At 46.7% G+C, this 115,343-nt stretch carries 101 protein-coding genes, 1 tRNA gene and 5 pseudogenes (2 of these 107 only partly in view); 61 read left to right on the top strand and 46 right to left on the bottom strand.

The features are described from left to right. The 4 genes from SPB21_RS07050 to SPB21_RS07035 form a co-directional block, all read right to left on the bottom strand. Positions 1-1,231, bottom strand: partial view of a transposase family protein gene (locus SPB21_RS07050; RefSeq protein WP_499866085.1) — the 5' portion only. Its footprint begins 119 nt before the window's first position; 1,231 of the gene's 1,350 nt are visible here — the first part of the coding sequence; it begins with the start codon at positions 1,229-1,231; its stop codon lies off the left edge, out of view. A 25-nt stretch (positions 1,232-1,256) separates the two neighbouring features. Further along, positions 1,257-2,039 (bottom strand): DUF4114 domain-containing protein, encoded by a 783-nt coding sequence (locus tag SPB21_RS07045; RefSeq protein ID WP_499866084.1) that lies wholly within the window; start codon positions 2,037-2,039, stop codon positions 1,257-1,259. An 89-nt stretch (positions 2,040-2,128) separates the two neighbouring features. After that, the gene (locus SPB21_RS07040) at positions 2,129-2,398 is read right to left on the bottom strand and encodes a hypothetical protein (protein WP_499866083.1); all 270 of its coding nucleotides are present in this window, start codon (positions 2,396-2,398) and stop codon (positions 2,129-2,131) included. A gap of 71 nt (positions 2,399-2,469) precedes the next feature. After that, a complete protein-coding gene (locus SPB21_RS07035) occupies positions 2,470-2,916 on the bottom strand; it encodes an FG-GAP-like repeat-containing protein (protein WP_499866082.1) in 447 nt (148 codons plus the stop codon). A 408-nt stretch (positions 2,917-3,324) separates the two neighbouring features. Between SPB21_RS07035 and SPB21_RS07030 the strand changes: the two genes are divergently transcribed. Continuing rightward, positions 3,325-4,089, top strand: a complete 765-nt coding sequence (locus SPB21_RS07030) for a THxN family PEP-CTERM protein (RefSeq protein WP_499866081.1) — start codon at positions 3,325-3,327, stop codon at positions 4,087-4,089. 162 nt (positions 4,090-4,251) lie between these two features. Here SPB21_RS07030 and SPB21_RS07025 read toward each other — a convergent pair whose 3' ends face one another. The 4 genes from SPB21_RS07025 to SPB21_RS07010 all read right to left on the bottom strand — a co-directional run bounded on the left by SPB21_RS07025 (position 4,252) and on the right by SPB21_RS07010 (position 9,927). Further along, positions 4,252-6,348 carry a GumC family protein gene (locus SPB21_RS07025; protein ID WP_499866080.1) on the bottom strand — a complete coding sequence of 699 codons (2,097 nt, stop codon included), beginning with the start codon at positions 6,346-6,348 and terminating at the stop codon, positions 4,252-4,254. Positions 6,349-6,456: 108 nt separating this feature from the next. Then, the gene (locus tag SPB21_RS07020; protein WP_499866079.1) at positions 6,457-7,587 is read right to left on the bottom strand and encodes a glycosyltransferase; all 1,131 of its coding nucleotides are present in this window, start codon (positions 7,585-7,587) and stop codon (positions 6,457-6,459) included. Between the two features lie 92 nt (positions 7,588-7,679). Continuing rightward, a complete protein-coding gene (locus tag SPB21_RS07015; RefSeq protein ID WP_499866078.1) occupies positions 7,680-8,828 on the bottom strand; it encodes a glycosyltransferase family 4 protein in 1,149 nt (382 codons plus the stop codon). A 142-nt stretch (positions 8,829-8,970) separates the two neighbouring features. Continuing rightward, entirely contained in the window at positions 8,971-9,927 is a 957-nt protein-coding gene (locus SPB21_RS07010) for a response regulator (RefSeq protein ID WP_499866077.1), read from the bottom strand. Between the two features lie 433 nt (positions 9,928-10,360). Between SPB21_RS07010 and SPB21_RS07005 the strand changes: the two genes are divergently transcribed. The 3 genes from SPB21_RS07005 to SPB21_RS06995 all read left to right on the top strand — a co-directional run bounded on the left by SPB21_RS07005 (position 10,361) and on the right by SPB21_RS06995 (position 13,244). Then, entirely contained in the window at positions 10,361-11,494 is a 1,134-nt protein-coding gene (locus SPB21_RS07005; protein WP_499866076.1) for a glycosyltransferase family 4 protein, read from the top strand. Positions 11,495-11,640: 146 nt separating this feature from the next. Continuing rightward, entirely contained in the window at positions 11,641-11,961 is a 321-nt protein-coding gene (locus tag SPB21_RS07000; protein ID WP_499866075.1) for an STAS domain-containing protein, read from the top strand. A 140-nt stretch (positions 11,962-12,101) separates the two neighbouring features. Then, on the top strand, positions 12,102-13,244 hold the full coding sequence (locus tag SPB21_RS06995) for a glycosyltransferase family 4 protein (RefSeq protein ID WP_499866074.1): 1,143 nt from the start codon (positions 12,102-12,104) through the stop codon (positions 13,242-13,244). A 488-nt stretch (positions 13,245-13,732) separates the two neighbouring features. Here the strand turns inward: SPB21_RS06995 and SPB21_RS06990 are convergent, their stop codons facing one another. The 4 genes from SPB21_RS06990 to SPB21_RS06975 all read right to left on the bottom strand — a co-directional run bounded on the left by SPB21_RS06990 (position 13,733) and on the right by SPB21_RS06975 (position 16,766). After that, positions 13,733-14,461 (bottom strand): hypothetical protein, encoded by a 729-nt coding sequence (locus SPB21_RS06990; protein ID WP_499866073.1) that lies wholly within the window; start codon positions 14,459-14,461, stop codon positions 13,733-13,735. A 9-nt stretch (positions 14,462-14,470) separates the two neighbouring features. Beyond that, entirely contained in the window at positions 14,471-14,884 is a 414-nt protein-coding gene (locus SPB21_RS06985) for a hypothetical protein (protein ID WP_499866072.1), read from the bottom strand. Positions 14,885-15,378: 494 nt separating this feature from the next. Continuing rightward, positions 15,379-16,530, bottom strand: coding sequence for a tyrosine-type recombinase/integrase (locus tag SPB21_RS06980; RefSeq protein ID WP_499866071.1), 1,152 nt, complete (start codon positions 16,528-16,530; stop codon positions 15,379-15,381). A gap of 164 nt (positions 16,531-16,694) precedes the next feature. Next, positions 16,695-16,766: transfer RNA gene (locus SPB21_RS06975), tRNA-Thr, on the bottom strand. 209 nt (positions 16,767-16,975) lie between these two features. Between SPB21_RS06975 and SPB21_RS06970 the strand changes: the two genes are divergently transcribed. After that, complete coding sequence (locus SPB21_RS06970) at positions 16,976-17,269, top strand: DUF3493 domain-containing protein (protein WP_163671131.1); 294 nt, start codon at positions 16,976-16,978, stop codon at positions 17,267-17,269. Continuing rightward, positions 17,259-17,855 carry an alpha/beta fold hydrolase gene (locus SPB21_RS06965; RefSeq protein WP_163700621.1) on the top strand — a complete coding sequence of 199 codons (597 nt, stop codon included), beginning with the start codon at positions 17,259-17,261 and terminating at the stop codon, positions 17,853-17,855. Before SPB21_RS06970 ends, SPB21_RS06965 begins: the two co-directional genes overlap by 11 nt. On the opposite strand, the gene SPB21_RS06960 is transcribed toward SPB21_RS06965, so the two are convergent. From SPB21_RS06960 to SPB21_RS06950, 3 genes are all read right to left on the bottom strand, one after another. Further along, positions 17,845-18,279 carry a VOC family protein gene (locus SPB21_RS06960; RefSeq protein ID WP_163671129.1) on the bottom strand — a complete coding sequence of 145 codons (435 nt, stop codon included), beginning with the start codon at positions 18,277-18,279 and terminating at the stop codon, positions 17,845-17,847. The genes SPB21_RS06965 and SPB21_RS06960 overlap by 11 nt on opposite strands. A gap of 218 nt (positions 18,280-18,497) precedes the next feature. Beyond that, complete coding sequence (gene pyk / locus SPB21_RS06955) at positions 18,498-19,925, bottom strand: pyruvate kinase (RefSeq protein ID WP_163671128.1); 1,428 nt, start codon at positions 19,923-19,925, stop codon at positions 18,498-18,500. A gap of 171 nt (positions 19,926-20,096) precedes the next feature. Then, positions 20,097-21,092, bottom strand: coding sequence for a 2-hydroxyacid dehydrogenase (locus tag SPB21_RS06950; protein ID WP_499866070.1), 996 nt, complete (start codon positions 21,090-21,092; stop codon positions 20,097-20,099). A gap of 698 nt (positions 21,093-21,790) precedes the next feature. Between SPB21_RS06950 and SPB21_RS06945 the strand changes: the two genes are divergently transcribed. The 4 genes from SPB21_RS06945 to SPB21_RS06930 all read left to right on the top strand — a co-directional run bounded on the left by SPB21_RS06945 (position 21,791) and on the right by SPB21_RS06930 (position 28,971). Then, entirely contained in the window at positions 21,791-24,208 is a 2,418-nt protein-coding gene (locus SPB21_RS06945) for a phosphoketolase family protein (RefSeq protein ID WP_499866069.1), read from the top strand. Further along, positions 24,205-25,410 (top strand): acetate/propionate family kinase, encoded by a 1,206-nt coding sequence (locus tag SPB21_RS06940; RefSeq protein ID WP_499059052.1) that lies wholly within the window; start codon positions 24,205-24,207, stop codon positions 25,408-25,410. The genes SPB21_RS06945 and SPB21_RS06940 overlap by 4 nt, the downstream gene beginning before the upstream one ends. A 184-nt stretch (positions 25,411-25,594) precedes the next feature. Then, on the top strand, positions 25,595-27,424 hold the full coding sequence (locus tag SPB21_RS06935; RefSeq protein ID WP_499866068.1) for a cyclic nucleotide-binding domain-containing protein: 1,830 nt from the start codon (positions 25,595-25,597) through the stop codon (positions 27,422-27,424). A 368-nt stretch (positions 27,425-27,792) separates the two neighbouring features. Further along, the gene (locus tag SPB21_RS06930) at positions 27,793-28,971 is read left to right on the top strand and encodes a transaldolase (RefSeq protein WP_499866067.1); all 1,179 of its coding nucleotides are present in this window, start codon (positions 27,793-27,795) and stop codon (positions 28,969-28,971) included. Between the two features lie 46 nt (positions 28,972-29,017). Here the strand turns inward: SPB21_RS06930 and SPB21_RS06925 are convergent, their stop codons facing one another. Then, positions 29,018-30,511 (bottom strand): hypothetical protein, encoded by a 1,494-nt coding sequence (locus tag SPB21_RS06925; RefSeq protein WP_499866066.1) that lies wholly within the window; start codon positions 30,509-30,511, stop codon positions 29,018-29,020. Positions 30,512-30,604: 93 nt separating this feature from the next. Beyond that, complete coding sequence (glgX, locus tag SPB21_RS06920; protein ID WP_499059062.1) at positions 30,605-32,695, bottom strand: glycogen debranching protein GlgX; 2,091 nt, start codon at positions 32,693-32,695, stop codon at positions 30,605-30,607. A 70-nt stretch (positions 32,696-32,765) separates the two neighbouring features. Here glgX and SPB21_RS06915 point away from each other — a divergent pair, with 70 nt between their 5' ends. The 15 genes from SPB21_RS06915 (at position 32,766) to SPB21_RS06845 (ending at position 52,792) form a co-directional block, all read left to right on the top strand. Then, positions 32,766-33,110: a DUF1622 domain-containing protein gene (locus SPB21_RS06915; protein ID WP_163701389.1), complete on the top strand. Its 345-nt coding sequence runs from the start codon at positions 32,766-32,768 to the stop codon at positions 33,108-33,110. Positions 33,111-34,251: 1,141 nt separating this feature from the next. Next, positions 34,252-34,608, top strand: a complete 357-nt coding sequence (locus SPB21_RS06910; protein ID WP_499866065.1) for a response regulator transcription factor — start codon at positions 34,252-34,254, stop codon at positions 34,606-34,608. A 303-nt stretch (positions 34,609-34,911) separates the two neighbouring features. Next, on the top strand, positions 34,912-35,568 hold the full coding sequence (locus SPB21_RS06905) for a sigma-70 RNA polymerase sigma factor region 4 domain-containing protein (RefSeq protein WP_163666613.1): 657 nt from the start codon (positions 34,912-34,914) through the stop codon (positions 35,566-35,568). A 73-nt stretch (positions 35,569-35,641) separates the two neighbouring features. Further along, positions 35,642-36,601, top strand: a complete 960-nt coding sequence (locus SPB21_RS06900) for a DUF1822 family protein (RefSeq protein WP_499059065.1) — start codon at positions 35,642-35,644, stop codon at positions 36,599-36,601. A 179-nt stretch (positions 36,602-36,780) separates the two neighbouring features. Next, positions 36,781-39,201 carry a CHASE2 domain-containing protein gene (locus SPB21_RS06895; protein WP_499866064.1) on the top strand — a complete coding sequence of 807 codons (2,421 nt, stop codon included), beginning with the start codon at positions 36,781-36,783 and terminating at the stop codon, positions 39,199-39,201. Between the two features lie 80 nt (positions 39,202-39,281). Beyond that, positions 39,282-40,019 carry a DUF928 domain-containing protein gene (locus SPB21_RS06890; protein ID WP_499866063.1) on the top strand — a complete coding sequence of 246 codons (738 nt, stop codon included), beginning with the start codon at positions 39,282-39,284 and terminating at the stop codon, positions 40,017-40,019. 438 nt (positions 40,020-40,457) lie between these two features. Next, entirely contained in the window at positions 40,458-40,805 is a 348-nt protein-coding gene (locus tag SPB21_RS06885) for a peptidoglycan-binding domain-containing protein (RefSeq protein ID WP_499866062.1), read from the top strand. Positions 40,806-41,124: 319 nt separating this feature from the next. Further along, positions 41,125-42,303, top strand: coding sequence for an acyl-CoA dehydrogenase family protein (locus SPB21_RS06880; protein ID WP_499866061.1), 1,179 nt, complete (start codon positions 41,125-41,127; stop codon positions 42,301-42,303). A gap of 327 nt (positions 42,304-42,630) precedes the next feature. Beyond that, a complete protein-coding gene (locus tag SPB21_RS06875; RefSeq protein WP_163666625.1) occupies positions 42,631-43,266 on the top strand; it encodes a peroxiredoxin in 636 nt (211 codons plus the stop codon). 87 nt (positions 43,267-43,353) lie between these two features. Continuing rightward, positions 43,354-45,057: an HAL/PAL/TAL family ammonia-lyase gene (locus SPB21_RS06870; RefSeq protein ID WP_499866060.1), complete on the top strand. Its 1,704-nt coding sequence runs from the start codon at positions 43,354-43,356 to the stop codon at positions 45,055-45,057. A gap of 39 nt (positions 45,058-45,096) precedes the next feature. Further along, positions 45,097-45,612: a phenolic acid decarboxylase gene (locus SPB21_RS06865; RefSeq protein WP_499059077.1), complete on the top strand. Its 516-nt coding sequence runs from the start codon at positions 45,097-45,099 to the stop codon at positions 45,610-45,612. A gap of 58 nt (positions 45,613-45,670) precedes the next feature. Further along, on the top strand, positions 45,671-46,669 hold the full coding sequence (gene cysK, locus SPB21_RS06860) for a cysteine synthase A (RefSeq protein ID WP_499059078.1): 999 nt from the start codon (positions 45,671-45,673) through the stop codon (positions 46,667-46,669). Positions 46,670-46,817: 148 nt separating this feature from the next. Beyond that, positions 46,818-49,439, top strand: coding sequence for a two-partner secretion domain-containing protein (locus SPB21_RS06855; RefSeq protein WP_499059079.1), 2,622 nt, complete (start codon positions 46,818-46,820; stop codon positions 49,437-49,439). Between the two features lie 25 nt (positions 49,440-49,464). Then, the gene (locus SPB21_RS06850) at positions 49,465-52,071 is read left to right on the top strand and encodes a CHAT domain-containing protein (RefSeq protein ID WP_499059081.1); all 2,607 of its coding nucleotides are present in this window, start codon (positions 49,465-49,467) and stop codon (positions 52,069-52,071) included. A gap of 97 nt (positions 52,072-52,168) precedes the next feature. Further along, a complete protein-coding gene (locus SPB21_RS06845) occupies positions 52,169-52,792 on the top strand; it encodes an RraA family protein (RefSeq protein ID WP_499059083.1) in 624 nt (207 codons plus the stop codon). A gap of 50 nt (positions 52,793-52,842) precedes the next feature. Here SPB21_RS06845 and SPB21_RS06840 read toward each other — a convergent pair whose 3' ends face one another. The 4 genes from SPB21_RS06840 to SPB21_RS06825 are packed head-to-tail and all read right to left on the bottom strand — an operon-like array spanning position 52,843 to position 56,789. Next, the gene (locus tag SPB21_RS06840; protein ID WP_499059085.1) at positions 52,843-54,078 is read right to left on the bottom strand and encodes a threonine ammonia-lyase; all 1,236 of its coding nucleotides are present in this window, start codon (positions 54,076-54,078) and stop codon (positions 52,843-52,845) included. Between the two features lie 29 nt (positions 54,079-54,107). Next, positions 54,108-55,391, bottom strand: coding sequence for a cysteine desulfurase-like protein (locus tag SPB21_RS06835; protein WP_499059087.1), 1,284 nt, complete (start codon positions 55,389-55,391; stop codon positions 54,108-54,110). Between the two features lie 13 nt (positions 55,392-55,404). Further along, positions 55,405-56,088: a 2OG-Fe dioxygenase family protein gene (locus tag SPB21_RS06830; RefSeq protein ID WP_499059090.1), complete on the bottom strand. Its 684-nt coding sequence runs from the start codon at positions 56,086-56,088 to the stop codon at positions 55,405-55,407. Positions 56,089-56,129: 41 nt separating this feature from the next. Next, positions 56,130-56,789 carry a thiamine pyrophosphate-binding protein gene (locus SPB21_RS06825; protein ID WP_499059093.1) on the bottom strand — a complete coding sequence of 220 codons (660 nt, stop codon included), beginning with the start codon at positions 56,787-56,789 and terminating at the stop codon, positions 56,130-56,132. Between the two features lie 317 nt (positions 56,790-57,106). Here SPB21_RS06825 and SPB21_RS06820 point away from each other — a divergent pair. Further along, a pseudogene (locus SPB21_RS06820) lies at positions 57,107-57,895 on the top strand (aminotransferase class I/II-fold pyridoxal phosphate-dependent enzyme); the annotation flags it as partial. 113 nt (positions 57,896-58,008) lie between these two features. Here SPB21_RS06820 and SPB21_RS06815 read toward each other — a convergent pair. The 5 genes and pseudogenes from SPB21_RS06815 to SPB21_RS06795 form a co-directional block, all read right to left on the bottom strand. Then, on the bottom strand, positions 58,009-59,142 hold the full coding sequence (locus SPB21_RS06815) for a Glu/Leu/Phe/Val family dehydrogenase (protein ID WP_499059095.1): 1,134 nt from the start codon (positions 59,140-59,142) through the stop codon (positions 58,009-58,011). 132 nt (positions 59,143-59,274) lie between these two features. Beyond that, entirely contained in the window at positions 59,275-59,418 is a 144-nt protein-coding gene (locus tag SPB21_RS06810) for a hypothetical protein (RefSeq protein ID WP_250565499.1), read from the bottom strand. Between the two features lie 66 nt (positions 59,419-59,484). Continuing rightward, positions 59,485-59,685 (bottom strand): annotated as a pseudogene (locus tag SPB21_RS06805) (fumarylacetoacetase); the annotation flags it as partial. Between the two features lie 12 nt (positions 59,686-59,697). After that, positions 59,698-60,054, bottom strand: coding sequence for a hypothetical protein (locus SPB21_RS06800; RefSeq protein ID WP_499866059.1), 357 nt, complete (start codon positions 60,052-60,054; stop codon positions 59,698-59,700). A gap of 43 nt (positions 60,055-60,097) precedes the next feature. After that, the gene (locus tag SPB21_RS06795; protein WP_499059271.1) at positions 60,098-60,295 is read right to left on the bottom strand and encodes a hypothetical protein; all 198 of its coding nucleotides are present in this window, start codon (positions 60,293-60,295) and stop codon (positions 60,098-60,100) included. On the opposite strand from SPB21_RS06795, the pseudogene SPB21_RS06790 reads away from it, so the two are divergent. From SPB21_RS06790 to SPB21_RS06740, 11 genes and pseudogenes are all read left to right on the top strand, one after another. Then, positions 60,243-60,818, top strand: a pseudogene (locus SPB21_RS06790) (homogentisate 1,2-dioxygenase); the annotation flags it as partial. The gene SPB21_RS06795 and the pseudogene SPB21_RS06790 overlap by 53 nt on opposite strands. Before the next feature lie 725 nt (positions 60,819-61,543). After that, entirely contained in the window at positions 61,544-61,723 is a 180-nt protein-coding gene (locus SPB21_RS06785) for an NblA/ycf18 family protein (protein WP_163666644.1), read from the top strand. Between the two features lie 70 nt (positions 61,724-61,793). Next, on the top strand, positions 61,794-62,039 hold the full coding sequence (locus tag SPB21_RS06780; RefSeq protein ID WP_499866058.1) for a hypothetical protein: 246 nt from the start codon (positions 61,794-61,796) through the stop codon (positions 62,037-62,039). A 185-nt stretch (positions 62,040-62,224) separates the two neighbouring features. Further along, on the top strand, positions 62,225-62,806 hold the full coding sequence (locus tag SPB21_RS06775; RefSeq protein ID WP_499866057.1) for a TetR/AcrR family transcriptional regulator: 582 nt from the start codon (positions 62,225-62,227) through the stop codon (positions 62,804-62,806). A gap of 102 nt (positions 62,807-62,908) precedes the next feature. Continuing rightward, positions 62,909-63,769 (top strand): sterol desaturase family protein, encoded by an 861-nt coding sequence (locus SPB21_RS06770; protein ID WP_499866056.1) that lies wholly within the window; start codon positions 62,909-62,911, stop codon positions 63,767-63,769. 597 nt (positions 63,770-64,366) lie between these two features. After that, entirely contained in the window at positions 64,367-66,550 is a 2,184-nt protein-coding gene (locus SPB21_RS06765) for a glycoside hydrolase family 9 protein (RefSeq protein WP_499866055.1), read from the top strand. A gap of 186 nt (positions 66,551-66,736) precedes the next feature. Continuing rightward, a complete protein-coding gene (locus tag SPB21_RS06760) occupies positions 66,737-66,955 on the top strand; it encodes a DUF4089 domain-containing protein (RefSeq protein ID WP_499866054.1) in 219 nt (72 codons plus the stop codon). Further along, entirely contained in the window at positions 66,952-68,355 is a 1,404-nt protein-coding gene (locus SPB21_RS06755; RefSeq protein ID WP_499866053.1) for an AtzE family amidohydrolase, read from the top strand. The genes SPB21_RS06760 and SPB21_RS06755 overlap by 4 nt, the downstream gene beginning before the upstream one ends. Positions 68,356-68,385: 30 nt before the next feature. After that, on the top strand, positions 68,386-68,991 hold the full coding sequence (locus SPB21_RS06750; RefSeq protein ID WP_163666657.1) for a heme-binding protein: 606 nt from the start codon (positions 68,386-68,388) through the stop codon (positions 68,989-68,991). Positions 68,992-69,157: 166 nt separating this feature from the next. Continuing rightward, positions 69,158-70,423, top strand: a complete 1,266-nt coding sequence (locus tag SPB21_RS06745; RefSeq protein ID WP_163666659.1) for a M20 family metallo-hydrolase — start codon at positions 69,158-69,160, stop codon at positions 70,421-70,423. A 28-nt stretch (positions 70,424-70,451) separates the two neighbouring features. Then, a complete protein-coding gene (locus SPB21_RS06740) occupies positions 70,452-71,309 on the top strand; it encodes a sugar phosphate isomerase/epimerase family protein (protein WP_499866052.1) in 858 nt (285 codons plus the stop codon). A 10-nt stretch (positions 71,310-71,319) separates the two neighbouring features. Here SPB21_RS06740 and SPB21_RS06735 read toward each other — a convergent pair whose 3' ends face one another. Continuing rightward, on the bottom strand, positions 71,320-71,511 hold the full coding sequence (locus SPB21_RS06735) for a hypothetical protein (RefSeq protein ID WP_499866051.1): 192 nt from the start codon (positions 71,509-71,511) through the stop codon (positions 71,320-71,322). A 39-nt stretch (positions 71,512-71,550) separates the two neighbouring features. Continuing rightward, positions 71,551-72,015 (bottom strand): DEP domain-containing protein, encoded by a 465-nt coding sequence (locus SPB21_RS06730; protein ID WP_499866050.1) that lies wholly within the window; start codon positions 72,013-72,015, stop codon positions 71,551-71,553. Between the two features lie 422 nt (positions 72,016-72,437). Here SPB21_RS06730 and SPB21_RS06725 point away from each other — a divergent pair. After that, a pseudogene (locus SPB21_RS06725) lies at positions 72,438-72,692 on the top strand (glutamine synthetase); the annotation flags it as partial. Between the two features lie 251 nt (positions 72,693-72,943). Continuing rightward, a complete protein-coding gene (locus SPB21_RS06720) occupies positions 72,944-73,447 on the top strand; it encodes an anthrone oxygenase family protein (RefSeq protein WP_163666666.1) in 504 nt (167 codons plus the stop codon). A gap of 5 nt (positions 73,448-73,452) precedes the next feature. Here the strand turns inward: SPB21_RS06720 and SPB21_RS06715 are convergent, their stop codons facing one another. Beyond that, positions 73,453-74,166 (bottom strand): type 1 glutamine amidotransferase, encoded by a 714-nt coding sequence (locus SPB21_RS06715; RefSeq protein ID WP_499866049.1) that lies wholly within the window; start codon positions 74,164-74,166, stop codon positions 73,453-73,455. Positions 74,167-74,462: 296 nt separating this feature from the next. Here SPB21_RS06715 and SPB21_RS06710 point away from each other — a divergent pair. Further along, positions 74,463-74,730: pseudogene (locus tag SPB21_RS06710) on the top strand (type III glutamate--ammonia ligase); the annotation flags it as partial. 26 nt (positions 74,731-74,756) lie between these two features. Beyond that, positions 74,757-74,834 carry a hypothetical protein gene (locus tag SPB21_RS06705; protein ID WP_348918292.1) on the top strand — a complete coding sequence of 26 codons (78 nt, stop codon included), beginning with the start codon at positions 74,757-74,759 and terminating at the stop codon, positions 74,832-74,834. Between the two features lie 117 nt (positions 74,835-74,951). Here the strand turns inward: SPB21_RS06705 and SPB21_RS06700 are convergent, their stop codons facing one another. Continuing rightward, the gene (locus SPB21_RS06700; protein ID WP_499866048.1) at positions 74,952-75,971 is read right to left on the bottom strand and encodes a glycosyltransferase; all 1,020 of its coding nucleotides are present in this window, start codon (positions 75,969-75,971) and stop codon (positions 74,952-74,954) included. A gap of 362 nt (positions 75,972-76,333) precedes the next feature. Here SPB21_RS06700 and SPB21_RS06695 point away from each other — a divergent pair, with 362 nt between their 5' ends. Then, positions 76,334-76,711: a hypothetical protein gene (locus SPB21_RS06695; protein WP_163701328.1), complete on the top strand. Its 378-nt coding sequence runs from the start codon at positions 76,334-76,336 to the stop codon at positions 76,709-76,711. An 853-nt stretch (positions 76,712-77,564) separates the two neighbouring features. On the opposite strand, the gene SPB21_RS06690 is transcribed toward SPB21_RS06695, so the two are convergent. The 5 genes from SPB21_RS06690 to SPB21_RS06670 all read right to left on the bottom strand — a co-directional run bounded on the left by SPB21_RS06690 (position 77,565) and on the right by SPB21_RS06670 (position 84,368). Beyond that, positions 77,565-77,978 (bottom strand): response regulator, encoded by a 414-nt coding sequence (locus SPB21_RS06690; RefSeq protein WP_163659268.1) that lies wholly within the window; start codon positions 77,976-77,978, stop codon positions 77,565-77,567. Between the two features lie 2 nt (positions 77,979-77,980). Further along, positions 77,981-80,500: a hybrid sensor histidine kinase/response regulator gene (locus SPB21_RS06685; RefSeq protein WP_499866047.1), complete on the bottom strand. Its 2,520-nt coding sequence runs from the start codon at positions 80,498-80,500 to the stop codon at positions 77,981-77,983. Positions 80,501-80,565: 65 nt separating this feature from the next. Continuing rightward, positions 80,566-81,924, bottom strand: a complete 1,359-nt coding sequence (locus SPB21_RS06680) for a methyl-accepting chemotaxis protein (RefSeq protein WP_499866046.1) — start codon at positions 81,922-81,924, stop codon at positions 80,566-80,568. A 74-nt stretch (positions 81,925-81,998) separates the two neighbouring features. Next, positions 81,999-83,099 carry a chemotaxis protein CheW gene (locus SPB21_RS06675; RefSeq protein WP_499866045.1) on the bottom strand — a complete coding sequence of 367 codons (1,101 nt, stop codon included), beginning with the start codon at positions 83,097-83,099 and terminating at the stop codon, positions 81,999-82,001. 21 nt (positions 83,100-83,120) lie between these two features. Then, positions 83,121-84,368, bottom strand: a complete 1,248-nt coding sequence (locus tag SPB21_RS06670) for a response regulator (protein ID WP_499866044.1) — start codon at positions 84,366-84,368, stop codon at positions 83,121-83,123. A 676-nt stretch (positions 84,369-85,044) separates the two neighbouring features. On the opposite strand from SPB21_RS06670, the gene SPB21_RS06665 reads away from it, so the two are divergent. The 10 genes from SPB21_RS06665 (at position 85,045) to feoB (ending at position 96,260) form a co-directional block, all read left to right on the top strand. Further along, positions 85,045-85,956, top strand: a complete 912-nt coding sequence (locus tag SPB21_RS06665; RefSeq protein WP_163659271.1) for a polysaccharide pyruvyl transferase family protein — start codon at positions 85,045-85,047, stop codon at positions 85,954-85,956. A gap of 112 nt (positions 85,957-86,068) precedes the next feature. Next, entirely contained in the window at positions 86,069-86,950 is an 882-nt protein-coding gene (locus SPB21_RS06660; RefSeq protein WP_499059135.1) for a hypothetical protein, read from the top strand. 125 nt (positions 86,951-87,075) lie between these two features. After that, positions 87,076-87,255, top strand: a complete 180-nt coding sequence (locus tag SPB21_RS06655) for a hypothetical protein (RefSeq protein ID WP_499866043.1) — start codon at positions 87,076-87,078, stop codon at positions 87,253-87,255. 305 nt (positions 87,256-87,560) lie between these two features. Beyond that, on the top strand, positions 87,561-88,319 hold the full coding sequence (locus tag SPB21_RS06650) for a biliverdin-producing heme oxygenase (protein ID WP_163659274.1): 759 nt from the start codon (positions 87,561-87,563) through the stop codon (positions 88,317-88,319). A gap of 222 nt (positions 88,320-88,541) precedes the next feature. After that, complete coding sequence (gene bchE / locus SPB21_RS06645) at positions 88,542-90,572, top strand: magnesium-protoporphyrin IX monomethyl ester anaerobic oxidative cyclase (protein WP_499866042.1); 2,031 nt, start codon at positions 88,542-88,544, stop codon at positions 90,570-90,572. Positions 90,573-90,756: 184 nt separating this feature from the next. Next, entirely contained in the window at positions 90,757-91,872 is a 1,116-nt protein-coding gene (locus SPB21_RS06640; protein WP_163659276.1) for an NAD(P)H-dependent flavin oxidoreductase, read from the top strand. Positions 91,873-92,160: 288 nt separating this feature from the next. Next, complete coding sequence (locus tag SPB21_RS06635; RefSeq protein ID WP_163659277.1) at positions 92,161-92,859, top strand: MBL fold metallo-hydrolase; 699 nt, start codon at positions 92,161-92,163, stop codon at positions 92,857-92,859. Positions 92,860-92,892: 33 nt separating this feature from the next. Beyond that, positions 92,893-93,675, top strand: coding sequence for a sulfite exporter TauE/SafE family protein (locus SPB21_RS06630; protein ID WP_499866041.1), 783 nt, complete (start codon positions 92,893-92,895; stop codon positions 93,673-93,675). 389 nt (positions 93,676-94,064) lie between these two features. Beyond that, positions 94,065-94,349 carry a FeoA family protein gene (locus SPB21_RS06625; RefSeq protein ID WP_250564639.1) on the top strand — a complete coding sequence of 95 codons (285 nt, stop codon included), beginning with the start codon at positions 94,065-94,067 and terminating at the stop codon, positions 94,347-94,349. 75 nt (positions 94,350-94,424) lie between these two features. Further along, positions 94,425-96,260, top strand: a complete 1,836-nt coding sequence (feoB, locus tag SPB21_RS06620) for a ferrous iron transport protein B (RefSeq protein ID WP_499866040.1) — start codon at positions 94,425-94,427, stop codon at positions 96,258-96,260. Positions 96,261-96,338: 78 nt separating this feature from the next. On the opposite strand, the gene SPB21_RS06615 is transcribed toward feoB, so the two are convergent. The 4 genes from SPB21_RS06615 to psbA (SPB21_RS06600) all read right to left on the bottom strand — a co-directional run bounded on the left by SPB21_RS06615 (position 96,339) and on the right by psbA (SPB21_RS06600) (position 99,705). Then, positions 96,339-97,049 carry a class I SAM-dependent methyltransferase gene (locus SPB21_RS06615; RefSeq protein WP_163659279.1) on the bottom strand — a complete coding sequence of 237 codons (711 nt, stop codon included), beginning with the start codon at positions 97,047-97,049 and terminating at the stop codon, positions 96,339-96,341. A 16-nt stretch (positions 97,050-97,065) separates the two neighbouring features. Further along, entirely contained in the window at positions 97,066-98,064 is a 999-nt protein-coding gene (locus SPB21_RS06610) for a bile acid:sodium symporter (protein WP_163659280.1), read from the bottom strand. 48 nt (positions 98,065-98,112) lie between these two features. Then, entirely contained in the window at positions 98,113-98,499 is a 387-nt protein-coding gene (locus tag SPB21_RS06605; protein WP_499866039.1) for a rhodanese-like domain-containing protein, read from the bottom strand. A gap of 87 nt (positions 98,500-98,586) precedes the next feature. Then, on the bottom strand, positions 98,587-99,705 hold the full coding sequence (gene psbA, locus SPB21_RS06600; RefSeq protein ID WP_163659282.1) for a photosystem II q(b) protein: 1,119 nt from the start codon (positions 99,703-99,705) through the stop codon (positions 98,587-98,589). A 538-nt stretch (positions 99,706-100,243) separates the two neighbouring features. Between psbA (SPB21_RS06600) and SPB21_RS06595 the strand changes: the two genes are divergently transcribed. Beyond that, positions 100,244-100,948, top strand: coding sequence for an aldehyde oxygenase (deformylating) (locus SPB21_RS06595; RefSeq protein ID WP_499866038.1), 705 nt, complete (start codon positions 100,244-100,246; stop codon positions 100,946-100,948). A gap of 135 nt (positions 100,949-101,083) precedes the next feature. On the opposite strand, the gene SPB21_RS06590 is transcribed toward SPB21_RS06595, so the two are convergent. From SPB21_RS06590 to petC, 5 genes are all read right to left on the bottom strand, one after another. Then, on the bottom strand, positions 101,084-101,470 hold the full coding sequence (locus tag SPB21_RS06590; protein WP_163659284.1) for a rhodanese-like domain-containing protein: 387 nt from the start codon (positions 101,468-101,470) through the stop codon (positions 101,084-101,086). Between the two features lie 91 nt (positions 101,471-101,561). After that, complete coding sequence (locus tag SPB21_RS06585) at positions 101,562-102,017, bottom strand: DUF2214 family protein (RefSeq protein ID WP_163661605.1); 456 nt, start codon at positions 102,015-102,017, stop codon at positions 101,562-101,564. A gap of 195 nt (positions 102,018-102,212) precedes the next feature. Further along, positions 102,213-103,130 carry an ion channel gene (locus tag SPB21_RS06580; RefSeq protein ID WP_431731999.1) on the bottom strand — a complete coding sequence of 306 codons (918 nt, stop codon included), beginning with the start codon at positions 103,128-103,130 and terminating at the stop codon, positions 102,213-102,215. A gap of 14 nt (positions 103,131-103,144) precedes the next feature. Then, the gene (locus SPB21_RS06575) at positions 103,145-104,344 is read right to left on the bottom strand and encodes a TRC40/GET3/ArsA family transport-energizing ATPase (protein WP_163659286.1); all 1,200 of its coding nucleotides are present in this window, start codon (positions 104,342-104,344) and stop codon (positions 103,145-103,147) included. 21 nt (positions 104,345-104,365) lie between these two features. Beyond that, positions 104,366-104,899 (bottom strand): cytochrome b6-f complex iron-sulfur subunit, encoded by a 534-nt coding sequence (gene petC / locus SPB21_RS06570; RefSeq protein ID WP_163659287.1) that lies wholly within the window; start codon positions 104,897-104,899, stop codon positions 104,366-104,368. A 433-nt stretch (positions 104,900-105,332) separates the two neighbouring features. Here petC and SPB21_RS06565 point away from each other — a divergent pair, with 433 nt between their 5' ends. From SPB21_RS06565 to SPB21_RS06530, 8 genes are all read left to right on the top strand, one after another. Next, positions 105,333-106,637 carry an NAD(P)/FAD-dependent oxidoreductase gene (locus tag SPB21_RS06565; RefSeq protein ID WP_499866037.1) on the top strand — a complete coding sequence of 435 codons (1,305 nt, stop codon included), beginning with the start codon at positions 105,333-105,335 and terminating at the stop codon, positions 106,635-106,637. 49 nt (positions 106,638-106,686) lie between these two features. Further along, positions 106,687-107,166, top strand: a complete 480-nt coding sequence (locus SPB21_RS06560; protein WP_499059148.1) for an ArsR/SmtB family transcription factor — start codon at positions 106,687-106,689, stop codon at positions 107,164-107,166. Then, positions 107,048-107,647, top strand: a complete 600-nt coding sequence (locus SPB21_RS06555; protein WP_348918778.1) for a Tll0287-like domain-containing protein — start codon at positions 107,048-107,050, stop codon at positions 107,645-107,647. The genes SPB21_RS06560 and SPB21_RS06555 overlap by 119 nt, the downstream gene beginning before the upstream one ends. 39 nt (positions 107,648-107,686) lie before the next feature. Further along, complete coding sequence (locus tag SPB21_RS06550) at positions 107,687-108,226, top strand: DUF3122 domain-containing protein (RefSeq protein WP_163659290.1); 540 nt, start codon at positions 107,687-107,689, stop codon at positions 108,224-108,226. 57 nt (positions 108,227-108,283) lie between these two features. Next, positions 108,284-108,868, top strand: coding sequence for a ferritin-like domain-containing protein (locus tag SPB21_RS06545; RefSeq protein WP_499866036.1), 585 nt, complete (start codon positions 108,284-108,286; stop codon positions 108,866-108,868). A 358-nt stretch (positions 108,869-109,226) separates the two neighbouring features. Beyond that, positions 109,227-110,309: a photosystem II q(b) protein gene (psbA, locus tag SPB21_RS06540; protein ID WP_499059152.1), complete on the top strand. Its 1,083-nt coding sequence runs from the start codon at positions 109,227-109,229 to the stop codon at positions 110,307-110,309. Between the two features lie 95 nt (positions 110,310-110,404). Continuing rightward, positions 110,405-111,268 carry an acyl-CoA desaturase gene (locus SPB21_RS06535; protein ID WP_499866035.1) on the top strand — a complete coding sequence of 288 codons (864 nt, stop codon included), beginning with the start codon at positions 110,405-110,407 and terminating at the stop codon, positions 111,266-111,268. Between the two features lie 277 nt (positions 111,269-111,545). Next, on the top strand, positions 111,546-113,531 hold the full coding sequence (locus SPB21_RS06530) for an amylo-alpha-1,6-glucosidase (RefSeq protein ID WP_499866034.1): 1,986 nt from the start codon (positions 111,546-111,548) through the stop codon (positions 113,529-113,531). Here SPB21_RS06530 and SPB21_RS06525 read toward each other — a convergent pair. Together SPB21_RS06525 and SPB21_RS06520 are read right to left on the bottom strand one after the other, a co-directional pair. Beyond that, on the bottom strand, positions 113,528-114,640 hold the full coding sequence (locus SPB21_RS06525) for an iron chelate uptake ABC transporter family permease subunit (RefSeq protein WP_499866033.1): 1,113 nt from the start codon (positions 114,638-114,640) through the stop codon (positions 113,528-113,530). The genes SPB21_RS06530 and SPB21_RS06525 overlap by 4 nt on opposite strands. A 191-nt stretch (positions 114,641-114,831) precedes the next feature. Next, a protein-coding gene (locus tag SPB21_RS06520; RefSeq protein ID WP_490794211.1) for a phosphodiesterase crosses the window boundary here: on the bottom strand, positions 114,832-115,343 show its 3' portion. It continues 262 nt past the right edge of the window; 512 of the gene's 774 nt are visible here — the last part of the coding sequence; its start codon lies beyond the right edge, outside the window; the stop codon is at positions 114,832-114,834.

The raw sequence follows: 115,343 nt of genomic DNA, 5'->3' as shown, positions 1-115,343 counted from the left end.
CGATGGGTTGCTCATGGTCATCAGCAAAGTCAAACCGCTCCGATTTTTGACCACAACAGCTGGCTTGCTGAAGGGCAGACTGCGCGACGCAACTTAAGCAGAAGTGGCGTTTGACCGCTTCCTCGTTGCGCAGCTGAGCGTCTTCAAAGCCCGTCAACTGTTTGGCAAACTCATGAAAGGTTTCTATCGGCCATCGAAAGGTCCACGTGGAAAACGTCCGGTTGGCATCCCAATGGAGGGCATCGGTTAAGAGAAAACGGGGGGGATCACTGAGGTCTTCAGTTTCATGAACGATAACGAGACGTTTACGACCATATTTCTTGAGACGAACAACTTTGGTAAACGCCCAAATCTCCCGATAATCTCCATTTCGACACCGAACCTTCTTATATCGAAAACTCTCGGGATGAGTCTCTTTAAGTTGTTGTTCTACGTATTGGACTGGTTGCCAGGTGTGGTCCCACATAATCAGTCGAGTCCGTTCAATCTCACTCACCCAATGTTTGCCCTTGGATTCAATCAGTTCGGTTAACGGACGCGTCAAAACTCCCTGGTCAAAGGCATAATCCGCTTGGGGATACTGGCCTTCGGCTTCAATGGTGCGGACAATCTCAACCACCATCTCTGTTCGTTTTTGATAGCGTTGTTGGTGCAGGTGGTAATGGAGTAATTCCAGCAACCGTTCACGCGCCTGTTCGAGGTGTTCATAGGTCTCACGGTGGGTCATCTCTAGATACGCTAACTCTTCTTTTTGATAATTCGGCTGTTGAACCTCAACGGCTAAGCCATCCACCCGATGGGGATTGGCAATAGCAGCCGTAACCACGGTTTGATAGCGACTCCAGCCACTATGTACATGATCATAGGCGGCTTTGGTTCCGTAGATCTTGCGACTGTACGGATGATACGAATAGGTCCAGTCCAGACTAATCACCGCTCGTCCACGACCTCGATAGCGGGGTGCCATCAGGTCCCGATGTCGACACATCAGCGCGTCTCGATACCAGGGCGATTCGAACACCGCTTCATGCATCGCTCGACGGCTCACTTGGCTCCCCTCTGGCCAGACGATTTGAGCGTATATCCCTTGGAGTGTCTTATTCGGGCTTAACAATAGACCATTGATATAACGGCTGACATGCTCAAATCCGGCTTTCCGGCAAAACACCTCGCGATAGTCCTGTAGAAAGCCCTTTAAGGTAGCCCCAATCCCAACCAACGGACAATGCATCGATACGTTTCCAACCACGGTCCAACTATTGTCCTAGATAGTCGAACGACCTAACCTTCCAAGTCGTGTCAGTCCCACTATTAGCACTTAGGACAAAGGTATCTTTACCATTACCGCCTGTAAGGACGTCATTGCCCAAACCACCCACCAAACCATCGCGCCATTTAAATCCTTCGATCAGATCATCGCCAACGCTACCCGTAAGGATGTCTTTATCATTTGAGCGTTGTACATTGGTATCGAAGACACCTGTGGCATAATCCAAAAGACTCTGACCAAGGGAGCCAGTAAACCAATTCCGTTTACGATGAATCTCACTTTCAGCAGAAATAATCGTACCAGTAGCTCCCTTAATTTGGAAAACCATATCATTATAATCTCGATCCGTTCCTCCTTTATTAAGGTGAATATCTTCCATGCCATAGACACCCTGGCCAGTGGTGGCTAAACCATTAAGATCCACAATTTGTCGAGGCACTCGCTTACCATCCTCAGGCTGATTGGCTTCAGGAATAGAGAAGATGACTTGCTTGCCAAACTTTGATACTAGCTCAGAGTTCTTTTCTAATTGTTTAAGGCTAATATTTTGGCTCAAAATTAAGGCAAAACGATCCCCTGCATTCATTGCAAAGGATTGTTTGCCAACATATGCGCCATGGTTAAAGTCCTCTTCCCAATCAAAACTTCCCTGGAAACGAGCTGCATGTTTTTGATCCATAATCACCACATGACCCAGTTCAGAGCCACTGTTAGCACGGCGAATCGCTTCTAGCAAAAACTCCTCAGAATGGGGGGCAGTGTTTTCCATGCCACTGAGATTGAACAAACCAAGCTCACCTTTACTAAATCCACCTCCATCAAAAAGGTATTCAACGGTAATCTCCGAAGAGTCCTCTACTACAAAGATGCCTTCCTTGTACACATACTCTTTTTTTCTTCTTCTAAAGTGCTGTTTCCAGAGGAAAGTGTTAAGGCGAGAAGGTCTCCATAACCGATGGGTGCAAAAGTATTCCCAAAGGGTGAGATAAATTCATGATTCACGGACTCCGTCAACTCGCCACTTCCATCGTTGAACGTCATCATCAATTGGAACTGGCCAGTATTTAAACTATAGGCATGAGCCAACAAATCCAGGTCGCCATCGCCATCGATATCCTCTAAAGACATGGAATAGGCATTGGCACTGTTATCTAAGGTGGGATGTATGGAGGCTTCCTCAAAGGTTCCTGTGCCGTCATTCAGCAGTAGTTGAAGCTTTGCTGATACCCATGATTTTGCAGAATGACAGCATCCAGGTCACCATCCCCATCCATGTCGCCTAGCTCTCCATCCAGGGCATTGCTTAGCCCACCTGCAGGTTGGGTTGGAGCAGCAACAAACGTTCCATCACCATTGTTCAAAAACACTTGGTTAAGTTGATCAGAATCCTTAACCATGAAGATATCGAGGTCAGTATCGCTATCTAAATACCCTAAGAGATGATCAACAACATTATTGGCAGGCAGAACAGAGGCTGGAGTGAGTCCGCCTATGCCATTATTTATGAGAACATAACTAGAACCCATAAAGGACTGAGTGTAAGGGTTCCAAAATTTATTGGTTGTCAAAGCATCCTGGTCACCATCGTTATCCAGATCTGCAAATTGCATTTGGCCGAAAGAGTTGCTAAAAGGTGATATTGACATGATGAAAATCCTAGGTTTTGGTAGTATTCATTACATGAAAAACGGTAGAACTATTGTGGAAAGTCCATCTGTGAAGAGATTTAGAATCGGTTGATGTCAAAACTTTCTGAATGCACCTATGACATCCGCTCAGTGTATTAAGGAAGTGTTTTTGTTAATGTATAAGTAATTAAATCTCACGTATAACTTTTGTCTTTGCTATCGGAATTCGCTAACAAGCCATCTCATTTTTATAAATTTGATTCAACAGAGAAAGTTCAAAAAGTTTGGAGATTTTCTGTGAGTTTACTAAACCTATTAATAGAGAAACTAGGAAGGGTTGCTGAAGGCTGCACATGATGGTCAGCATATGTCTTTTTTCCTAGGCATCCTGAAAACGGACATTAAGTTAAACAGCCGCGTCCCAGAATGAATATTGGCTGTTCAAGAGGGATGCGTAAGATGTTCAACGTTAGGAAAAGAAATGCAGTAGTTGTAGCTGGCGCTGTAGTTTTGGGGTTGGGAGTTGTCGGCTCTGCACAAGCCATTGCTGTAAGTTTGCAGACGTCTGGAACGTTTGAAGATACTGTTGACGTTGATGGAAATGCAGTAGCTGGTGAAGGTACAAATGAAATTACGTGGGGGATACCGCTAGATCAGCAAGTATCGGGGTACAAATTTGAAGGAATCAACTTAAATGAACAAGATATAACAGAAAGCTTTCTATTGGGTAACTTCACTCACTATAACTATCCTATTTTTCCTCCCAGTTTAGAGAAAACTGATCTAAATCTCGCACTCCAAATAGGTGTCGAAACGTTTAAATCCATTTTTGAAATCGATCATTTTGAAACGCCAAACTCTGCAACTTCATGTACAGCAGGAGGTGTGGCACTATGCCCTGATCTGGTGACGTTTACATCATTGTTAAATACTGAGTCTTCATTTCAGCTTGATGAGAAAACATATAACTTACAAATCTTAGGTTTCTCTACGGATGGTGGAAACACAATAACAGAGACATTTTTAACCTTGGAAAACCAAACTAATACGGCTTCACTGTATGGTCAATTTCAGGTAGTAGAGCCTGTAGAGGTAAGCGAACCACGATCAATGCTTGGCATCTTAGCATTTGGAGCGATTGCATATGGTGCTACTTTAAGACGCAGACCGTCAAGCTCCACTAAGACTTAAGTGCCGTTTTGGAGACATCTTTTTTTTGTAGAAACTTGGAAATATTCCCTTTCTGCAGTTTTTCAATCATTTACACAGTGTATACATGCTTTAGCCATCATTAGATCCTTTGCCATTGAGAAAAGCATTAGGACTAACCACAAGCCGACAGATGGTAAGATGCTACATCTGATTTAAATTGGCAATGATTCCCATTGGCTTAATCAACTGTGTAATAGGCTGGAGCTCATCAATTGTTGCTTCAGTCATCTGATTAAGCTGACTAACCAAACAAACAGTATCGCAGAGAGATGCCAGTTGCAAGGCATCCACCTTATCTAGCAAAGGCATAGTATCGATAATAACGCGATCATAAACAGTGCCCAAATATTCAAGCAGTTGACCAAAGGTCGTTGAACTCAGGAGTATTAAGGCGTCTTCTAAACTAGGTCCTGCCGTAAGAACATCAATGTTAAACTCAGCGGTGAGAATAGGCAGAAAATCTAACATATTTACGATTGACTGCTTATCCACTAGTAGAGTGCTTAGTCCCTTCTCATTAGGAAGTCTTAAATATTTATGTAGCTGTGGATTACGAATATTAGCGTCCAACAGTAAAACTTTTTCCCCTAGACGCGATGCACTAAATGCTAAATAGAGTGCCAGGATCGATTTTCCTTCCTTCTCTAAAGCCGATGTTATCAGGAGTGAAGACCAGGATTTATCATTAGTAAGTAACTGAATCTTTTTATAAATTAAATCTGTTTCATTTAGAAATTCTGTTTTCTCTAACAAGGAAAGCGCACTTTTTTGCTTAGCCTCTGCAGGTAGGACTCCAAGTAAAGGTAGCTGCAGTTGAGTGGAGACTTCATCGGGGGTATGGAGTGTCTTATCAACTAAATTGCGAATAAAAGCTGCTGCCCCTGCTAGGAATAGACCACCAATAATATTTAGTAAAATACTACGTTTTATATTTGGCCCAGTTTGCCGACCTAATTGAGGTTCTTCTACGACTTGCCAATTAAATCCTCCTTGGGCTAAGGCTACGGCAAGCTCCTGACGGGCAGCTAAAAGCTGTTCAATGGTTGCTCGAGTTGTTTCAACTTCAGGTTTTAGATATTCATACTCATTAATCAGTGTTGGTAGATAGTCTAATCTTTGACGCAGAGAATCCTCAGTAAATGCCAGACTGGCTTCACGAGCTTTTAAGTCAAATAATTTCGTTTGGAGCCTCAACCACTCTTTTGTTAGACCTATGTTGATATCACCATACTGACCGGCAAGTAAATAATCATCAGTTAGTTGGGAGTTAGAGATAAAATCTCCCAGAATCTGTTCTATTTGAACTCTTAGTAATTTTAAGAGCTGTTGTTTTTTACCTTGCAGATCAACAATAGGTGGAGCAGAATCTGTATATATGACACTTTGAAGAGCTAGTTCTTTTTCAGCTTCTTTGAACTCCTTGAGCAGAGACTGATAATGGGTGGACTCACTTAAACGAGCCGAAGCCAGAGAAACATCTAAGCTTACACCAAGTTCTGTCTGTACAGATATAATTTGGCTTTGGGTAGCATCTAATTCTTCTTGTAATTCTTGTCGATGCTGCTGTAATTGGTTTAGATTTTTTGAAATTGCCCCAGCCTGCTGATTAGGGTCAATTAAATTGTGGGTTTGACGAAATCTTTCCAAAGCCTGTTGGGCTTTGCCCAACTCTTGTCGTGCGATCGGTAGCTGTGCGTCGATAAAGTTTAGGCCACGGGCTAGCCGCGCCTGTTGCTGCTCTAGGTTATAACTAAGATAAACGGTCTTAACAGCTTCTAAGACCTGTTGAGCTTTATCTGGATCATCCCCAATAAAAACGATTTGAAAGATCTTCGTTTTAATTTCATCCTCTTCAACTTGGCTTAAACTCAATGCCCGTCGCAAATCCTTAATGGTCAGATTTGGATAAACTGACTTGAGTTGATTAATGGCTTGTTGTAATAGCTCCGAGCTACGCATCAGACTAAGCTGAGTTGCATAATCAATCTCAACTGACGAGTCGGCAAACTCACTAGTTAAATCAGGAACGCGGTTTTTAGGGGCCTGATAGTTCGCATCAACCAACAGTTGCATTGAACTTTCATAGGTTGCCTTTTGATTGAGAGTGAAAGGAGTTGTCAGAGCAACAAACCCTGTAAATACACCCAGCACCCAGAAGCGCTGCTGCCACAAAATATTGAAGAGCTTTCCATAACCCAGATCAGTATTTTCTTCTGAGTTTCTAGAATTCTCTGACATAACTGTTCATGATAAAGGGCTAGCTCATGGGAGACCGGATCTGTTTTGTAAATAGATCTTATTGGATTTCATTTTCGAATATGCCCATTTAGTTTCTACCCCTAAACACTACGCAGTAGCAATGGCTGCCTGTGTTGACGGAAATTGCAAAACGTCATTAAATCCTTGTGACTCTAAAATAGTCTGGATTTTTCTAAAAAACACGGGCTCAGTAAAATTATTGAGAGCGTGCTCACGGATAGCTTTATAGTCCCAATCTGTCCTTCCTGCTTCTAACAGTGCCTCATAGACCGACTCTGGAGTTTGGCGTTTGAACAGAACCCCGGTATGGCCAGGAACTTGAGTATCCAGAACGCCACCAGCGCCATAGGCTATCACGGGGGTACCACTAAAATTAGCCTCAATAGGGGTGAGGCCATAATCTTCAAGAGCTGCAATGATTACACCTTGGGCGCTTGACATCAAATCACGGCGCTTAGCATCACTAACATGACCTAAAAATTGAACATTATCTAAGGCCATGGCTTCTAATCGCTCACGTTCTGGCCCTTCACCAGTGATTACAACAGGCCATCCTAACCAGTTAAATGCTTCAACAATAATATCAATGCGCTTGTAGCTAATTAGTCGCGAGGCAACAAGAAAGAAATCCGATTTTTTATCATTAAACTGAAATTGCCGACTATCAATGGGGTAATTAACCATCATAGCCGGTTGATTGTAAGTATCTTGAATACGCTTGGCAACAATACTGGAATTCGCAATATATAGATCTGGTTCCTTCGCGTAGCGTAGGTCTGCTGCCCTGAGATAGTCAAAAACTGGATTGATTAACGCTTCAAATGGGCGAAAAGCAGTATTTTGGTTTAAATAGGTTTTTGTATTCCACAAAAACCGGGTTATATTATGGCAAAAACAGATATGGGTTGCCTGAGGATTCTTTCGTACCCCTTTAGCAAAAGAGGCAGAACTACTTAAGATCAAATCATAGTCTTGCAAATTTAAACTTCGAAAGGCTGGATAGTAGAACGGAGCAAACATTCGAAATTTTTTAGAGGCTGCAGGAATCTTCTGTAGGAATGTTGTGTTTACAGGACGCCCCTCTAGTGAAATTGTATTATCAGGGTCATAAACTGACGTAAAGATATCTCCCTGGGGAACATATTGACATAGGAGTTCAAAGACTCTTTCAGCACCTCCTAACTGAGTCAAATAGTCATGAACTAATGCGATTCTCATAATAATAATTTCTCGTACTGAAATGACTGGGAGTATTAGTCAATGATTCCAAAAGTCAGTTTCTTAGTAATTGATGCTGACAAAAATCTATATCACATGGCTGATTCTAAAGAATCACTCAAAGGCTTAGATATTTTTTTGGTTATTATTTCTTCATATGTTGCAATTGTTTCTTTTGCAACTCTTTCAACCGTAAATCTTTCTAAATTAGTCTGTGCATGTTGTCGATAATTATGGATCTTTTCTGGATTACTCAGCAATTCACTTAAGGCTACTCCTAGAGCTTGAGGATCTTTGGGTGGAACTAATATTCCTGCTTGGCCATGATCTATTGCCTCAGGGATACCATCTACTTGGCTTGCAATAATTGCGCATCCAACTTCTCGAGCTTCAGTGAGAACTAAGCCAAACGGTTCACGATGAGAAGCCAACACAAAAACTTCAGCCTGACGCATATAGGACTGAGGATTCTGCTGGAATCCTTCAAAATGGATGCGATCGCTAACGTTAGTCTTAAGAGCTTGTTGCTCAAAGGCCTCCCGGTCAGGGCCATCCCCAACGATGTAAAGGTGAGCATTTACAAATATATCGGCAACTATTGTAAACGCATCGATTAATTCGACAATACCTTTACGGCGATACATGCCCGCCACCGTCACAATTGCAGGTTTACAAAGTGAAGACGATTGCTCTGCAGTTGATATTAGCTGTCGTGGGCTACCTAGGGAACCATTGAGAACCAACTGAAGCTTAGCTTTTGGAATTCCCCGCTGCTGCATAGCAGTCACAACTGCTTGGCTAATACCGATTACTTTGTCAGCTAACCCCATTAAGATAGCATTTCGTTGAAATTCATTATGGACAGTGGTGACAAGGAGATATGGGTTCACTGTCATCCAGTTACGATATTTATAATACTGTCGGTAAACCCAAGCTATTAAGACTCCAGTCATCATATGGGCATGGACAATATCTGGTTTGAACATCTCCACAAGTTCACTGTAGCGACCTAGCATTGTAGGAATATTCTTCAAAGTGCGCTGCTGCTCAAACTTGAAGTGTTGCACATTTTCTTGCCGCAGCAGAGCTTCATAGTCGCCCCCGGCTGAAGCAATTGCTACACGGTGACCTAATCTAGCTTGAGTGCAGGCTATATCAACTGTCAGGTTAACAATACCATTACCAGTTACACGCACATGATTAAGCACATGCAGAATGCGATGTTGAGAATCTGAAGACATACTAATGAAACCTTTTATCGAAACATATCCAGACTTTTTCTAAAAATAGAATTATTGAATTCTAAAAATATTGGTCCTTATTTATTGACCTTGGTTCTAATATTTTCAAGATATATGTTGTTTTAGAGCTATAACAGTTTTTCTAAGATGTACTCATAAGAGACCTATGCAATCGAAATGAAATTGTTATAAACTCAGCAATACTTTGAATACTTCTTTGTTCAAAATCGAGCCATTTATGGCTGGCCTGATGATAGCCAACAAACAATATTGCTTGAAGAATATCATCCAATACAATTGGATATAGGCATAACGACTGGAACTGAAGTTTTTTACAGATATCTTGATGTAGTGGTTGAAACGATTCACCTGAGGTACCACTCATCCAGCTAGGATATAGTAGATTTTCCTTAGTCAAGGCTGCCCAGAAGCTTTTTGAATCAATCAATTGGAGGTCAGGCAGCTCTTGGGTGTGATCTGTTACTTGTAGCCAAGACTGGGTGGAAATTTGATAGAGCAAAGTGCGATCGCAATCCAAAAAATCACATATTTTTTTCAAACTAAATTCTAGGAACTCGTTCAGTTTTTTAACCTGAAGACTTTTCAAAAACTGGCTTTGCATCTGTTCCCAAATTTGATGGCGCTTTAATACTTGCAGAGACAATTCAGCTTGTTGAGCATTCTGATAGGCATCTAACAAACGATGTACACGATGGCTCAGCACAGGCCATTGAATCGGTTTAGTAATATAATCAGTGGCCCCCGCTTGGAACGCCTTATCTACGTATTCTGGATTATCTAAAACCGTAATCATTAAAATTGGAATCTGGCCTGCATGGGGTAGTTGACGCAACTTATGACAACACTCAAACCCATCCATACCAGGCATGACGGCATCTAATAAAACCATATCAGGCTGTAAGCGGTGATAATCATTCAGACATTGCTCACCACTATTTGCCTGAACAGCTTTAAACCCCTCCTGTTCCATAGCAACTGTCAATAACATTTGCAATGAGCGATCGTCATCAACAATCAAAATTAATGGGTTAGAGCGATTCGGTGAATTTACAGAAGACAATCGAGAAACATGATCCATTTTTGTTCGGCCTATACAGGCTGAATAGTAGGGTTATCTCATTTTTAGGTAGTCCTATTAAGTGCAGGACAGAGAAAAATAGCATTACCCATCATCCTTGGAAAATAAGGGTTTGAAGTAAGGGTGATTATTCTCTAGCCTTCCTGAAATAGGACTGCCCATTTTTATATATCCCAGTTAACTAATAACAATTTCAATTCATCACTTTAAAGTTTCATCTATCCAAAATAGGTAACTTTTCTATTTCAACTGTAGTAGTAGTTGTTTTTGTTGTGTGAATACTCTATTAAAAGCAGCTATATCAGTTGGCTATCAGCATGATGCAATGAGGAGAATGTATAACTTTTTTTTGACCAGAACTTATACGTGATTTCATACCTTGCCTTGCCAAGATAGTGAATAAGCAATTACTGGAGACCGAAGGGGGTAAATAATGATGAACGTCCTACAAATTGGTAAGGGATGGTTCCCAGAAGAATCAGGAGGATTAAATCGCTATTTCTATGATTGTGTGCAGTATCTTCCAAATTTGAATCTAAATCTTCAAAGTCTAGTGGCAGGTTCAGGGCAAACGTCACAAAAATCAGATCAACAAGTTTATTTTTTCAGTCCGTCTAAGCCTTCTCTTTTGCATAGATGGTGGATGCTACGTAATTCATTTAAACAATTGCATCAATTGAATGATTACAATCTAGTTAGTACACATTTTGCACTATATACCTTCCCTATTCTGAATCTATTAAAGCAACCGTTAGTCGTTCATTTCCATGGCCCTTGGGCAACTGAAGGACAAGCGGAAGGCAATAATAAAATAGCTGTCTACTTTAAGAGATATATTGAAACAACAGTCTACAAACAAGCTAAACACTTCATCGTCCTATCGAAAGCTTTCAAGCAGGTTTTAGAATCTTCTTACGGAATTTCTGGGGATAAAATCTCAGTTGTGCCTGGAGGTGTTGACCTGCAGCACTTTAACTGTTTAGTTCCTCAGGAAAATGCTCGTCAAAAATTGAACTTGCCATGTGATCGACCTATTATTTTCACTGTTCGACGCTTAGCAAAACGTATGGGCTTAGAACAGTTAGTTAAGGCAATCTCGATTGTTCGAAGCAAGCATCCTGAAGTTTTATTGCTTATTGCAGGTAAAGGAATACAGGCTAAGCAACTACAAACTCAAATTGATGAATTAGGACTTAATCAGCATATTAAGTTGTTAGGTTATGTTGGGGATGCAGAACTGCCGCTTTACTATCAAGCTGCCGAATTTTCAATTATCCCTTCCCAGTGCTTAGAGGGGTTTGGACTGACTTTACTGGAATCTTTGGCTAGTGGAACACCTGCATTAGGTACACCAGTAGGGGGTATTCCTGAGGTTTTAAGGCCGTTAAGCTCAGACTTAGTTTTAAGTGGCAATCAAGTTTCAGATTTAGCTCAAGGAATCAAGGAAGTTTTGCAGGGCACAAGAAAACTTCCCAATACCATTGAATGCCGTCAATATGTTGAGCAAAATCATAGTTGGCCAGTTATTGCCCAACAACTAAAAACTATCTATCAGTCTGTTAAATGACTTACTTTTTTGTTTTTTGTGAGATAGAAGCATTTGTACAACAGATACGTTGATATTTGCGTTGTGAATATGAACAGCCTGACTCAGTTCACTTAATCACCCAGATAATCCACTATACGAGTACACAATTTTTGGAGCACGGAACCATGCAAAACACGCAACCAGACATCAAGGTCATTCAACCTAACGATATTCTGGATGCATCGAATGCCGATGCACTTTGGAATATCCTGTCCAAAGAAATTTCTTCACACAAATCAACAGATTTGATGATAGATATGAGTAATGTCAAGTCTCTTGACAGTATAGGACTTATTCCTTTCGTTTCCGCAGTTTATGCTGCCAGAGGTTTTAGCAAAAATCTCTATCTATATTCTGTTTCACCTAAAGTTCGAATGATTTTTGAACTTACTCAGCTAGACAGACTATTTAAGTTTGTTGAAAAGGAGCCAGTTCTATTAATGTAACTCTTCTCTTAATAAACTACTTAATTAGCCTTTCTATATCGAGATATTGAGAAAGGCTAATTAAGTCTCAAACAAGATTTCATTATCTGTTTTATTTTATTTAGAATCCCTCAAAAAACATGCAACACCGAATTCTTTTTGTGAGTCATACAGCTGCCTTAGGAGGAGCGGAATTAAGTTTAATTGATCTCATAGTGCCTTATCGTGAGACCAGCGAGGTTTTAATTCTTGACTATGGACCATTGGAAGAGAAACTAAAAGAAAAGGAAGTTTCAGTTGCTGTAATACCTTCTAAACACCTAGTCAGCATTAAAACGAGCAGTCAGTTAGCAGCTCTTCGCTCAATTCCTGAGTTATTCAGACTTGCGCGTCAGGTAGCTAACAAGAGTAGGCAAGGATTTGATTTTATTCATGTCAATACTCAAAAATCTTTAGTTATTACAGCATTGGCCTCACTAATGGGAGGAACTCCTCCTATAATTTGGCATTTAAGAGATATCCTAACGGCCAAGCACTTTAGCGCCTTAAATCGACAAATTGCTGTTATGTTAGCCAATAGATGCATCACTAGGGTAATTGCAAACTCGCAGGCAACAGCATCTGCTTTTATTAAGGCTGGAGGAAAGCCATCCCTTGTTGAAGTTGTTTATAATGGAATTGCTTCTGAACCTTTTGATCTGTTGCCAATAGATCAAAGTGAGCAAGTTCGTAAAGCACTTGGTATTGAAGAAGTTCCTGTAATCGGAGTCTTTAGTCGCCTTTCTTTTTGGAAAGGGCAACACATTGTTTTACATGCTCTTAAAGAGCTTCCAGAGTTTCATGTCTTGCTCGTAGGGGATGCTTTATTTGGAGAAACGGAATATGTTGAGTACCTGCACTCTCTAATTCAAGATTTAGGCTTAGAAGAGCATGTACATTGGCTCGGGTTTCGACAGGATATTCCAGCTTTAATGCAAGCCTGCGATTACATTGTGCATCCTTCAACAGAGCCGGAACCATTTGGTCGTGTTTTAGTCGAAGGCTTACTGGCACAAAAACCTGTGATTGCAGCAGCAGCAGGCGGTGCATTGGAAATCATTCAAGATGGTATCACAGGAAAATTGTTTCCACCTGGTGATGCGAAAGCACTGGCCGAGACAATTAAAACATTAAATTCTAATCCTGAACAAATTAAATATTTTAGACAACAAGGCTATGCTCAAGCACGAAAGAAGTTCTCATTGGCAGAATCGTTAAAAACTTTTGCATTTCATTTGGAGAAATTATCAGAGGTTAATTTATAAAATTGCCCAGAGTGGTAGGTGATTTCCATGACACCCTCAATCTCATCCTGGTTTCATTTTTGTGCGATGACATAGCAGCGAGTCTCCGATGAATTACCTCAAGTACTTACTTTTTAGGTAATTATAATCAGCGTTTAGAAAAGCATGTTTATACATTGAGTATATTACTCACGGCATGCAAAGATGCGCAGCAAATCATCATGGAGATCGCGCATATATCCATGCTTACAGCAGCTGAGATCGTAACCCAATCGTCGCATTAAAAAAATATCCGTATATCAGAATTTTCGGCTCTACACTCCTAGATATGAACTAGATTTTATATCTAGTTCATATCTAGCTTACGCCTTTTGACAATTTCTGGAACGTATGGACGGTGATGGGATCGAACCAGTGACATCCTGCTTGCAAGTCTGGCCTGTTGAAATAGGGTAAGTTTTGTGCCAAGCGAGTAATCAACCTACCGAAGCGACCTCATTTAGCTTTTATTATCCATCCAGGGTTTGCGATCGCTTACGCCTTCCACCACTATCCCCAGATATCTGCAACGACTGAATCGACTGCACCTGAGCAACAGTGCCCTTAGCATACTGGTCCAACGACCCAGCATCCATTCCCTTCACCCCCTGCTGAAACTGAGCATACGGCCCTTGATACAACAAATGAGTCACCGCCTCGGCCGACTCCCCAGCCCTCAAAGCGGCAGCTATAACCTGTTGGTCCAGCTGAATCGCGGCCAGGTCACTACTCACATGCTTTCGATACAAATCAGCGTAGCTCTGAATTTTTCCAGTCACCGCATTTGCATATTCTGTGTACCGCTGCTTCTGAGCCGTATCCACCTGCGTCTTAGCATAGTGCAGTAGCTTGGGCAGAGCCGCTTTCTTCTCATCTGGCAATTGCACCCTCGTCTCACACTGCACATAGGGTCCCTGAGCAACAAACTGAATTACCTGCCGAGGAGAATGCCCCGCTTGCAATGCCACCTGAGCAACCGTGCGGTCCAACTGTTGAGCAGTTTGTTGATCCTCAGGATCCTCACTCGCGTAAGCCTGAAATAAGGTTTGATAATCCTCAAAATTTATTCTTAGAGCAGCCTTTGCCAGCACTAAATACTGTTCTCGTGCTTGCTGTCCCTTTTCTGTATCCGGCTTCCGAGGCAGTAATGGAGCCTCTTCTGAAGTCGTTTCTTTGTCAGCGTTAGGAGACTTTGCCATGAGCACTCCTTACAACACATCTGAAAAGTCGTTGAGTAGATCATCTTGAGCCAACAGAGAAATCTCTCCTGCTGGTACTGCCATCGGGCTAATTGCTGGAAAGTCAGGCTGGTCAGATTCGTTCGATGGGGGCTCAATTCCAAACGTTTCCCGCAAGTGCTGAATTTGCTCTTCCATGCGAATAATGGACTGACGGGCCAAGTCCTTTAGCTCTGCCTCCGAATGCTTACCAGTATCTTTATAAGCAAAGGGTAACCAGAAAGCCCGAGCCGCAGTAGCCGCCTTTTCTTTGCCCTTGTAGTTACGATGAATCAGCCAGCTATAGGTGACACCGTTAGGGGAACTACGGTCTGGCTCAAAAATAAAGCGTACCCGTGATTTAGCGGGCTTATCTGGATCATCATTGCTGGGCTTGCGAGGCATGAATCAACATGTTCAGGAAACTATTTGACCAAAGCCTAGCGCTTGCGTCTATAAATGCTGATATATTGCGAAATAATTTAACATTCAGACACTTTCTATATGTCTGTTGCGGATAAGATGCTGAATTCAAATCCATATTTAGAGCACTATATCGTGCGCCTCTACCTGCCGTAGGAACCAAGACTTTACCCTACCAATAGACCCAGAAGCTTAACGTTCGGGTAAACAGCAAATTATCTATCCTTCAAGTCAAAGTTCCAGACCGAAGTAACTTCTATATGGTTGTCTGGTTCGGTCGCTGCGTCCTTATCCAAATATGTCTAAAAAAGTCTAAAAACACCCAACCAGCTAAGCTAAAGGTCAATTATTGAGATAAAGATTGAGATAAAAAATTGAGATAGAAATTTTTGACACTCGAAACCTTTCCATAACAAGAGCTTAAATTTTGCGAGCACTCGATTCGTAAATAGGTAGTGCACCTGCCGGGGCTGGGACTAAATTTCAGGCACCTGGAGCTGCTCCAGGATACCAGCGTAGTGCTTCATGATGATCTCAGGTGAGTTGCCTACCCATTTAGCCACCTGTTGTACGCTAATGCCTTCTTTCAAACAATGGGTAATAAAAGTATGCCGGGCCTGATAAGGCTTTCGATATCGGATCCCTAATTGTTCCAAAATGGCTGTCCACCCCCGACTGCGAAAATTCTGACAGTTCAGATAGTTTCCATTTGGACTGGGAAAAACAAAATCGTCTGCCTTGACCTTTGGGGTCCGGAGTTCCGATAACAATTTCTGAAGTTGTCGATTAATTGGAAACTTTCGTTTTGACTGGGTTTTCAAGCCCTCTTTCAAGACTCTTCCATAGACAGAATCGACCACTGCCTGGTCAAAAACAATTTCCTCTGGCGAAATATGCTTCCACTGAAGGCCAGCCGCTTCGGATGGACGACAGCCAGTGCAGAACAGAAATTTTACCAGTGGTGCATAGTGGGCATAATATTTACTTTGGGTAAACGCCTCAATAATTACTTGCCGTTCTGCTTGTGTGAAGGGATCAATATCGTTGTTTTCAGCAGACTTTTTGGGGATTTTGATTTCTGCAGATAACCCCTCAAAGGGATTAGTCTCAATCAAATTGGCCCGCTTTGCCCATTTACAACAGGAAGATAAAGCCTGAATAAGCCGTCTGGCTGGATCTGGGTTTAAGCTTGTAACTGCCCAGTCATAGATTTTTTGTGCGTCCTCCAATTTGTTGTAGGGACACCGGGTTAAATGGCGAGTGTTCACACAATATCCATTACGCCACGTACCCGGCGCAACAGTTTGGCGTTTAATTTCACAAAAACTGTCCCATAGCTCAGGTACTGAGGGAATTCTTACTGGAACTTCTTGAGGTTGGCTGGATACAGGCTTGTATTTTGCTAGCGTGTCATCAAAGTTTCCAGAGATAATATCGAGTTGAATCTGACCGGCAGTTTGTTGAGCCACAATGCGATTCGTAGGAGAGTCGGGAAGACCAATGGAGAGATATCGACGTTTGCCCTGACAACGAAATCGAAGCTGCAGACGACCATGGGATGCAACTACCTGAACGGTCCCCTTAGGTGCCTTGCCTGACGGCGTTTTCGGTGCTTTTGGTGGGGGCATAGTAATACATTGGTTCTTACTAGAATTTACACCCAATTTACACCCAAACTAGTCTAAAAATGTCCAACGTCAGAGAATTTTTACACCCAAATGATGTCCGTTTAGACGGATTTTAGTCTTACCTAAACCGCTGCAGTCATTGATTTGCAATGCTTTTGAGCTAAAGCCAACGACGAGATTTGAACTCGTGACCGCTCGATTACGAATCGAGTGCTCTACCACTGAGCCACGTTGGCATGTTGAATGCTAAGTCTAGCTAGTAGATCATGGTACTGCATCCAGGGTGCATCAGAAATTCAGAAATTCATCAATGGGGAATGATAGAGCCTGAGAGGCAATTGCTATGGGGATCATCGTAGTCCATCTTCCAAAAATCCAGGCCCCCCTGTGCTAGATGGGACATAGTTTGAAAAAATGGTACTTATCCCCTCTAAATAAAGGCTCCATGGCAAAAAAGTCTGGCTCTAGCGATCGCACCCCCACCAAACCACCAGGCATGAGCCAGGAACGGTTTGAGCGCCTGGTTCAGGAGACGCAGTCACCTTTCAAAGGAATGCGTAAGGTTATCTATGGTGCTGTGGGGGCGTCCGGGCTGTTGGGGGCATTTGTATTTTTGACTCAGCTGATGGCCGGTAAGGATGTAGAGACGGCCTTGCCTAATCTAGCTGTACAGATGGGCGTCATCGGCATCGTTGTGTTTTTGTTTTGGCTAGAGGGTCGGGGCAAGCGTGACGCATAATCACAAACCAGCGGTTGTGCTGGTCCATGGTCTCTGGAATACCGTTAATATTTTTGGACGGTTGCGTCCATATTTAGAAAATCAAGGTTGGCATGTCTATGCCATTAGCATAAAACCCAATAACGGTGATATCGGTATAGAGCAACAAGCGAAGCAGCTCGATGATTTTATCAGGGCATCCCTGGGAGAGCGGCAACCATTTTCCCTGGTGGGGTTTAGCATGGGTGGCTTGGCTAGCCGTTACTACCTACAGCGTTTGGGTGGTTTGCAGCGAGTGCAGCGATTTGTTGGTGTGGCAGTGCCTCACTATGGTTCAGCCCTTGCCTGGTTTCGGTGGAATATAGGATGTGTACAAATGCGTCCAGGCAGTGCCTTTCTAACGGAGCTAAATCAAGATATGGAACAGCTAGTCACCTGTCGACCGCTGTGGCTATGGACAGCCTATGATCTGTTGGTTCTGCCTGCACACCACTGTTGTTTGCCGATTGGTGAAAGCCAACGACTACCCGTACTGACCCACGATGGCATGGTGTGGGACGAACGGGGTTTAGCGGCCATTGCCCAAGGGCTAAAGATTAAGCCATAGCAACTTCGCCTACTTGAGCATGATGACTCTCACCAAAGATGGCACTTGGATGACAATAGTATTTAAATTCTAACAGATTATGAAATGGATCTTCGAGGAAGAATGTGCGGTGCTCTAAAGGAGTCCCCCTAAAGCGACACTTTGGCTGTTGGTAAAAGGAGAGGTTTTGGACTTTAGCCCGTTCTGCTAAAGCTTCCCAGTCAGCCTCAGTATCGAAAACTAGGCCAAAGTGCCGGGGATAGATACTTCCTTGGTCAGATAGCTGATCTCGGGTAACGTGGGCCACTAGCTGATGGCCCTGAAAGTTCATAATTAACGCACTGGGAGATTCACGACCCGGCTGACAGCCAAGACCGTCCACATAAAATCGCTTGGTGTCGAGAATGTTGCTAACAGGGAATGCTAGGTGGAAAAGATTTGCCATAGCTACATAAGTGAAACACGTTTCTATTATAGAAACATGGGCTGATAACGGGTTCAGAACTCGAAATCTAGACCTGAGCTAAGGGTAGTCTGGCATGAGCTCAGGTCTATCTGGGCACAACTTCTTCAGCGCAAGCGCTTAAATAATCACCCCATTATCCCATCACTCATCCACCCATCGACAGCCCCAACCTGGGTCTTTATTTTTGTGCCGTCCCCTTAATCACCCGACCCAATAGTATGAATTTTGAGAAAGTTAGTGGAGCCAGAAACCTTAATCGGTAGACCCCCTAGAAGCAAAATGCGATCTCCAGGGGCTGCAAAGTGTTTCTCTAACAAACAGGTTTCAACTTGTTCAAACAGTGTTTCAAGAGAACCGTCTAACTGTTCTAACAAAACAGGACGGACTCCCCATACAAGGTTTAGCTGTCGATAAACCTTAGGATTCGCGGTTAAAGCCACGACGGTAGCTTTGGGACGTTCCGCAGCTGCTAAGCGAGCGGTATATCCCGTCTCTGTAAAACCAACAATACACTGGAGATCTAAAACATGATCAATGGCATTAAGAGCTTCACTAATGGCTGCAGGAGCATCAATCTTTTGGGGTGGAAAGTTAGGATAATCGATCTCAGGTTCCACATCAGTGGCAATCCGCGCCAGCATTTTCACAGCTTCCACGGGATAATTACCAACAGCAGACTCTCCTGATAACATCACTGCATCGGTGCCATCCATGATCGCGTTAGCAACATCGCTAGCTTCGGCACGGGTTGGCCGAGGGCTATGGGTCATGCTATCCAACATCTGGGTCGCTGTAATGACGGGAATGCCTCTGCGATTACATAGACGAATAATTCGCTTTTGGATAAGGGGAACTTTCTCCGGTCTCATTTCTACACCGAGATCTCCCCGTGCCACCATGATGGCGTCACATTCATCGATAATTGCTTCCAGGTTTTGAATGGCCTGAGGTTTTTCTAATTTAGCTAATACTGGAATATTAACCGCTTTGGCTGCCAAAAAAGCTTTGAGGTTTTTGATATCCTCTGGGCTCCGCACAAAACTTAGGGAAACAATATCCACCTCTTGTTCTATGCCAAAGGCTAAATCTTCCTTATCTTTTTCAGTTAAGGAGGGTAGCCGCAGATTAAGGCTAGGGAGATTTACACCTTTACGGCTTTTAAGGATGCCACCGGTAATGACACTGCACTGTACTACATTCCCTTGAACCGTTTCTACCCGTACTTCCAACAACCCGTCATCTAACAAAATTTGAGTCCCTGGAGTAGCCTCTTCGGCTAGATGTGGATAGTCAATGGCGATCGCATCTGTCTGGGGGGATTCCTCAGATACGGGCACAAAGGTAATTTTCTTTCCTGGCTGGAGTTCTAGCTCGCCGTTGGGCAACTGGCCCACTCGAATTTTAGGACCTTGTAAATCTTGTAAAAGCGTCAGGGGCATTTCTAACTCATCGGAAACCGCCCGCAGTTGACGAATCTGCTCAGCATGATCTTCATAGGTGCCGTGGGAAAAATTTAACCGGGCTACATTCATGCCGGCGAGCATGAGCTGTTTGATCACCTCTGGAGACCGACTGGCAGGACCCATGGTGGCCACAATTTTAGTGCGATGAATAAGTGGCTTCATAAAGAGTATTTTAAGGACTGCTAGAGAGAAATCCAATGCTTACTCAGCACTATAAGTCAAACCTATACTAATGCTGAGGTTAATCTAACAAGAGGGCATTAAGAGATTATTAATGTTAGGTGAGTTTGCTGAAATTTAATCTAACAAGAGGGCGTTAAGAGATTGTTAATGTTAAGTGAGCTTCACTGCGTTGGAATTGGTCCGTCCTGCTTCCATATCACTGATGTTAGCCAGGGTGACTTGAGCAATGTTGCGCAAGGCTTCTTTGGTGAAAAAGGCCTGATGGGCTGTAATGACTACGTTAGGAAAAGACTGCAACAGCTGAAAGGTATCATCCTGGATAACGGTGTCAGACAGGTCTTCGAAAAATAGACTGCCTTCGCGTTCGTAAACATCAATACCAAAGTACCCTACCCGCCCTGATTTAATGGCTTCAATCACGGCGTTGGTATCAATTAACCCACCACGACTAGTATTGATGAGCATTGAGCCTGGCTTAAAATGCTGTATAGATTCAGCGTTTATTAAGTGGTGTGTGGATGGTAACAATGGGCAGTGGAGAGAAATTATGTCGGAGCGGGTCAGCAATATGGGCAGCTCTACATAGTCCACACCGATATCTGCACAAGCTGGATTGACCCGTACATCGTAGGCTAAGAGCTTACAGCCAAATCCATTCATAATCTGGGCAAAACATTGGCCAATTTTACCTGTTCCTACAATGCCAATGGTTTTGCCATGGAGATCAAAGCCCAGTAAGCCATCTAACGAAAAGTTATCATCCCGCACACGATTGTAAGCGCGGTAAAGTTTACGATTAAGGGCCATAATCAGTCCAACAGCATGCTCTGCCACGGCATAGGGTGAATAGGCGGGCACACGCATGACTGTGATGCCTAGCTCTTCTGCCACACTGAGGTTGATGTTGTTAAATCCAGCACAGCGCAGGGCAATGAGTTTGGTGCCTGTGGCTGAGATCGCACGCAGCGTGTCCTCGTCCAATTCATCATTAATAAAGACACACACCGCTGGAAAACCAGCGGCTAGCGATGCTGTTTTGGGTGTCAGGCGGGGCTCAAAAAACGTGAGCTCATGGTTATAATCTTCATTAATCTCAATAAATGAATGTTTATCGTAGAGCTTAGTGTTGAAAAACGCTGTTCTCATCGTTGGTCTCAGCCTCCTGACGCCACAATCATAAATAGTGCTAGTTCAATCGTCTGCATTGAATACAATCTTTATTGTTCTTAGAAAACAATCCCTTGTATCTATCTAAGTGTTTCATATAAAACTATAGAACTTGGTCAATGAAATTGGTCAGATGTGATTATTTCGCAAGCTTCAAATCTCTCCACCATGAACTGTTTAAATAGTGATATTTAGCACAGTAGAAAATTACAGAGAATAGGATTCTAAGTTCATCAGCTGTTTACCAGGAATCTTAAAAGAATCCTAAGACTCATGGTTCATTATCAAAGACAAAAAATAGAATTTGGTTATGGGAAACTGTAGCTAGATACTGGGGATGTTGTCATGAAAGAGCAACGTTATCAAATACTTAAATAGCGCTTATCATGTGCTTAAACTGGTCTTAGCAGCCAGTTGCAAGTTGTTAAATCGCTGTTGCTAGCAAAGAAGTTAAAAGTATTAAGAGTTGACTTTGTTGTACCTCTTATCTGCACAATTCTAATTTGGAACCTACAATGGTGCATGCATCGTAAATGAAGAACTCTTCTTAGATAGACTTTGCGTTAAAGACTCCTTTCAGGCTACTTATTTGTGACTCTAAGAGAATTCTTAAAAAGAGTCTGTCACCGTATCTTCAGTTAAAAACCTGTGATTTTTGTTAGAGGGAACTATTAACTATGGTTCAAACTCCCATTCAACCAAACTTTTCCCCATTGTCTGCGCCTACGGAAGATGAATTACGTCTCATGGATGCCTACTGGCGAGCCTGTAATTATCTTGCTGTGGGCATGATCTACCTGCGTAGCAACCCATTGCTCAAGAAACCTCTTCAGCCTGAGCATGTTAAGCATCGCTTGCTCGGTCATTGGGGAGCATCTCCAGCCCTGAGTTTTACGTATGTGCATTGCAACCGGCTGATTAAGAAATACGATCTGGACATGATCTTTGTGGCCGGTCCTGGCCATGGCGCGCCGGGTGTGTTGGGGCCTGTTTACTTGGAAGGTACCTATTCCGAAATCTACCCAGATAAGGGCGAAGATGTTGAAGGCATGGGCCGATTCTTTAAACAGTTTTCGTTCCCTGGGTATATCGGCAGCCATGTCACTCCAGAAACGCCGGGATCAATCCATGAAGGGGGTGAGCTAGGCTATAGCGTCTCCCATGCCTACGGTGCGGTGCTGGATAATCCAGATCTGATTGTTACCTGTGTAGTGGGTGATGGGGAAGCGGAGACCGGCCCCCTGGCAACCGCCTGGCATTCTAATAAATTTATTAACCCAGCCAGGGATGGCGCTGTGCTCCCCATCTTGAACTTGAACGGATACAAGATTGCCAATCCCACCATTCTGGCCCGTATCTCCCATGAAGAGCTGGAATGCTTGTTCCGGGGCTATGGTTATACCCCCTACTTTGTGGAAGGGAAAGATCCCGCTGAGATGCATCAGCGGATGGCCTCGGTGATGGAAGAATGTGTGCTGAAAATCAAAGAAGTTCAGCGAGAGGCACGGGTATCCGGCAAAATTGAGCGACCTCGGTGGCCCATGATTGTGCTACGCACCCCCAAGGGATGGACCGGTCCTGCTGAAGTTGATGGCAAAAAAGTTGAGGACTTCTGGCGTTCTCACCAGGTGCCCATGGGAGGCATGCATGACAACCCTGATCACCTGCGCCGATTAGAAGAATGGATGCGCAGCTATAAACCTGAAGAGCTATTTGATGAAAACGGAGCGCTGATCTCTGAACTTAAGGCGTTAGCACCAAGCGGTGGTCGCCGCATGGGATCTAACCCTCATGCTAACGGTGGTTTACTGCGTAAGGCCCTAAAAATTCCTGATTTCCGTGATTATGCCATTCAGATGGAACACCATGGCACTGAGGAGTTTGAAAACACTAAAGTGCTGGGCTTTTTGATGCGCGACATCATGCGGGATAACCCCAATAACTTCCGATTGATGGGGCCCGATGAAACCGCATCAAACCGGTTACAAGATGTCTATCAGGTCACCAAAAAGGTTTGGATGGCAGATATCTACCCGGAGGATGAGGGGGGAACTGAGCTGTCCCGCGATGGTCGGGTGATGGAAATGCTCAGCGAGCATACGCTACAGGGCTGGCTAGAGTCATACCTGCTGACCGGACGCCATGGCCTTTTCCATACCTATGAGGCCTTTGCCCATGTGGTAGATTCCATGTTTAATCAACATGCCAAGTGGTTAGATATTTGTCGTAACCATGTGCCCTGGCGACGGTCGGTATCGTCCCTCAATATTCTGTTGTCGTCCTTGGTTTGGCGACAGGATCATAACGGCTTTAGCCATCAGGATCCCGGCTATATCGACCTGGTGACCAATAAAAGCCCTGATGTGGTCAGACTGTATTTCCCACCGGATGCCAACTGCTTATTGTCGGTGGCTGATCACTGCTTCCGCAGTACGGATTACATCAATGTCATCATTTCAGATAAGCAAAAGCATTTGCAGTATTTGCCCATGGATGAGGCCATTGCCCATTGCACTAAGGGCATCGGCATCTGGGATTGGGCTAGCAATGATGACTGCGGAACTGATCCTGATGAACCTGATGTGGTAATGGCCAGCTGCGGTGATATTCCCACCATGGAAGCGCTAGCGGCAACCGCTATTTTGCGAGAAGAGTTTCCTGAACTGAAGATTCGCTTTGTCAATGTGGTGGATCTGTTTAGGCTAGTGTCCGAAGGAGAACATCCCCACGGTCTATCGGATTGGGATTTCAACTCCCTATTCACCCCCGATAAACCCGTGATCTTTAACTTCCATGGCTATCCCTGGCTGATCCATAAGCTGGTATACCGTCGTTCTAAGCAAGAACGTATCCATGTACGGGGCTATAAAGAGGAAGGAAATATCAACACACCGCTGGAGCTGGCGATCAATAACCAGGTGGACCGGTTTAACTTGGTGATTGATGTGATTAACCGCGTACCGAAGCTGGGATCGGCTGCAGCCCATGCAAAAGAGCGGATGAAGAACAAGATCATTGCATCCCTAGCCTATGCCCATGAGCATGGTAAGGACCAAGATGAAATTGTTCAATGGAAGTGGCCCTACACAACATGAAGATCCTGGTTCTCAACGCCGGTTCTAGTAGTCATAAGCTCTGTTTGTATGACCTAGGTGAGACTCTGCCTGAGAATACTCCTACACCTGTTTGGGAGGCCCAAATTGATTGGTATCCCAAACAGGCTGTGATCGAGGTTAAGACTGAAGCTGGTGAGGCTTTAGAACAGAAACTGGCCATAACGTCTCGGCGAGAAATTCTCTCTCAGGTGCTGGGTTCTCTTTGCCAGGGGACAACGCAGGTTCTCAAGCACCTGGAAGAGGTTGATGTGGTTGGCCATCGAGTTGTGCACGGTGGTCAGACCTACCAAGCTAGCACCGTTGTTACGTCTGAAGTAAAAGCAGAAATTGATTGTCTAAAACAGCTGGCCCCCAACCATAATCCGGCCAATCTCGAAGGCATTGAGCTTATGGAGGAGTTACTGGCAGTCCCCCAAGTAGCTGTATTTGATACGGCCTTCCATAGCCAGATGCCAGATGTAGCAGCGATTTATCCAGGCCCCTATGGCTGGGTAGACCAGGGCATCCGTCGCTATGGGTTTCATGGCATCAGCCATCAATATTGTAGTCAGCGAGCTGCCCAGCTGTTAGGAAATGATGATTTACGGCTGATTATTTGTCATCTAGGCAATGGGGGTTCTCTTTCGGCTGTTCGCCATGGCCACAGCATTGATACCACCATGGGCTTTACTCCCCTGGATGGTTTGATGATGGGTACCCGTTCTGGGGCGGTTGATCCCGGCATTTTGATTTACCTGATGCGACAAGGCTATGGCGCGGATGAGCTGGACCACATGCTTAATAAAGAGTCAGGGCTTAAAGGTATTTCTGGGATATCCCATGATTTACGACACATTAGACAGGCAATTGCTGCTGGAGACTCCCATGCGCAACTGGCCCGAGATGTTTATCTCCATCGTCTTAAGGCCTGTTTTGGTTCAATGCTCATGAGTTTAGGCGGTGTAGATGCTATTGTTTTTACAGCTGGCATTGGTGAGCATGATGCCTCGATTAGAGCTGATGCCTGTGGGGCGATGGATTTTTTAGGACTGACACTAGATCCTAGTAAAAATGAAAAGGCTCCTGTTGATCAGGATATTGCCACTACTGATTCTAAGGTGCGTGTTTTAGTAATTCACACCCAAGAGGATTGGACCATTGCCCAAGATTGTTGGCACTGTTTGAAACAAGAGAAGCCATAGATTAACGGTTTAGGCCTTGACTGGCAAGTTAGGCGCTTGCGCTGAAATAGTCACCCCATTCCCCCATCACTCATCCACCCATCGACAACCCCAACCTGGGTCTTTATTATTGTGCGCGCCTGTCAATCTGGAGTTGTCCTATGCAGCCTGTGATTATACGCGTCTGTCAATCTGAAGTTGTCCTATGCAACCTGTGATTATACGCGCCTTTCAATCTGGTTTGCTATGTGCGGCATCCATGCCTTTAGGGGCGGTGACCTCTCGTTTTTGGCAACCCTCGGGACGGGTTGTCGGTGCCCTGACCGCATTTGGAGCCGGAGCGTTACTAGCAGCAACGATGCTGGATCTAGTCTCCCATGCTGTAGAGGAAGGATTTATTGTTGAGTTGGTGACAGGTGGTATTATTGGCAGTCTCTTTTTTACAACGGTCAATCAGTTTATGAACAAATATGGCAGCTTTTTGCGAAAGCCAGTGACGGCTGCTGCCCATATTGCCAATCATCAGGAGCAACATTTCCAAGACCTGTTAAAACAAGTAAGACGACTTGAGATCTTTCGTTCGCTAACACCCCACGCCCTAAAGCGCTTGACTAAATGTCTACTGGTTAGCCACTATTCCAGTAATACCGTACTGTATCAGCCGGGTAGTGCCTGCGAGACGTTATACATCCTCAACAGTGGAAACGTGCAGTTGCTAGATCCTGACCAGGATATGCAGCCGTTTGCCCAGCTGAAACGAGGGGACATTTTTAGTCGGATGGCGTTTTTTACAGGGGCTCCCCATGGGACGGTTGCGATCGCAACCACAGATTGTGAAATCGCCAGTTTACCCAGAGAGTCCTTCGAAGATCTGCTAGAAACCTGCCCTGAGCTGAATGAAGCCACCCAACATCTAGTGCAGGGAGATGAAATTGCCCAATACCTACTACAGCGTCACCATCTCACCCGTAACGAGATTAAAGCCTGGGTTGAAAAAACAGTGACCTGCCTCCAAACAGCCGCACGAATTCCCGATGCTGTGTCCATCGATAACAAGGCCAACGAATTTATCCAAATTGCCCGTCAGATTAAACGACTACCCATTTTTCAATACCTGCTAAGCGAAGATATTGAAGCAATTGCCAGCCGTCTGCAATATCGACGAGTTGGAGCTGGGCAAACATTCTTTTACCAGGGGGAGGAAGGCCAAACCCTGTACATCATTCATGCAGGACATGTTCTCCAGAGCGATCCCAAAAGTCCTAGTCGAAAGGCGATCAGGCTTCATCCCAAGGATGCCTTTGGGGAACTCTCCTTTTTAACCGGTGCACGCCATACGGTGACTGCTGTTGCCGACAGTAGTGTTTGCCTTTGGCAACTGAGCAAAACCGACTTTGAAGAGCTGTTAAAACAGTCCCTGAATCTGAATCATGCCGTTGAGACATTTCTGCGCCAGGGAGAGATTACTGGCTATTTACAACAAAAGCAAAATTTTTCTCAAAAACAATCTACGGCATGGTTACAACAGGCATTTAATGATTTGCAAGGAGGCGAAACGCTACCCTCAGCCCAGGCCATGATTCAGTCATTAGGGGAGCATAACAATGCCCCTTTAGCCATATGGTTAGGACTGTTAATAGACGGCATTCCTGAGTCCTTAACCATTGGTGCTGGCACACTCGTCAGCGGTGGCGTCAGCGCCACGCTACTGGCTGGACTATTTATCTCTAACTATCCAGAAGCACTGTCCAGCTCAGATGGTATGCGCCAGCAAGGATTCCCGTTTACCCGTATTGTCACCATGTGGGTATCGGTTATGCTGATTCAGGGCATTGTTGCGGGCTTAGGGAGCTTACTTTTGGCAGGTGCGTCCGAAAACCTAGCCTCCTTTATCGAGTCGATTGGAGCCGGTGCCATTCTTACCGTTTTAGCAGAGACGATGCTGCCTGAAGCCTACATGCGTCGAGGTTATTTTATCGGTCTTTCTTTGCTGCTAGGATTTCTTGTGATTGTACTGATCAAAACATTTCTATAACGTGGTGTAGATTCATGGGATCAACTCATACCAGAATTAGAGTCAATGACACCACCCCAGGATTATAAAGAAACTCTGTGCAATGAAGTCATTAAAACTCTATGTGTGCAAGTTCAGTTTGGATAACCCTACTAAATTTTAAGCTATAAAGCTTACTCTTGGATTATCATCATCAGCATAGATTTTAATCTCTTCAAAGACGATTAGTGCTGTTGAAACTCTTAGAGAACAATCATTAAAATTTAATATTTATGGCTCATGGTTTGCAGACATCTGCCTAATTCCATAGGCGGCCTTTAGATCTCCAATCACTTTGGATGAGGGTGATTACAATAAGGACATGGTCAGCCAACAAAATGGAGCAAACTATGGCACAAACTCTCCTGGAACAATTGCGTGAAATAACCGTTGTAGTCGCCGATACTGGCGATATTCAGGCAATTGAGCAGTTTAAACCGCGAGATGCCACAACCAATCCATCCCTGATTACGGCGGCGGCACAGATGCCCCAATATCAAGGCATTGTTGACGAAACATTACAAACTGCAAAAGCGGATGCAGGTCCTGATGCGAATACTCAGGAAATTGTCAATTTAGCCTTCAAGCGTCTGGCGGTTGCCTTTGGCCGCAAAATTTTGGAAATTATTCCAGGTCGGGTGTCCACTGAAGTCGATGCTCGATTGTCCTACGATACTGAGGGGACAATTGCTACGGCGCGCGATCTGATTTCCCAATATGAGAGTGTCGGCATTTCCCGTGAGAGAATTTTGATTAAAATTGCCTCTACCTGGGAGGGCATTAAAGCCGCTGAGATTTTAGAAAAGGAGGGCATCCATTGCAATCTGACCTTGCTATTTGGTTTACATCAGGCCATTGCCTGTGCTGAGGCGGGTGTGACACTCATCTCTCCCTTTGTTGGTCGCATTCTCGACTGGTATAAAAAAGAGACCGGTAAAGAATCTTACGAACCCGCCGAGGACCCAGGTGTTTTGTCAGTCGCTGAAATTTATAACTACTATAAAAAGTTTGGTTACACCACTGAGGTGATGGGGGCTAGCTTCCGTAATACGGATGAGCTAACGGAGCTAGCAGGGTGCGATCTGCTGACTATTTCACCCAAGCTTTTGGCGCAATTGGATGCTGTTACGGCCCAGTTACCTCGTAAACTTTCCCCTGAACTGGCCCAAGATCTGACAATCCAGAAAATCTCAGTTGATCAAGAAACGTTCGAAAAAATGCATGGGGCCAACCGCATGGCTTCAGAAAAACTAGCCGAAGGTATTCAAGGGTTTACTAAAGCCCTGGAGTCATTGGAATCCTTATTGGCAGAACGTCTATCTCAGCTTGAGGGGAACGAGGTGGTTAGCCACGCTGCCGAAGACATTTTTCGTGCCTATGATCTGGACGGTGATGGCTTTATTACCCGTGAAGAATGGATGGGTGCGGATGCTGTCTTTGATGCCCTTGATCTGGATCATGATGGCAAAATTACGCCTGAAGAGATGGGCTCTGGGTTAGGGGCTGCATTTAGGTTGGCGAAGGTGTAAGACGTTCCATGGAACGTCTGTCCATTAAAAAAATTAGCGGGGTTGTTTAGTTTTGACCGCTGGGAAACGGCAGTTGAAAGGATAGCTCGCGGTTATGGGTTTGCCAGTCGTAGGGTTGGCCATCGCGCCAAACCTCAGGTAAACCATTCACCTGGGGGACTATGGCCACCCGCTTACCAGTACTATCCCGATAGTCCACCCGCTCGGCTTCTACACTCAGCTGAGATTGATTGGCAACAGCTTCCTTAAACGCGGCAAAACTGCCATGGGTTTGGGCTTCACCCACCTCCAGGGCAAAGCCTCGCTCAAAATGGTGCACGGCTATCCAGGTTTGGTCGCAGGCCAGGAAGGTGATGCCGTCTACTGTTTCAACACGGGCATTTGGGAATGTCAGTTCGGGAGCTTCTGCGCCATGCCAGATCAGCAGGTTTTCATATTGGGCAATGCTATGGGGGCGGTTGGTGTTAACGGTAAATTCGTCAGTCTTGCTGCTGCCCTTAGCCACCCGTAAGCTAAAGCCATTCCAATCGCCGCCGGTGCCCCTGGCTAAACTGCCTAGCTGGTAGCTGTGGCCGATGTAGATGGTTTCGTAGAAGGCAGGGCCATAAAGTTCTGGCTTCCAGTTTTCGTAGTGGGGGTGGGTGCGCTGTAGTTCAATGGGTTTGAAGAATCGACGCTGTGCGATCGCAACCACATCATCCGGCGGCAAGTAATCACTGGTCAGCCCATAGATCCAGTCCCGCTCAAGCTCATCGGGCACGGGACCATGGCCAAAATACAGCCAGAAAAATCGGGCAGCACTGTCACCATAGGTGCGTTTAGATGGCCCATTCCAGCTACCGCGCCAGTACTTAATGGCCGCTGAACGATAGAGCCAGTCTAGGGCATCGTTAGCCAGCTGTTTAACCTCAGGGTCCTTAGCAAAGTCATACAGGTTGAGATAGGCCGCCGTGGTATACCCGTGGTAAACCGGACTGTCCCATTCCCCCATGCCAATATCCAGCAGTGTAGAAACGTAGCGGTCCAGGTGTTGTTTATAAATCAACCGGGTGGCGTCATTGCCGGTTTCCTCCGCCATCAGGTACACCGAGGTTTCTCTCATGGCCCTTAAATTGTCAGTGTTGCGACAATCAACCGGTGTTTTGCAGTCATCCTTAGAACGGGACCAAAATTTTCGCGGTGGGTCAGCTGTGCGCGTCAGCGGATCAGTCAGGGTGAACTCATACATGGCATCCCACATGCGCTGTCGATAGGCCGGGTCCAGCTGGTCACCAAAGTAAAAATACTTGCGCATCTGACCTTTGAGGGTAAACCCTGAAAGCAGGTCGATACCCTGGGTTTCCGTAGCCTGCTCGTCAATTTGCTGCAAAAAGGCTAGACCTGATGATTGTTGTCCCCACAGCACATCGGCCATGGCCAGCGGGTATGAATTCTTTTCATACTCATAGGCAATGCTGCCATAGGGTTCAACCGCAGCCAGCTGGATTAAGGCCAGCTGCGCCCTCAGCCGAAACATTAAAATCCACCAGATTTCTTGCATGGGTTGTGACTAACGACTTATCCATTACTGTAATCCAGGGATATAAAATCAGGGAATTGCCCTACATCTTGGAGGGTGTACCGCAGTCCCCCCCTACATGGCAACGTTATTTTTTACCCTTAAAACGATGGTAGATCTGGCCTCGACTCGATAGGTTTTATCCTTCACCATAGGGGCAGCATCCAGGGGACAAAAATCTTCTGGAGACGGCAGTGCTGTATCGATAATGCGGTGCCAATAATCGTTATTGTCTAAGGGCGGTAGCTCAAAACTCAGGGGCTGCCAATAGGCATTGAACGCCACATATAGATGTTCATCGTGCTGGGGGTGGCGTAGCGTAAACGCCAAACTGTGGGAATTGTCACCCCAATCAGGCTGACCTAAACGCACACCATGCCAAACAATGTGGGGAGACTGACTACCGTAGGTCACCTCTAACAATTGTTCCTGCTTAAAAATCTCAGTGGTTTGGATAAAGTCAATCAGCCCTGTGACAAATCGCAGTAAAGCCGCTTCTTTTTCCACGGCATCCCAATCAAACCAGCTGAGACCATTGTCCTGACAGTAAGCGTTGTTGTTACCCAGCTGGCTGCGGCGCACTTCGTCGCCCATTAACACCATTGGAGTCCCTTGGGACAGTAACAAGAGGGTAAACAAGTTTTTAATCTGCCGTATCCGCAATGCCTCTATATGTGGGTTTTGCGTGGGTCCTTCCTCACCACAGTTCCAACTATGGTTATCGTTAGCACCGTCCTGGTTATTCTCACCGTTGGCTTCATTATGCTTATGGTTATAAGACACCAAATCATTCAGGGTGAATCCATCATGACAGGTGACAAAATTCACACTGCGATTAATATCAATCCCCTGTCTGCTGTAAATATCGGGACTGGCTAAAATGCGATCGGCCAACAGCTTGACGGTTGCATTATCGCTTTTAACAAACCGGCGAATATCATCTCGAAATGGCCCATTCCATTCTGCAAACCAGTCTGCCAGGCCTACAAATTCGCCAACATGGTAAAGTCCAGCCGCATCCCAGGCTTCAGCAATCAGCTTTGTCCCCGCTAAAGCCGGATCAGATTCAATCACCCATAAAATATTGGTAGATGAGATGTCACCCGCGGGGGGTTGTCCAATATGATCCCGCGTCAATATGGAGGCTAGATCAAAGCGAAAGCCATCCACATGCATTTCGGCAACCCAGTAGCGTAAACAATCTAAAATCAATCTGCCACTAATGGGATGATTACCTTTAAACGTATTACCGCAACCACTGTAATTACGATAATACTCAGGAGACTCTTCTAACATGTAGTAAACAGAATTTTCCAACCCTCGAAATGATAAGGTGGGTCCTGTATGATTCCCCTCCGCCGTATGGTTAAAGACAACATCTAAAATCACCTCAATGCCTTCTCGGTGCAGCGCTTTGACCATATCGCGAAACTCATCCAATGGCCCTAGCGGATCGCGACGAGAACTGTAGCTACGGTGAGGGGCAAAAAAACCAAGGGTGCTGTATCCCCAGTAGTTGGTGAGCCCCGGTTTAGCATCCTCAGCATCAAAGTAATGAATAGGTAACAGTTCCACCGCTGTGATACCTAAGGACTTGAGGTAGGGTATTTTTTCCATCAGGCCAGCGTAGGTGCCACGCTTTTCGGGAGCGACTCCGGAATTTGGATTGCGGGTAAAGCCTCCCACATGGAGTTCATAAATAACAGTGGCAGAGTAGGGGGTGCAAGGGTGGACGTCATTTTCCCAATCGTAGGTGGTCAGATCGGCCACCACTCCCTTAAGGGCATGGGCGCAATTATCTCCAGGGCCAATGGCAGCAGAACGGTTATACCTCTCTTCACCCACCAAGGCTAGGGCATAGGGATCAAGCAAAACCTTACGACCGTCAAAGCGCAATCCTCGCTGTGGCTCAAACGGCCCATGGACTCGGTAAGCATAGATTTGCCCAGCACCGATATTTGCTACAAAAATATGCCAGTAGAAAAAGGTTCGATTGTGTTGTGGGTCAAGGCAAATGATATGGGCTGGCTGTGGGTCGTTGGCATGATCAAATAGCAACAACTCTACAGAGCGAGCACTTTTGGAGAAAAGACTAAAGTTCACACCGTCAGGTTGAACCGTTGCGCCTAAAGGGTAACTCTGCCCTGGTGAGAAATAAAGTTCCATGGTGATGACAGACCTAAATCAGCAGCGTGCGGTACGGTATGGAAAACGTCAGAAGAATCATGGGTAATTTATGGAACTGTTGGAAGTTGGACTGGCCGCAATTGTTAGGGTACTTCAATTGGGTTTTGAAGCTATTTCAGTATTGTGCATTTTACTAGGGCTAATTGCCTGCCTCAGACTGGTGCTCGTTCAACCCAAACGATTGTATACTCCACCGTTTATCGATATTCGACTGACTTTGGGGTCCTGGCTAGCCCTGGGGTTAGAATTTCAGCTGGGAGCCGATATCCTGGGTACAACAATTGCTCCCTCCTTTGAGGCCCTGGGCCAGCTAGCCGTGATTGCGGTGATTCGTACATTCCTAAATTTCTTTCTTAGCAAAGAGATTGAAGCTGAGGTCAAGATCAAAGGCTAAAGCTTATATATATCAACAAAGCTAGTGCTGATGGCATTTTGAATGTTTTTGCTGCCGCGCTAATCACGTTGCTTTTTTCGGCTGAATCATAGGCAATAGCTCTGCATTTAGCTCAAAACTTAGCTAGTGGTTAGCTCAAAACTTGAAGCAGCGATATATCCCCACTGGAGCCCCTGCCAACCCTAAGGGTTTAGAGCAGGCTCAAGCTCAAGCTTATAAATTGGAAGTTTAATGAATTGAATACATAGCAGTCGCCACTAACGTTACTCCCTTGTTGTCCTACGTGACGGGTGCATGACAATGCCAATGTTACACATAGGAAAACCCGCTAATAGTTCAATGGCGTACATTAGCGGGCCGATGTCCCTACTATGGCGAATCTCAAGGGCAGCGAACATACCGAAAAGTTCAGGTTTATTCAGGTAAATGTTCAGGTTTGTTCAGGTCTGATGGGATTGTGTGATCCATTGCCCAATATGCTGTGATATGGCACATGCCTGGCATCTGTCCTCAACGACAAACATGAGCTCTATGGCTCTCTTTGGCTATGCCACTTGCCTCAATATTTTCCGCCCTGCGTTGCTAAGATCCGTCCATGGCAAACCTGTGTCCATCGGCTGGGTCGGTAAGTGTCAGGAAGTTAGCCCTAGGTACTGTAGCCATAGATGGCAGGCATACTGCCTATCTTTGGCTATGCCACTTGCCTCAATATTTTCCGCCCTGCGTTGCTAAGATCCGTCCATGGCAAACCTGTGTCCATCGGCTGGGTCGGTAAGTGTCAGGAAGTTAGCCCTAGGTACTGTAGCCATAGATGGCAGGCATACTGCCTATTCAAATTCCTATAACAAAGCAGCCCCCAGTGCTCAGTACATCGGGGGTTATTTAATGCATGTTGATCAAGTATTGTATTTTATACAGTTTATCCCCAAGTATCCCACAGGGCTGTGGAAAAGGGACAGCGTCAGCCTTGGTTAGGGAGTGAACGGACGTGCAGTGCTATAAGTGGTTGCATTCAGCAGCTAAGATGTCCTATTAAACGAATAATTGGCACTTTTCCGCAAATTCTGAGTCTATACCTACATCTTTTTACCAAAAAAGCCTTTAACCTTCAGGGTTGACGGCCTGAATTAAAGTTTGTACTGTGGCAACTATTCTAATTGTTGAAGATGACCCCCGAATCGCAGCCTTTATATCAAAAGGATTGAAAAAAGCAGGTTATCAAACCCAGATAGCATCAGATGGAAATCAAGCTCTACCTTCAGCTTTATCAGGAAAATTCGACCTTATATTGCTAGATTTAGGACTACCTGAAATAAATGGCAGGGAAGTTTTAAAGGAAATCCGTGCGCAAGCAGTGCAGATTCCTGTGATTGTTGTGACAGCTCTTGACAATGACGAAGTTCGAGAAGAAATTCTCTCCTTAGGGGCTCAAGCATTCATTGCCAAGCCTTTCCGGTTTAACAGTCTATTGACTTGTGTTCGTTCTCACACACGGTAGTGTGGCGAATGAGGAGCATCTGATATCCAGATTCATGAACGACCCCATCTTATAGAAGGCGTGATCTCAACCCCTCAAACCCAATAAGAACTTGAGGTATTGTGAACACCTGAAAGGTACGATCGCTCTCTACAGATCTGGGCACCCTGGATGCACGAATGTAAATATTCGTAACATAATTCGAAATCGATAAAATTTAGCACCTTTATTTTTGAGATGCCTTTAGGTAGGCTAGGCGATACATTGGCCTGAGGGCTTTGTTTGGTCGGTCTTACTCCCTAATCCTCTGGGCTTATAGGACGCATGGATTTAGATCAACAGCTTAAACAATTGGCTATAGAGGCGCAGCAGCATCCTCCCCAAACCCCCGAACGGCAGTGTGCATTGGCTCGTTTGGTCGATACTATATATCGCTCAAAAAAGTTAGTGCGTCCCTATTCAGGTCAGTTTTATGGCCTGTATGAGGATATTTATGCGGAGGCGCAACAGCAATTGTTTCTCTATCTATGTGAGGATATTAGCCGTTATAACCCAGAGTTAGAAGTGCTGCAATGGGCCAATTTTCTGATGAGAAAGCGATTCTTTATTGAGGCGAGTCGTGATTTTATGCCGGTTGCCCCTAAAGGAATGGATCGTTCTCAAGTCAAGCGCATTACTTTGGATGCTTTGGATAAACAGGAGTCGCTGGAGTTGAGATCGCAATCCAACCCATCCCTATCTGAAGAAGTGATCCAGTGCATTCGTGACGATCGCGATGGTTTGTTTAAGGAAACCCATATCCGCAACAAACCCGCAGCCAACTTTCAGCATCTCGCCCTCAGATTTTTAGGTGGCTATTCCTGGAAAGAAATCTCCGATGAATTAGGGGTTAAAGTCGTCACCCTCAGCTCCTTCTACTTACGTTGTCTAACCAAATTTGCCCCCAAATTTAAAGAGTACTTAACCACCCACGCCAACTAGCCCCACTCCCCCACTCCCCCACTCACCGTTTCTTTCAACCACTGTGCGATCACCCCTACTCAACCCTAGAACAATGACCACTCACTGCCAGCCAACAAAATTTAGGATGCCGCTGACTGACCGTTTTCACCACATAGCCCAGCAATTTTATCAGCATCACAGCGATCCTCAAAAGGCAAAACAGGTTTATCTCAACACCCTGAGTTTACAAACCGTGAGATTTTATCTGACCTGTCTTGCCATAGAGACTGACCTGGAACAAAGTATCAGCTGGAATCCTACATTACAGGTGCTCAGTAATGCTGCAGATTTGTGGGTAACTGGGGTCGGTCGTTTAGAGTGTTGCCCAGTGTTACCCGAACAAACTGCCTGGACTATCTCGGAAGATGTGTGGACAGATCGCGTGGGCTATGTCTTTGTTCAGCTGGATAGTGAGTTAACGGAGGCTACACTGCTGGGATTTCTGACTCAACTGTCAGAGACACCGGTAACAATCCAGCAACTACAGCCCATGGATCAGTTCCCCGCTTACCTGGCTCACAATGTAGTGAAGCAGACAGCTCCAAAGGAGCAGCCATCCGCATTGCTACAGTGGTTAGACAATGTAGTCGATGAGGGCTGGGCCAGTCTCGAACAGATTTTTGCTGACTGGCAAACCCAGATGCCCGCCTATAGTTTTAGAAATTCGTTGGCGCATCAAGAATTAATGGAGCAAGTGGCCAAAGGTGTTAAACGAGGTAAATTTTTAACCTTTACGCCAGGCACTCAGGTCTTATTTTTGGTGGGTATTGCCCCGGCTGATGATAGTGTTGCCTTTGACATTACCGTGGAGCTTTATCCAGCAGGGCAACAGGCCCATTTACCGCCATCTCTACATTTGATGGTGATGGATCAGGCCAAAACACCGGTTTTGCAAGCAGAAGGTCGCCAAAGTGAAGGGTTAGAGTTTCAATTTAGTGCTGAACCGGGTGAAAATTTTGCCGTCCAAATTAGTCTTGATCAGTCAATACTGACCGAGCAATTTGCTATTTAAAAATCTGCCATTGCTGAGTCTCGGCAGGATGTAATCTGAAAGATACTGATTTAGAGCGATACTACCAGATCGATTTATCCCCTACATCAGCAACGGCAAGAATCTTATATGTACGTGGCACAATCACGGTTGAATTTGACTGACCCATTATATTAGAGGTCAGTGGTGCCAAAAAGACTATGGCTGGACGGTGGGTAGTTCTAGAGTTAGAGGGAGATTTGGCTACCTCAGGGTTTCGGACAACCCTGGAAATTCAGGCTGAAAATGAACCGCATGCCTTAAAAGTAAAAGGATTTTTACCCCCCAATCCAGGGATGTTGGCCCACCTGCATCGCCACTGGCAGGATGCCTATCGCCCCTTGGGTATGCCGCTACGGATCAAAGGCCACAAGATTATTCACAAAGGATTTATCAATCAGCGTCTGGTGGATTGTCAACAGTCAGCCCAGGTACTGTGTAAATGTTTTCAAACTTGGTTAAATTCTGAGTCTTTTCAACCCATTGATCGGCGTTTGCGAGAAGAACTGAGCCGGGATGACACCATTCGATTGTTGATTCGCACTCAGAATGTTGATGTTCAGAAACTGCCCTGGCATGAATGGGATTTCTTTGATCGCTATCCCTATGCGGAAATGGCCCTGAGCACCCCCGAATATGAGGCCGTACGTCCTTCTGTTAAGTCAACCGTATCTCATCCGGTCAGAATCTTGGCTATTTTGGGCCATAGCCACGGTATTAATATAGAAGCCGATCAGCGTTTACTGGCTGGACTACCCCAGGCAGACGTCTCATTTTTAGTGGAGCCTGATCGCCAACAGTTAAACGATCGTCTGTGGGAAACGCCCTGGGATATTTTATTCTTTGCTGGCCATAGCGAGACCTATCGGGACCAGGGACGGATTTTTATTAACCCCACCGATAGCCTTACCCTGTCGGAGCTACGCTATGGCTTGCGCAAAGCCATTGATCAAGGCTTGCAGCTAGCAATTTTTAATTCCTGTGATGGATTGGGGCTGGTGCAGGCGTTGCAGCAGCTATCGATTCCCCAAATGATCGTCATGCGAGAACCTGTGATCGATCAGGTGGCAGAGGCGTTTCTCAAATACTTTTTAGAAGCCTTTGCCCATGGAGAATCGCTGTATTTGTCGGCGCGCCAGGCAAGGGAACGACTACAGGGGCTGGAGCATCAGTATCCCTGTGCCAGTTGGTTGCCGGTCATCTATCAAAACTTTCTCACCCCTCCCCCTGACTGGCATACGCTGCAGGGTAAACCCGCTGCCCTACCGGCGGCACCCACTGCATCCCACCGATTTAACTGGTTGCAACCGGTTTGGCTTAGTTTGGTGGTGACAATCATGGTCTTGATTGTGCAGCATTTGGGTTGGTTGCAACCCTATGAGCTGGCAGCGTACGATCATTTGTTGCGATCGCGACCCGCTGAAACCATTGATTCTCGCATTTTATTGGTGGAGGTCAACGAGACAGATTTGGATGAATTAGGGGGGTATCCCCTCTCAGATGCGGTACTAGCCCAAACGGTGGATGTACTACAGGAATTTGAGCCAGTTGCGATCGCATTTGATATGCATCGATTTCGCCCCAGGGGAACAGGCCGACAGGCATTGATCGATCAGTTTCGCCAGCATTCTAATCTATTCACTGTCTGCGCCTACGATATGCCTGGACAGGATTATGGTTCACCCCCTGAGTTCTCAGACGAGCAGCAGATTTCCCAGGTGGGGTTTAGTGATTTTCTGTTGGACTCTCCTTTACAAATCTCCCAGGGCCAACCCAACGCAGTAGCCACTGCCCTGACATTGCAACAAGTCAATAATGTGGTTCGCCGCCATCTGATTTCCTATTCGCCAGCCTTAGTTTCCACCCGCCCCAGTTGTGCTACACCCTATAGTTTGAGTTTTCAGCTCGCCTACCGGTACCTATCCCAAGCAGGTGTTACACCACTAAAAACTAACGAGAATAACCACTGGCAATTTGGTGCCATTACTCTTCGCCCCCTGTCCCGTCGGTTTGCCGCTTATCAAAACCTGGACGGTCTCAGTAGCCAACTCATGCTGAACTACAGGGCGGCTCAACCAGGGCAAGCAGTCTCCCTCGATTCAGTATTAACAGGACAGCTGAACCCAGATATGGTGCGCGATCGCCTAGTATTAGTCGGCTATACCGCTGCGGTCGCCAAGGATAACGTTAATACTCCCTATGGAGAAATGCCCGGTGTTTGGGTCCACAGCCACATGGTCAGTCAGCTGCTTAGTGCCGCTCTAGACCAACGACCGCTGATCGGTAAACTACCCCATTGGCAAAATCTACCCTGCTTAGATGGTCTTTGGATTTTAGGATGGTCCCTCCTTGGCAGCCTATTTACCAGCTGGTTATATAACCGACCCCCATTATCGTTCAAACTCATCATCCCCCTAGGATTGACCTTTGGCCTCATCTCTCTATACTGGGGCTTAGAACGAGTGTCCGTGACAGCGATTACCCAGGGTTTATGGCTCCCCTTTATGTCTGCCATTTTTTCCGTACTTTTGGCCATCTGCTGTGTAGCCTTCATGATGGAACTATCAAAAAAACATCGCTGATCAGAATTTCAACCCATAGATGATTCTGGCAATTTAATTGAAATACGCCTATATCTGTTCTGTTGCCCCCGGAATTTAAGATGACTGTTTGGAAACTCGTTATCGTATCTAGCCTGTTAATAGGGAGTTGGAACTTTCCCATAACAGCAGCCCCAGCTCAATCAATCAATCAGACAACCGTTAGCCAGCGACCTCCGGAACCGCCCTCTACCCCCCTACCCCCCAATCGCACAACACCAGGGGGTGGCTTAAATCCACTGGCATCCTCATGTCATGCATTTAATGAGGATCTACGGGCGCTTATTCCTGTTGAAAATCCTGTTTTGACCACAGCTTCCCAGCCCACGTTTTTATTTTTTAATCCGTTTGCAGCAGACCAAGTACGATATGGAGAATTTTCCTTACTCCTATGGCCCGGAGAACAGCAGCGTCATTACCATGTTCGTTTTACCTTACCTGAGTCTCCCGGAATTGTCAGCGTGACGGTTCCCTCACTACCGGAGTATGCCTTAGCAGAAGATCAGCCCTATCGTTGGTATTTTCAGCTATATTGCCACGACAATATTAATGACCAACCCGACTTAACAATTACAGGTTCGGTGCAACGAGTTGCCAGCACCCCTGAGCGAGACCAACAAATTCAGGTAGATGCCCCGAACATTTGGTACGACACCCTAGCGAGAGTGGCTGAGCAGTTACAAGAGTCTCCCCAAGACCCACAAATCCAAGAAAACTGGAATATGCTATTGCAGTCTATCGATGCTACAGAACTCTCTACCGCACCCTTTTCAGGTCCAGTCATCACCTTAGAAAACTGATACAAAATCCCGAACCAAAATGCATAACCCTGTAGGGGCGTTGCCTTGTGCACGCCCTGGGATATGGCATGCAATTAATCAAACAATTCTATAGGGGCGTTATCGTGTGCCCGCCCAAAGACATCGCAGCTTCTCCATAAACTTATGTAAACAGTTTAGATATTTGCAGATTTCCCCTTCTCATTTTTTGAGACCCCTATGGACAACACAAAAGCAATCTGCATTTGAAATACAGTGCGCTAGCGTCCAAATACACACTAGTTTAACCGCACATTCGCTTCTGGAGAAATTTACAATGTCGCTTGAACAAACTCAGGGGCTTTGGCTTTTTACAACGATGGCCCTATGTATAATTTTGCTTTGCCCTGTGCTTTATTGGGCAATGACGTTATCACCCACAAGATTGTTATTACAGGAGACTGAAGGAGTTTCTAACCTATGAAAGCAGGTGGTAAGAACATTGACCTGCCGCTTGAAACGCTGTATGTAGGTGACCAGGGACCCATGGTGATTCAACTGCAAGGGAAGCTGCACGAACTGGGTTTATATAACGGCAGATTAACAGGTCAATTTGACGACCAAACTCAGCAAGCTTTAATTGCTTTTCAAGATCAATATGGCGTCATTGAAACAGGTTTTATGGGCACTAAAACCTGGTATGCCCTCACCTTTTGGAGTCAGGAAACTGACATTCAGCTTTTTCCTGAGGCCTTAAAACAGTTTTTCTACAGAGTTAGATATATTGTCTCCACCTATGCAGACAAACTAACACTACTGGCAAAGTAAGTTTGCCACACTGTCTCCACCTATGCAGACAAACTAGCACTGCTGGCAAAGTAAGTTTGCCAAAATCTCATAATCCCAAAAATTTGGTATTGCTGCTCCTCCAGATGGCTTTAGCTATCAGACATCATCAAATAATAAGGGTCTAGATCAGCCCATCTCTTAAATTAGCAATCGTAAATTGCTTCTCTGAACCTTGAAAGCACTGTATTACTTAGGTTCAGGTTGCTTGGCTATGCTTGCTTAAGGTGATGCCTTTGAGTATGCCACGGTTTAACAAGTGGCAAAAATAAATCAAAAATTGAAAATAGGAGAATTAATCATGTCAACATTAACTGTTCCTCGATTAAATGATGAACTGCTAAATCGCTGCGCTGAACGAGCTGCCACCTACGATCGTGAGAACCGATTTTGTCAAGAAGATTTTGATGAGTTAAAAGCCGCAGGTTATTTGTTGCTGACAGTCCCTCCCGAGTTTGGTGGCAAAGGGTTAACCCTGGCTGAAATGGCTAAGGAAACCCGCCGTCTTGCTTACCATGCCCCTGCTACAGCGGTCTGTTTGAATATGCACCACTATTGGGTTGGGTTAGCGGCTGATTTGTATCGGTCTGGTGACCATTCAACCGATTGGATTTTAGAGCGAGCGGCGCAGGGTGATGTCTTTGCCGCCGGGCATGCGGAAAGTGGCAATGATATTCCGCTGCTCTACTCCACAACAACAGCTACTCACGTTAAGGGTGGCTACCGATTCCAGGGACGGAAATCCTTTGGCAGTCTGACACCGATTTGGGATTGGCTGGGCATTCATGGCATGGATGCCAGCGATCCTGATCATCCCAAAATTGTTCATGCTTTTATGCATCGTGACACTGCTGGCTACCACATCAAACAGACCTGGGATGTGTTGGGGATGAGGGCCACCCGCAGCGATGACACTATTCTAGAGGATGTGTTTATTCCAGATAATTATGTCTCTAGGGTGGTGCCAGCTGGTTTTGGTGGTGCTGACTATTTTGTGCTGTGCGTTTTTGCCTGGGCCTTGATGGGTTTTGCCAATGTGTACTATGCGATCGCACAGCGCGCCTTAGACCTCACACTGGAAGCCGCCAAGAAGAAAACGTCTATTGCTCTACAACATCCCATGTCTCACCATGCCGAGATTCAACATGGTATTGCCGATATGATTCTAGAATTAGACACCATTGGCCCCCACATCGAAAAAATTGCTGAAGATTGGTCCAATGGCGTAGATCATGGAGGCCAGTGGCCGGAGAAATTAGTCTCCGCCAAATATCATGCCGTCGAAAGTTCCTGGCAGATTGTGGATCGAGCCCTTGACCTCTCCGGCGGCTTTGGCATGTTCAAAAAGAGCGAGCTCGAACGCCTCTTTCGAGATGCCCGAGCTGGACGGTTCCACCCAGCCAATTCGGCTCTCACCCACGAAATTGTTGCCAAAATTGGCTTGGGCATCAACTTAGATGAACAACCCCGCTGGGGTTAGACAATTGCACATAAATAAAATCCCAGTCAAGCAATAGTGTCTACAAGAGTCCTCCCGTTACCAAGGGGAGGTGCCGTAGGCGGAGGGGTCTCGATCGTTTGCGCCAGTTATCCAAACCCCTCCCTGACGGTTCCCCTTGGTAACGGGAACCAGATATCGCTAAGCCTCTCAAAACAGTAGGTTACTTACCCGCACACCCATTATATATAGATGCCTCATATCTTAGCCAGACCACCTCCTTAGCAGCAGAAGCTTTTAACCGTTTCTGAAAATGCCAACCATATTATCTTCCAACAACTTTCTAAATCATTTAAGGAGCCTACTATTATGTCTTTACAACTTGGCGATACCGTACCGAACTTCACCCAACAAACCACCGAAGGTGAAATCAACTTCTACGACTGGGCAGGCAACAACTGGGTAATCTTATTCTCTCACCCAGCGGACTACACCCCAGTTTGCACAACGGAATTGGGCCGAGTGGCCACACTCAAGCCTGACTTTGCCCAACGTGGGGCCAAGGTGATTGCCCTCAGCGTTGATGGGGTTGCCTCTCACCAGGGCTGGATTAGCGACATCAATGAAACCCAAAACACAACCATTAACTATCCCATCATTGCCGATGAGGATAAAAGCGTTTCCGATCTCTATGGCATGATCCACCCTAAGGCTAATGCCAAAGTGACCGTACGGACTGTGTTTATCATTGATCCCAACAAAACCCTGAGACTGACTCTGACATATCCTCCTAGCACTGGTCGCAATTTCAACGAAATTCTGCGGGTGCTTGACTCCTTACAACTCACTGATAACTACAGTGTTGCCACACCTGTGGATTGGGAGAGTGGTGAGGATGTGGTTGTGTCTCCTGCAATCTCTACCGAGGCTGCCAAGCAGACGTTTCCCAAAGGCGTTACTGAGATTAAGCCCTATCTGCGCATGACGCCCCAACCCAACAAATAGTCCCTAGAACACCGGTCCAATACTGTTGAGAAACCCCTTAAACAGCGTTGGGCCGATTATCCACATTTTTTATATTGGCCTCTAATTATGACACTAACACCAACAGCTCCCCCCCATGCTCATCCTAATGAATGTTCAACGCTCAACTCTAACCGGCAAGCAATTGTGATCGGCGAACGACCTTTGACCATTCGCCAGGTTATACAGGTCGCTCGTCACCATACCAAAGTTCAAATTAGCCATAATGAGCAGGTTTTACAGGGAGTACATGGCTCGGCTGAATATATCGCCCAGGCCGTTAGTTCTGGACAACCGGTCTATGGGGTCACCAGCGGTTTTGGTGGCATGGCCAATGTGGTCATTTCCCCTAAGCAAGCCCAAGATCTACAAAACAATCTGATGAGATTTCATAAGGTTGGGGCTGGGCAGAATCTACCCAAGACCCACGTGCGTGCTGGTATGTTGCTGAGGGCAAACTCCCATCTCTATGGAGCCTCTGGCATTCGCTTAGAGTTGATCAAGCGCATTGAAACATTCCTCAATACCAATGTCACCCCCCATGTCAGAGAGTTTGGCTCCATTGGGGCTAGCGGTGATTTGACTCCCCTGGCCTATGTGGCGGGTTCTCTCGTCGGGTTAAGTGAACAGTATAGGGTTGACTTCCAGGGAGAAACGATGCCAGCGCCTGAAGCCCTTAAACGATTGGGCCTACCCCCATTAGATCTGCAGCCCAAAGAGGGATTGGCCATGATGAATGGGACGGCCATGATGACGGGCATCGCCGCCAACTGTGCCTATGATGCCAAAATTCTGTTGGCCCTATCCATGGGCATGCATGCCCTGGCAATTCAAGGGTTACAAGGGACCAATCAGTCATTTCATCCCTTTATCCATCGCCATAAGCCCCACACCGGGCAGCTATGGGCTGCTCAGCACATGCTTGATCTGCTGTCAGGATCCGATCTTATTCTGAATGAGCTTGATGGTGTGCATGACTACCGTGGGGAACAACCGATTCAGGATCGGTATTCGTTACGGTGTTTGCCCCAGTACACCGGCCCGATTGTAGATGGCATTCAACGGATTACGGAACAGATTGAAACCGAGATTAATTCTGCTACGGATAATCCTTTAATTGATGTGGCCCAGCAAGCAAGCTATCACGGCGGTAATTTTCTGGGCCAATACATTGGCACGGCCATGGATAGCCTGCGCTATTACCTGGGTTTGCTGGCTAAGCATTTAGATGTACAAATTGCCATGCTGGCCATGCCAGAATTTAATAATGGTCTACCGGCATCTTTAGTGGGCAATCCGCAACGACCCGTGAATATGGGGTTAAAGGGGCTGCAAATCACTGGAAATTCCATGATGCCCCTGTTGACTTTCTATGGAAATTCTCTGGCTGATCGGTTTCCCACCCATGCTGAACAATTTAACCAAAATCTCAATAGTCAGGGGTTTGGCTCAGCCTATTTGACCTGTCAGTCCATTGAGATTTTTCAACAGTATATTGCGATCGCACTCATTTTTGGAGTGCAAGCCGCGGATTTACGAACCCATCAGCTTGCGGGTCATTATGATGCATCCCAACACCTATCCCCTGCATCGCAACACCTGTATTCAGCTATCCACACAGTTGTTGGAAAATCTCTCTCCGCCGATCATCCTTACATCTGGAATGACGACGAACAGGCCTTAGATGAACATATTGCCCTGATTGCCGCTGACATCGCCGCTGAGGGGCACATTGTAGCTGCCATTGGCCCAACAATCTCTAGTTTAAATTAGCTCTCTTTTAATTTATAACCATACCGATGGAGGTCACCCATGACGTTGCATCAATCTATGCATCAGCCCCATGAACTTGTGGGCAAACATCTGGTCTATACCTACGACAATGGCTGGCAGTATGAGATTTATGTCAAAAATAAAAACACCTTTGCTTATCGCATCCATAGCGGCATTGTGGCCGGTCGCTGGGTAACCGACCAGCAGGCAGATATTGTCAAAATTGCCGAGCACACCTTTAAAATCTCCTGGGATGAACCCACGGGCACCATTGTTTGCGTCACCATTAATCTCGCCCAAAAAGAATTACACGGTGCTATTTTCTTACCCCAATGGATAGAACAGGATCCCCAAAAGACCGTTTGTTATCAAAATGAACACCTTGAACGCATGTATCACTATCGTAAGCAGGGACCCACCTATCCCAAAATGATTATTTGTGAGTTTGCCAAGATTTTCTTTTTAGAAGACTGTGGTCCCGATCGTGACGATGTGATCAACTGTCCGCCCGGTGAGCTGCCAGCCAGTTTTCCACAGGTTAAAAGTGTGGCTTGACCGTGACAGTTAATCAGTATAGGGGCGCATTAGTGCGCCCTACCAGAGATTTTTGATCATGAGAATTGCAAAAGATATTACTCAACTGATTGGGAATACACCCCTGGTAAAACTCAACACCATTCCCCAGACAGAAAACTGTCTGGGCCAGATTGTGATGAAGTTAGAGGGCATGAACCCAGCCAGTTCTGTTAAGGATCGAGTAGGCTTGAGTATGATTCAGGCGGCGGAAGCCGCAGATCAGATTCAACCCGGAAAAACTGTTTTGGTGGAACCCACCGCAGGCAACACCGGCATTGCCCTAGCCATGGTAGCGGCGGCCAAGGGTTATCGACTGATGCTGACCATGCCAGAAACCATGAGTCTAGATCGGCTCACCCTAGTGCAGGCCTATGGTGCAGAAATTATACTCACCCCTAGAGAAGAGGGTATGAGGGGGGCCATTGCCCAGGCCCAGGTGCTGGTGAAAACCTTGCCAGATGCATTTTTATTAAATCAATTTCAAAATTTTGCTAACCCCAGGATTCATCGGGCAACCACCGCTGAAGAGATTTGGCGAGATACGGAAGGGCAGGTTGACATCCTCGTGGCTGGTGTAGGAACAGGGGGGACGATTTCGGGTATCGCCGAAGTGATGAAAGCTCGCAAACCCTGCTTCCAGGCCATCGCCGTTGAACCTGAGCGCAGTCCAGTGCTATCGGGTGGAAAACCCGGTCTCCACAAAATTCAAGGGCTGGGGGCTGGCTTTATTCCCACAATCTTGCGCACCGACCTGATCGATGAGGTGATGACGGTGTCAGATGAAGATGCGATCGCATATGGTCGTCGCCTTGCCCATGAAGAAGGTTTACTCTCGGGCATTGCCACAGGTGCCGTGCTCTCAGCAGCAATCCAAGTCGCTAAGCGCCCTGAAAATGCTGGCAAGTTAATTGTTATTCTTCAGTCCAGTTTTGGTGAAAGATATCTACGCACCGATTTGTTTATAGACCTTAATCATGTTGAAAAAAGATTGCCGGTGTCATTAAAGACTAATCCAGTAGCCGTATCTTGCCCGTAACATTTATCTATAAGCACATACTGTTAATTTACGGACTTTAAGTCCTTAGTGTATTGTGTGGGTAGAAATATTCGAGCTGGAATCTGTCTTTTGTACTCTTTGTTACAACGCTGAGTGCACTATGAAATGGATGGGGGTAAGCGTTTGCATGATGCATCGTTTAATAATAAAGGTTCTTGTTGGTGGTGTGGCGATTGTGCCATTGCTGGTGGGGCAGTTTGGGCCTCAAACCCTTGCCCAAGTTACCCCCGATACTACATTGCCGATCCCCTCTAACGTACCCGAAAATTGTAATGTCTGTACGATTAATGGCGGCACCGTTAGGGGAACTAATTTATTTCACAGTTTCCGCGAGTTTTCTGTGCCAACTGGCGGACAAGCTATTTTTAATAATGGTTTACAAATAGAGACTATTTTGGGCAGGGTTACGGGAGAGTCTATTTCTAATATTGATGGTTTGATTCGAGCCAACGGTACTGCCAATCTTTTTCTACTCAATCCCAATGGCATTATTCTGGGACCCAGTGCACAGCTGGAGATCGGCGGCTCCTTTTTAGCAACAACGGCTGACGCGATTGAATTTGATGATCAGCGAATCTTTAGTGCAACAAACCCTGGAGACTTTCCTTTATTAACCGTCAGTATGCCAGTGGGGTTAGCGTATTGGACCGACACCCCACAACCGATTACAAGTGCTGCGACTGTTGCAGTTGACCCATCTCAAAGCCTTATTTTAGCTGGCGGTGACATTGCTCTCACAGAGGGACAATTATCAGCTGTAGGGGGACGGGTTGAGCTAGGAGGTTTAGCAGGTCTTGGAACCCTTGGACTAGCCATAGATAACGAGGAAATTCGTCTGACGTTTCCAAGTCAAGTGGATCGCGGCAATGTGTCGATGAATAACGATGCTAGGGTTGATGTGACTGCTGACAATGGCGGTGACATTGTTGTATCTGGTCATGATGTCAGCCTGATAGGAGTTAGAACAGGACTATTGGCTGGCATCGATTTCTTCTCGGGTACCTCAGACAGTCAGGCGGGGGATATTGTCATTGATGCTACCGGCAGGGTCACACTTGATCAAGGAAAGCTATTCAACGAGATTTTGCAGGGTGCTACGGGTAATGGTGGCAATATCACCATTATGGGTCAAGAACTGCACCTCATCAATGGTGGACAACTTGTTGCAACATCCTTTAGTGCAGGCAATACTGGCAAAATCACATTGGATATCCAAAACTTGATTTTGGTTTCTGGTGTAGGCAGAGATAGCAACGGCGTTCCTTTACCCAGTGGTTTTAATAGTGTCGTTCGCCAAGGAGGAGTAGGAGAGTCAGGAGGTGTCGATATTACTGTTAGGAACGGTTCTCTAATCATCAATGATGGTGCGTCAAACAGTGCCACTGTTGTGGGTGACGGCATTGCCGGGGACATTAATATTCAGGTTAGTGATGCTGTCATTGTGGATGGAGTGAATGAGCTAGGTTTCCCTAGTGCTATTGGCAGTACTCTGCAAGTTGGAGCCAGGGGGCGCGGTGGCAATCTCACCATTATTGCAGAAACGGTAGCTATTCGTAATGGAGCTAATATTTCAGTAGCAACTGCAGGATTTGGCGACGCTGGAACGCTTACCATTGACGCGCAAGATATCGTATTGGATGGCTCGGACACCTTTATAAAAGACTTTCCAGGAGATAATGAGCGAGTTGGAGGTATTCTGGCCGATGTGCAGCGTTCAACCCTGTTTCCAAATGCCCCTCCTGCGGAAGGTCAAGGTGGAGATATCACTCTGATCAGCGATACCTTGACCATCATGGATGGGGCCATTGTTCGAGCCAGTACCGCCGGCATTGGTGATGCTGGTCGGATTACTGTTCAAACCAATGACCTGATGATTCAGGGTGAATCTGCGGGTGGAGCTCCCAGCGGGATCTTTAGCGCTGTCAATGATACCGGTAGAGGAGAAGGAGGCAGTATCAGAGTAATCACTGATTCTCTGCAAATTCTAGACGGTGGCACTATTAGCGTTGATAGTCGGGGCGAGGGCGAGGGGGGTGATATTCAAGTCACGGCTAATACGGCAATTCTGAAAGATGGTAGCGAAATCTCTGCAGCAACTAACGGCAATACAGGGGGAAATATTAATTTACAGATTGAAGATTTTCTGCTCTTACGGAATGGCAGTTTGATGTCTACCAATGCAGGGATAGAAGACGGAATCGGTGATGGCGGCAACATCTCTATTAATGCCCCAGAAGGCTTTATTATTGCGATCTCTGAAGAAAACAGCGACATCACGGCAAATGCATTTCAAGGGCGGGGAGGAAATGTCGATATCACGGCGCAAAATATTTTTGGCATCAGGCCTCGTCCGAGACGGACACCGTTGAGTGATATTACAGCAAGCTCCGAATTTGGCATTAGTGGTACGATTGAGATCAACAATCTTAGTGTTGAACCTGAGCAGGGAGTCACCTCATTGCCAGCTGGTTTGTTAGATTCTTCTCAGCTAATTGCCCAGGGTTGCGATCCCACAGCAATCGCCGCCCAAGGAGAGTTTTACACATCGGGTCGAGGTGGGATTACGCCTTTAGGAAGCAATGTTCTGAGTGATGCTGAGGTATTGGACGATTTACGATTCCCCTATCCTTGGACCGAGTCTACTGCGATTACAGAAGCAGAGAGTTGGTTTGTGAACGATACGGGTGATGTTATCTTAACTACGTCACCGCCTGGACTATCCCATAGCAACTGTTGGAGACAAAAGTAACAAGCATAAAGCTCGGGAAAACGACATGAGATGGTGTTTATTGATTGGCTTAATAAGCCTTGCGATTACTTTGGTGACACCAGCTGTTATGCCAACAGCTATGGATGTTGCTCTGGGACGTACAAATGTCTCGTTAGCAGCTGCGTCTCCTCAAGAATTACTAAAAAAAGGGTTAGCCTATTATGAGGCTGAACACTATGCCCAAGCAATTCAACAGTGGCAGCAAGCAAACCTATCCTTCAAAACCGATCCTTGGGGACAGGCCCTTATCCTCAGCTATCTCTCTCTGGCTCAGCAGCATTTGGGTCTGTTAGATGAGGCTAGTCAAAGCTTACAGGATAGCCTGAGCCTAATTGATCCGGTTGATTTACGGACAATCTCAGCATCTCAGGCTGTGATTTATGCCAAGGTTCTTAATACCCAAGGCAAACTACGGTGGCTGCAAGGAGATGCCGATGTTGCTTTAGCCCATTGGCGATCAGCAGCCCAAACCTATGGACAAGCGGGAGATGAAGCAGGGGTCGCGATCGCACAAATCAATCAGGCTCGCGTATTGCAATACCTGGGCCTCAACCACCAGGCCAAAACGTTGTTAGAAACTGTTTATCAAGGCATTCAGCAACAGCCCAACAATGATCTAAAAGCGGCAGGGCTATACAACTTAAGTAGTGTGCTGCGACAAATTGGTGACTTAGACACGGCTCTCAGCTTACTGCAAGAGGGAATCTCATTAAACACCCAGCCCAGTCAGACAAGTAATCTCTTTTTAGAGTTGGGGAATACAGAATGGTTGCTGGCCCATCGCGATGGAACCATTGGGCGTCAGGCAGAGGCAGAGCAACATAGTCAATCTGCCCAAGCAGCCTATCAACAAGCCATAGACACCAATAACTCTCCATTGGCTCAGTTAAACCTGTTCCGATTATGGGTTGAGCGTAACCAAATAGCCCAGGCAATACAGCTATTACCCCAGGTGCAGCAGGCTATGAAGCAATTACCTGCTAGCCGCTCTGCAATCCATGCCCATATTCACCTGGCTGAGAGCTTGATGAAAGTACAATCATCTCTCACAGAGAGTTCTAGCTCGGTTATTCATACAACTCTACAGCCAAAAGAAATTGCCAAGCTGTTATCCAAAGCTATTCAGCAGGCTCGTATCCTGAAGGATCAACGGGCAGAAGCCTATGCCTTGGGGCAGTTGGGAACGCTGTATGAACACATGGAGCAATGGGCCGATGCCCAGCATCTAACACAGCAAGCATTGCTCACATTAGAAACCGTAGATGCCCCTGAAATTCGCTACCGTTGGGAGTGGCAACTGGGCAGATTACGACAACAGCAAACCGATCGCCAAGGGGCAATTCAGGGCTATAAATCGGCTATCAGAAGCTTGCAGCAGGTTCGTAACAACTTGCTGAGCGTCAATACAAATGTGCAGTTCTCCTTTCGCGATCATGTGGAGCCCGTTTATCGTGAATATATTGAGCTGTTGCTCTCAGACCATGACGAACAGACGCAGCCCTTAGAGGAGGCGATCCAGACGGTTGATCAGCTACAGCTGGCGGAGTTGGAAAACTATCTGGGCTGCACCCTTGATGCTAGAACTGTGGATCAAGTGCAGGATGACCAGACTGCCATTCTGTATCCAATCATTTTGATCGATCGCATCGCCATGATTGCCCAGTTACCTGGCAAAACTCTGTACCGGGAGACACTGATTGCTAAAGAAACAGCGGACACCACCCTGCTAGCTTTACAGGCAAACTTAGCAAATCCCAGTAAAACACCTGAAGTATTGACCGATGCCCAGACCGTCTATGACTGGCTGATTCGGCCCTTGGCAACGGACCTGAGCCAGGCGTCCATCCAAACCCTTGTATTTGTGTTGGATGGGCCCTTACGAAATATTCCCATGGCGGTGCTCTACGATGGCGAACAGTATGTGATTGAAAAGGGATATGCGATTGCGATCGCACCCCGACTCCAGGTATTCACACCCGAGACTGTCAATCCATCACTGCGGGTTCTCATGGGGGGTGTGGAGCTATCTCAGGAAATTAAACAAACCCAGTTTCCTGCCATTGCTAAGGTGAGAGAAGAGCTAGACGGTATTTCCCAATATGTAGATAGCAGCAATGTGTTGCTCAATGAATCTTTTACCCATCAAAATCTGCAGCAGCAGTTAGAAACAGGTAATTTTTCCGCCATCCATTGGAAAACCCACGGTGTTTTTAGCTCTGATCCAGATGAAACCTATGTCGTCGCCTACGAAGAACAGATTTCAGCCCAAGACCTAAACAATCTGATTTGGCTAGGCAGTCGAGGCGGTGTCCACCCCCTTGAACTTGTTGTGCTGAGTGCCTGTGAAACCGCCCAGGGGGATAAACGAGCAGTCCTAGGATTGGCTGGCCTAGCGGCTAGAACAGGCACCCGTAGCGTCCTATCAACCCTATGGATTGCCCAAGATACACCCAACACCCAATTCATGATCCGTTTCTACGAATTATTGACTCAACCAGGAATGTCAATTGCTAATGCCGTACGTCAGGCACAGTTGTCCTTAATTCACGACTACGGATACACAACCCCCTATATTTGGGCCAATTACCTGCTCATTGGTAGTTGGTTGTGACATTCCATACCTTAGGCTCAATGCCCTCAAGGTCGTCGACTGTGACGACTATGTGTTAGAAACCTAGCACATAGTTATCGTTATCCAGATCTAACCCATGGCCCCTTCAAAATTCAGTGAACTGTCTCCAACAACCTATGCTGATGCCCTTCTAGGACGTGAACAGTTTATGGATATGGGAATCAGGGAAATGTGGCCCCATATCCCCCGAATTGCCGGGCCAGCGTATACTGTCAGCTGTGCTCCAGGCGATAACCTGATGCTCCATGCAGCCATCTATCGAGCAGAACCAGGTTCCATAATTGTCGTAAAAGCCGGAGACATAGACTATGCTATATCCGGTGGTAATGTTTGTGCCACAGCTCAAAAAAGAGGTATCGTTGGTTTTGTTATTGATGGTGTGATTCGTGATGTGGCAGAAGTCCGTGAGCTACGGTTTCCGGTGTTTGCTCGCGGGGCAATGCCAATCCCAGGTAAAAAACAAGGGTCAGGCTCCTTACAAAGCACAATCATTTGCGGTGGTGTACAGGTCGATACAGGAGATATTGTTGTTGCTGATGAAGAAGGAATTGCAGTTATCCCAGCTAAACAACAAGAGACTATCTGGGATATGGCTAAGCGACGGGCAGAGAAAGATGCAACCCAATCTTTAGAAGAATGGGAGAAAAATCACCGCGCTAAGGTTGAGAGAATCTTGCAAGAGATCGGATTTAAGGGGTGATTGTACGTGACTAAAGAACACAGCTCAACCGTCCTAAAGCGTGATAGATTTTAGGCGTAACAAGTCGCAAGATCAACATCCAGGGGAATGCTATGGGCATCATGTCCAGCTAATTTTAGCTTATTGAGAATCTGCTCAAGATGTTGATGCCCTCGGATCAGTAGGGAAAATTCTAAAATTGCAGATTGTACCGGTAGACCGGTAAACATCCGATGGTGCTCTACCCCAACAATATTGGCCTGGGTTTCAGCAATGATCTGAGATACAGCTGCCAAAGCGCCAGGAATATCGCGAATATTCACCTGTAGCCGCACTAGACGCTGATCTCTTACTAAACTACGTTGCAAAATTGAAGCAAGAATCAGTAAATCAATATTGCCTCCACTGAGAACAATACCCACTGTCTTCCCAGAGAATTGTTTATGCCTCTTTAGCAGGGCCGCTAACCCCACCGCACCAGCCCCTTCAACCACGGTTTTCTCAACTTCTAAAAGCAGTCGAACCGCCTGTTCAATGTCTGTTTCTTCCACCAGGACAATATCATCCACCAGATTCTGAACGATGGGTAATGTCAAACTACCTGGGGTTTTGACGGCAATCCCCTCAGCAATTGTGCTGTAGCCAAAACAAGGCTGTTTGCCAGCAATTGCCTGATACATGGATGGATAGCGAGTAGTTTGCACACCAATGATGTGGATACTGGGACGCATCTGTTTAGCCGCAATGGCAATCCCAGCAATTAAGCCACCGCCGCCGATAGGGACAATGATGCTGTCAAGGTCAGGACAATCCTTGAACATCTCTATGGCAACAGTTCCCTGCCCGGCAATAATAAACGAATCATCGTAGGGATGAATTAAGGTAAGCTGACGTTCCTGAGCCAGTTTTTGGGCCAGGGTTTTAGCTGCATCCAGGGTGTCGCCATACAGATGTATCTCTGCACCAAAGCTTTGGGTGCGTTCAACTTTGACACTAGGAGTGAATTGAGGCATGACAATTACGGCTGGAATGCCTAACCGTTGGGCATGGTAAGCAACTGCCTGGCCATGGTTGCCTGCTGACATGGCTACGACACCTTGCTGCTGCTGTGTGGTCGACAGCGACAGCAGTTTGTAGAGGGAACCACGATCTTTGAAAGAACCAGTAAACTGAAGATTTTCAAATTTTAATGCCACTCTTGTCTTGGTCAGCTGTGAGAGTTTGGTGGAGTAGACACAAGGGGTATGGACAATGCCTGAGTGGATTTGCTGAGCAGCCTGGCGAATTTGATCGAGGGTAATGGTCATCGGCAGTTCCTACAATAGCTACGGCAAGACTATCGAGTGAGGTCCATGTCTGCCAGTGCTGCCAACAGACGATTGATCTCAGCTAATGTGTTGTAATGCACTAGACCAATCCGTAACAGTCCACCTTGATCTTCAACTCCCAGTCGTTGTGTCAAATTTAGCGCATAAAAATTGCCATGCCACGTAAAAATTCCTTGTTCTCCTAATGTTTTTGCCATAGCTGCTGGGGGATGCTTTGTCATGCGAATTGCCACTGTTGGCAAACGCCACAGTATCTGTTCTGGTGCAGTAATGCCATACACTGTTATCCCTGGCAGCTGTAACAGTCCCTCGATCAATATCTGACAAAGTTGTTCTCCAGAGTGACGAATTGCCGTCATCGCTGCGAATACAGCCCCACGACGATTGCTCACCTGGGGAGACACAAGCCGTCCTAAGTCTGCTAGGTATTCTATAGCAGCAGTCACACCGGCTAATCCTTCATGGTTCTGGGTACCGGTCTCCCATCGATCGGGAATCACATCTGAGGCTGGTCTCACCTTATAGGGGTGCAACCGCTCCAGGTGTTCTCGTTTGCCATATAAAACCCCCATATGGGGACCAAAAAACTTATAGGGAGAACAAACCAAAAAGTCACAGTCGAGCTGCTGGACATCGATGGGTCCATGGGCGGCATAGTGGACTGCATCCACATAAACCCAGGCTCTAACATCATGGGCGAGTTGAATAATTGTTGGCAAATCATTGAGGGTACCCACCGCATTGGATGCATAGGTGATAGCTAAGAGGCGAGTACGGTGATTAAGCTTACTGATTAAATCTTTAAGATCTAGGATGCAGTTTTCAGGATGTATGTCGACGGTGTGAACGATGATACCCTGTTCTCTTAATGCTAACCAGGGAGCTACATTGGCATCATGGTCTAAACAGGTGACTAAAATCTCATCCTCTGGAAGGAGCTCACGGCCAATGGCACGACTGATGGCAAAGGTGAGGGTGGTCATATTGGGGCCAAAGACAATTTCGTTAGGGTTACATCCCAAAAAATCAGCCAGGGCCCCACGGGCCGCTGCTATAACCTCATCGGTACGCTGACTGGTGATAAAAGCGCCATGGGCATTGGCATTGCTGTGGATGAGATAATCTGTCATGGCATCCATCACCCGTTGAGGCACCTGGGTGCCACCGGGACCATCGAGAAAGGCGATCGGACTACCATTCATTACCTGAGCCAGGGCGGGAAACTGGGGACGAATCCAGTCTAGGGGTAAAGTGGCGGTGTCAGAAGCGGGAACAACAACAGATTGAGACACTGGAAATACTCCTCTACTCAGGGAGATTAAAGGGAAGATCTGGACAGGTGAAGACAAAGACATCGCGGTAACCGCTGTCTTCTACAGGCACAATTGGGGTAGTGTAGTGGAAAAACTGGTGGTCATTAAATACGAGCAGCTCTCCAGGATTAAGTACTTTACGGAAAACGGGGTCAGATCCTTTTAAAATAGACAGTTGGGTTTCAGCGCCTGATACGCCATGGCGAGCGATGCAAAGAATCCCAACCAGATCGACACCGTCATGGTGAATGCCCTCGGGGGCAGGATTACCCGTCTCGCTCTGGTCTGCGGTTACGCGAATCTGATGTACGCCCACTTCATGAAACGGTGAACATTGTCTGCAGAACTCAAAAAATGTGAGCAGGGTTTGCTGAAATGCATCAGATTGAACCAGTGAACCAGACAGTTCTTCATAGTCTCGCGTAACATTACCCAATAGGGGATTGTAGGTCTTGCTCTGATAGAAAAATGCATGGGACAACTGCATCATTTGCTTGTTTGTTTCTTGAAAATGAGAAAACCGCCGAAACCGGTAATGCCCTTCCAAATAGGGATCGGCTGGTAATCTCTCAAAAAAGGGTTGGATAGTCTTGAGATTGCGATCGCTAATGGTTTCAATCGCATAGCTACTCAGACAGCTAAATTGTTTTCTATTTGATATCGTTTGAGTAATCATAGGTCGTTCCTGGCACAGGTGCGGATGTGATTTGAAAATTCTTATCCTTTTAACGTTTTGGCGAATAGAGAGGCAATTTGTTGCGAGGCTGGAGAAACATCGTCGGCTGCGAGGTGCACATCAAAGAGGCAAAAAGACTCAGATGTACACGCCTGATTAAATGCCTGGCAGAGTTGTTCACCCGTTTTGATCACAAACCCCCTACCGCCCATCAACTCAGCTAGCTGGGCATAATCCAAACGAGGAATCTTCACAAAGTCCGCCGTTTGATGGGCCATCATCCGCAATGACGCATAGGCACCGTCATTGGGATATTGGTGATGCTTCACTGAGATATGCTCTGAGGTCGCAGAAATGGCATAGGCTGGCTCTAAGTGAGCGCTAAACAGACCCAAGTTAATATCAGTCAAAAACGTGCCCACGACCAACGGTGACTTCTCGGCATAGGCTCCCGCCACGGGGTTCACCATGTTCAAACCACCCACACCATAGGTGACAACGGCCAGCCCTAAACCTCGAATGCGTGAATAGGCATCAGCTGCAAAGCCAGCCGAGGGTTCATGGGTCATCACAATAGGTTGAATCTCACTCTCAGCCAACGCATCGCAGAGCGTTAAGGCAAAATCTCCAGGAATGCCAAACGCATGTTGCACCCCTTGCTGATGCAACATATTAAAAATATGTGGTGCCAACTGAGGCATCTTACTTCCCCCAAAGGCTTGACTTTAATTTAAAGAATTAAGTCGATCCTAATCTCTTTTCTATGTAGATCATGGACGAACCAAACTAGAATGTGTGGATTTTGTTAAGAAAAAAAATATGATGGAGGACTCGTTGAAAGCAAACGTTTTTCCAGGTATAGAATTCAGGGCTCAGAAGTCAGAAGTCAATCGGTGACTATATTCCGACTTCTATCTTCTGATTTTTGGATTCTTCCTACATCAGATTTTCGGGCGTAGGTGATACCCATAAAAAACTGTGGTGACCATGTTACAAGAGATACCAGAACCCTTGATATCTGAATCATGCCAGCATTATTGATGGTATTCGCCTCAGCAAGGCCCAGCGCTATCGCTATGGTCACAGTGACATGAAAGACCTTGAGACTGCGCTGCAAACCTCCCAGGCAGCAAAACGACGGCTGATCGCCACGGACGGAGTGTTTAGCATGGATGGTGATGTGGCTAAGCTCAGGGAGATTTGCAACCTGGCCGATCGCTACGATGCCATGGTGATGGTGGATGACAGCCATGCTACCGGATTCTTTGGCCCCACTGGGCGCGGTACCATTGAGCATTGTGGTGTCATAGGGCGAGTGGATATCGTCACCAGCACTCTGGGTAAAGCCCTGGGAGGAGCCTCAGGCGGGTTTACAGCCGGGTATCGATCTGTGGTGGAGCTTTTAAGGCAGCGATCGCGACCGTATCTATTCTCAAATACCCTAGCCCCGGTCATTGTCTACACCAGTCTCAAAGCTCTGGATTTAATTGAACAGAGCCATAATCTCAGGGAACGATTAAATGAAAATACGCGCTATTTTCGGCAGTGCATGTCAGCACAGGGATTTGCCATTGCACCTGGCACCCATCCCATTGTGCCAATCATGCTCTATGACGCCCATCTAGCTCAAACTATGGCAGCAGAACTTCTGAGAGAGGGCATCTATGTGATTGGTTTTAGCTATCCAGTGGTACCTAAGGGTAAGGCCCGCATTCGGGTGCAGATTTCCGCAGCCCATAGCCGTGAGCATCTGGACCAGTGCATTGCCGCATTTACCAAGATAGGCAAACAAGTTGGCTTAATCTAGTGTAACTGTAGGATATCTTAGCAACTGGCTTCGCTCGTTACTTGTTACTTGTGACTTGTTACTCGTTACTCGTTATTCTGCAACAAACCCAAGACACCCTTCCCAAACGTTATCTACGCAATCAGCTGTAACCCAGGGCCATGGCGCTTACTGCGATAAGCTGTAGCTCTGCGTATGCGCTGTTCAGCTATCTCAATTGCAATTTGTCGAGGTAGCTTACCCGTACTTGCAACGTTTTCCAACATTAGAGTTGTGTTCTTGCGAATTTTTTCCTCAATGGTTTGAAACGCGATCTCCTTGGTACCGCCGCCATATTCTACGGCACCACAAATCACACCACCCACATTGGCAATAAAGTCAGGGATGACCAGGATATTGCGGTCATGACAGATTTGTTCTGCCTTAGCCGTAAATGGAATGTTGGCTCCTTGAATAACCAGTTTAGTCTTTAGCCGATTGACGTTGTCAGCGTCAATGACATCGGGTCTAGCCGCAGGAATCCAGATATCACAAGGAATATCAATGACAGCATCACGAGACAGTTTGCCTCCGTCAGCATAATCAAGCACACTCTTGCCTTGACGTTTTAATTCAGTCAGTTGATCAATGTCGATGCCATCAGGATTAAACAAGGTGCCCTGGGAATCGGTTACGCCGATCAGAAGGGCTCCCCTAGCTGCTAGAAAACTGGCTGTATGCAGCCCTACTGAACCAGCCCCTTGAACCACAAACTTGGCTGTGCTCAGATCAATAGAACAAAATTCGCTGGCCACATCGGCAACAACGCTAAGGCCATAGCCCGTGGCTCCAATTTCATCTAAGGGAATACCACCGATTGCTGATGGTAAACCAATGGCTCTACCGGTTTCCTCCTGCACCCAGGCCATACAGGCTTCATCTGTGCCCATGTCAGGACCAGGAATGTAGCTAGTTATTTCTTTGATCGCTACCCCAAACGCTCTCATCAAGGTTTCTTTTTTGGCTGCAGGTACTTTTGGGTTAGCAAGAATGGCCGCTTTCCCACCACCATAGGGAAGATTGGCCACTGCATTCTTAAATGTCATGGCTCGTGCCAGTCGAAAGACTTCTTCCGTAGTGACATTGGGAGCCATGCGAACACCTCCCATGGCAGGACCACAAGCAACATTATCTACCACGAGAATAGCTTTTAATCCGCTATGGTGGTCATAAATATGAACAACTTTGTCTGGCCCTAGAGAGTCACCAAACTCAAATATACGTTTCATTATCAGATTTCCTCCGAAGTGACATTTCACTGTCAAGGTATTCGGAGCACATTAGGAGATACCTATAGTGTGAAGAAAATATTTAATACTGTGTTGATTTTGACAAAAAACATAATGTCTTAGCAGAAATCCTTAGACTTCATATTTCACCAGTGCCCACAGGGCCAACATGCGAGATTCTTTAACCTTAAAGACATACTCGCTGTAATCAGCTAAATCGTCGAGCTGAACAAAGGTTAGAAAAACCTCTGTAGCAATTAGAAACAGGGATCTCACTAAAAAGAGGGAATTTGCATCATAAAAACTCCAGATAGTGCATATGTACTTTTATTCTAGCAAATATTATTGAGTGATCGCAGCGAGAACGTGTCCCCGACATTCGCCAAACCCAATTTTTTTGTAACCTGGTGTCTCACAATATCCTCGCAGACTGATTTCGTCACCGTCAGCTAAGAAAAAACGCTGTTCTCCCGTGGATAACTGGATGGGCTTTTTGCCCTGGTGGGTAATTTCTAAGAGGAACCCCCAGGTGTCCGATGTGGGTCATGGGTGGTGTCAGGTAGAGAGGACATAGGACGGTACCGACGCAGGATCGTTGAACAGCTTCAAACGGTAAAGCTCGGCCAAGGGTTCTTGGAAAGAACAGGAACCAATTCCTAGGAAATAACGACTGCGTACACGGGCAAGGCTGTCTAATGGTAAATGTCCCGCTATTGTGGATAGCTCCGATTCCTTTGACCAGAGGGGGCTATGGCAAATAATCTCGTGTTCCGAGAAAATTAGATCATTGAGGGTATCGATTTGTAAAATGCTGGCAATCTCGGCTGCAGTGGCCCCATAGCCATAGGCAAAAGCTGCTGCGATCGCTAGGTTAAGCAAGCCATGCATCTGAACCGAATCACCATTGGGCAAGGTTTGCCAGCTGCGTAATGGCTGGTGTAGCCCGGCAGTCGCTTTAAGGGGAAGCGGTTAGCCCTCCCGTACGGACCTTGACAGCTGCTGGAGTGCCCTGGAGGACAGCAATGTAGTCAGTGAGTGTAGCATCCAGAGGAATTTCAAAAAAGAGAGTGCTGTGGGAAGGTAAGTGGGGTAGGAGAGGTGCGATCGCATCTCTCCTACCCTTACTCTCTAATGCTGATGTTACCCTTGCCATTGCCCATCCTAACGAGCCCATGACCTACTGGTACCGCTTTGCCCATGGGGATGAACTCTTGTTTATTCACCAGGGCAAAGGGTGTTTGGAAAGTCAGCTGGGAGAACTGCACTATCGGTCAGGAGACTATCTAATAATTCCAGCGGGTGTGCTTTGGCGGCTGATACCAGAAAGGGGAGTGGAGCAAATCCATCTATCTCTAGAAGCCTCGGGGCATATCCAGCCACCGCAGCAATACCTCAGTCCCCAGGGACAATTTTTAGAACAAGCTCCCTACTGTGAGCGCGATATTCGACCACCGGAGAAACTATTGACCCATGATGAAATGGGGGTTTTTGAAGTGCGAGTGAAAGCCAGGGGCAGCCTCACCCAATATTGTTACACCCATCATCCCCTAGACGTGGTGGGATGGGATGGCAGTGTATGGCCCTACGCTTTTAATATCAAAGACTTTGAACCCATTACTGGACGGATCCATCAACCTCCATCTGTGCATCAAACGTTTGCAGGACCTAATTTTGTTGGGGAGCACGTCATTGACAGTATGAGAACCAGAAACCTATAACGTAAAAAGACCTCATCTTAGCCTTAGGGGATGGGTCGAAAATGAAATACCCGTAGAGCGAGTTCCAACTTCGCGGTTCGGCTGAGCTCACCATCGAAGCCTCAACTCTCAAAGCTGGACGGTTGAGCGAAGTCAAAACCGGGTTGAGCGAGTGCATCATTTGGCCGCAGCTCCCTTAGCCTCAAAATCAACCTGTTGCTGCAACAACAACTGTAAAGTACTGTTGCGAAAGTAGGGAAATTATGTTTGCTATAATGAATATAAGAAAACACAAGCTTGACACCCATTGTCTATCAAAATAATCCCCAAACACTGTCCAGGCTTGCTCTTTCTTGGAGATAGAAAGTCTTACAACATTTATATTGAAACGAAAAAAGACTGGCCTACCTCTGATTATGCTACGTGTCCCGATAGCCAACATACTCATTTCGCTTCAGGGTCGTTCGTTTTGAGTGTGTCACCTTGAAAATTGGATAGCTATTGAGGCAGTACTATTCACACTTGTCGTAGAGCGCTAACAGCTGTTGGACATAGCCTGAGTCGTTAAATTTCAACAGGTCAGCTCCGCTAGTTAAGAGAGGTATTCTTTGGGACATTCCTGTAAAGGACTCTACACCATACCATGTGAATCAGTCACTAATAGCTGGTATACGTGGGCTTTTGCAGAGCCCAAGGAGGATCTTATGAGTACACCTGGAACACTATCATTAGAGCAAGAATTTCAACTTAAAGTCCTCAGGGAACAGGTTGAAAACCTTGCCCCCGATCAAGCTCAAGAGTATTTGCTTGAAGCCATGCGTCAGCTCATGCTGAAAGATAATTGGATCAGGCACACGTTCAAAGAATGTTACTTGAAGCTATAAAGCCATGCTCAAAGGAGTGTAAGTGGGCTGATCGAGTGACTCGATCAGCCCTTGGGTTAAGGAGGTTACCATGATTAAACAAATGGCCTGGCTACCCCAGGATAACGGGCAAGAAAAGATTCTACATCTGCGCATCGAGCAGGGAACATCCTGGCGTCCTTACACGATGTTCCCTCAGTTTATAAGCCCTGACCATATGGCCATCAGTTCACGCGGGTTTTCCACGTTTCAAAAACTGTTGCGTGAAGGTTGGGAACTTATTGCTAGCGATCAGGCTAGCCAACTGTCGCTGTTTAATGGTCCAGAACCAGCCTAGAAGCTGACGGATACTTTATCTTGATATCGATCTCTGATTACAGGGACACCAGATATTCAAATATCTGGTGTCCCTGTACATTGAACTAGAAATGACACATGATCAGACCAATTCAATTTCGACGTCACCACTGGACACTAAAATTTTGAAGTGAATACAATAGAGCGAGCGCTCGATATAAAATCATGCCTAAGATAGTTGACTCTGAGCAATACCGAAAAAAAATTCTGTACAAATGTTTTAATTTGTTTGCAGAGGAAGGGTATGCCAATGTCACAACAAGAAAGCTATCCAAGGAGCTAGGTATCTCAACCGGGGCAATGTATCACTATTTCCCTAGTAAGCAGGCTTTATTTGAGCAGCTAGTGGAAGAAGTGAGTATGCAGGAGTTTCAGTTATTTAAAGCAGCCACGCGTGGACATACGCTTTTGGATCGCATGCAAGCGCTGGAGACGCTTTTAGTAGAGAATGAGGATCACTTTATTAAACAAGCCGCAATTTGGGTGGATTTTTATCAACATCACGACATAGCGGAAATTAATGACAATCCTGTCTTTCAAAAAATTGATCAGAGAAGTCAGCAGGAGATATCTGAATTTTTAGACCTCACCGATCTGAAACTCGCTCGATTTATTTGGACCCTCATTAATGGCATTTTGATTGAGCAATTAGAGGACGATAGCAGTTTCTCATTTAAGGAACAAGTTCATCTATTAACACAGATACTGCTTGCCTATTTCGAGAAGCATTCTCCCAGTAGACAGTAAATATGTCGTTATAAGTTGCATCGCGCCATAGAAACTTTTTGCGGTCAAAATAAACCAAGCGCTCGATATAAAAACTAAAGAGAGTAAGGAGGATAAGCCCAAATGGACATTGATTTCACCCGTTTTGATGGATTTATGGAAATATTTGAAGCTCTGGAATTAATCGATCTCATCTTTTTTGTGGCTATCATTCTTGAAGCTGTATGGGATATTGTTTTTGTGCGTCGTCGGTCTCAGGGAGAGACTTTTGCGAACTCCGGCATTGCTTTTGTGGGTCTGCTGTTAGATCGCACCTTTTACGGACTGGTCTTTGTGTTAGGTCTATTTGCTGTTGAATATTTTATTCCCTGGAGGCTACCCTTAACCTGGTGGACTTGGGGAATGGCCCTTATTCTGGCAGATTTCACGTATTATTGGATGCACCGTTGGGAGCATGAGGTACGCATTTTGTGGTCGTATCACAGCGTTCACCATTCATCCCCTGAGTATAATCTCACCACAGCCCTTCGGTTAGCCTGGGTTGAAAGTCTAATTGAATGGATATTTTTCATTCCGATGATTTTAATAGGATTTGATGTTATTCAAACACTGATTGCCTTGGTGATAGTTGTTGTTTATCAAACCTGGATTCACACTGAAAGAATCGGAAAGCTGGGTTGGTTAGATAACACCTTTAATACACCATCAGTTCATCGTGTTCATCATGGGGTAGGTCCGAGGTGTATTGACAAAAACTATGGCGGAATCTTGATTATCTGGGATCACCTATTTGACACTTACCAAGCTGAGACTGAGAAAATCACCTATGGCCTTACCAAACAGATCGGGTCGGTCAATCCAATTGTCATTAACTTCTATGAGTTATGGCAAATCATCAAAGATGTTAGGCATAGCAAGCGATTTTCCTGTGCTTTAAAGTACATCTTTGGTAAACCAGGTTGGCAACCCAATGGTAAAAAATAACACTATAGGTAACTAGCGAGAATAAGGTATTCCATTCATTTTCGTGTGATCAAAAAAACGACAACACCTTCAATTCTCATCGAAATCCTAAGCTATCCGGAATAAGAGAATTTGGATGAAATTCTTGCAACCTTGAAAAATTTATGTTAAATTGACGTTAACAACAGAAAAGCTTGACACTTTATTTAATCAGGGTTAATAGGTTTGTGGGATATGTCCACAATTTCAAAGGCTCATCTTCCATAAGGCTTAACGTAAACGCTTGAGAGCTGAGTTATAGCATCGCCACTTGCTTCTCGTGTGGCCTGTTCCTGTGTATCAACTTGCCGATGGATTGAAACTAACGTTGCGCATTGTAGTGGCAGTACGTTTTGACAAGTTTTTCAAGCCACGTGTTCTCTTGGCTATTTATTGAATAATTAAAATACTCGTCAGCACAAGGTTGAGACATTACTGACTCCCTGTAAGGTTGGTTCTTTCAAAAATATTCGCATGTATTTTTCACCAGTCGACACTCCTGCTTGGCTGATGTTTTTGCATGCCCATAGGTCAGAAACGACTCTGTTTTGCCGTAGCAATATCTAACCCCTCATAATTATGTATTCTGTTGAGTTCCTAGAGAATGATCGCTGGAATAGCGGTTTCAATGGTTCCATTACGATTGGCAACCCAAGTGATACACCCCTAAATGGTTGGACATTGGAGTTTGAAAGCAACTTTGAGATCTCTAATTTTTGGAATGCAGAAATTGTTAGTCACAAAGGTTCAAAATATGTCGTTCGCGCATTAGATTGGAATAAACAAGTAACCTCAAACAACAGCATAAGTATTGGGTTTAGTGCAAACGCTGCCAGTGATGTTGATCTAAGCATTAGCAACGTTCAGCTCAATGATTCAAGTATTGCATTAGTTTCTGTTCCTGTGCCAACTCCCGAATCTACACCGATACCTACCCCTGAATCTACGCCGACTCCCAACCCTCAACCCACCCCATCTCCTACACATTCTGCTCCAGCAGACATTGACTTCACCGTTGCAAACAATTGGGGAAGTGGATTTACAGGTGGTTTTGAGATAACAAATTTAGAATCAACGGCAATTGATGGTTGGCAACTTGAGTTTGAAGCAGATTTTGATATCACTAATATCTGGGGCGGTAAGGTCATCAGCCAAAACGGTAATCTCTACACAATAGAGAATGTTGACTACAACAGCACAATAGCAACAGGTGAGCCAATTTTTATTGGCTTCAATGCAAACGGTTCCCCAAAGGATCCCTCAAACTTTGTCCTGAATGAGGATACAATTTTCGATGAGGATAACAATGAGAATGTTACTCCACCAGAGTCTGATCCAGACATACCTGAGGTAACTCCAACTCCACCTAGCCCCCCGAATCTTTCACCACCTGATAACGGCGGAGATTATAACTATGGTGAATCCTTACAGAAATCTCTGTTGTTTATTGAGGCTCAACGCTCTGGCGATTTACCAAAAGAGAATCGCATTGCATGGCGAGATGACTCGGCTCTCAATGATGGTGCAGATGTTGGAGTGGATCTCTCAGGTGGCTATTATGATGCAGGAGACCATGTAAAATTTGGATTGCCCATGGCATCTTCAATAACGCTTCTAAGCTGGGGAGTCATTGAATATCGTGAGGCTTATGAGAAAAGTGGTCAACTGGATGAGGTTCTTGCTGCCATTAAATGGGGAACTGACTATTTTCTGAAAGCACATGAGACCAACAGTAATGGAACAACAGCTCTATGGGGACAGGTGGGTAATGGTGGAACTGACCATGCCTACTGGGGTTCAGCAGAATCTATGACGATGGAGCGTCCAGCTTACAAAGTTGATAGTAACAATCCTGGATCTGATTTGGCTGGGGAGACAGCCGCAGCCTTAGCTGCCGCATCCATTGTCTTTAAGTCCACCAATGCTAACTATGCAGATAAGTTGTTAACCAACGCAAAACAACTTTATGACTTTGCTGATACCTATCGTGGTAAATACTCTGACTCTATTCCCGATGCCGCAAACTACTACAATTCCTGGAGTGGCTATGAAGATGAACTTGCCTGGGGTGCCGCCTGGTTGGTAAAAGCTGGCGAATCGGGGTATTTATCTAAAGCCAAAGACTCTTACAAAGGAGTGAATAAACAATGGACCCAAAGTTGGGATAATAAATCTTACGGGACAGCTGTTTTACTAGCACAGGAGACCGGAAATAGCCAATATCGCAACGATGCTGAGACATGGCTTGACTACTGGAGTAATCGGAATGGGAATGGAATTACCTATACAGAGGGAGGGCTTGCCTGGCTCGATCAATGGGGTTCACTACGGTATAGTGCCAACACGGCCTTTTTAGCCGGAATTTATAGTGACACCGTCAACGATTATGACAACCGTTACAGCAATTTTGCGCAAGGGCAGGTTGACTATATTTTAGGCAATAATCCCAACAACTTCAGCTATCAAGTTGGCTTTGGTGATGATTTTGCCCTGAACCCCCACCACCGAGGTGCTTCAGGCACAACTGACATCAATAGTAGCGCTCCTAACGAACATATCTTGTATGGCGCATTAGTTGGCGGACCCAGTTCACCCAATGACTACAGCTACATTGATGAACGGACAAATTATATTACTAATGAAGTTGCCCTTGATTACAATGCTGGATTTACGGGTGCGGTGGCTCGGTCATACAGCCTATACGGTGGTGAGCCGCTCAATGATACGGCACTCGCTGCTTTGCCAGAAGTGATGGTTGGTTAAACCGATTAACAATTCAAAAGTCTCTTTTCCTTGAGAGACCTTTCTATAGAAAGGTCTCTCAAGGATTAGTCTGATTGTGGATAAAACGTATGAGAAAGCATTGGTTCCGTATCATGGAACATTCATAAGAGTTGCCATGTATAATTTAAGAGATAATAGGTGACATATGATTTTTGTTCAGCCCCCATGGCCACACCCTCTCCAGAAGCAACCGATCAATTCAACAGTTCTTTTGATGCAGCCACCTACGTGCGACAATCAGCACAGCTGTTAAATTTAGCTATTCCGCCAGAACAGATGGCTAGTGTGGTCGAAAACTTTGAGCGTGTTCACACTATTGCGCAGCCCATCTTAGACTTTCCATTACCTGATAATCTTGAGTCTGCGCCAAGGTTTGAACCATGACCCCATCAGCAATCACATCAACCGCCGCAGAAATTACTGCCCATTTCCAACGGGGAGTAATCACAGCCCAAGAGGTGGTAACAGCTACCCTGGAGCGTATTCAAACCCAGAATGAACGCTTGAATTGTTTTACGACAGTCCTAGCATCGTCAGCATTAGAGGCTGCCGCTACACTGGATCGTAAACAGGCAGCAGGAGAACCGGTAGGTCCCTTAGCTGGTGTCCCCTTTGCGGTTAAAAATCTCTTTGACATTGCTGGCACTGTTACCTTAGCTGGTTCCAAAATTAATCAGGCCAATTCACCAGCCACCCAGGATGCAACCGCTGTTGCTCGCCTCAAAGCGGCAGGGGCAATTCTGGTGGGAGCCCTCAATATGGATGAGTATGCCTATGGATTTGTCACGGTCAACGAGCACTATGGTGCCACCCCAAATCCCCATGACTTGACGCGCATCTCGGGCGGGTCATCGGGTGGATCTGCTGCTGCTGTCGCTGCCGGTTTAGTGCCGTTAACCCTAGGGTCTGACACGAATGGTTCCATTCGGGTGCCTGCGGCTTTATGTGGTGTATATGGCCTGAAGCCCACCTATGGTCGGTTATCGCGGGCAGGGGCTTTCTTGTTCTCTAGCAGTCTCGATCATATTGGCCCGTTTGGCCGTTCTGTTGCAGATGTTGCTAATACTTTTCAAGTGTTGCAAGGCCCAGATGCACGAGACCCTATTTGTACGGATCGTCCGGAGATTATCCCTGATTTGTCAGGCGATATGGCTGGAATGCGGGTTGCGATCGCAACCGATCACTTTGCCAAAGGCATGGCCCCCACCGTTGCCCAGGCCTTAGACAAGGTCGTCACGGCCCTCAATGTCACCCGTACTGTGACTATCCCAGAAGCCGCACGAGCCAGAGCTGCAGCCTATTTGATTACCGCCAGCGAAGGGAGTCAGCTGCATTTATCTCGCTTACAAACTCAGCCACAAGACTTTGATTCAGCGACGTGCGATCGCTTTTTAGCAGGGGCATTAATCCCCAGTAGCTGGTATATTCAAGCCCAACGTTTTCGGCGCTGGTATCGAGACCAGGTCCGTGAACTATTCAAAACCGTGGACCTGATTGTAGCACCAACAACACCCTGCCCGGCTCCTCTCATTGAGCAAACCACCATGGAGCTAGACGGTGAGACGGTCTTGGTACGCCCCCATCTAGGATTTTATACTCAGCCTTTATCATTTATTGGTTTACCAGTCCTTTCCGTTCCCGTTCACCTACCTGGAGAGTTACCCGTGGGTGTGCAGCTGATTGCCCGTCCCTATGATGAGCAGTCTCTCTTTACAGCAGCGGTGGCCCTGGAACAGGCTGGCATCACTCAAGCTCCCCTGGCGATGACATCTGCGCTAGAGTAGTTCTTTGATTCAGTTATTAGCCCCAATATTATGAAACCAAGTCAGGGACTGCTAATTGTTGGGATAATCGTTGGCTTAGGAGCGCTGTTTGTCTGGGGCTATCGGGCCGCATCTGCGCCTTTGCCAGAGGGGTTTCCACCCCCTACGGCGAAGGGTGAGATTGAAATTAAGCAGTATCCGGCCTACCGAGCGGCGACGGTGCAGGTGCGGGGCGACTTAGGTAAGGCGGCATCTCGTGGGTTTTCGCCGTTATTTCGTCACATTAGCGACAATGATATTTCGATGACAGCTCCGGTGGAGACGCGGTATCCGACGGCGACGCTACAGACAGGCACTATTTCAGACGGAGATGCGGCAGTTTCGTTTTTGTATCGCAGTTTGGATGTGGTACCGAAAGAGGTGGCGCAGAATGTGCGGGTGGAGGATATATTGCCGATGACGGTGGTAAGTATTGGATTGCGGGGTGGTTATGGCTATGGGGTGTATACGCGGGGTGTACAGCAGTTACAGGATTGGCTGACGGCGCATCCGGAGTATGAGGTGGTGGGGCCGCCGCGACGGTTTTTCTATGATGGACCGTTTATTCCAGATGGGTTAAAGCGGAGTGATATTCAGATTCCGGTAGAGCGGAATTAGAGAGCTGGCTTTAGGCAATGAGGTAACTGAAGATTTTCAGAAACCAGATTAGCAGTTTACGGTTGTTATTCCAGATCCCCTTCAATAAGTTGAATAACCATAATTCTTCGATAAGATTTAGGCAAATTTAGTAATGTTGATCATTCGTCAGGACTAAGCTTATACAATGGTTTCTCAGCTCTCTTCTCTTACAAGTTCATTCTCCCTCGCTGATTTACGTATCAACAAGGAGCGTCTTCTCCAACGGTTAGATCAGCTAGCTCAAATTGGTGCGATCTCAGATGGCGGTGTCTGTCGTCTTGCTCTCACCGACGAAGACAAAGCTGGTCGAGACCTGGTTGTTAGCTGGATGAGAGAGCTAGGACTGACCATCACCATTGACCAGATCGGCAACGTTGTCGCCACCCGTGCCGGTCTAGAAGCTGGCCCTCCAGTGATGACCGGCTCCCACATCGATACGGTGGCAACGGGGGGCCGTTACGATGGCAATTTTGGGGTACTGGCTGGGTTAGAAATCATCGCCACCCTGAATGAAAACAACATTCTAACCCGTCATCCGATCGCAGTGGCCTTTTTTACCAATGAAGAAGGAGCCCGATTTCAGCCCGATATGATGGGTAGCTGGGTATTTAGCGGTGGCTTCCCGGTAGAAAACGCTCTGACCTCAGTGGGAGTTGACGGTACTACCGTTGGCGAAAATTTAGAACGGATTGGCTATGTCGGAACAGTGCCCTGCGGTAGTCAACCGGTAAAAGCATTTGTGGAATTGCACATCGAGCAGGGGCCAGTACTGGAATTAGAAGGTTTCCAGATTGGTGCAGTGACTGGTGTTCAGGGGATGTCGTGGAAAGAGTACACCGTGAAGGGTGTGTCGAACCATGCCGGTACTACGCCGATGCATTTGCGCCATGATGCAGGCTATGGGGCAAGTGCGATCGCAATCGCTGCCCGCAATCTTGCCCTGGACATGGGGGGTAATCAAGTGGCTACTGTCGGTTCCATGCAAGTCAAACCTGGCTTGATCAATGTAATTGCCCAAGAAGCTAGCCTCACCGTTGATTTGCGCAACACCGATGAAACCTGTTTAAAAGACGCTGAAGCCCGAATGAATACTAAAATCGCTGCCATCGCCAAGGCAGAGGGGCTGAAAATTACCAGTCGTTCTTTAGCTCGCTTTGAACCCGTTGTCTTTGACGCTGGCATAATTGACCTAGTAACAAAAACAGCTGAGGGATTAGGACTATCGGTCAAATCCATGCCCAGTGGAGCCGGTCATGATGCCGGGTTAATTGCGCCCATGGCTCCTACGGCTATGATTTTTGTTCCTAGCGCCCATGGCATTAGCCATAATGTAAAAGAATACACAGCTCCTAAAGATTTAGAGAATGGGGCAAATGTGTTATTGCAAGTGTTGTTACAGCTGGCGATATAAATATCTCTTTTTTTAACACAAGACTGTTGTGAAACTTCTCATCTTACGCTCATGGTGGACCGGGCCAACTGACCTAGACCTACTGGTGCAACAAACCCTCAACGACGGCTTTGACGGTATCGAAGGACCTATTCCACAAGACAAGCAGCAACAACAACAACTTCGGCAGCTGCTTCAGGATAATGATTTGGTTTTTATCGCAGAAGCTACCACGGGGAGCGATTCGAACGACCCCAAAGACTGGTGGATACCTCGCCCTGACCGCAGCATCGACGATCATCTGGGTGACTTGAAATGGGTGATTGACCATGCCCAGGATATGGGAGCGCTGTTTGTCTCCACCATGTGTGGTTATGATGCCTGGTCCTGGCAGCAAAATGTAGACTTTTTTGGACGTGCCCTGGAATTAGAGCACACTTCTGGCTGTATCGTCAGTTTTGAAACCCATCGCAGTCGTTCACTGTACAATCCTTGGACGACTCGCGACCTGTTAAAAGAATATCCTTCAATGAAGCTCACCTGTGACTTTAGCCACTGGTGTGTTGTTTGTGAACGCCTGATTGATACAGAATGGTCTATTTTGGAACTGTGTGCTGAACGGGCGCAGCATATCCAGTGTCGGGTTGGTTATCCTCAACATGCCCAGGTTTCTGATCCTCGCGCACCAGAATACCAAGAAGCGCTTACGGCCCATGAACGATGGTGGAGTTTAATCTGGGAGAAACAACGGACAAGAGGTATGGCACAAACGACAATGATGCCAGAGTTTCTCTACGACGGTTACATGCAGACCTTACCGTATACGAACATGCCCGTTGCCGATGTGTGGGAAATCACCTGTTGGATGGCACAACGACAACGACAGCGGTTTGCAAATTGGCAGTGATAAGCACCTATTAAAGACTAACACTCAATTCATTTTGAGACCAACCAGGAGCATTTTCTATTTCAACACGAGGAAATTCAACTGGCTCTATCGTTAATATTTTTGCTAAGGCAGAGGCATCCCCATCCGGTGAAATTAAGGACCACCGGGTGGTGGCCCAATTGCAGTGATTGCTCAAAAACAGGGAAACTAGGGTGGTCATGGTGCAGCCGCTAGGGGTGTGCTTCCTTAAGCATCAGTATTACTCATCTGCATAAAAGCGATAAAACAAATAGTCGTTCTTGAAGTCTTGCTCATCGACAACGTGATGAATAATGCCGCGCTTTAACAAGCGCTGTCCTACACGTACAGCTTCATTGAGAGTCAGGCCCAAGTTATCTATTAACCATTGGACAGCTTCAGACCCAACAAAACACTTTCGATACGTCGTGAGGTTATGCCGACGGTCTTTAATACTAACTCCAGCCGCACTTCGCATCTGAATAACGAGTTGTTTTAAATCTTCTGACGTTGCGTAGGCGGCCAACTTAAGTTGCCCATCAACATAAGTGACATCCCCAGCCAAAATCCATTGAACTAATGTCTGGTAATCATATTGAGGATATTGTTTATGCCATGCTGAGACTAATGCTTCAGCTTCACTATAGCGAATGTTGAGATTCAAGTATGCCACAGCAACAACTTCAACTTTCCTATCTATCACCATGTGATCAGGCCTCGTCATAATTGGAAATCTATAAAAATTAATCTAGTGACAGTTTCTGAGACTGAAAACTGTTGCCCCCCGATTACAAACATGTCGTCAGCGGCTGAGTGCCATCTGACCAAAAACTGAATTTTTCATAAGACTTTTCTGAGAGTAGCTGAGTGACTTGGGTGATGCCGATCAGGGGAGTGGGCCATGGTTTGGTGGAAGCTTTAGAGGTTGAGACGGCGGGTGGTGCGATCTCATTTCCATGCGTTACACATTTCCCGCGTTACATCGGGTAGACTCAGCCTCGAAAGCTAATACCACTCATCGGGGTAGATGCCTGTTTCAAATTCTCCATGAAACAGGGGACTTAAACGACTCACCAACTGCCCAACAAAATCAGATGAAAGTGGATTCTCTGGAAGCCGTTTTCCCCCTGTTGTCTGAGAGTTTCTGCACCGGGACGGTTTGAATATCGGGCAGTGGATTCGATGGTGAATCCTTATCTGAAGAAGCTACCCATGTGTTTTGGGGAGGCCTTAGAACGGCTTGCCGATGATGAGGTCATTAAGTCGGCATTGCCCGGTGAAATGTATCGTCTCTTTGACGAATACAAACGAGATGAGTGGATACGCTTCCTGGCTACCACCAGTGATTGGGATGTAGAAAACTATCTTTACTGCCTACCTTAAGAGTGGGTTCGTAAACTAATATGCTGTCCATCCAAGGGATGCTGTCCATCCGCCGCAAGATTGTGATAGTCCCGCAAGAAATAGACAGCCCTACCTCGGCAGTTTCCATAAGCTGAAACTGTCGAGGAAATTTCTGGGAGTGGCGCGATCGCATCATCTATCAAAATTTTTTTACTCTGTTGCGATTTCATCTCCCTATATAGTTTCTGAAATATCACTATAGCGACCCCTCAAATTAGGAGACTCAACCCATGTCAACCACAGCTAGCTTCCAAATTATCTTACTCTTGGCAACATTGTTATGTTCTCTCGTGACAGGCTTCCTTTTTGCGTTTGCCTCAGTCGTTATGCCAGGAATTAAAACGTTAAATGATCGGGAGTTTATCCGGGCTTTTCAAGTGATCGACGGAGTTATCCAGAATAACCAGCCGATATTTGTCGCCACCTGGGTTGGTTCAATCGTAGCGTTGTTGGTCGCTGCCGGATTGGGTATTGGGCAACTGGATGGCATGCAGCGTATGCTGTTGCTTGTAACTCCGCTGCTCTATATCCTTGGCGTCCAATTACCCACATTCACAATTAACGTCCCGCTAAATAACAAACTCCAAATGCTACAGATCGATGCCATGGAGGGAACGGCGCTCAGAACCGCCCGTCTGCACTTTGAACCTCGTTGGAATCAATGGAACGTAAGCCGAACCCTATTAGCGAGTCTGACTTCAATCTTGTTGATGGTTATCCTCTTTCAACTTTGAACCCTTCACCATTTGAAAACAGCATCAGGAAACAGTGTAAGCCAATGGTGAGCGACCTGTTCTGTAAAGGTGGCGGCATTGTCAGTATGGATAGTTATCTGTTTATGTATTTGCTGGTCTAGATTGGGATAGTGGGTATCAATCCAGTCACTTTTCGCCGTTAGCCAATCCACAATAATCTCTGGGGTAACTTCCAGGTGAAACTGCAACCCATAGATATTGGTGCCGATGCGATAGGCCTGATGCTTACAAATATCGTTGGTCATTAACAATGTTGCTGGCCCTGGCAGATCAAATGTGTCGAAGTGCCACTGCATAATGTGCAGATTGACAGGGCAATTTTTTAGCCAGGGCTCTGTGACGGCATCTGTCACCACCGCCAACGGAGAAAATCCCAATTCTGGTGTACTGTGGAGATATACCTGAGAACCAAAGGCTCGGGCAATTAACTGAGACCCCAGACACACCCCCATGATGGGCTTGTTCTCAGCGTGAAATTGATGAATCAGAGTAACCACCTGCTGTAAATGAGGATACTTGTCATCCTCATGGGCATTCATATGTCCCCCCAGGATAATTAGCCCTGAAAACGTTCCTTCAGGTAAGTTGGGTTGCTGTTCTGGGAGCCAGGTGGTCAGTTCAGCACCCTGATAGATTAAATGGTCTCCTAAAATGCCAACGGGATCTCGAACACTGTTTTGAATAACTAGAATTTTCATTGCGATCGCAATCTTCAACCTATAGTTTGATGCCAACAGGCGGTTAGCTAAAAGCCATGCTAGCGATATTACCCATATCAAACTGTCCTCAAGTTGACTAAATGAATAGTCACTATTGTTACATTTGTTATGACAAGCGACAGCTATTTATCAAGGCTGAACTCTTGTAATCGCTATGATTCATAGGTCAAGCAGCTTGATTAAGTATGATGCTTCATCAGATGGTAGCCACAGCTACAAAAGCTGCCTATTCCTGCTGTTTTACTGAGGGAGCATAGCCTATGGATCCTCAGATTATGGTAGGAACGCTGACGCAAACGCAAACACTGGTCGAAAAAGCAAAAGAGCTGGGCATTAAATTTTTTCTGGTTTCATATACTGACCTGTTGGGCGGTACCCGGGCAAAGCTGGTGCCAGCTACCCAGATCGCTTCCGTAGAAAAGTGTGATTGCCGATGAGAAGGATGTTGCAGAACGTCCTTGCTACGACCAGATCAATCTTATGCGCCAGTTTGATCTGATTTCTACGTTGGTGAACTACATGGAACAGCTGGGTTGGAAACCTATCACCACCATCAAGCTGACGGCATTGTGGCGGTGGGTGGCGGTGCACCCATGGATGTGGCCAAGGCCATTGCCCTGGTTGGTATTTTGCCCCTACGGTGTTAACTAATGTTACCCATGGGATGACGGTCATGGGTTCGGCTCTACACTTTCCACCCTGGGCATCGCTAACTTTCTACAACCCTGTGGCTGGCATTTGAGGAAGGTATAGAAAATGACTGGTTAGAGATTTAGACGACGGGTGATGCGATCGCCATAATTCCTCAACCTAGCCTGCCCATATTGCACCTGACGTCGCCAGTCAGAACAGCTACACCAGGCCTGGTAAGCTGGTATCGCCACCTCATTCAAAAACTGTTGCCATCGCTGAGTAATCACTTCTGGAGTATAGTGAATGGAGCGGATTTGTCCTTTTTTGACAATCCTTGCCCGCAGTAAGCTATCTTGTCGCAGTCTATCTAAACAAGACAACAGTTCTGCCATAGAGTTAGCTTCTAAATAGTTCACACCAGCAGTACCCACCGTTTGGTAGGCCAGCTCTCGACCCACTATGGCTGGAACACCCGCTAACCAGGCATTATAAAGTTTAGTGGCAGGCTTACGACGATAGCCAGGACGCTTCAGATTAAACTGACGCACCGCCACAATCGCATCAATGTTTCGATAATCATTCCAGCGAGTATCCACGGCTTGATGGCTATCCCATACATTAGTATTAATTACAGGTAGCCAGTTCAGGCCGCGCTGCTGTAGCTGTTTCTCCCACTCTGGTTCCATGAGCTCAGCAGCTAAACTGTTGCGATGTCCTAAAAATGCAATAGTTTCAAACCGATTTTTTCGCTCTGCCAAACGAGGCTGTAGTCCAGGTTGCGGCCAATGGGGTATGAAGTAACAACCTAACCATCCAACTGCCTCACAAGAATTTTGCACCACATGGAATTGGGCCTGAGCGCATAACGTTGCCTCTGCCTTCAAACAAATAAGCAACCGATGGGCACCGGGGCGAATATTCCCTCCCCGAGTGGCATTGGCATGAAAGAGAACAATGCCCTCCTCAGGCAGTTGATCAGTTAGCCGACAGGCAACCCCTGCTTCCCGTAGCTTGAGATACGTCTGTACAGTCCAGGCGTAAATCCCTAACCCAAATCCCGACCAGTTCTCAGCACTTGAGGAGGGTAACTGAGTAGGCCAAAATGTCGTCGGAATGTAAAAGCAAATATCAACAGACGCAGAATTCTTCAAACTTCCCCAGGAATTTGTAAATGGTTACGATAATTTTATCAGTTAGCCCACTGTGGACTCAAAGTCGCACGGCTAATCCCATCAAAATCCACTATGGGCGTAAGACTTCTCGAAGAGTAGGGGTTGAGTGATCGGTAAAAGGTCTATATCCAGAGCCCCACAGCCAAGTTGTCGCTTCAGCAGACAGCCCTTGATTAGCGCTGGGTTCAAAACCCAGCGTGGGTTATTGTCCCATCACCAACATGAGTGCAAGATCTGAGACAAATGAAACACCTAAGCCTTGTTCGGGAATCTTAGGGTCAGCTCAAGCATGTTCAGCTTGTACAACATCAACATTATTGTTACTAAGGTTGTTGGTTAAAATGAATAACGTCAAAGAGTCTATTCAAAGCTCACTATCTGTCGATGGTGCGATCGGAGCTGCTATTGGAGATTGGTCTACAGGATTTTCCCTAGGTCAGGTTAGTAAAGATGAAGCTACATTCTCCTCAATGCAGCTAGAGCAAGCAATTGCCCTCAACTCTGAAGTAATTAAGGCTAAAAACAGAGCCCGTGAGGGTCTAGGAATCACATCACCCATCGAAGATATTCTCATCAGCTTGAAGAATCAGTATCACTTAATTCGCATTTGTGAAGCCCTTGAAGGTGTCTTCTTTTACATGGTGATGGATCGAGAAAAAGCAAATTTAGGTCTAGCTCGTATTAAGCTACGCCAGATTGAGCAAGCCCTACAAGTTTAGTAATCAAAGCTAGGTAGCAAAATAAGTTACATTAGGTTGCTCCTAACTACCATAGCGTCAGATAGCTTTCCATTAGTTTATGTCCAGAACGGCTGTCAATCGTTCTGGATTTTTGCTGTTGCTGATCTAGGGAATGCATCGATCTAACAGACTTGTCCGAAGCCAGCATTTTTCAGATTAAACCTTCCCTAATTCAGAGAGAGTGGCTAAACCTCTTAATATTCAATGGTTTCAAATAGTCGCCAAGGGTTTCCCTTATCAAGCTACTGTGTCCACACAAGTATTGGAAACTAGCATTCGTGGTTGCCTCACCCCCTCTAACTCCCCCTTACCAAGAGCAGGATTGTTTCGTGCTCACCAGAGAAAATCTGTAAGGCTTATGACTTCTTTCATACTTAATCGAGAGATGATCGCAGGGAGCCAAAACCGGTTGCTTGGGGTCCCTCCGAGTTCCCCAAACCCCCATGGTTAGGGCCGGGAGGCCGCCCTAAGACCCAGCCTACTAGGTTGTCCTCAATGGCATTAACTTAAGGGTTACGGCGGGGTCGATTAATCAGGTTATCGCATTGTTGTTTGGCCCACCTTCATGTAGAGCATGCCTTTCCTCAAATAAGCTTTCAATGCCTCCAGATTTTCTGTCCAGACAATGAAACAGCCTTGCCTTAGTAAGGGGGGATTGAGGGGGGTAATGCAGGAGTCTGAACTCTCTGCCGAGATGTGTGTACATTATATTGCACATTACCACAACAACAGTCCCATGGAAGAGAACATAGACTAGAATCGCCTGGTCCCCTGATTCTTCTAAACAGAAGAACCAGGGGACCAGGCTGAAACTAAACACCCAGAGCCAAGATTACACTCTCTTACTTGCTAAGACTTTGATTTTAGTAATCAACGAATTTTTAAGTCTTTCATAGTCTGTGGCTGATCCGGAAGTGGGCTTTGGAAAAAAGTCTAGTGCTCCTGCCTGCATTAAGTTATAGATATTGTCTACATCGCCTGGGTGTACAGTATTACTTACCACCAGAATCGGTCGAGGAAATTCAGACATGACTTTTTTCGTAAACTCTAGACCATCCATTTTGGGCATCTGTAGGTCGGTACAGATAACATCTGGCATTGTTTGAGCAATTACTTTCAAGCCATCAGAGCCATCTTGAGCGGTACCAACAACATCTACCTCGGGTGATGAATCGATTAACCGCTGTAGAATTTGTAAGGCAATGGCAGAATCTTCAACTAAAACAACTTTAATGGGGTTAGCCATGGTTAAATTAAACTCCTAAGAGTAGTGAGAAGTAGACTTTGGTCAAAATCACCTTTGGTGATGTAGGCATTGGCTCCAGCGTCAGCACCACGCTGTTTATCTTCATCTTTAGCCAATGTTGTAACTAAGATAATGGGCAATTTTTCATATTGTGCCTCCTGACGAATACGGGTCGTTAATTCCAGGCCACTGAGATTGGGCATTTCCACATCAGACACCACAGCATCATAGGAATCTCCTGTTTGTAGTTTATTGAAGCCATCAAGACCATCGACCGCTGTTGTTACCTGATAGCCCGCCCCTTCGAGAATCCGTCTTACCTGGGTACGAATCGGAATCGAGTCTTCCACTAGCAGGACTTTCGGTTTAACCGCTATAGGCTCCCAATCAGTAACCTTAGCGCCGATTTCCTCACCTCTGGAAGATTTAATCAGGTCCTGGGGGCTGAGTACCATACAGACTTCCCCTGATCCCAAAATAGTTGCGCCAGAAATATTGCGTACTTGTTTAAGGAGTTTGCTATGGGGCTTCAACACAATATCCTGTTGATCGATTAGGTTATCAACAAATATGCCTAATTGGCTAGGTCCAACTTTAAGGACAACACAGGGGACTGATGGGTTAACGCTATTCAGCTGAGGTTGGGTAGCTACTGATACAGGCAATCCCAACAGATCTGTCAACCAGGCAACAGACAATGGATTCTCTCGGAATGTAATTGCCGGATTGCCATCAAGGGTGAAGATATCCTGGGGGATAACCCGCATCATGTTTTCAATAGATTCAACAGGAATGGCATAGGATGCCTGGTTAGCTTCAACAATCAAGGCCGATTCTGTGGCTAAACTGGTGTTGATGGTGAATCGAAATGTACAGCCTTGACCAGGGGTGGAATCCACTTGAATAGTTCCCTTCAGGCGCTCCACATTAACCCGTACAACATCTAATCCCACACCCCGACCAGAAATTTCAGTGACAACCGTTCGAGTGGAAAATCCAGGCGTGAAGATCAAGTATTGAAGTTCCTCATCGCCCATCTTGTCCAACTGGGCTTCGGTATAGAGTCCCCGGCGCAGAGCTGTACGTTTAATGCTTTCTAAACTAAGACCACGACCATCATCAATGACTTCAATTTCAAGGCGATTATTTCGCTGTCGAGCCTTGATGCAAATTGTAGCCATAGAAACCTTATCCATGGCAATGCGCTCGCTTGGAGCCTCAATTCCATGGTCAATGGCATTACGGATAAGATGGCTCAACGGTGCCTTCATCTCTTCTAAGATCCGTTTATCTGCCTGAATATCTTCTCCCTCAATGACTAAATTAATGCTCTTTCTCTGCTGTCTTGCCAAATCCCTGACCATACGAGGGAAAAGGTTAAACATGCTGGACAATGGCACCTGGCGCAGTTTGAGAATCCCTGATTCTAAATCATTAGAGAGGGTCTCTAACTGGGCAGAGTCTTCATAGGAGGTATTTCTGAGCTGCTTTAAGAGATCGCCTAGTTGATCTAGACGCTCGTCTGTGGTTTGTTGTAAGGCCTGTATCGAATTTAGGGCTTGGTCTGTTGATTGTGCATTCTCCAGACTATTCAACGTTAATTTTTGCTTTAAACTATCACGAACCCAGTTCTCCCAGAACAGAAGCACTTGATCAATGTCATCCATCCGACGAGTAATCCGTCGTTTGGTCACAGCTAACTCACTGGCTTGGGTCATTAAGGTATCAAGCCTAGTAGCTTCAACCCGAATAGTGTCAATGTGATAGCCCTCATGTGACATCGTCTCAGACTGAGATGGCTGCTGAGTGCTTTCTTGGGGGTCGTCTGGAGTTAGCGATCTGGAGACAGGGGGGGCGTCAGCACCTATGGCTAAGGCCGTCTCCTCTTCTATGGCCGTCTCCTCTTCTATGGTTGGCGGAGGGGGAATAACAACACTGGTTTCGTCTGGGGTAGGCCGTTTGAGGACAGGGTGCTCAAGATTAGCGCCCATGCCTAAGGTCGTCTCTTCCTTTTCTATGACAGGAGGCGTGATCACGGCAACAGAGTCGTTATAGTCAGGCTGTGGGGGTGCATTGGTGGGCATCCATTCCAGCATGGCCCGCTCCTCAGCAGCAGGGGCAATGGTGATTGGCTCAGAGGCTTCTCCAGCATTGATCAGCTGAGCCATTACATGAAACACACTGACATTTGACGCTTCCCCTGTAAAGGCCTCATGGGCAATTTTGCGGATGGCGTCTAACCCCTGATAGAGACAATCACAGAAGGCAGGTGTGACATCTCGTTCCCCTTTTTCGACACCACTTAAGAGTTCCTCTAATTGATGTGTTAAAGTTTCCGCTTCCTGGACGCCTAACATGCGGGAGTCTCCCTTTAAGGAGTGGGCAGCCCGCAATAGATTTTTTAGATTATTTAGATCATCTGGATTTTTTTCTAAATGTAGAAACCCAGCTTCTAAGTTGTCTAAATGGTCTTTACTTGCGTCTCGATAAAGCGTTCGCAGTTCTTCATCTTCGATAAACATGATATTTCTTGATGGATGGGGTAGATGGGGTGAGATGATTAATCTCTCTACCCCACAACAGAAGGTTAGATTGCGACCTGTAGTTCTTTGGCAATCGTTTGCAGCGTTTCGGTGGAATCTTGTACTTTACTCACTGCACTAACGGTCTCTTTTGCTCCCAAGTTAATGGTGTTCATCGCAGAGACAGCCTGCTGTACACCAACCGCCTGCCGCTTTGCAGTTTGGGCAATCTGTTGAGAGTTGTTATAGACTTCGTTAATCGCTTCTGCAATCTGATTAAAGACATTGGCGGTATCTTTTGCGGTTTCAATACCTGCTTTTGCTGTTTTCGTCCCTTCGTCTGTCACCATTACCGTGCTGTTAATGGAGGACTGAATCGCTTCTACCAGGGTACCAATCTTACTGGCTGAGTCACGACTTTGGTCTGCCAGCTTTCGAATTTCACCCGCAACCACCGCGAAACCCTTTCCTTGTTCACCGGCTCGGGCTGCCTCTACCGCTGCGTTTAGGGCTAACATGTTCGTTTGGTCTGCCACGTCCGCCACCAGGTTTGAAATGATCGAAATCTGGTCGGTTTGTTCACTCAGCTGCATAATCTGATCTGCGATCGCACCCACCTTAGACTGTAGCTCCTCAATCTCCTGCACCGTGTTTTCCACCGCCTGGCTTCCAGTTTCCGATAGGGTCAGGGCTTCACGGGCACCGTCAGCAGAGGTATCCGCCTTTTGAGCCGCCTGGAGTGACGCCGCACCCAGGTCCTCAATGGTAGAGGTGGTTTGGGTTACCGATGAGGTCTGTTCTGTGACAGCCTGTTCCTGCGCTTCAACCGTTGCTGCAATATCTGAAGAACTGTTAGCCACCGATGCAATCGAGGTTTGCAGTAGTTTCGCTGTCCGCAAAACAAGCCAGAAAATAAAGCCCAGTACCGCAATGTCAAAGATAAAAAACGCCAACTGCGTGTTACCTACTTCTTTAATGTGCGCCACCGTAATGTTCTCCGCTGCCTGTACAGCTTTATTAGTGTCTTCAAAGAAGGTTTCACTGTCTTTAATCAACTGAGTCTTTTGACTGGGATCTCTACGATATTCAATAACACCTGCCTTTAATACCTCCCAGTTGGCATCAACCTTTTCCATAGCAGCGACAAACGTCTTATCCTTCTGCTTATGCAGCTTCAGCTCTTCAGAACCGTTGAGCAGACCATCAATATGAGTATCGATTGTGGCGATTAGCTCATCATTGGGTTGACCATGGATTTCCAGTTTAACAAGTCTTTGGCTAGCTCCGCGAACAATACCTGCTTTGTTTACCATAGAACCATCAAACTCACCCTCCTGAGTTCGAGTATTTTCAAAAATGGTTACACCTGCGGTCAAAACAGCCAGTCCGATAATACTGTATTTGAGCTGTGCAGTAATTCTCATGGGATCGATCCTAAGTTAGATTGCAAATAAATTGGTCAAGAACGTTGAGAGTGGTCGGTAGCACCAGGGGCTTGCTAGGCTGCTTGATCAACAATTAACCCCCCATCCGAAAAGAGCTTAGGGAGGTCAAGAATACTCAAGTTTTTCTCACGGTAGCGTGTGGCCCCTTGGAAAAATACTTGAGAATGCTGAGGTAACGCTGCAGGCATAGAAGCAATGTCTGATGGGGGAATATAGATCACATCCAGCACTTGATCAACCGTTATACCAGCAGCAATATCATCAACCTCAATCACAACAGCCTTAGGCACTTCGTCCACTGCCTGAGAGATATTCAACGCCCCTCGAATATCAATTAAGGTCATCACTTCTCCGCGCAAATTAATGTTGCCCATAATGTGGGGAGGGCAACAGGGAATGGCCCTGACATTGCGCACATTAATAAATTCCCGCACCCGTTGCAGATCTAGGCCAAAGTATTCCTCCTCTAATCTGAATACGGCCAAAGGCAACAACTTATTAATATCAGCCCCAGAGCTTTCTAGGGAATGGACGAGGGCATCGGCCCTCTGGCGAAAAATCTGCCGTTCCTCTGACGAAATATTCGGACAATACAATGAGAAAAAGTTGGTGATAATAGGCATCTGTTGGGCTTCAAATACCTGCTCATTTGGATAAGCCGTCGTACCGTCGGACTCGACATCATCCAGTTTAGACTCTAAGGCTATGGTCTCTACTGCATCCGTTTGGCGAATTAATGTCTCTGGGTTCAACAATGTGATCAGACTATCATTGACCTTAGCAATACCTGCAGCAAATGCCGTATGGGCATGCTCCCTCAACTCATAGGTGGGAACCGCTTCAATGATAGATGGCGACAAAGACTGAACGTCGTAAACCTGGTTGACCACCATGCCAACCTGCAAACTTTGCCACTCAATAACAATAATACTGTCACTAAGCTGACAATGGGGACTGCTCTGCCCTAATCGCTTAGCAAGATGCATAATCGGCAGAATTTTACCTCGGAAATTTAGGATACCAATAATATCGCCTGGCGCATCGGCAATCGGTGTTAATTCGGGAAGTTTCAAAATCTCTCGAACTTGAGAGGTTTCAATGCCATACTGCAAATCATCAAGTTCAAAAAACAAGTAGGATTGGTTGTCCATCATAGCTATTTAACGATAAAAGTGTTATGACATCACCGTAATGGGAACATACTTTGTCAAAACCTCCAACAGTTTTGGACGATCAACTGGTTTGGTTAAATAATGGGTTGAGCCAACAATTTGCCCTCTGATTTTATTAAACATTCCATCTTTAGCAGTGAGCATCACAATTGGCAGATCCCGAAATCGACCAATGCTGCGTACGGTTCGACACAGTTCTAGGCCATCGATGTCAGGCATCGTTACATCCAGCAGCATTAGTTCGATTTTTTCCTTATTTAATAGGCTAAGAGCATCCATGGCATTGCTCGCCAGTAGCACATTATATTGCTCGCCAATAGCCCGTTTAATCATGGTTTGTACCACTAAGCTGTCATCAACACTGAGAATCGTAGGCCGATTCTCAGCGACTGCGTTAGCGGTAGGAATGGCGGGACTAGGTGTACTCTTTTCTAAAGAATTAACATTAACTTTCTGCGACTCATTCGTTGTCGGAGGTTGATTAATAACTGTTTTCTGAGGCTTTTGAAGCGCAGCCAGATACTTCTCTTGTTCAAACGTAATCCAGTCCATTTGAACAAGTTTGCGATACTTATGGGCAAGTTCCAGGGGATCTAGATTGATGTGGTGGGCAATATCATACAGCGTGCGCTGACCATCTATCCATTGGGGTACATGTTGCTTGGCCCAATCATCGGTGATCGTTTGGCGACTATGGTTAAGCTGATAAGGAATGGCATTGGCTGCTGGAATTACATCCGCTAGGGACGCCCATACCTGTTGTCGCTGCATGAACTCCAGTTCAAGCTGATCCCACGTAAATCCATGACCATCGTCTCCATAGGTAAGATCCACGGCAACAGACCTATTTAATACGATCTTGCCAGCGTAGGGAAAGATTTGTTCTAGGGTTAAGATGACTTGCTTGCGCATATATCTTTCGATATCGTCCCAGGCAAATAACTTAAGTCGAATAAAAAGTTCTAGATATTTACGTATAGAGGTCTGATCATCAATTCTTTTCTGGGCAAGCTGTAAAGCCGTTGCCATGATTTCTAAATCGAACTGTTGCCCCAGCGCTTTGGAAAAGTTCGTTGGATCAGGTAGTGAGAACCCACAATACGTAAGTTCTCCATTATGCAACACTAAAACAGTAGGATGTTTCTTCTGGAGAACATTTGGCAGTAGCTCTACATAGGCAACTCCACTAAAATTACTATGTTGCAATTCTAAGATTGAATCGCCTAGCTGTTTAGGTTTAAAGTGAAGCATCAATCCTCTCCTATGGAAAATTTGGAAGATTCTAAAATCTTTTTATGGCGTAGCCATTGCCATGATCTGCAATCAGAGTCTCTACGTACGTGAATCTACGATAACTATCAATGCGGCCAGTTAAAAATCGCACCGTCCAAGTAAGCAATGGGTTCTCATTAGCTATCAGACATTGGGGTTTCTTTTCCGATTTTGGACATTTGGCGAGCGTTCAAATTTCGGTTCGAGGAGTTAAGCCGAGGAGACTGGACCCACCCCCAAAGCTTTTAGGAGATGGGGGCAAATCCCAAAAATCAAACGTGTTGTTCACGGTTTATAAAGGGTGAAGCGCAGGACTTAATCAGCGTCAAACTAACGCATTAATTTTCTCTCGCCTAGGATCTAGAAGAGGATAAAAATGATCTTCTGTTGCCAACAAACTGATGAACATATCGACCATTTTGGCAGTGATTTATATGGTAAAGCATTCGAACAAGCGATCAATTTAGCTTGACATTAATTATTAGTTAACAACAAGATTAAGATGAAAATGTTTAATCTCATTGTTGATTTGATATGGTTAAAGTGCCCACTAAATTAAAAGATGAACATGGAAAGTAGGTGTGATAATTTAACCTAAAAAAAACTTAACCAAGGGAGTGTACAGGGATCAGGCATTCGAGAATAGCCATAGCCTATGAAAATCTTTTATTACCAACGACGGGATGGCCAACCTAATTTTGGTGATGAGCTGAATAGGTGGTTGTGGCCCCAACTCCTACCAAATTTTTTTGATGATGATGAATCCACCCAATTTATTGGTACAGGGACGTTATTGAATCATCGATTGCCAGAGCGCACGGCCCATGCACAGCGTCTGATTATATTTAGTAGCGGCGCAGGTTATGAACAGCCTCTGACCGAAATTCCGCCCCATTGGCACATTGCCTGCGTTCGGGGGCCGTTATCGGCCCGTCGTCTAAAACTACCTCGCCAAAAAGCAATTACAGATGGAGGCATCCTGGTGCGTCGTTGCTTCTCTCCTATCGGCAAAAAAGTGTTTTCCCATGGGTTTATGCCCCATATTCACCATGCTAATTTTGCCGATGGCATCTGGAAATCCCGATGTGAAGAGGTGGGTATTGGTTACATTGATCCTCGTTGGCCCATAGAACAGGTCTTAGAGGCCATTAGCTGTATTGATGTTTTACTAGCGGAAGCAATGCATGGGGCGATTGTGGCCGATGCTCTCAGAACGGCTTGGATTCCTATGATTACCAGCCCCAGAATTCTGAGTTTTAAATGGCAAGACTGGTGCGCCTCAATCGCTGTGCCCTATCGTCCCCAGAGATTGTTACCCCTTCCAGACTATCCAAACTATGCGAGGGGATTGCGCTCGTCATTACAGGCAGGATGGCTGCGGGCTAAGTGGGGACAGCAGATATTGTCATCTCAGCCGACAAAACTTCTGTCCCCGTCTGCGGCAGATACGTTAGCCAGAGTTATTAAACATGGTCGACCGGTTTTGAGTACGGACAATACCATTGAGCGATTGACTATGAAATTAGAAGAAGCATTAAGTTCTCTAAAGCAACCTATAGCTTGGTAAATTGTTAGGGGGGTTGCTTAACACAGGGAAGAAAGGCTGACATCAGGAAAATCAACATGAATTGATTCTGTTTAGCTAGACTAAAGGCAAAGCAGAATTTTCCCTTTAAAATATGTCTCTCATCGCCTTTTCCCAGTATGTTCCGCGCAAGCGGGGGCTAACGGTTGCTCTGCTTGTAACGTTAGGGCTGTGGGCGGCTCCAGCCGAAGCCGCCACCCTTGTTTTAGAAAATCTAACATTCAGGGAAGTTACAGGTGATTTTAGAATTACAAGGGGAGAAAGAACGTCTGATGCCTTAAGAATTTTTCAAGATGTTACGGGGCCTAATATAGATCTGTTCTTATCCATTGAAGGACTACGTAGGGAGGGGTTGATCGGGTTTCGTCTAGAGTCAGTGGTGACCAACCGCACTAACACGCCTTGGGTGTTTTTTGACCATGAGCTACAAGAACAGTTTCGGGTGCCTAGCCCTGAGGAAGATGGCTTATCCTTTGCCCAAGGTATTCCCAGTGTTAGGCCACGCTCCAATGCCTTTTCGGTGGTTGATGAAGTTACGGATGTGCGAGACTTTGTGAACTTTACGGGGGGCGTTGTAAATCCTAATCAGACGGTTACCTTTCGCTATTTCATTCTGGACAATGCTCCAAATGATCTATTTTTCCTGAGGCAGCGTCCTAACTTTGCGCCTGGTGGTGTCGGTGTTGTCACTCCCCCCCCACGTCCCCCAAGACCAGCACCGCCACGGCCAACGCCGCCACCAGTAGCACCCGTTACACCACCAGTAACACCCGTTACACCACCAGTAACACCCGTTACACCACCACCAGTAGCACCCGTTACGCCCCCCACACCACCGCCGGTAATTGACCCAATTCCAGAACCTACGCCCCTGACTTCGGTACCGGAGCCAGGGGTATTAATTGGCCTTTTGAGTATGGTGGGTCTGGGCTACTGGTGCCAGCGCTTGAGCTGCCCCTCCTCTAGAGAACTATGATTTGACGATCGTTACCCATAGGGAAAACACCTCAAAAAGGTAAAGTTTTGAAAAAATGATATAGTTGAAATACTTCATAACTATAGAGTAATTAAAGTTAAACCCATTTGAGAACGATTTGACCCATGAGTCCTCCAGTCAACCCATCGCATGCTAAGGCAGCTGTGCCTGCCGCTGATTCTGCCCTAGGGCAATTAGGCGGCCAGACAAAATTTCAAGAAGATAACTGGCAGCGTGATGGCGGTGCTGGTGGCCGTACCCCAGAGGCTGGGCTGACTAATCTCTTTCTCAAGTCCCAAGATTGAGTGCACGGGAAACTCACACCTTGATGTGATTATCAAGCTATGTGGCAAGGGAACATAATAGGTATCTCCAATCATGTAGAGATGAGCAGGAGGGCTCCTAGCTCCTGAACATACTCAACCCATAGTGTCCCTTGCCTTTTCTCTTCCCCTCGTTCTTAGGAATGAGGATTTAACCAGGTTTACTTTTTGTCGTACAAGTTGCGATAAAACGTCTCTTCAGATCCTTTTTAGGATCTTATACAAGCCTTATTCCTTAACAAAGATTGTCTCCGCTGAACCAATATTGACTGTTTGAGGTATTTACAATGGACCATAATTTAGCATCTTGCTTGCGAGAAGGAACTCAAAAGTCTCATACTCTGGCCGAAAATACGGCGTTTATGAAATGTTTTCTCAAAGGGATTGTTGAAAGGGAACCCTTTCGTCAATTGATGGCTAACCTATACTTTGTTTATAGTGCCTTAGAAGAAGAAATGCGCCGCCATGCTCAACATTCTGTCATGGGTTCCATGTATTTCCCTTTATTAGATCGGGTGCCTCAGTTGGAAAAAGATCTCGCCTTCTATTATGGGGACAATTGGCGTAACCAAATTACGGCCTCTCCTGAAGGACAGCGTTATGTGGAACGCATTCGGGAGCTATCTGACCAGAATCCTGCGTTGCTAATCGCCCATGCCTATGTCCGTTATATGGGTGATCTCTCTGGGGGACAAAGCTTAAAGGCAATCACTCGCTCAGCCCTAGGCTTGTCAGATGGTGTGGGGACAGCCTTCTATGAATTTGTAGAGATCCCAACGGTGGAAGCTCGACGAGCCTTTAAGGAAAAATATCGCAATACCCTCAATTCCTTACCGATTGAAAAGAGCCTGGCCCGTCAAATTGTGGATGAAGCCAACCTAGCGTTTCGGCTCAATCACAATGTCATGCATGAGCTGGAGCCATTGGTGAAAGACGCCATCGGCGATCATGTTTTTGATCTGATTACTCGCCAGGATAAGCCGGGTAGTACGGAACATCGCCATCGCTCGTCTGAACAGGCTGCTGAAATGGCAGTCGCAGAATAATCTTTCAGAATTCCTCCGCTCTTATGGATCTCCAATCCCCCTTATGGGGGATTTTTTTAGCCCCTGGATCTCCTTGGACTATGGAATCTTTGCTTCAAACCTACGGAACATTGCCGCCGTGTTCGATACCTATTTGAGAGATCACACCATTCGTCAATTCTCTCAGTCGGTTTGCTTGTCTTTCACCATCACTGCACCCTTTTGATATCAGGAGAACCCTGTATGCGTATCCTTATGATTCAACCCAACTACCATTCAGGTGGGGCAGAAATTGCGGGTAACTGGCCGCCTAGTTGGGTGCCCTACGTTGGGGGAGCCTTAAAGCAAGCGGGCTTTGATGACATCCGCTTTATTGATGCCATGACTAACTACATCGAGGATGAGGCGCTGGCCGTTCTCATTCAGGAGCATCAGCCTGATATTGTTATGGCCACAGCGATCACCCCGATGATTTATAAATCCCAGGACACCCTGCGGATTGCTAAATCTGTTTGCCCTGATGCGATCTCAATTATGGGCGGTATCCATCCCACCTATATGTACCGTGAGGTGTTGCAAGAAGCCCCCTGGGTTGATTACATCATTCGGGGAGAAGGGGAGGAAATTAGTGTCAACTTAGTTCGAGCCATTGCCGAGGGCCGAGACCATCAGGACCGTGAGTCAATTTTGGGACTGGCCTATTTAGATGATGCCGGTCAGGTGGTGGTCACACCGGCCCATCCGCCAATTCGTGATCTGAATACGCTCTCCCCCGATTGGACCTTGCTCGATTGGGACCGGTACATCTACACACCTCTGAATGTGCGGGTGGCCGTGCCTAATTTTGCCAGGGGTTGTCCTTTTCGCTGTCGGTTTTGCTGCCAATGGAAGTTCTGGCGGAAGTACCGGGCCCGGAAGCCTAAGCTATTTGTGGATGAAATTGAGCATCTGGTCAAAGAACACAATATAGGATTTTTCATCCTGGCCGATGAAGAGCCCACCATTAGTAAGGCTCGATTTGTCAGCCTATGTGAAGAATTGGTAGATCGCAACCTGGGTGTTCATTGGGGCATTAATACTCGGGTGACCGATATCTTGCGAGATGAGGCCGAACTACCGCTGTATCGGAAAGCTGGTCTGGTCCATGTGTCGCTGGGAACAGAAGCAGCGGCCCAATTGAACCTCGATGTCTTTCGTAAGGAAACCACCATTGCCGATAATAAACGGGCCGTAAAACTACTGCGTGACAATGGCATTGTGGCGGAGGTGCAGTTCATTATGGGCCTCTCGAATGAAACCCCTGAGACCATTGAAGAAACTTACCGCATGACTCGGGACTGGAAGTCAGACATGACCAATTGGAATATGTTTACGCCCTGGCCGTTTGCGGAACTGTTTCAAGATCTCGAAGATAAGGTCGAAGTGCGAGACTTTTCCCACTACAACTTTGTGACGCCCATTATCAAGCCCGACAATATGACGCGGGAAGCGGTGCTGAAGGGGGTTTTACGCAACTATGCCCGCTTCTATGGCTGGAAGTTTTTGGAATATTGGTTTACCCGTGATCCGTTCAAGCGGCGCTATTTATTGGGATGTCTGTGGGCGTTTGTGCAAACCACCCTTAATCAGCGTTTCTATAATCTCAAACGGGTGAAGCGTAAGGGAATGCAGGCAGAGATTGAGCTGGGCTTTGATCAATCTCGTATTCTCTCTGCTGAAGATATGATTAAGCTTAAGGCGGCCAAGCTGGCAGATGTTGAGTTTGCTGGTGACGTTTCGGCCTGTGGCGCACCCAACACCGTAGCGGAGGCTAATGAGTCTGCCAACGATGCCATAGAAGAAGATGTGCAAGTGGTGATTGTGGATGGGGATGAAGCGGCTCGCATTGCTTTGCGGAAGGGTTTGCGATCGCAAGCCGGCATCGAAATTGCCAGTGAAGCCACCAACGGTGAAACTGGGCTGATATTGTTAGACTCCATCGTTGTTGACATCGTCATCGTCTCCGATCCGCTGCCAGATATGTCCCTCCCAGAGTTTATGCAACGGGTTCAGCAACAAAATAGCTGCCAACCTTTCCGGCTGCTGATCTTGACAGATGCCCCTGAATCCTTGTCAGATATTGACTCCGTGAAAGTTGCCTATAGCCCACACGGCAGCTCAATGGAGCATCTGGCTCAGACCATTCACGCATTCCAATCCGAGGAGATCGTCCTGAATCCCGAAGTTTCAACAGTCCCATCAGTCAAGTCTTCTAGTTTGGCCTCACGTGCATGATTTCTATCCCATCGGCCCTGATTAATCAGGTGTATCGAGGCCAAAGCAAGACCAGTAGTCTCTGGGCCTAAGTAATCTAGGTAATGACCTGATAGGAACCAAAATTACTTAGGCTCCACGTCTCTCCAGTATCAATGTTTGGATCTGATACAATCCTTATCCCTTCGCCAATAACACTAAACCGATGACAGTATTTCCTTCTCTTCAAATTGGTTCATACATCGCTCGTTATCCCATTATTCAGGGGGGTATGGGTGTGCGGATTTCATGTGCTTCATTGGCCTCTGCAGTTGCCAACGCAGGGGGGATCGGCACCATTTCAGCCTCAGGGTTAGGAATTAATTCTCCCTATTTCGATGCCGATGAACCCAATCCTAAAAAGCGTCACCAGCAATTTCTAACCGCCAGTCGATTGGCCTTAATCGATGAATTAAACACCGCTCGCCGCCTGAGTCCAACTGGGATTATCGGGGTGAATATTATGGTGGCCGCCCGTGAATACCAGCTGTTGGTGCGTGCCGCTGTTGAGAACGGTGCCAACGTCATTGTTGCCGGAGCTGGTTTGCCGTTGCAATTACCGGCCTATACCCAGGATCATCCAGAAGTGGCGCTGGTCCCCATTGTCTCTAGCGTTCGTGCCGCCAAATTGATTTGTCGTAAATGGCAACGGCAGCAAGGCCGCTTGCCCGATGCGTTTATTGTGGAAGATCCTCAGGTAGCGGGTGGCCATCTGGGGGCTACGGAGGACACCCTGAACGATCCTGAGTGGGCAGCAACAGCTGTCATTCCCGCACTGGTTGCTTACCTAAAAGACGAGTTTGAGACTCCCATGCCTGTGATTGCCGCTGGGGGCATTTGGGATCAACGTGATATCGTTCGGGCTCTGGCTCTGGGGGCCGATGGCGTGCAAATTGGCACTCGTTTTATCACCACCCATGAATGTGACGCTGACCTTCGTTACAAGGAATTTCATCTCAATGCCAGCCCAGACGATGTGAGGCTAGTGCCTAGTCCGGTGGGGTTACCAGGGCGAGCTTTACTCAACCCCTTTGCCGAAAAAATTATGGCCGGCACCCCTAATCCTCGAGGAAAATGCCTCGCTAATTGTCTCAAGAGCTGTAAATTTCGGGATAAGCGCGAGACCTATTGCATTATACGAGCCCTGGATCGAGCCTCTAGGGGTGATATTGAAAACGGGTTAATTTTTGCCGGGACGAATGCGGGTAGAGCGACACGTATGATGTCCGTTGCCGAGATCATGCAAGAATTGATGACACCGGCACCCGTTCAGTTGACTTGACGCCCCCTGCCCGGATACTTTGCCGCTGCCGCACACCTTAAATGCTTAATATTTGATTAAATTACTATATGATGATATATTCTTTCGCATACGATTGATCTATTAAAATCAATCGTATGCGTTTATTTCTCTGGACCAAGTCGGTGTTAATAACATGGTTCAAGCTTACCTTGCATTTTTTTCTTTAGTAGTTGTCTTTGCGATCCTGTTTGTTGTTGGTGATGTCTAGCCCTGGGATGTTGTCGTCGCTTTTTTAAATATTTTTGCAAGCAAAATAAGGAGGAAATAATGCTGTTTCGTCAGTTGTTTGATCGAGCAACTTGGACCTATACCTATTTGATTGCAGATTTAGTGACCCGAGAGGCGGCGCTCGTTGATCCAGTTCTAGAGCAAGTAGACCGTGATTATAGACTCCTGACTGAATTAGAATTGGTACTGAAATATTGCTTAGAGACCCATATCCATGCTGACCATATAACAGGCACGGGTAGGCTGCGAGAGTTAACTGAATGCGAAGGGGTTGTTCCCCAGAATGCCAATGCAGCCTGTGCCAACCGCTATCTTCAGCATGGAGAGAGCCTGAGGGTTGGTAATGTTAATATTCAAGCAATTGAAACCCATGGTCACACGGATAGCCATATGTCGTATCGGGTGAATGGCACCCATGTGTTGACGGGGGATGCCTTATTTATTCGCGGCTGTGGGCGTACGGATTTTCAGAGTGGTGATGCCGGTACACTCTACGACCATGTGACCCAGCGGCTGTTTACGTTACCAGACGAGACGCTCGTTTATCCAGGCCATGACTATCAAGGGCAGACGGTCTCTACGATTGATGAAGAGAAACGCTTTAATCCCCGGTTCGTTGGCAAAGATCGGGCCAGCTTCATCCAGTTTATGAATAATCTCCACTTACCTAATCCTAAAAGAATTATGGAAGCGGTTCCCGCCAATGAGCAATGCGGCAAAGTTGTTGTAACAACATGACATTGCTGTTGATATAAAGGAACTTCCTGATTAATGATTTGGTTGATTGGTCATCTCTTAGCGGTCTGCATTGGTCTGAGTTTGGGTCTGATTGGGGGTGGCGGTTCTATCCTGGCAGTGCCTATTCTGGTGTATGTCATGGGTTTGGGGTCGAAAGGTGCGATCGCAATGAGTCTCGTCATTGTGGGCATTGTGAGTCTGATGGGGGCTATTCCCCATTGGCGTCAGGGTAACGTCAACCTGAAGATAGCCATAATTTTTACACCAGCCGCAATGCTCGGCGCATACATAGGGGCTCGTATGGCGGGTCTACCTTTTGTTACGGGTAGCTTTCAGCTAATTTGTTTTGGCGTGGTCATGGTGATTGCGAGTACTTTGATGATTCGCCAAAGCCATTCGAAATCGGCGTTAGCCCATGCCGGAATGTCTATCGATAATGCCATGGACAAGGACCAGGGTCATCATTGGCTCTTGATACCTGTAGAGGGAATCGGCGTGGGTGTACTCACTGGATTTGTTGGTGTGGGGGGTGGTTTCATGATCATCCCCGCCTTAGTATTACTGGGCGGCATTCCCATGAAAGAAGCCATCGGCACCTCCTTGTTAATTATTGCCGCGAATTCAGCGACAGGTTTTTTGGGCTACTTAAACCAGGTGAGTGTGGATTGGGCTTTAGTAAGTTCTTTTACCTTAGCGGCAGGCATTGGCACAGTTGCAGGCTCCTACCTGACTCAATTTATTAATGCCAGGCAATTACAAAAGGGATTTGGCTATTTTGTTCTCGCTGTCGCAATTTTTGTTCTGATCAAGCGATAGGTGGCAACGGATTCTGTGACAAGATTATACAAAGTTCTGACTGATAGCATCCGATATCGAATGGCACCCACCAGGGGATGCCCCTACAGATCCTTCCATTTTTAATCGGGTTTGATGAATTCGGATTTGGTATTAGATCTTAGATCGCGCTTCAACTTTGCTAAGGAATGCTGATCCCTAAGGCGCTTGCGCTTCAATAATTCCCCCGTTACCCCATCATTCATCCACCCATCGACAGCCCCAACCTGGGACTTTATTTTGTTGTGCAATCCCCTAAGACCCCTGATGAGGCAGCAGCGTCATCAGGGGAAATCGTGTGATTTGTTCTCTCACAATGATTTTTATCCATTCAGTAACGGATCATTTAACTCGCTTTTCTGCCATAATTAATGAAAATAATTACTATTAAACGGATTATGGTGTTATCCGAATTACAGCGTGGTGAGTTGGCCGTTGTTGATCAAGTAAGTTCTGGAAAAAATAATCAGGCCTTTGTGCACCGTCTGGCTGGGCTAGGAATCATTGTGGATAGTTCAGTGAGAGTGCTTCGCAAAGTGGGCTTTGGCGGTCCCCTCCATATTCGCGTCGGTGCGACTACGGAGGTGGCCATTCGCCGTAAAGAGGCCGACCAGATTGTTGTTCGCAATGTTGAAACCTGTTCCCATAGAACCTGACAGTAACCTAACAGTAACCTGACAGTTGCCGCGAGGGCATTTGCTGACTTGATTCAAGTATTCTTTGGTGCAGTTATGATTCATCAGGGCAGAACAACAACCATTCAACCGGAAAAGGGTGTGAGGCGAGTGGCCTTAATCGGCATGCCTAATACGGGTAAGTCAACCTTTTTTAACCGGATTACAGGGGCGTCTGCCTTTGTGGGCAACTGGCCAGGGATGACGGTGGCGTTGCTACAGGCTCAGGTGGAACTGGGTGGTCTCTGTACAGAGTTTGTCGACTTACCGGGTATTTATAATCTCAAGGGGTTTTCAGAGGATGAGGCCGTTGTTCGACAGTTTCTTCGTGACTTTTCGATCGATTTAATTGTTGTTGTCCTGAATGCGGTTGAAATTGAGCGCCAAATACAGTTGCTCTTGCAGGTGCAGGCCCTGGGTTACCCCACGCTGGCTATCCTCAATATGGCCGATGAAGCCAGGCGCTATGGCATTCGCATTGACAATGATAAACTCGCCCAGCGGTTGGGCATACCGGTTCTCCTGATCAGTGCTAAGTACGGCCAGGGCTACGGCAGAGCCTATGCCGCCATTGCCCAGCAATTGACGGCACCGTTGTTAGCGCATCAAGTTCGGCCTGACAACGATCGCTGGGGTGATGGTGACATGGCGACCACAGCTGAGATTAAGACGCTCTTAGCCGATAGTGTGATCCGGCCATCTCAGTTGGCCATGACGTTAACGGCGCGATTAGATCAGGTGTTATTGCATCCGATTTTTGGACTGCCGCTGTTTTTTCTCGGTCTCTTCCTGGCCTTTTGGTTGATTTGGACGGTGGGTTTGCCCGCCCAGGGGGTGATGGGTCAGCTAACGGATGGCATCCAGGCTTACCTGATTGAACCGCTGCTGAGCTTTTTTCCAAACATCATTCAGAATTTTGTGATTAACGGGGTTTGGAATGGCATCGCCACGGTGGTGTCTTTTGTTCCCCTGATTATGTTGTTTTTTATGCTGATGGCAGTGTTGGAGGATAGTGGCTATCTGTCTCGTTCAGCCTATTTGATGGACGCCTTTATGGAAAAGCTGGGGCTGGATGGTCGCAGTTTTGTGCTACAAATGCTGGGTTTTGGCTGCAATGTACCGGCTTTAATGGGCACTCGGGTGATGAGATCGCGACCGCTGCGGCTGTTAACCATGCTGGTGATTCCATTTTCGTTATGCTCAGCCCGGTTACAGGTGTTTGTCTTTATTCTGGCCGCCGTCTTTCCTGACAGCAGGGGTGCGATCGCACTCTTCTCGCTTTATCTCCTCAGTTTTGTGGCCGCCTTGATCACGGCTGTACTTTTCCAAAAGGTATTTAAGCATGATGAGCCCTTTGTTTTAGAATTACCCCCTTACCGCTTTCCCACCTGGCGTCAGGTGCTCATGAGAAGCTGGCTTGAAGTCAGGGATTTTTTGACCCGAGCCTCAGGGTTCATTCTGTTGGGCTGCATTGCTGTGTGGATCGTGACCCACTTTCCACAAGGGGCCACCGGTTTAGACACCATCGGCGGACAAATTGGGCAATTTCTCAGTCCCGTGATGAGTCCCATTGGCATTGAACCTCAGCTCACCCTGGCGTTAATCTTTGGCTTTGTGGCCAAGGAGGTGGTTGTAGGATCATTGGCCGTGATCTACGGATTGAATGATGCCGCCGTTGGCCAGGTGCTTTCTGAGCAACTAACCTTTATTCAGGGATATAGCTTTTGCATTTTTTGTTTGCTCTATACCCCCTGTTTAGCAACCGTGGCCACATTGAAGAATGAGTCAAAGTCCTGGAAATTCACCGTCTTATCCCTAGGGTTTTCGCTCGTACTCGCCTGGGTTGCCAGTTTTATTTTCTATCAAGGTGCCTTACTGTTGGGGTCTCACTAGGGTTCCGTCAAGACTACAATTTCGGGTAAGACAGAAGATTCGGGTAAGACAGAAGAGCCAAGCGTAAACGATCGTGAACTACGATAGTGAGGGTGTCATTTCGATATCTTTTTTGTAACTCAATTGCTTGGTTGCCACGCCCACAATATGATCCCCCACAATTGGAAATGGAATCTGGAAATGCTCATAGTCCATGGGGACAAACCCTGCTTCGTCTAAGGCTTTCCAGATCTCACGATTGGGATGACAGTTATCAAACAGGGTTTTCCAAGCCGGAGTAATTGATTCCTGAAGATGACGCGCCCAGGTATCGGGTTTTGCGGCCACATGTTCAAGGAAAATGAATGTCCCCCCCGGTTTAAGAACGCGTTTAATTTCTTGAATAGCCTGCCCTAAGTGGGTGACTGAACAGAGCACATGGGTACTGACGACCGTATCAATCGTATTGCTCTCGGCAGGCAAGTGCTCGGCAATTCCTTCATGGATTTTAATCTGTTGCAACCCTTGCCGCTTAGCTTCCCCATGCAAATAAGGATGCATAAACCGATTCGGTTCAACACCCAGCCAATGAATGCTTGGCGAGTAATAGCTGAGATTGGCCCCGGTACCGGGGCCAATCTCTAGCACAGTACCCCCTAGATTCCCCAAAAGCGCCTGCTTGAGATCACCCAAATTAGTATGGTGCTCACAGCCTGTTACTTTGATGGCATGCAGATCGCCCGCAGTTGCTTTTGCCATCCCCCAGGCTATCAATTGCTTTTGCAGTTGAACAAAAAGGGAAAACTTCATAGTGTCCTAGTATTTGCTAAGCCGATTGTTGCATCGGGGGTTGGGCGTCTGGCACGGGGCCAAAAATTCTGTCGCTAAAGCGCACGTACCAGGCCGCTGCCTGTACCTGGATGATGTAGGCCATGGCGATAATCAGGGCAATTTCAGATCCTTGTTCGTTGCCAAAGGCGGTCATGGCAATGGCCAAGGCAATGGATAGGTTACGCATGACAGTACCGTAGACCAGTGCGATCGCATCTCCCCGCTTAAAGAAGAATTTACCGATGAGTGTGCTGAAGAGGAAGTTCCCAACATACAAGATCGCCAGCGGAATCAAAAACGAAAGCAGTACCAGGGGATTGGCAATAATATCTTTGGCTTTGAGGGCCATCGCGACAAAAACGATCCCTAACACACCCAAGGTGGAAAAGGCTGGAAATTTCTTCTTAAGGTTTTTCTGATATTTATCCGCTCCAACAATTTGAATCAGTGTAATCCGAGTGACAAACCCCAAAACCATGGGTAAGAAAACAATGATAACAATTTGCTTAAAAATACTAGCCAACGGAATCTCGACCACTGCCCCCATTAACCACTTGGCATAAAAGGGGGTGGCAACCGAGCCCAAAATTAATCCAATGACCGTCATTTTAATGGCCGCACTAATATTGCCCTTGGCAAAGCCTGTCCAGGAAATGGTCATGCCGCTGGTGGGCAACAGGGAGGCCAACAAAAGCCCCAGGGCCACCAGGGGTTGATCGGCAAAAAACAGCTTTCCCATGCCAAAGGCAAAGAATGGAATCACCGCAAAATTAATCAGCTGGGTGAGTAATTGAACCTTATAGTCTCCTCCCGATAACACTTTCTGAACTTGCAGATTAATCATCATGGGATAGACCATGAGAAAAGTCAGAGGAATGATCAAAGCCTTTAGGGAAGTCGGATTAGCGACAGCCCCAAAGATTAGACCAGCGATCATAAATACAGGAACAGACCAGACTAAATTTTTCTGGATGAACCCTAATACCTTCCACACGACAATCATTCTCCTTTTTCGTCAAGTTTTTGCGAGTCTATCCGTGACCTACTCTTTCACGTGATCTCGATGGGTGGGCAAACCGGCTTTCTGCCAGGCCATCATGCCGCCTGTAATATTAAACACCTGGCTAAAGCCCAGTTTAACCAACATCTGAGCAGCCATTGGACTGCGGTGAGCCGTCAGACAAATCACCGCGAGAGGTTCATCCTTGGGAAGTTGCCAAAACCATCGCGGCAGTACCAGGTAGCGCAACAACGGAACCTGAGCCATCAGAATGCGCGGTAGACTCAGGTTAATGGCATCAGGAGCATGAAAAAGATTGTATTCAAGCCGACTCCTGACATCAATGAATTTCGAAATCTTAGGGGATTGAACAAAGTCTTCTGGAGGTACGTCACTGATAGCTGGCTTAGGGGGTGATGCGGATACCATAGAGTGTTTCTTAGGCAAAGTGTTCCAGGTCTGGGCGATTATCTTGCCATCAAGTCAGAACAAGACAATTGCACAGACCAAGTTGGGTTAGCTGTGAGCTGTGAGAGCAGATGTCATCTCCAGGGCCACGGGTGTTGCCTCCCCATTCGCTAATAACAGGGGAAAGTGATGGGCATTGGGAGCATGCATGGCTTGAATCCCCAGGGTTGCCCGGTTAATCAGATCGGCATAGCTGGGAATGATCCGACCCTGGCTATCCAAGATGGACTGATTAAAGTTGAACCCATTGAGATTAAAGGCCATAGCACTAATACCTAAGGCAGCAAACCAGACGCCGATGGTGGGTAAAGCGGCTAACAGAAAATGAACCGAGCGGCTATTGCGCATGGCGGCACCAGGAATGAGCAACCGCCCCAAATACCCAGCATGACTGGCAAGCAGATTATAGGTGGCTTCCTGTTGACCAAAGCGATAACCAACGTTGGCAGACTCTGTTTCAGAGGTCTCTCTAACCAAACTGGCGGTAACCAAGGAGCCATGGAGAGAACTGAGGAGAGCGCCACCAAAAATGCCAGTTACTCCCAGCATGTGCAGGGGATGCATCAAAACATTATGCTGGGCCTGCAGCGCTAACATAAAGTGGAAGGTTCCAGAAACCCCCAAGGGCATGCCCTCTGAGAAACTACCCTGACCCATGGGATACACCAACAACACAGCGGTTGCAGCTGCCACAGGCGCAGAAAAGGCCACGGCAATCCAGGGTCTCATGCCTAAGCGATAGCTCAATTCCCATTGGCGACCAAGATAACACCAGATCCCAATTAAAAAGTGGAACACAATCAGCTGGTAAGGGCCGCCATTATAGAGCCACTCAGCCGCTGAACTGGCCTGCCAAAGGGGATAAAAATGAAGTCCAATGGCGGCTGAAGTCGGCACAACTGCGGCAGAAATCAGATTGTTACCACTTAAAATTGATCCCATGACGGGCTCACGAATGCCATCTACGTCAACAGGTGGCGCTGAGAGAAGTGCGATCGCAAACACCATGGCTGCAACCACAAGGGTGGGAATCATCAACACACCAAACCAGCCAACATAAAAACGGTTCTGTGTGCTTGTGACCCACTCAGAAAATTGTTCCCACAGGGTATAACGATCAGGGGTGGATGGTCGCTTATATCCCTTATATCCTATTAATGTACTCATCAGTTAAACCTCCAAGATGTGCAAGAGAGTTTGACGGAGCTACCTGACTGATTACTTTGAAAGACCTAAAATCGCAAACACGGGCTATGCAACATGCAAGCTAATCTCAAGTCAAGTAACCTCAGCCTTATTGACTCAACTACCTAGTCTTAAATGCATCGATAATGACTAAGAAGCCTTAAGTGAGTGATAGGACGATGTCGAGCAACTTAATCACTATACAACCAAGTAGCTATTTAATCAACAAAACGATTGATTTTTGTATCAGTCTGTCTCCTAATGCCTCCCGTCATGATATTTCCAAAAAAACAAGAGTTCTTGATTATTTTCATTAATCGCTTTATAGTTATATAAAGCTTGAGTCCATTCCCCCATGAAATCGATGCAGGCATACGCTGATAGAGGCTGAAGTCCTTTGAGGGAAGCCGTGGCTCAGTAGGCCAGAATGATACCTAATCTGCTGTGCAATATCATGGGTGAATTTCAAGGCCCAGGCACCTAACCATTTCTGATCTGAAGAAGGAGATCTGAATCCGATATGCCCTATTCTGCAGTCGATCAAACGCTTGATTTTCATAGTGATACCTATCGCGATGCTTTTACTCGTATTAATGGCATCGTTATTGAAGGAGAACAGGCCGCTTACGACAATTTCCTATGCCTGGCAGATCTGTTGCCAGAACAGGCCGAAGAATTAGTCCGACTCGGTAAAATGGAAGGGCGTCATCGTAAAAGTTTTGAAGCCTGTGGCCGAAATTTGAATGTTATTCCTGATTTGGCATTTGCCAACCAGTTTTTTGCTGACCTATGTCAAGCTTTCCAAACGTCGGCAACCGACCGTAAGATAGCCACCTGCCTGTTGATTCAATCGTTGATCATAGAATGTTTTGCAATCGCAGCTTACAACGTCTATATTCCGGTTGCCGATGCGTTTGCTCAAAAAGTGACGAAAGGAGTCGTTGCTGATGAGTATCACCATCTCAACTTCGGAGAAGTTTGGCTTAAAGCACACTTTGAGACAGTAAAAGCAGAACTCGAGACTGCTAATCGTCAGGTACTTCCGTTGATCTGGCAGATGCTCAATCAGGTTGAAGCTGACCTGCAAACCGTAGGCATGGATAAGCAAACACTAATAGAATCCTTTTTGGTGCACTATAGTGAGGCACTCAAGGAAATTGGCTTTAACAACCGTGAGATTTTACGCATGGCCAGCCATGGTCTGGCCAGCTCTAAACAACGCTGATTTTCTCCATGGGAGCGTAGAGGCCGTTTTGATGGTTGGTGTCGCATAGTTTATGAGTAGTGCTAAGAGTCAGGCCAGCCATTGTGTCTCAACAACGCTCCCTCTCATATGTAGGCTCTCTTCTCGCAGGTCTCTCTATTGTTGAGGCTTGTGCACATATCCACCCGTCGCTGGATCAATGGAAACATACGTCAAACCAGCTTCTTTCCAGGCGCTGATTCCCCCTTCCATATGGGCAATCCTATCAATCTCTGAATCAATACATTTTTCAGCAATCAGTCGCGATCGTCTGCCAGAGCCACAATACAACACGATGGGCTTCTCATCAGCTTGTATGGGTAGTTTCCTTGGGTCAAAGGAGGCCATGGGAAATAGCATGGCTCCAGGAATATGCTCAAACGCGTATTCTTGAGGGGTGCGCACATCAATCAGAACAATTTTGTGCCGTTCAAATTGCTCCTGTACCTCATGGGGAGTGAATGCTTCGAACACCAACCCACTCAGCTGCTCAGCTACGGCCATAGTTTTATACTCCGAAGACTAAAGGCTCTCTATTTTAATTGGGCTTTAGAAGACCCAATACACTATATAATTAATCAGTTATATAGGCAAATCACCAACCTTTGACTCCTCTTGCCATCATTGCCGCCAGCAGGGGAATCAGAATAAACCCCAGCAACTCAATTTTAATAATCCAGGCCAGTTGGTTAACCCTGGAGAGTTCCAGACTTGGCGGATTGCCCTGTCGTAAGTCTTTGATCCAGGTTAAAAATGAAAAGGTTGGATACAGCGAGAGGGTACCAATGGCGACAAAAATGGCAACTTTTGCATAGAAAACAGGGTTGCTCAGGTAATAATCGGCTCCCTTACTAAAATAGAGAACCCGCAACACACCTGTTATGAGCACAACTGTAGCTGATATTCCATAAACGCCATCTGCAATGACTATCTTCCAGGTTTCACTGATACTTAGCTCTTTTTTCAAAGTGACCCCTTCGACAGATAGGGCGGCAAAGATCAGCATGAAGCTGGCGTAGTGCAAATAGGCAACAAGGCTACTTTTCCAGATCAAAATCTATCCCCTTTATTTTTGGTTTATTTTTAGTTTTTTAGTAAGTTAGCTCAGGCTTAAATCTCTGTATTTCCCTGCATCACTGGGCTATGCCTCATTCAACAGCTCCTACCAATGGGAAGGCATTCATCCTTAATGCCCCACCCTGGCGAGGAATACCGTTGGAGGACAATAGGCCAGCGATACATCTGATCAAGCCAGTGCTTGCAGCGGGACAACATCATGAAAGTGAGTAAAGTCGATGTAGCACTCACCCGCTGGGGTTTCATGGATGATATCCATGAGGCGACAGTTCCATAAAATCTCCTCACTATGAAACAGATATTGAGCATGGACAGCTTGAGCAACCGTTTCATCAATACCACTTAAGGAAATCACCACTTGGGCTCGAAGTTGCACCAGCGATTGCGCAGTTTGTCCTTTAAGGGGACTTTCGGTATCAATAGGATGAATAGCTGTCCATGTCAGAGCAAAGGCAGGGGCCTGGCTGCGTAATAGTCGCAACGGATAAAGCCGTCGCATAAATTGTCCCTCCGCACTCACCTCATCCCGCAACAGATATGCCCGTATTTGAGCCTCGACAATCTGATTCCCCCGCTGATTCGCAACCCGAAACATTAAGGTTGGCAGACCATTATAGGGTGTGATCACAGCAAAGTTACTGAAGATAACTCGAGCCGTGGGTTGGGAAAAGCGAGCAAAGGCTAACCCTGTCACCAAAGCAAATCCCACCAATCCTACCAGTGCCTCTACTGCAGCAGCTGTATTCGCAAAGGGAGTTTGGGGATACATTACACCGTAGCCAATGGAGGTCAGGGTTTGTACACTAAAGAAGAATGCATCCCAAAAGTCATGAGTTTGGGCATTGGCAATCCCTCCCCCAACCAAGTAAATAAGAGCAAACCCCGCATTGAGCAACCCGTATATCGCTATAATCAATAGCAGAAACCCTGGCCAGGGAATGAGCAAGAGTAAATGGTAAGGATCACGCCAATATGTGTGCCAAACGTCAGCATCAGGGGATTTCAAAATACCTTTAGCAGAAACCAGGTGACATCTCTTCCTGTTCACATGCCTGATATTGCGTAGTTGCACAATCCTCCTCCCCATCACGCTTTAGAGGATCACGCAGCAGAGGGAATAGAAGCATTTTTCGTAAAACGAATCATCAGATGATCATCTTCTAATTTAGCGCCTGCTGGTTGTAACGCTGCTAACGCCTGTGGAAGAACTAGATTACGACGATGGTTACCAATGCGAATGTTGAGTTCATCCCCCGTCTTATGCAAATGGATTTGCTCTTTGGGAATATTTGGCAGATAAACATCTAGACAATACCCCTCAGACTGTTGCACTACTCGGAGTGTGGTCTCCCGGTAGTAAACCTGGGTCGGATCTTCATCGCCATAGAGAGTGTCTTTCAGTCGCTCTAGGGCAGCCAAACCACAAAGTTCTTCATTGTAGAGCGGAACTTCTTTGATGGGTAACGGTTGAAAGTCTTCTTGAATTTCCTGGCGATACTGTTGTTGCATCTCCTTCCAACGGGCGAAGAAGGGATCGCTCACCTGTTCAGGAATAATGCGGTTGGCGATCACCAGATCAGTTGCCACATTATATAAACTCAGGTAAGCATGCGCCCGAAGTGACTCGCTAATCACCATTTTTTCAGGGTTTGTGACTAATCGCACCGTAGTTTGAGTGCTATCCGTGAGCACTCGCTCCAGTGCTTCAATTTGTTCATAGAACTCGTAGGGGGCATCCATCACCTCTCGATCAGGGAGAGAGAACCCCGTCATGCGCTTAAAAATGGGTTCAAACACAGGGCTCAGGGTATTGGCCATGCCCTGGAAAGGCTTGTAAAAGCGACGCATGTACCAGCCAGAAATTTCTGGCAAGCTGAGCAGACGCAGGGCTGTGCCTGTAGGGGCTGAGTCCACAATTAGGACATCAAAATCTCCCGCATCGTAATGGCGTTTCATCCGCACTAGGGCAAAAATTTCGTCCATTCCAGGCAGGACTGATAGCTCTTCTGCCTGCACTCCATCCATCCCCTGGGCCTGGAGCACGTCTGTAATGTAGCGTCGAACCGCTCCCCAATTCTGCTCCATTTCTCTGAGGGCATCGAGTTCAGCCCCCCACAGATTGGGCCGAATCAGGGTTGGATCATGGGACAACTCTAGGGCAAAACTATCCGCTAATGAATGGGCTGGGTCGGTACTCAATACCAGTGTGCGATATCCCAGTTCTGCTGCTCGCAGGGCAGTCGCAGCTGCAACTGATGTCTTACCCACCCCCCCTTTTCCAGTCATCAAAATAATACGCATTCGTAAAAACCTCTTAGTTGATCACACCCACCAGGGTTGCTCATTAGTACGGGGGTCAGTCTCGTTCCAGGGGTAGATCCAGATGGCATCATCCTTAACCACCACGTGAACTATCTTGAGGGGAAGGGGCGCAGGCCCACGCACAACGTTACCCTCCGGATCGTAAAGCGATCCATGGCAGGGACATTGAAACTGCTGATCTGCAGGATTCCAGGGGAAGGTACAACCCAGGTGAGTGCAGTTATCAACAATACCTCTAGCCCCCAGGGAACCATCGTCTTGGACGATCAAATACGTCGGTTCGCTGGCCAGCCCTGCAATCAAGGCGCGAGTTCCAGGCGGATTAGCAAGGATTTGGCTGGCTGGAATCGGGGTGCCCAGTTTATCTTTTGCGAGAATCCCACCTCCCTCAGATACTTCCCGAGGTGGGATGAAAAACTTAGCGACAGGGTAGAGGGCTGAACCAGCGGTTGCGGCAACCGTTGCCCCTGTCAAAAAATTGAGTAGTTGTCGCCGAGACAGTGATGGGACTTCGAAAGAAAGTGCATCATCCATATCGATCAACCTCCTTATAAAATGGAACAACATATCTATGACCGTCTCAAGAAGAGGGCAACCTCAAGCAGAGGGTAACAACCTGGCTGAAGTGAGACATGGTTGTTAATTGCGATCACTTAATCGAGTCATGTGGCAAGCAAGTGCAAATTTTCTTTACCTTTCTTACTAATCAGTAGTATAACCAATTAGTAATGAAATTGTAAATTATTTTATCTATTTTGTTGTGACTTCCCTGGTGTGATTGAAAGGCTCAACGCCCCATGGCTCAGGAAGGCGGTGGAACTTTGAAACCGAATTATTCAGTTGACAGAATCAGGATTACTACATAACATCTATATAACTATCTAGTAGATAAGTGATAAAGCCTGACCGGGATTTCCCACTTTATCGTCGGGTGATTGGTTTAGATCAGGGAGGAGAGGGTTGAGGTATGGCAAACGTTGTTGTTATTGGGGGTGGTCTAGCTGGGTTGCCCATAGCCTATGAGCTACGTCACTTGCTGCCCAGTGAGCATACGGTGACACTCATATCCAGTGAGTCCAAATTCACCTTTATTCCAGGGTTGATCCAGGTGGCTTTGGGGCTGAAGCCATTGGAGCATGTTCAGTTAGATTTAGCGCGTCTGGCGCAGCGTCATCATTTAAATTGGGTATCTGGCAAAGTGACGGCCCTCGACCCTCACGCTCGTTCTATTACAGTCGAGGGAGAGAAAACGATTGAGTATGATTATGTTGCGATCGCAACTGGGGCATCCCTGGCCTTTGATCAAATTCCAGGTTTGGGTCCCCATGGTGGCTATACCCAGTCTGTTTGCACCCCCGACCATAGCCTCACGGCTCACCAAGCCTGGCTCGACTTGCTTAAAAATCCAGGGCCAATAGTTGTGGGCGCAGCTCCGGGGGCAGGGTGTTTTGGCCCCGCCTACGAATTTGCTCTGATGGCCGATCATGAATTACGTCGTCGAGGATTGCGCGATCAGGTGCCCATCACCTATGTCACACCAGAGCCCTATGCTGGGCATTTAGGTGTCTCTAAGGTAAAAAATGCGAGAGAGCTGACCGCCAATTTAATGCAGAAACAAGGCATTACGGTCATTGAGAATGCGGCCATTACGGCTGTGGATGAACACACCATTACCCTGGACGACGGGCAACAGTTGCCATTTAACTACTCGATGGTCTTACCGGCCTTTCGCGGGGCCAAATTTATCCAGGCAGCGCCTGGGTTAGGAGATGCCAAGGGATTTATTCCGACGTTACCCACCCAGCGTCATCCCGACTTTCCCAACATTTATGCCGCAGGTGTCAGCATTAAACTGGCACAGCCTGATAAAACTCGTGTTCCCATCGGGTTACCTAAAAGTGGTCAAATGTCGGAAGCCATGGCGACAGCGGTTGCCCACAATATCGCGGTTGAGTTGGGGGCGATTAAAAGTCCTCTCCAAGTTCCAACGTTGGATGCTTTGTGTTTTGCAGAATTTGGCGATACTGGTATTGCCTATATTGCCGCCCCCGTTCTGCCTGACCCAGAAACTGGCAAACGGAAACACTCCTATGCTGTTCGTGGCCCATGGGTTGTATGGGTAAAAGCAGCCTTTGAGGAATATTTCATGGTCAAAATGCGTACTGGAGTTGGTATGCCCTGGTTTGAAAAACTGGGATTACGCGTTATCTTCGGTCTACAGATGCTGAAGCCCACCACCACCAACTACGAACAAACAACAGTTAGCCCTTAAGCATTCCATCGATTGAGATTTGGCCTTTTTTTGATACTCCCCCCAAATTATGGAGACTCAGCCGCACCAAGTGGAACCCCTTTCAGCTCTGCTGGAAAACCACTTTGAACAAATAGCAGAGCGATTCAAACTGCTAAGCGATCCCAGTCGGTTACGAATTATCTCTGCTATTTGCAGCCAGGAACGCAATGTCACTGAGATTTGCCAGCGAGCTGGTTTAAATCAGGCCAATGTCTCTAAACACCTACAGTTGCTTAAATGCTCGGGTGTTGTCACCTGTCGACGCGTCGGCAGTTGTCGCTATTATCGGATTATCGATAAAGATCTACTATCACTCTGTGCCAGATCCCTAACGGAGATCGAACAATTTAGCTTATCCCCCAATCTAAGGGACGATATCCATGTTCAGAATTCTATCCAAGATCATACTGGGTTTTTCGCTAATCATTCTCGTTGTTCTTGTCTGCCCAGCAATCGCTCAAGCTCAGCCGGAACCCGCTCAGCTAGCCAAAGCTGTTCAGGAGATTGAAAATTTAGACGCTATGCGCAGCGGACTAGCCGATTACCTGAAAGATGCGCCAGAACCACCGACGGCGGAGACCATGAAGAAAGTGTGTAAACCCGTTGGCATGAAAGCCATGCAACTCAGTCAAGAGAACGGGTGGCAGGTAAAGCAAATGGCCAAAAAGTATCGTAATCCAGCCCATAAACCCGATAATCTTGCCGCTACTAATGCCCTGTCTACATTTGAGCAATCCCCAGAGTTAATGGGATTCTGGGAAAAAGAAACCTTGAGCGACCAAAGTGGCACTCGCTATTATCGTCGCATCAATGTGGAAGCAAGTTGTTTAGCCTGCCATGGGCTCAAAGACAATCGTCCTCAGTTTGTCAAGAATAACTATCCCCAAGATTTGGCATACGACTTCAAAGTGGGTGACTTACGAGGAGTTTATGCGGTGTTTATTCCCGATTCAGTGCAGCAGTCGGTTCAAGCTGCCCTGGGCGAATAAGCTAGTAATAGTATAAACAGGCATCATTGGGAGATTTTTATGATGTGGTCACGTGTACGCCAGCTGATGCTTTGGCTGCTCACTTTCAGCATACTATTAGTCCTGAGCCTGACAGGGATTGAAAATCTCACGGTGCTGCCAGCATCTGCCGCGATTCGCCAATTGGAAGAGGCTCCTGGTCAATTTGTTTATCAGTCACGTCAGACCCTGCACGATCAACATAACAATAGTTGGCAAGCGATCGCATTTAAACGCATTCGCCCAGATGGCAGCACCTTTTTCTATCTCCGGCTGGTTGGTTTTCCCGGCACTGCGGCCATTGATCGTTCACAGCCCCTGGTGTTAACCGACTCTTTAGGCAACACCCTAACTGCAAACGACGCCTCTCGAAAAATTTTCACGGATGCGGATGCACCGGAACCCAATGTTGGTCAATATGATTTGGCACCGATTGTATCTGAGTTAAGGGCGGTAATCCCCTTGAAGCTAAGTCTCCCAACCACTCAAGGTGAGCCAGTCGAACTTCTGGTATCCCCAGCTCTTGTCAAGGAGTGGCAGGTCCTGGTTACTCAATCCTAAACAACCATAGACCCTAAAATTTGCACAACCAAGATATTCAATTTGAGAGAAAAAAGTATGAAACGTAGATGTCAACAAGGTCGTCGGCAACAAGGCCACCGGCAACAAGGCCACCGGCAACAAGGCCACCGGCAACAAGGTTATCGTCAACAACATCGGCGCAGACTAGGTGCCACTGGACTTTGTAGAATGGCGTTCCTAGCATCAGCATCTCCTATATCCGCTAGTTCTAGTCTTGATGAGAGAACTCAACAAGCAATGATTGATGCCATGAATGATGAGTATCAAGCGAGGGCACTTTACACTGCCGTCATTGAAAAGTACGGAGCCATTCAGCCATTTAGTAATATTATTCAATCAGAGGAGCGCCATGCTCAGCGTTGGCACACCTTATTTACACAGTGTGGTCTCCCCATTCCTGAAGATACGTTTGCTGGTAATGTAAAGGCCCCTGAAACTCTGCAAGCAGCTTGTGAAATGGCCGTTGAAACAGAAATTGCTAATGTACAAATGTATGATAGCTTTCTTGAATTTGTTGAGGAGCCTGAGCTGAGGGCAACGTTTACCCAGTTTCGTAACGTTTCAAAAAATAATCATCAGCCAGCATTTGAACGCTGCCTCAGCTGGTTCTCCAGCATCTGAGTGAAGTTCTAGCCTGGGTCAGGACAACATCTCGCCGCACTAGTTATTGTCCTGACCCAGGGTTCATTGCCTAGTACTCTGTGGCGTAAGGTTGCCCATTATCAAATAGTGATGGGGTAGGTAATAGGGTGATTATTTAAGCGCAAGTGGTCTAGCACACCATTGGCACGTTACTAATCGCTATGACGCTCTAGATGCATGCATCTAGAGCGTCATAGCGATTAGTGTAGAAATAAATGACAAAAGTTTTTCCATTTATTTTGTTAAATACTTCGCTACATAGTTATATAATTATATAGCGCTACATTAAGTGCAAATTTCTTTGCCAGTTTGTTTTCGCTACAAACAATATGGACTCATGAATAATACACTTCAGAAATATCAACAGATTAGTCCATGGGAACGCTTTTGCGCATGGATCACCAGCACTGAAAATCGATTATATGTTGGCTGGTTCGGGACCCTTTTGATTCCCACAGCCCTGGTCGCTACGGTTGTTTTTGTCCTGGCCATGGTGGCGGCACCCCCCGTGGATATGGATGGGATTCGAGAGCCCATTAGCGGCTCCTTGCTCTACGGCAACAATATGATTACCGCCACCGTGGTGCCCTCCTCCAATGCCATTGGCCTCCACTTTTATCCCATCTGGGAAGCCGCCAGTCTAGATGAGTGGCTTTACAACGGTGGCCCATACCAGATGATTATCTTTCACTTTCTCATTGCTGCCTATGCCTACATGGGCCGTCAGTGGGAACTGAGCTATCGCTTAGGCATGAGACCCTGGATTGCCGTGGCCTATTCGGCTCCAGTGGCAGCGGCTACTTCTGTGTTACTGATTTACCCCATCGGCCAAGGCAGTTTTTCAGATGGCTTGATGCTCGGCATCTCGGGCACCTTCAACTTTATGATTGTGTTTACAGCCGAGCACAACATTCTCATGCATCCCTTCCATATGCTGGGGGTCATCGGTGTCTTCGGGGGGGCCTTGTTCTCGGCTATGCATGGCTCCTTGGTCACCTCGTCGTTAGTGCGGGAAACCACCGAACTTGAATCCCAAAATGCTGGCTATCGCTTTGGTCAAGAAGAAGAAACCTATAACCTGGTCGCCGCCCATGGCTACTTTGGACGCTTGATCTTTCAATATGCTTCGTTTAATAACAGTCGCTCGTTGCACTTTCTACTGGCCGCCTGGCCGGTGGTCGGGATTTGGTTCGCCTCCCTGGGCATCTGCTCCATGGCCTTTAATCTCAATGGGTTCAACTTTAACCAGTCCATTCTAGACAGTGAAGGGCGCGTGGTGAATACCTGGGCCGATGTGCTGAATCGCGCCAATTTAGGCATTGAAGTTATCCATGAGCGTAATGCCCACAACTTTCCCCTGGATTTGGCGTCTGGAGAAGCGTCTCCCGTTGCGCTGACAGCACCCGCTATCGCCGCATAAGATCAAAATTGGTTCCTTAATTCAAAACTTAAGTCATTCACCGTGGGGAGTTTAATGCTCCCCTCTTTTGTCAACAATTCGTGTAAAGCATCTATATGACAGAAAATTCAGTCTCGAAAAACACAGCAACCAAGCCGCCCTTGAATTGGACAACTGTTACCTTTTTTACACTTGTTCATCTTCTTGCTTTGCTAGCTCCCTGGTATTTTTCATGGCAGGCTTTGGGCCTTACCCTATTGCTCCACTGGCTCTTTGGCAGCATTGGCATTTGCTTGGGATATCATCGGCTCCTCAGTCATCGCAGTTTCCAAGTGCCAAAATGGTTGGAATATTTGATTGCCTTGGTCGGAACATTAGCGTTGCAGGGAGGGCCAATCTTCTGGGTTGCCGGCCATCGTCTACACCATGCCCATACAGAAGATGAACAGGAGGATCCCTATTCTGCTAAGCGAGGATTCTGGTGGAGCCACATGCTCTGGATGTTATATCCCGAAGCAAAGTTTTTTGACTCAGACCTATACAGCCGCTATGCTCCAGAGTTAGCAAGAGATCCTGTTTATCGATGGTTAAATCGCAACTTTATACTCTTGCAAATTCCTCTAGGATTATTGCTCTATGGCCTAGGTGGATGGTCCTTTGTGATTTACGGTATCTTTTTGCGGGCGGTGCTGCTATGGCATAGCACCTGGTTTATTAACTCAGTTACCCACATGTGGGGGTATCGCACCTTTACTACTGAGGATAATTCTCGGAATCTCTGGTGGGCTGCTATCTTCACCTATGGAGAAGGCTGGCACAACAACCACCATGCCTATCCTAATGTCGCTCGAGCTGGATGGCAGTGGTGGGAAATTGATGTCACCTGGTGGGCGATTTGGGTATTGAAAACGCTCGGACTTGCTACAAAAGTTGTCAAAATACCTGCCCATGTGAAGCCAACACTCAAACAGATTTTTTGATCACTCTTTACAAGTTAGCAAGCAGAGTCATCATTCCACTGACCGTAAGATGGAAAAGTCTTTCCCCGAATCACCTCAACAGTATGGGGTAACCGTTCCGAAGTGAATAGCCCCAGACATCGTTTAGCGCCACACCGCTGCTGACCAGGGAGACAGAGCCCTTAACCCTACAAAAGAGGGCTGTCTCCCTGGTCAGTTTTGCCATGGGACTCTTCCAGTAAATACCATGCTTTAAGATTTGAATCTAAGGTTTTTATATGGTAGGGATGGCCGTGCAATGCTGACATTTGGGCGAGAGCTTTGTGGAGATTTGGCGACGGCTGAAACTCGAGAATGGCTGGTAACAAATGGTATGGGTGGTTATGCCGCTGGTACAGTGGCAGGCATTCTTACCCGGCGTTACCATGGCTTATTGGTCGCGGCTCTGCAACCACCCCTGGGGCGCACGCTGTTGGTAACCAAATTAGAAGAAGCAGTCTATACCAATAAGTCCTATGAGTTGAGCACCAATCGTTGGATAGATGGCAGTGTTTCTCCCCAGGGCTATCGGTTTATCGAAAGCTTTCGGCTTGATGGGAGCATACCAGTTTGGACGTTTGCCCTAGACGATGCCTTATTAGAAAAACGTATTTGGATGCAGCCTGGGGCCAATACAACCTATGTCCGATATTACTTGCATCGGGGCAACGCGGTGGAATTGTCGCTAAAAGCGTTGGTTAACTATCGAGATTATCACGGCAACACCCAAGCACGAAGCTGGCAGATGGAGACCGGATGTGTTCCCCATGGCCTTTGTGTTCAAGCTTTTTCTGATGCGGTTCCCTATTATCTTTTTAGCGATCGCGGCCAGTTTCAATTACACCATGATTGGTATCAGAAATTTGAGCTTTCCCTAGAGCGGTATCGAGGCTTGACCCATATAGATGATCACCTATGTGTTGCCAGTTTAGCCGTAGAACTGGCTCCAGGTGAATCATTATTGGTTGCGGCTAGTACCGTGGCTGCACCGTCCTTAGACGGGGAGTCGGCCCTGGCCATGCGGCAAACCTATGAACGCCAGTTGTTGACCCAGGCATTCAACATATCAGAACAACAGCATCCATTATCCACGTCAGGGGAGTTTCAACAGCTTGTTTTAGCTGCCGACCAGTTTATTGTTGATCGCCCCTTGGTGAATGAACCTGAGGGTAAAACTGTGATTGCCGGTTATCCATGGTTTGGTGATTGGGGACGGGATACGATGATTAGTTTGCCGGGGCTAACCTTGGCAACGGGGCGTCCCCAAATCGCGCGTACGATTATTCGGACCTTTTCTCGCTATCTGGATCAAGGGATGTTACCTAATCTGTTTCCTGATGCTGGAGAAACCCCTGAATACAATACGGTGGATGCGATTCTCTGGTATTTTGAGGCAATTCGAGCGTACTATGCAGCCACTGGAGATGATGCGCTGCTGAGGGAGATTTGGTCAGAGTTGGCGGCGGTGATTGACTGGCATCAATGCGGTACTCGCTACAACATTCATCTGGATAGCGATGGCTTAATCTATGCTGGCGAGCCCGGTGTGCAGCTAACTTGGATGGATGCCAAGGTGGAGGATTGGGTGGTCACTCCCCGCATTGGCAAGCCGATTGAAATTAGTGCGCTTTGGTACAATGCATTGCGCTGTATGGAACTGTTTGCGCGGGTTTTAGGGAAGCCAGCACAGGATTATAAAACCCTGGCACAGCATACGTTAATCGGGTTCCAACGGTTTTGGTACGGGGCTTACTGCTATGACGTTCTAGATGGTCCCGAGGGCCATGATGCGGCGATGCGTCCGAATCAGATTTTTGCCATTTCCCTACCCTTTGCTGGCGGTGAGGCTGGGGGTGCTTTATTAGAGCCGGAGCAACAACGATCTGTGGTTGATGTGTGTGGTCGAGAACTGCTAACGTCCCACGGGTTGCGATCGCTAACGCCCACCCATCCTCAATATGTTGGTACCTACGGTGGTGATTCGCTGGAGCGTGATGGTGCTTATCACCAGGGCACTACCTGGGGGTGGCTGTTGGGTCCCTATGTGCAGGCACATTTTCGGGTATATCAGGATGCGGCTCGGGCCAGGGAGTTACTTACCCCCCTAGTGCAGCATCTCCATGGGGGCTGTATTGGTAGTCTCAGTGAGATTTTTGACGGGGATGCACCGATGACACCACGGGGGTGTATGGCCCAGGCGTGGACGGTGGCAGAAGTGCTGAGGGTTTGGCAATGGTTGGGTTAAACCTGGTGTTTTCCATGTTTGAGCATCAGCCAGATGAGCACCGGGGCTCCTAGCAGGGCCATGACGGCATTAAGGGGTAAGACCGTTTGATTGCCAGGCACCTGGGCAATACTGTTGGCCACCAGGGCCAACAGGGCTCCTAGTAAGGCAACGGCGGGAACCAGCACACGATGGTCTTGGGTGCGGCAAAGACTGCGCCCCAGGTGAGGAACGGCAACACCTAGAAATGCAATGGGGCCGCAAAAGGCGGTGACGCTGCCCGCTAGCAAAGAGGCGCTAAAGATCAGATAACAGCGGACCATTGTCATGGATAATCCCAGGCTGATGGCTTGTTCTTCTCCCAGGAGTAAGAGATTTAAGGGTTTACAGGTAAGTTGGGCAATGGCGAGTCCAAAGATGACGACGGAGAGCAAAATCGGTAGTTGTTGCCAGGTGACGCCGCTAAAGCTGCCAAAGGTCCAGTTTAGATAGGTGAGGGTTTGTTCAAGGTGGCTAAAGTGCAACAGGATAGTCACTAGGGCAGTGGTGATGTAGCCCAGCATCAGCCCAAACACTAGCAGGGCCAGGGAGCTACGTATTTGGTGGGCCATGAGCAGGATCAGGAACATTGCGATCGCAGCGCCCACACTGGCGGCTCCGACCACGCTTAGCTCTCCCCACCAGCCAATACTGCCGCCGGTTAAGACAATCAGAGCCGCACCCAGACTAGCACCGGCATTGATACCAAGGACTGACGGTCCGGCCAGGGGGTTGCGGAATAGGGCTTGGAGTTGGAGTCCGCTGATGGCCAGGGCTGAGCCTGCTGCCATGGCGGTTAGGGAGCGGGGGAGACGAAAATTAAGGATAATTTCTTGCCAGGCGGGCTTAGCGGCGGTTCCGCTCAAGAGAACGGTCAGCACTTCGTTGGGGGGAATGGCGACGGAGCCTAGGGCGAGGCTAGCAAGAAATATGATAATGAGCGCCAGGGTGAGGAGGGTAAGGCCACCGAGGTGGCTGATGGAAAGTGATTTAAGTCGGTGATTAGTTAGTTTGTTGAATATTTTTTTTGGCTGGGAGATGGTTGGGTGTTTTGTATGGGTGGAGTTGAGGGTGTAGATTTTGTTGGCCATAGTTTTTGGGTGGGTGAGGTAAGTTTTTAGTGAGATAGTCTTTATGATTAGGAACTTCCCAACCCCCCCTTTTTGAGGTGCACTGCGGAGTTCTTCTCCCTACCCCTCTAATGCGAGGGGCGTGGGGACGTTGAGGTCCCCACATCAGGAGGGTTTCAGGGAGGAAAGCCCTGAGCAACCCCCATCCCTACTCACCGCTCCCCATCCACAATATTCACCCTCCTCACCTCTGTCTCATACCTCCCATCCCCATACAACCGAACCAACCGGAACCCTGGCTGAGTATCATCCATAGCCGCAACCGCTGGTGTCACCTGCAAACAAGTCGACGGACACCCATAAACCCCAATGCCCCTGGCTGTTTTGTGTTGAAATTCATGGTGAATATGTCCAAAAACAACTAACTTCACCTGCGAAAATTGCTCAATCAGCGCGAAAAACTCATCGGCATTTTTCACGCCTATTTGATCTACCCAATCGATGCCCACAGAGACGGGATGATGATGCAGTGCAATTAAAGTGGGCTTGGGCGGATGATGGGTTAAATAAAACCGCAGTTTTTGTAACTGCTGTTCAGAAAGATGACCTTCGCCAAAGGTGGCATCTAGAAAAACTGAATCAAGCAAAATCAGTTGCCATGGCCCCAGGTCAATGGAGCTCAGCCCCTGACTAGCGGGCAGAACCTGGAGTACTTGCTGCAGCA

Source organism: Leptothoe sp. ISB3NOV94-8A, assembly GCF_043421595.1.
Classification (GTDB): Bacteria; Cyanobacteriota; Cyanobacteriia; order Phormidesmidales; family Phormidesmidaceae; genus Leptothoe; species Leptothoe turfae.
The sequence above is the reverse complement of the archived record's forward strand: the minus strand, read 5'-3'. Positions and strand labels throughout refer to the sequence as shown.

What these genes read in the sequence shown, in the direction of transcription:
- SPB21_RS07045 (WP_499866084.1), bottom strand. Translation starts at nt 2,039, where the DNA reads ATGGAAAACACTGCCCCCCATTCTGAGGAGTTTTTGCTAGAAGCGATT.
- SPB21_RS07040 (WP_499866083.1), bottom strand. Translation starts at nt 2,398, where the DNA reads ATGTCTTTAGAGGATATCGATGGCGATGGCGACCTGGATTTGTTGGCT.
- SPB21_RS07035 (WP_499866082.1), bottom strand. Translation starts at nt 2,916, where the DNA reads ATGTCAATATCACCTTTTAGCAACTCTTTCGGCCAAATGCAATTTGCA.
- SPB21_RS07030 (WP_499866081.1), top strand. Translation starts at nt 3,325, where the DNA reads ATGAATATTGGCTGTTCAAGAGGGATGCGTAAGATGTTCAACGTTAGG.
- SPB21_RS07025 (WP_499866080.1), bottom strand. Translation starts at nt 6,348, where the DNA reads ATGTCAGAGAATTCTAGAAACTCAGAAGAAAATACTGATCTGGGTTAT.
- SPB21_RS07020 (WP_499866079.1), bottom strand. Translation starts at nt 7,587, where the DNA reads ATGAGAATCGCATTAGTTCATGACTATTTGACTCAGTTAGGAGGTGCT.
- SPB21_RS07015 (WP_499866078.1), bottom strand. Translation starts at nt 8,828, where the DNA reads ATGTCTTCAGATTCTCAACATCGCATTCTGCATGTGCTTAATCATGTG.
- SPB21_RS07010 (WP_499866077.1), bottom strand. Translation starts at nt 9,927, where the DNA reads ATGGATCATGTTTCTCGATTGTCTTCTGTAAATTCACCGAATCGCTCT.
- SPB21_RS07005 (WP_499866076.1), top strand. Translation starts at nt 10,361, where the DNA reads ATGATGAACGTCCTACAAATTGGTAAGGGATGGTTCCCAGAAGAATCA.
- SPB21_RS07000 (WP_499866075.1), top strand. Translation starts at nt 11,641, where the DNA reads ATGCAAAACACGCAACCAGACATCAAGGTCATTCAACCTAACGATATT.
- SPB21_RS06990 (WP_499866073.1), bottom strand. Translation starts at nt 14,461, where the DNA reads ATGGCAAAGTCTCCTAACGCTGACAAAGAAACGACTTCAGAAGAGGCT.
- SPB21_RS06985 (WP_499866072.1), bottom strand. Translation starts at nt 14,884, where the DNA reads ATGCCTCGCAAGCCCAGCAATGATGATCCAGATAAGCCCGCTAAATCA.
- SPB21_RS06980 (WP_499866071.1), bottom strand. Translation starts at nt 16,530, where the DNA reads ATGCCCCCACCAAAAGCACCGAAAACGCCGTCAGGCAAGGCACCTAAG.
- SPB21_RS06970 (WP_163671131.1), top strand. Translation starts at nt 16,976, where the DNA reads ATGGCAAAAAAGTCTGGCTCTAGCGATCGCACCCCCACCAAACCACCA.
- SPB21_RS06960 (WP_163671129.1), bottom strand. Translation starts at nt 18,279, where the DNA reads ATGGCAAATCTTTTCCACCTAGCATTCCCTGTTAGCAACATTCTCGAC.
- pyk (WP_163671128.1), bottom strand. Translation starts at nt 19,925, where the DNA reads ATGAAGCCACTTATTCATCGCACTAAAATTGTGGCCACCATGGGTCCT.
- SPB21_RS06950 (WP_499866070.1), bottom strand. Translation starts at nt 21,092, where the DNA reads ATGAGAACAGCGTTTTTCAACACTAAGCTCTACGATAAACATTCATTT.
- SPB21_RS06945 (WP_499866069.1), top strand. Translation starts at nt 21,791, where the DNA reads ATGGTTCAAACTCCCATTCAACCAAACTTTTCCCCATTGTCTGCGCCT.
- SPB21_RS06940 (WP_499059052.1), top strand. Translation starts at nt 24,205, where the DNA reads ATGAAGATCCTGGTTCTCAACGCCGGTTCTAGTAGTCATAAGCTCTGT.
- SPB21_RS06935 (WP_499866068.1), top strand. Translation starts at nt 25,595, where the DNA reads ATGCAACCTGTGATTATACGCGCCTTTCAATCTGGTTTGCTATGTGCG.
- SPB21_RS06930 (WP_499866067.1), top strand. Translation starts at nt 27,793, where the DNA reads ATGGCACAAACTCTCCTGGAACAATTGCGTGAAATAACCGTTGTAGTC.
- SPB21_RS06925 (WP_499866066.1), bottom strand. Translation starts at nt 30,511, where the DNA reads ATGCAAGAAATCTGGTGGATTTTAATGTTTCGGCTGAGGGCGCAGCTG.
- glgX (WP_499059062.1), bottom strand. Translation starts at nt 32,695, where the DNA reads ATGGAACTTTATTTCTCACCAGGGCAGAGTTACCCTTTAGGCGCAACG.
- SPB21_RS06915 (WP_163701389.1), top strand. Translation starts at nt 32,766, where the DNA reads ATGGAACTGTTGGAAGTTGGACTGGCCGCAATTGTTAGGGTACTTCAA.
- SPB21_RS06905 (WP_163666613.1), top strand. Translation starts at nt 34,912, where the DNA reads ATGGATTTAGATCAACAGCTTAAACAATTGGCTATAGAGGCGCAGCAG.
- SPB21_RS06900 (WP_499059065.1), top strand. Translation starts at nt 35,642, where the DNA reads ATGACCACTCACTGCCAGCCAACAAAATTTAGGATGCCGCTGACTGAC.
- SPB21_RS06895 (WP_499866064.1), top strand. Translation starts at nt 36,781, where the DNA reads ATGGCTGGACGGTGGGTAGTTCTAGAGTTAGAGGGAGATTTGGCTACC.
- SPB21_RS06890 (WP_499866063.1), top strand. Translation starts at nt 39,282, where the DNA reads ATGACTGTTTGGAAACTCGTTATCGTATCTAGCCTGTTAATAGGGAGT.
- SPB21_RS06885 (WP_499866062.1), top strand. Translation starts at nt 40,458, where the DNA reads ATGAAAGCAGGTGGTAAGAACATTGACCTGCCGCTTGAAACGCTGTAT.
- SPB21_RS06880 (WP_499866061.1), top strand. Translation starts at nt 41,125, where the DNA reads ATGTCAACATTAACTGTTCCTCGATTAAATGATGAACTGCTAAATCGC.
- SPB21_RS06875 (WP_163666625.1), top strand. Translation starts at nt 42,631, where the DNA reads ATGTCTTTACAACTTGGCGATACCGTACCGAACTTCACCCAACAAACC.
- SPB21_RS06870 (WP_499866060.1), top strand. Translation starts at nt 43,354, where the DNA reads ATGACACTAACACCAACAGCTCCCCCCCATGCTCATCCTAATGAATGT.
- SPB21_RS06865 (WP_499059077.1), top strand. Translation starts at nt 45,097, where the DNA reads ATGACGTTGCATCAATCTATGCATCAGCCCCATGAACTTGTGGGCAAA.
- cysK (WP_499059078.1), top strand. Translation starts at nt 45,671, where the DNA reads ATGAGAATTGCAAAAGATATTACTCAACTGATTGGGAATACACCCCTG.
- SPB21_RS06855 (WP_499059079.1), top strand. Translation starts at nt 46,818, where the DNA reads ATGATGCATCGTTTAATAATAAAGGTTCTTGTTGGTGGTGTGGCGATT.
- SPB21_RS06850 (WP_499059081.1), top strand. Translation starts at nt 49,465, where the DNA reads ATGAGATGGTGTTTATTGATTGGCTTAATAAGCCTTGCGATTACTTTG.
- SPB21_RS06845 (WP_499059083.1), top strand. Translation starts at nt 52,169, where the DNA reads ATGGCCCCTTCAAAATTCAGTGAACTGTCTCCAACAACCTATGCTGAT.
- SPB21_RS06840 (WP_499059085.1), bottom strand. Translation starts at nt 54,078, where the DNA reads ATGACCATTACCCTCGATCAAATTCGCCAGGCTGCTCAGCAAATCCAC.
- SPB21_RS06830 (WP_499059090.1), bottom strand. Translation starts at nt 56,088, where the DNA reads ATGATTACTCAAACGATATCAAATAGAAAACAATTTAGCTGTCTGAGT.
- SPB21_RS06825 (WP_499059093.1), bottom strand. Translation starts at nt 56,789, where the DNA reads ATGCCTCAGTTGGCACCACATATTTTTAATATGTTGCATCAGCAAGGG.
- SPB21_RS06815 (WP_499059095.1), bottom strand. Translation starts at nt 59,142, where the DNA reads ATGAAACGTATATTTGAGTTTGGTGACTCTCTAGGGCCAGACAAAGTT.
- SPB21_RS06795 (WP_499059271.1), bottom strand. Translation starts at nt 60,295, where the DNA reads ATGGCAAGGGTAACATCAGCATTAGAGAGTAAGGGTAGGAGAGATGCG.
- SPB21_RS06785 (WP_163666644.1), top strand. Translation starts at nt 61,544, where the DNA reads ATGAGTACACCTGGAACACTATCATTAGAGCAAGAATTTCAACTTAAA.
- SPB21_RS06780 (WP_499866058.1), top strand. Translation starts at nt 61,794, where the DNA reads ATGATTAAACAAATGGCCTGGCTACCCCAGGATAACGGGCAAGAAAAG.
- SPB21_RS06775 (WP_499866057.1), top strand. Translation starts at nt 62,225, where the DNA reads ATGCCTAAGATAGTTGACTCTGAGCAATACCGAAAAAAAATTCTGTAC.
- SPB21_RS06770 (WP_499866056.1), top strand. Translation starts at nt 62,909, where the DNA reads ATGGACATTGATTTCACCCGTTTTGATGGATTTATGGAAATATTTGAA.
- SPB21_RS06765 (WP_499866055.1), top strand. Translation starts at nt 64,367, where the DNA reads ATGTATTCTGTTGAGTTCCTAGAGAATGATCGCTGGAATAGCGGTTTC.
- SPB21_RS06760 (WP_499866054.1), top strand. Translation starts at nt 66,737, where the DNA reads ATGGCCACACCCTCTCCAGAAGCAACCGATCAATTCAACAGTTCTTTT.
- SPB21_RS06755 (WP_499866053.1), top strand. Translation starts at nt 66,952, where the DNA reads ATGACCCCATCAGCAATCACATCAACCGCCGCAGAAATTACTGCCCAT.
- SPB21_RS06750 (WP_163666657.1), top strand. Translation starts at nt 68,386, where the DNA reads ATGAAACCAAGTCAGGGACTGCTAATTGTTGGGATAATCGTTGGCTTA.
- SPB21_RS06745 (WP_163666659.1), top strand. Translation starts at nt 69,158, where the DNA reads ATGGTTTCTCAGCTCTCTTCTCTTACAAGTTCATTCTCCCTCGCTGAT.
- SPB21_RS06735 (WP_499866051.1), bottom strand. Translation starts at nt 71,511, where the DNA reads ATGACCACCCTAGTTTCCCTGTTTTTGAGCAATCACTGCAATTGGGCC.
- SPB21_RS06730 (WP_499866050.1), bottom strand. Translation starts at nt 72,015, where the DNA reads ATGGTGATAGATAGGAAAGTTGAAGTTGTTGCTGTGGCATACTTGAAT.
- SPB21_RS06720 (WP_163666666.1), top strand. Translation starts at nt 72,944, where the DNA reads ATGTCAACCACAGCTAGCTTCCAAATTATCTTACTCTTGGCAACATTG.
- SPB21_RS06715 (WP_499866049.1), bottom strand. Translation starts at nt 74,166, where the DNA reads ATGAAAATTCTAGTTATTCAAAACAGTGTTCGAGATCCCGTTGGCATT.
- SPB21_RS06695 (WP_163701328.1), top strand. Translation starts at nt 76,334, where the DNA reads ATGAATAACGTCAAAGAGTCTATTCAAAGCTCACTATCTGTCGATGGT.
- SPB21_RS06690 (WP_163659268.1), bottom strand. Translation starts at nt 77,978, where the DNA reads ATGGCTAACCCCATTAAAGTTGTTTTAGTTGAAGATTCTGCCATTGCC.
- SPB21_RS06685 (WP_499866047.1), bottom strand. Translation starts at nt 80,500, where the DNA reads ATGTTTATCGAAGATGAAGAACTGCGAACGCTTTATCGAGACGCAAGT.
- SPB21_RS06680 (WP_499866046.1), bottom strand. Translation starts at nt 81,924, where the DNA reads ATGAGAATTACTGCACAGCTCAAATACAGTATTATCGGACTGGCTGTT.
- SPB21_RS06675 (WP_499866045.1), bottom strand. Translation starts at nt 83,099, where the DNA reads ATGATGGACAACCAATCCTACTTGTTTTTTGAACTTGATGATTTGCAG.
- SPB21_RS06670 (WP_499866044.1), bottom strand. Translation starts at nt 84,368, where the DNA reads ATGCTTCACTTTAAACCTAAACAGCTAGGCGATTCAATCTTAGAATTG.
- SPB21_RS06665 (WP_163659271.1), top strand. Translation starts at nt 85,045, where the DNA reads ATGAAAATCTTTTATTACCAACGACGGGATGGCCAACCTAATTTTGGT.
- SPB21_RS06660 (WP_499059135.1), top strand. Translation starts at nt 86,069, where the DNA reads ATGTCTCTCATCGCCTTTTCCCAGTATGTTCCGCGCAAGCGGGGGCTA.
- SPB21_RS06655 (WP_499866043.1), top strand. Translation starts at nt 87,076, where the DNA reads ATGAGTCCTCCAGTCAACCCATCGCATGCTAAGGCAGCTGTGCCTGCC.
- SPB21_RS06650 (WP_163659274.1), top strand. Translation starts at nt 87,561, where the DNA reads ATGGACCATAATTTAGCATCTTGCTTGCGAGAAGGAACTCAAAAGTCT.
- bchE (WP_499866042.1), top strand. Translation starts at nt 88,542, where the DNA reads ATGCGTATCCTTATGATTCAACCCAACTACCATTCAGGTGGGGCAGAA.
- SPB21_RS06640 (WP_163659276.1), top strand. Translation starts at nt 90,757, where the DNA reads ATGACAGTATTTCCTTCTCTTCAAATTGGTTCATACATCGCTCGTTAT.
- SPB21_RS06635 (WP_163659277.1), top strand. Translation starts at nt 92,161, where the DNA reads ATGCTGTTTCGTCAGTTGTTTGATCGAGCAACTTGGACCTATACCTAT.
- SPB21_RS06630 (WP_499866041.1), top strand. Translation starts at nt 92,893, where the DNA reads ATGATTTGGTTGATTGGTCATCTCTTAGCGGTCTGCATTGGTCTGAGT.
- SPB21_RS06625 (WP_250564639.1), top strand. Translation starts at nt 94,065, where the DNA reads ATGAAAATAATTACTATTAAACGGATTATGGTGTTATCCGAATTACAG.
- feoB (WP_499866040.1), top strand. Translation starts at nt 94,425, where the DNA reads ATGATTCATCAGGGCAGAACAACAACCATTCAACCGGAAAAGGGTGTG.
- SPB21_RS06615 (WP_163659279.1), bottom strand. Translation starts at nt 97,049, where the DNA reads ATGAAGTTTTCCCTTTTTGTTCAACTGCAAAAGCAATTGATAGCCTGG.
- SPB21_RS06605 (WP_499866039.1), bottom strand. Translation starts at nt 98,499, where the DNA reads ATGGTATCCGCATCACCCCCTAAGCCAGCTATCAGTGACGTACCTCCA.
- psbA (WP_163659282.1), bottom strand. Translation starts at nt 99,705, where the DNA reads ATGAGTACATTAATAGGATATAAGGGATATAAGCGACCATCCACCCCT.
- SPB21_RS06595 (WP_499866038.1), top strand. Translation starts at nt 100,244, where the DNA reads ATGCCCTATTCTGCAGTCGATCAAACGCTTGATTTTCATAGTGATACC.
- SPB21_RS06590 (WP_163659284.1), bottom strand. Translation starts at nt 101,470, where the DNA reads ATGGCCGTAGCTGAGCAGCTGAGTGGGTTGGTGTTCGAAGCATTCACT.
- SPB21_RS06580 (WP_431731999.1), bottom strand. Translation starts at nt 103,130, where the DNA reads ATGGGGAGGAGGATTGTGCAACTACGCAATATCAGGCATGTGAACAGG.
- SPB21_RS06575 (WP_163659286.1), bottom strand. Translation starts at nt 104,344, where the DNA reads ATGCGTATTATTTTGATGACTGGAAAAGGGGGGGTGGGTAAGACATCA.
- petC (WP_163659287.1), bottom strand. Translation starts at nt 104,899, where the DNA reads ATGGATGATGCACTTTCTTTCGAAGTCCCATCACTGTCTCGGCGACAA.
- SPB21_RS06565 (WP_499866037.1), top strand. Translation starts at nt 105,333, where the DNA reads ATGGCAAACGTTGTTGTTATTGGGGGTGGTCTAGCTGGGTTGCCCATA.
- SPB21_RS06560 (WP_499059148.1), top strand. Translation starts at nt 106,687, where the DNA reads ATGGAGACTCAGCCGCACCAAGTGGAACCCCTTTCAGCTCTGCTGGAA.
- SPB21_RS06550 (WP_163659290.1), top strand. Translation starts at nt 107,687, where the DNA reads ATGATGTGGTCACGTGTACGCCAGCTGATGCTTTGGCTGCTCACTTTC.
- SPB21_RS06545 (WP_499866036.1), top strand. Translation starts at nt 108,284, where the DNA reads ATGAAACGTAGATGTCAACAAGGTCGTCGGCAACAAGGCCACCGGCAA.
- psbA (WP_499059152.1), top strand. Translation starts at nt 109,227, where the DNA reads ATGAATAATACACTTCAGAAATATCAACAGATTAGTCCATGGGAACGC.
- SPB21_RS06535 (WP_499866035.1), top strand. Translation starts at nt 110,405, where the DNA reads ATGACAGAAAATTCAGTCTCGAAAAACACAGCAACCAAGCCGCCCTTG.
- SPB21_RS06530 (WP_499866034.1), top strand. Translation starts at nt 111,546, where the DNA reads ATGCTGACATTTGGGCGAGAGCTTTGTGGAGATTTGGCGACGGCTGAA.
- SPB21_RS06525 (WP_499866033.1), bottom strand. Translation starts at nt 114,640, where the DNA reads ATGGCCAACAAAATCTACACCCTCAACTCCACCCATACAAAACACCCA.